This window comes from Streptomyces polyasparticus, assembly GCF_014493765.1.
Classification (GTDB): Bacteria; Actinomycetota; Actinomycetes; order Streptomycetales; family Streptomycetaceae; genus Streptomyces; species Streptomyces polyasparticus.
In genome coordinates this window covers 341,554-456,896 of the sequence record NZ_JACTVJ010000005.1, presented here as the reverse complement: position 1 = coordinate 456,896, position 115,343 = coordinate 341,554, and the positions used below count along the sequence as shown (strand labels likewise).

Here is a 115,343-nt window from a genome sequence, read left to right as displayed (position 1 = left end):
AGCCGTCCTGCGATCTCCCGGTCGAGCAGCGCGAGCAGCCGCTCCCGCGCGGCGGCGGGCAGCGCGGGCCGGGTGTCCGCCGTGACCCAGGCGCGCCCGAGCCGGTTGAGGAACACCCGCTGTGCACCGCCCTGTTCGAGCCGGTCGCCCCGGTTGAGCAGATGCCGGCGTACGGACAGCAGCACGCGGCCCGCGACCTGCGGCGCGGCCGCCTCGACGGCGCCGAGCACCAGGGCGCGCTCCTCGTCGGTCGCGGCCGTGCGCAGCAGCCGGTCCACGGACCGCAGCAGCACACCGGGCGCGGACTTCAGGAGCTCCACGGCGCCCGTGAGATCCCCGGCGCCGAGCAGCTCCTCGGTCCGGCTCGCGAAGGACCGCACCCGCTCCTGCCCGCGCGCGACCGCGAACACCCGGGCGGCGCCCGGCCACTGCGGGTACTCGTGCGGATGCAGCCGCTCCCCGAGCCGCTTCCACGCCTCGCGGTGCACCGCGACATCGGCGAGCTGCGCGGGCGAGGCCGCGACCACCGCGTCGAGCGCGGCGAGCAGTGCCCGCCGCAGGGGCCGCGACAGGTTCTTGAACCGGGTGGGCTCGACGAGGGACACATCGCCGTCCGCCAGGGAACACGCGAGCCGCAGCAGATCGGTGAGCGTGCCGGGCAGCGGGGGCTTCCCGGACTTCACGCGCGCGTGGTTGATGACGGCACGGTTCTCGCGGACCGGGATCTCCTCGGGCTGCGGTCCGTCCGCGCAGTGCGCGGCGAGCAGCACCAGATCCTCCAGGCCGGACTCGCCGAGCGGCGTCGTGCTCGACGCCAACGCCAGGTACAGCGCGGCGAGTTCGGCCTCCACGTCCGCGCCCGGGTGCAGCACGGTCATCCGGTCGCCGGCGGCCGCGATCAGCTCGTCGTGGTGGGTGAGCATCTCCTCGTACGTGTGCTGGTAACGCCCGTACGAAGGCAGCGTCAGGAGATTCACCGCGCCGGTGCTCAGCTGCTTGAGCGTGCCCTCGCGGGCCTCCTCGTCGGCGAGCGCCTCGCGGATGCACCGCATCCAGAAGTCCAGCGTGTCCGGCACGTTGGCCGGGAAGTCGACGAAGTACGCGTTGTGCTGCACATGATCGCCGACGATCTCCCGTACGGCGGCGAGCGTGCGCCCGGCGACCTCGAGGACGGCACCCTCGTCGAGCCCGGACAGCCGCTCCAGCAGCGGCGCCGACAGCTTGAATCCGGCGGACATCAGCGCACTGTCGAACTGCCGCGCGGCGACGGCACCTTGACCGGCCGGCCCTTCGGGGGCGGGGATGCGGTAGGTGTGGCGGATGACAAGGGATTCCAGAGGGTGGGACATTCCGGCATCGTGACAGAGGGGTACAAGTGTGCGCACTTGGATTTCCGTGCGACCGGGGCCCTCGCCTCGGGGCTGAGGGCCCCGGGTCTCAGGAGGCCGCCAGTGCCTCCGTCGGCGGCAGCCGGGCCGCACGCACCGCCGGGTAGAAGCCCCGAAGTCGTAGGACCACACCCGGTCGAGGATCTGCGCCTTGCTGACCACCCGGCCGGGGTTCTCCATCAGATACCTCAGGAGCTTGAACTCCGTCGGCGACAGCTCCACGATCCGTCCGCCCCGGCGCACCTCGTGCGCGTCCTCGTCCAGTTCCAGGTCGGCGTAGCGCAGTACGGCGTCGCGGAGTTCGGGACCGGCCGCGGATCCGGAGGCCTGCGTACGCCGCAGGATGGCGCGGATCCGCAGCACCACCTCCTCCAGGGAGAACGGCTTGGTCACGTAGTCGTCGCCGCCCGCGGTCAGGCCCGCGATCCGGTCCTCGACCGTGTCCTTCGCGGTGAGGAAGAGCACCGGCACGTCCTGCCCGGCGGCCCGCAGCCGCCTGGCCACTTCGAACCCGTCCAGATCGGGCAGCATCACGTCCAGGATCACCAGCGATGGTGCGGCGCTCTCCGCGACGCCGAGCGCTTCGTAGCCGCAGCCGGCCGTCACGGTCTCGAAGCCGAAGAGCCGCAGGGTCTGCGCGAGCAGATCACGGATATTGGGCTCGTCGTCGACGACGAGCACGGAAACGGCGGGGGAGCCGGGAGCGGGCGAACCGGCTGCAGAGGTGTCGGACACACCACCTCCCTGTCCGACGAACCTCAAAGAACCCTGAGAGCGGCCACCGGCCTCCTCGCGGTCGGACACCGGGTCGGTGCCCAGGCGTGGAAATCCGGATGCCGAGCCCGGCCCTCCCTGACATTCTCCGGTCATGATCCCGCCCGACCGAGCCCGCCGGAAATCCAGACCCAGCCTGTACATCTCCGTCGACATCGAGGCCGACGGCCCGATCCCCGGCCCGTACTCGATGATCAGCTTCGGCGCCGCGGTCGCGGGCCGCCACGACCCCGACGGCACATACGTCCCGTACGACCCCGAAGCCCGCACCTTCTACCGCGAACTGCGCCCCATCAGCGAGAAGTTCGTCCCCGAGGCCCTGGCGGTCAGCGGCCTCGACCGCGACCGCCTGCTGCGCGAAGGCACGGAACCGGCCACCGCCCTGGCCGACTTCACCGCCTGGGTACGCGAAGTCGCGACAGGCACCCAGCCGGTGATGGCCGGCTATCCCGCCTCGTACGACTGGACCTTCCTCTACTGGTATCTGCTCCGCTTCACCGGCGAGAGCCCTTTCGGGCACTCCGGATGTCTGGATCTCAAGTCGCTGTACGCGGCGAAGACCAACCTTCCGTTGCGGGCGGTGGCCAAGCGGACGATGCCGCGGGAGCTGCTCTCGGCGCGCCGCCACACCCACCACGCCCTGGACGACGCGATCGAACAGGCCGAACTGTGCAACAACTTGCTTACCTGGGAGGCCTGAACAGATGGACGATCGGTTCCGTGGCATCGGCGAACTGGCCGAAGTGCCGTCCGTAGCGGTTGTCGTGGACGTCATGCGGGCCTACACGGTGGCCGCATGGGCCTTCGCCCGCGGGGCGGAGAAGATCGTGCTCGCCGAGTCCCTGGACGCCGCCCTCGCGCTCAAGGCCCGTCATCCGGACTGGGTGGCGCTCAAGGACGGGGCGCCCGCGCCCGGCTTCGACGCCGTCAACTCACCTGCTCTGCTGCGGTCGGTGGACCTGACCGGACGCACCGTGGTGCAGAAGACGACGGCGGGGACCGTCGGCGCCCTCGCCGTGAAGGACGCCTCCCTGGTGCTGTGCGCCGGATTCGTGGTGGCGGAGGCGACGGCCCGGGCGCTGCGGGAGCGCGGTGGCGACAGCGTCACGTTCGTGGTCACCGGGGAGGACGGGCGGGCGGAGGAGGACCTGGCGTGCGCGCAGTACATCGCGCGGAGAGCCGGGGGCGGCACGCCGGATGCGACGGGCGGCGGGCCGGATGCCGAGAACGGCACGGACGGCACGCCGGATGCGAAGGACGGCACGTCCCATGCCGCGGACGCCGCCGGCTTCCTGCGCCGCGCCGCAGCGTCACGCGCCGCCGCCGAGCTGGCGCAGGGGGTGCGCGCAGGCGCCCACCCCGACGACGTGTCCCTCTGCCTCGAACTCGACCGCTTCCCCTTCGCGATGGTTGCGGCCCTGGAAGGCTCCCTCATGGTCCTGCGGCCGTACGGGAATTGAGTGGAGCGGCGCGGCGGCAGCGCCTAGCGTCGTGCGCCGACGACACGTAGCTCAACAGCAGAGCGCCGGGCTTGGGACCCGGAGGGTGCGGGGGCAGGACCCGCCGTGTCGGCTATGGACGACAACGCTGACCAGCAGCACTCCGACGGGGCCTCCGACCGCTTCGGCGCCTTTGCCGGCTCCACCGTGCCCGGCGCCTCCGCCGGCTACGCCGCGCACGAGCTCGCGAAGGCCTTCGTGACCGCGCTCACCCACCGGGACCCGGCCACCCGCGACCGCGCCGACCAGCGCGGGCAGCGCTGGCGCGCCGTGCTCGCCGGCATGGCCGCCGGAAGCCTGCGCATCGGGTCGCGGACGCCGGTGGCCGGGCTGCCGTCCTGGGTCACACCCGAGATCGTGCGCGGCGGCTTCGCCACGGGCGACGCGAGCGCCGGCGGCCCCCTCGAGCCGTACGAGCGGAAGCTGGCCCATGAGTTCGGGGTGCCGGCGCAGCGGTCCGCGCTGTTCGCGTACGGCCTGACCGAGCCCGGTCTCGCCTGGCTCGGCGGGCTGCTCGACAGCGGCCGCTTCCACGTCGCCCTGCCCGAGGAGGCCGCCCTGCTCACCGTGGCCTGGCTGGTCCGGCAAGGAGAGGCCGAGCAGGCGCTCGAACTGGTCGGTGTCCTCGCACCGTTCGCCGACCGGCTGCGCTTCCTGCCCCGCCCGACGGCACACCCCGCACCGGCCACGGACGCCGTGCACCTCCGCAGCGTCGGCCAGGCCACCGAGGCACTCGGCCGCCGGGGTCCCCACGAGGCGGTGGAGACACAGCGCGAAGCGCTCACCGTGTGGCAGCCGTACGCCGATGAACTCCTCGCCCTGTGGCTGGAGACCGCCGACGATCCGCAGAGCGGAACCGTGCTCACCCGGACCCCGGACGAGGACTGGCACCGGCGCGCCCGCGAGCTGCTCCGGCGCTACGAGACGCTGGCGGCGCAGCACACCGGCAGCCGCAAGCGCCGTGGTGCCAAGGGAAACCTGGGCATCCTGCGGGCGGCACTCGGCGAGGTGACGGCCGGGCGCGGTCCCGGCCCCCGCCGGCTCGGACTGCTGCGGCACGCCTGTGCGTCCATGGTGCGCAAGCGCGGACTGCCGGGCTCGCCGCGCCATGCCGCACTGCGCGAGGAACAGGCGCGGCAGGCCGCCCTGCCCTCCCACCACGCCCTGGCCCAGCTGGTGATCCGCCGCCTTTCCGGGCTGCCGCAGGACTCCGGAGCCGAGGAGATCGCACCGCTCGTGGCGCCCGTGGACGCGGCCGAGGCGCACGCGACGGGACTGCCCGCAGGGGCGGCGATCGTTCCCGCCGTCCGCAAGGCCGTGGAGCCGGCGCTCAGCGCACCGGTCGAGGTCCTCGTCGACCGGGGTGTGGTGCCGTCGGCGGAGGTGCTCGCCGGGCTCGTGCCGCAACTGGTCGCCTCCGCCGCCGCGCAGGTCCACCCGGAGGGCGCCCTGCGGACGCTGGCGGCCGCGAACTACCGCGCGTTCCGCAACCGGCGCTCCCTGCTGCTCGTGAACCTCGAACACCAGGTCCGCGTCGAGGAGTTGCCGTGGGTGCGCGCCGTGCTCGGCCACCGTACGACCCCGGCCGGACAGGCACCGGCGCGGCAGACGCTGCACCGCGTCGCCGAGCTGGCGGTCTCGGCGTTCCCGGGGACGCTGCTGCCCAACCCGCTCGTACGGGAACTCTCCGTCCTCGCCCGCCAGTGCGAACTCGGCGCGCCCTTGGTCGAGGAGCTGGCGGCGGACATCTTCCAGGGCACGTTCGCAGCCAAGTTCCTGCACGCCGCGGACGTGGCCGCCGAGCTGCTCGGCGGATCGCTGTACGAGCGCTACTACGGGATCGATTACGGGGAGATCCGCGAACTTGCCTCAGCGGCACGGGAGTCGGCCGCCGCGGGCAAGGGGCCGAGCGCGGCCTTCGTCCAGTTGTGCACCGGCCGTGCGGGCATCGACATGTGGTCCGTCGCGGCCAACGGCATGGTGATCGAACAGGCCCAGATCCTCACCACGCACAACCTCGCCACACTGGTGAGCCGGGTCGGCATCCGGCCCCGCCAGGGCTGGGAGCGCTCGGCGCGGGACTGCTTCGTACAGGTCTGCCGGATCACCCGGCGGCTTCCGGGCCATCCGGGTCCGTTGCGCACGGTGAAGGACGCGGCGTACGCCTGGCGGCAGGCGGTCTTCTTCCTGTCGCTGTGCGAACCGGCCGCGCAGCGGCGCACCTTGTTGTGGCTGGACGAGGAGACGGGACGCCATCCGGAGGCCGTGGGCCGTCGTCTCGCGCCGGCCGTCGCCGGTCTGCGCCATGTCGCGTACGGCGGCAGGTTCGGCGCCGACGGTACGGCCGGTCCGGGTGTGCGTCGCTTCGAGGGCTGGTCGATGGACGGTCACTGGCTGGTACGGGATCCGGTGCGCGGGGAACCGTCCTGACGGCCCGGTACCGCGAGGTCCCGGCGTCTTCCGCGGTCTTGCGACCGGGAGGTCCCGGCGTCTTCCGCGGTCCCGCGGCCGGGAGGCTGTTTCCGAACCCCCGTCCGAGCAGGGCTCGGTGCGTCCCGCGCCGAGAATTTTCGGGATGCCCCGTTTTCGTATGGCCCGCGCGGTGGACAATAGGGGCATGAGCCAGCAGGGGGACAGGCGCGAGGGCACCGCAGGTCACGGGGACGACTGGTGGGGGGAGTTGTACGGCGACGCCGCCGACGACACCGGACCCGGCGCGAGCCCCGAGTCGTTGGACGACCGCTTCGCATCGGCGGCGGACACGGTGGGAGGGGAGACGGAGAAGCCGAGCCGGACGGAGATGCCCCGCGGGACGGAGATGCCGCGGGAGCCGGGCGCCCCGCCGCCGTACCGGGACACGTCGTCCGCCTATCAGGACACCCCGTCCACGTACGAGGACACCCCGTCCACGTACGAGGACGCGGCGCCCACGTATCAGGACACCCCGTCCGCCTACCCGGACGCCCCGCCGCCTCCCGCGGCACGCCCGCCGCGCCCGCGCACCTGGACCCCGCCGCCACGGAACCGTGAGCCGGACCGGCCGACGGCCCCGCCGGCCGATCCGGCACAACGGCCACCCGAGCCACCGGCTCCGGCATCGGCCCCGACCCCTGAACGCCCGGCCCAGGCGCCGCCTTCCGACCGGCCCGTTCCACCGCCCACCCCGGAACGCCCGGCGCAGGGCCCCGTCGCGCCACCCGAGCGCCCCACCCAGCCCCCGGCACCGCCCGCCCCCTCCGCCACACCGGCATCACTCCCCGCCCCACCCGCGCCCTTCACACCCGCCCCCCTCCCCACCTCGGCCCCCACGCCCGCACCCACACCTGCCCCCATCCCCACACCCACCACCCCCCACGACCGCGACCTCATCGCACCCCCCGGCGCCGAAATCCCCAGCGACCAGGCCCCGGTCGCCCCGGCAGGTCACGTGGCCGGTCCGGCGGCGGCCGCGGACGGGCCCGCCGGCGGGCCCAAGCACGCGGGCGCCGCCGATGTCACCGAGGCCGCCCGGCGCACCGTCGCCCACGCCACCTACGTCGGCGACGGCCCGCCCACCTACGACGCCGAACCCAGCACCCTGCCGCCCGCCGACCCCGACGAGCTCGGCGACCTCGTCGCCGACACCGTGCTCGACGGCGCCCGCTACGGCTCGTACACCGTGCGCGCCGGCTCCGTACGCGGCGACTCCGCGCGCTACCGCGGCGAGGTGCGCAGGGACTCGCTGCTCACCGCCCGTTTCGGCGGCGGCGACAGCGCCCTGGTGCTCGTCGCCATGGCCACCGGCGCCCGCGCCACCCCCGGCGCCCATCTGGCCGCGGCCGAGGCCTGTCACTGGATCGGCCGAGCCGTCGGCCGTAGTCATGCCCGGCTCTCCGAGGACATCCGCGCGGCCCGCCGCGGCGACCTCAAATCGGGCCTGCACCGGCTGACCGACCGCAGCCTCGGCAAGCTGCGCGCGGGCGCCTCCGAACGGGGCCTCGAGCCCGAGGAGTACACGGCCACCTCGCTGCGCTGCCTGCTCCTGCCCGCCGACCCCGAATGCCGCACCCGGGTGTTCTTCGGCGTCGGCGGCGGCGGCCTGTTCCGCCTCAGGGACGGTGAATGGCAGGACATCGAGCCCAAGGTCGCCGACACCGCGGGCGAGCCGGTGCTCAGCTTCGGCTCCGCCGCCTCCGAGACCCCCGAGGGCGACCGTCTGACCATGGACCTCGGCATCACCACACCCCCGAGCCCGTACGACGAACCGCCGGGCCCGCCCCGCGAACCCTTCCGCTTCCGTGCCTCGGTGGCCCGCCCGGGCGACACCCTGCTCCTGTGCAGCGGCGGCCTGGCCGAACCGCTGCGCGGTGAACCCGCCCTCGCGGGGGTGCTCAAGGAGCGCTGGGCCGAGGGCGATCCGCCGGGTCTCGCCGAGTTCCTGGCCGACATCCAGCTGCGCGTGAAGGGCTATGCGGACGACCGCACGGCGGCGGCCGTCTGGGAGACATAGCACCGGTCTGCCCGGATCATGGCTGAAAGCGTACGAATCGCCGCAAGCCATCCAGAGGAGCGCAGACCCCATGGCCAAGCAGAACGTCGCCGAACAGTTCGTCGACATCCTCACGCGCGCAGGCGTCCGCAGGATGTACGGAGTCGTCGGCGACAGCCTGAACCCGATCGTGGACGCGATCCGCCGCAACGCCGCGATCGAGTGGATCCAGGTGCGCCACGAGGAGACCGCCGCCTTCGCGGCCGCCGCCGAAGCCCAGGTCACCGGGAAGCTCGCGGCCTGCGCCGGCTCCTGCGGCCCCGGCAATCTGCACCTCATCAACGGCCTCTACGACGCCCACCGCTCCATGGCCCCGGTGCTCGCCCTCGCCTCGCACATCCCCTCGCACGAGATCGGGCTCGGCTACTTCCAGGAGACCCACCCCGACCAGCTGTTCCGCGAGTGCAGCCACTACAGCGAGATGATCTCCAACCCGAAGCAGATGCCCCGGCTGCTGCAGACCGCGATCCAGAACGCGGTGGGTCAGCGCGGCGTCAGCGTGGTCACGCTGCCCGGCGATGTGGCCTCCGAGCAGGCCCCGGAGAAGGCCGCCGAGACCTCCCTGGTCACCGCGCGCCCCACGATCCGCCCGGGAGACACGGACCTGGAGAAGCTCGTCCAGATGGTCGACGAGGCCGAACGGGTCACGCTGTTCTGCGGCAGCGGTACGGCCGGCGCGCACGCCGAGGTCATGGAGTTCGCCGAGAAGGTCAAGTCCCCGGTCGGCCACGCCCTGCGCGGCAAGGAGTGGATCCAGTACGACAACCCGTACGACGTCGGCATGAGCGGTCTGCTCGGCTACGGCGCCGCGTACGAGGCCACGCACGAGTGCGATCTGCTCATCCTGCTCGGCACCGACTTCCCGTACAACGCCTTCCTGCCCGACGACGTCAAGATCGTCCAGGTCGACATCCGCCCCGAACACCTCGGCCGCCGCTCCCGTCTCGACCTCGCGGTATGGGGCGACGTCCGCGAGACGCTGCGCTGTCTGACGCCGAAGGTGCGGCCCAAGGGCGACCGCAAGTTCCTCGACAAGATGCTCAAGAAGCACGCCGACGCGCTCGAAGGCGTGGTCAAGGCGTACACGCGCAAGGTCGAGAAGCACGTGCCGATCCACCCCGAGTACGTGGCCTCGGTCCTGGACGAACTGGCCGACGAGGACGCCGTGTTCACCGTCGACACCGGTATGTGCAACGTCTGGGCCGCCCGCTACCTCAGCCCCAACGGCCGCCGCCGCATCATCGGTTCGTTCTCGCACGGCTCGATGGCCAACGCCCTGCCGCACGCGATCGGCGCGCAGTTCACCGACCGCAACCGCCAGGTGATCTCGATGTCCGGCGACGGCGGCTTCTCCATGCTGATGGGCGACTTCCTCACCCTCGTCCAGTACGACCTGCCGGTGAAGGTGGTCCTCTTCAACAACTCCTCGCTCGGCATGGTGGAGTTGGAGATGCTCGTCGCCGGTCTGCCCTCCTTCGGCACCGGCAACAAGAACCCCGACTTCGCCGCCGTCGCCCGTGCCTGCGGCGCGTACGGCGTGCGCGTGGAGAAGCCCAAGCAGCTCGCGGGCGCGCTCAAGGACGCCTTCAAGCACAAGGGCCCGGCGCTGATCGACGTGGTCACCGACCCCAATGCGCTCTCCATCCCGCCGAAGATCAGCGCCGAGATGGTGACGGGCTTCGCGCTCTCCGCGAGCAAGATCGTCCTGGACGGAGGGGTGGGCCGGATGCTCCAGATGGCCCGCTCCAACCTGCGCAATGTGCCCAGGCCTTGATACGTGAGGGCGCGCCCCGACGGCGCGTCGAGCTCATACGTGGCGTGTCGGTGGGCCGTACGAGTGGACTACGCGTGCGGCCCGCTGAGTCCGGCTACCGGCGCGGAAAGTGTCATTGAGTGACCATCACACTTTCTCCACAGAAAGGCCCGTGCCACTCATGACCGCCTACCGCCGCGTCTCCGCCGTCGCCATCGCAACCCTCCTCGTCACCGGTATCGCCGCCCCGGCCGCGATGGCCGCCACCCCCGACCGCGCCCCGGCCGCCTCGGTCGTCGCGCCGTCGCCGAACACCGTGCTCGTCGGTGCGGGCCTCTCCCTCGACCTCACGGACCTTCTCGACCTCGACGCCCACGGCATCGTCGCCGTAGGCGTCGGCGGCGCTGTAGCCGTCGACGGCGAGGTGGCCCTGAAGGTCGGCAAGGGCAGCGTCCTGACGCACAAGAACAAGAAGATCGTCGGCGGCAAGGTCCTGCTCCAGGGCGGCGTCGAGCTGCGCAAGGGCAAGAAGAAGGTCCTCGTCTCCAACCTGACCGTCGACATCCGGACCGGCCTGATCACCGCCAAGGTCGGCGCCAAGGCGGGCGTCAAGCTCGGCTCGGTCGTCAAGTCGGACGAGGTCTACGCCGAGCTGCACTCCGGCACCAGCAAGGCCACGCTGTCGCTCGCCGAGGACGGCATCGCGCTGAACGCCGCGGTCCTGGCGGACATCGGCACCACGCTCGGCACCTGCATCGAGGTCGACACGGACGCCGTGATCGACGCCGACCTCGACGTGGACCTCGACCTCGCGGTCGGCTCGGTCGTCGACGTGGACCTCGTCGCCGCGCTCGGTCTGGACGTCGCGCTCGACCTCGACGTGGACCTGGGTATCGACCTCGACGCGATCCTCGACCTGGACCTCGGTCTCGACCTGGACCTCGGCATCCTGTAGTCCGGATCGCACGTCACCCCTTCCTGTGCCCGGCCCCACCACGCGTGGGTCCGGGCACAGGGGCATCCGGGCCTTGTACGAAGGCGGAGGTCAGGCCGGCCGCAGCCGCAGCGTCACGATCTGGAACGGGCGCAGCGAGAGCAGCAGTCCCTCCTCGTCCGTCTCCGCCGTCCCCAGCGGCCGCTCCAGAAGGTCCGTCATCTCCGCCCGTGCCACGGGGAACGCCGCGGTGAGCCGGGCCTTCGCCCGTCCGCCGCGCGACTCGTAGAGCCGTACGACCACATCGCCGCTGCGGTCCTCCGCGAGCTTCACCGACTCGACCGTCACCGCCGGATCGTCCACCGTGACCAGCGGCGCCACGGCCGGCGCGTCCGCCACCCGCAGCGGGAGATTGAGCGCGAGCCCCTCGGCCACCGCGTCCCCGGTCGTGGCCCCGGGGAACAGCGCGTATGTGAACCGGTGCGTGCCGAGGTCCGTCTCGGGGTCGGGGGAGTGGGGTGCCCTCAGGAGGGTGAGACGGACCGTGGTGCCCAGTCCCTCCTCGTGCGGGGTGCGGGTCACCTCATGGCCGTACGTGGAGTCGTTGAGCAGCGCGACGCCGTAGCCTTCCTCGGCCACCCGCAGCCAGCGGTGCGCGCAGATCTCGAAACGGGCCGCGTCCCAGCCGGTGTTGGCGTGCGTGGGACGGTGCACATGCCCGAACTGGATCTCCGCGGCGGACCGTTCGGCCTGTACGTCCAGCGGGAAGGCCGCCTTGAGCACCTTCTCGGACTCCTGCCAGTCCACCGCGCAGACCACGTCGAGCCGCCGGCTGCCCGTGCACAGGTGCAGGTCCTGGGTGATACGGGACTTCCCGAAGGCCCGTACGACCCGGACCACCGCCCTGAGCGGCCCGGACTCCACCAGCTCCACCGACTCCACGGCCGTCAGATCCGTGTGCTTGCGGCGGTAGTGCTTGTCGATGTCCCAGGCGTCGTACTCGTTGGGGTGGTCGGGGTGCAGCTGGAGCAGGTTGCCGCGGGTCCCGGGCGCCAGGACCTCGCGGCCGGTGTCCAGGTCCCGTACGGAGGCGAGCAGGCCGTCGCGGTCGACGAGTACCGACAGATGCTCGTTGGCGAGCGTGATGCCTTCGTCCGTCTCCTCGGCGAAGAGCGCCGAGTCCCGGGTGTGCGCCGCGGCCGCCGCGAGCGACTTGGTGGCCAGGCCCTGCACGTTCACATGCACCGGACCGTCCGCCGTGTCGACCACCTCGCTGCGCGCGTACGGCGAGGAGTTGAGCACGGCCGCATCGCCAGGGCCCAGCGCGCGGGCGGCTTCCGCCGTCAGCTCGTCCAGCTCGGCGAGGACCCGCGCGTAGGTGTCGCGGGCCTCGCGGTGCACCCAGGCGATCGAGGAGCCGGGCAGGATGTCGTGGAACTGGTGCAGCAGGACCGTCTTCCACAGACGGTCCAGTGCGTCGTAGGGATACGCGTACTCGGGCGCGCGCAGAGCGGCCGCCGTGCACCACAACTCGGCCTCCCGCAGCCGGTGTTCGCTGCGCCGGTTGCCCTGCTTCGTCTTGGCCTGCGTGGTGTACGTGGCCCGGTGGAACTCCAGGTACAGCTCGCCCGACCAGACCGGCGCGGCCTCGGCGTACTCCTCCTCGGCCGCCTTGAAGAAGGCCGCCGGCTTCTCGATCTCGACCCGCGGCGAGCCCTCCAGGGAGCGCAGCCGCCGCGCCCGCTCCAGCATCTCGCGGGTGGGACCGCCACCGCCGTCACCCCAGCCGAACGGGACCAGGGAGCGCGAGGCGCGGCCCTTGTCCGCGAAGTTCTTCTCCGCGTGCGCCAGTTCGCTGCCGAGGAACTGCGAGTTGTACGTGTCCACCGGCGGGAAGTGCGTGAACACCCGGGTCCCGTCGATGCCCTCCCACCAGAAGGTGTGGTGGGGCATCTTGTTGGTCTGGTTCCAGGAGAGCTTCTGCGTGAGGAACCAGCGCACCCCCGTCAGCTTCGCCAGCTGCGGGAACGCGGCCGTGTAGCCGAAGGAGTCCGGCAGCCAGATCTCCTCCGTCTCGACGCCGAACTCCTCCCGGAAGAACCGCTTGCCGTGCACGAGCTGCCGGGCGAGCGCCTCACCTCCGGGCATGTTCGCGTCCGACTCCACCCACATCGAGCCGACCGGGGCCCAATTGCCCTCCGCCACAGCCTTCTTGATGCGCTCCCAGATATGCGGCTGGTGCTCCTTGACCCAGGCGTACTGCTGCGCCTGCGAGCAGGAGAAGACCAGCTCGGGGTAGTCGCGGGCGAGGGCGGTGACATTGGCGAAGGTCCGCGAGGCCTTGCGCACCGTCTCGCGCAGCGGCCACAGCCAGGCCGAGTCGATGTGCGCGTGCCCGGTCGCGGAGATCCGGTGGGCGCTCGCCGCGGCGGGCTTGGCGAGCTCGCCCGCAAGCGCGGCCCTGGCCGCGGCCGCCGTACCCGGTACGTCATGCAGATCGAGCGCGTCCAGCATGTCCTCGAGGGCGCGCAGGATCTCGTGGTGCCGCGGCCGGTCGGAGGGGAGTTCCCGCATCAGCTCCGAGAGGACCTCGATGTCCAGGACCAACTGCCATACGTCCACGTTCAGTACGGCGAGGTCGGCAGACGCGAATCGATAGATGGGGCGATCTCCCGCGGTCAGAATGTCGCCCAGGTGTGTCGGCCTGAAGTCGCGCAGTACGGCCGGGTTGGCGGCAGCCTCGAACAGCAGGTGAACCGGCTCGCCTCCCTCGGCGCGCTCCGCCACGGTCAGATGCCGGTTCCGCGGGTGGATTCCCTTGAGCGGTACACCCGTCGCGTCGTAGAGCAGCCCTTCCGCCTGGAAGCCGGGACCGTCCCCGCTGAACCCCGGATCGACGACCACCTCCACCTGCCGCCCCGCCCACTCGGCCGGCACCGCGCCTTGCAGCCGGAACCAGCTGGTCGACCAGGGGCTGCCCCATTTCGTGCCCGCTTCGAAGGGGGCGTAGTCGGCCTCCAGGGCCTCGCCCACCGGCACCGGCTCGCCCGGTGCATGCCATACGGAGAGGGAGAGCGGCACCCGCTCCCCGTACTGGGCGGGGCGGATGAACTGGCTCAAGGCACGTTCCAGACGCCCTTGCACCAGCTTTCGGTCGTCGTGCATCACGGCTCCTGTTCGATTGCCGGTTCGGCTCACACGCGCTGCTCCTGATGTTCCCCGCTTCCCGCCCGTACGCCCGGATACGCCGCGCCCTGCGCTTAGTTGAGGAATCGACATGCGTGGTGCCCGGGATGGACGGGAATGCATCCCGTGAACCTGTTCGAGGGGAACAGGACCACCGGAAGTACGGCGCGAGTACGACCAGCACGCAGAAGGGGAGCAGCCATCGGCGCACGGGGCGGGGTCATGACAGGGCAGGCAAGGCAGCGGTCAGCTGACAGCGCCACGGCACAGGGGGGCCATGCGTCATTGAAGTGCAGACTCGGACGATCCGATCTGCGGGCGGTGCCCGAAGTGCGCCGCGCGTTACGGGAGTTGCTCGCCCAGTGGGGCAAGCCCGGGCGCTCGGAAGTGGCGGAGCTGCTGACCAGCGAGATAGTCACCAATGCTCTGGTGCACACGGAGTACGACGCGGTCCTCACCGCGACCGTGGAGCCCGAGCGGCTACGGGTCGAAGTGAGGGACTACACGAACCGCAGACCCAGGGCGCGGGTACCGCACGCCGACGACGGTACGCGCACGAACGGGCGAGGGCTGATGCTCGTCCAGTCCCTGGCGGACGCCTGGGGCATCAGGCCCTACGGATCGGGAAAGGTGGTGTGGTTCGAACTCGACAGCGGTCCGGCCTGAAGTGACGCAGGACCGGACCACCATGCAATGAGGGGGCGCCCCGAGGGGGCGCCCCCAACTGGTGTGACGCTCAGCCGAATTGCTGCTCCAGATCCTTGAGCTTCTGCTCGAGGGAGTCCAGTCGTGGAAGCGTCTGGGTGTCGTCCTCCGCGGTGAGGTCGACCGTGACCGGACCGTCAGAGCCGGTCACGGCCTGCAGGGAGGGCCGGGAACGTACGGGCAGTTGTTCCGCACTCGATATGGCGGGCTCTCCGACGGACTGCGGGCTGCCCGCGCCCGGAGCGGCCGCCTCGACCTCGAGCCGGTTGCCGCCGCGGCGGCCGCCGTTGAAGGAGTGGCCACGGCTCAGGGCCTTCAGGCGGGCGCGCTCCAGCTTCTCGTGCTCGCGCCTGCGAAGACGGTTCTGCTCGTTGGCCTTGCGGTCCTCGCGTACCTCCTCGACGGCCTCGTCCAGGGTGCGTACGCCTTCGAGCAGCATCAGCGACCACGCCGCGAAGGTCTCCCGCGGCGCGCGCAGCCAGCGCACGATCCGGATCTGCGGCAGCGGACGCGGCACCAGACCCTGCTCGCGCAGGGCGGCCCTGCGGGTCTGCTTGAGCGCACGGTCGAAGAGGACCGCCGCGCTCAGCGACATCCCCGCGAAGAACTGCGGGGCGCCCGCGTGGCCCAACCCCCGTGGCGCGTGCACCCAGTTGAACCAGGCGGCGGCGCCCGCGAAGGTCCACACGAGCAGTCGCGAACCGAGGGCCGCGTCGCCGTGGCTGGCCTCGCGCACCGCGAGCACCGAGCAGAACATCGCCGCGCCGTCGAGACCGAAGGGGACCAGGTACTCCCAGCCGCCGGTCAGGTTGAGGTTCTGCCGGCCGAAGCCGACCAGGCCGTGGAAGGAGAGTGCGGCCGCGACGGCGGCACAGCAGAAGAGGAGCAGATACGAGGCCGATCCGTAGATGGCCTCCTTGCGCCGGCGCCGCTCCTCGCTGCGCTCCCAGGAGTCCTGTTCCGCCGCGGCGGCCTTCGCACCGGCCCGCTTGCCGCGCGTGAGCACCGCAACCGCCACCAGCATGCCGAGCAGCAGCACTCCGCCGGGAAGCAGCCAGTCCAGCGATATGTCGGTCATTCTCATCTGGGGTCCCTTGCGTCCACCGATGGCGTTCGGGCGTCATCCTGACGCAGAGGGAAAGCCCCGCAGGGGTGTTTTGGAGCAAGAGAACGCCAAGGGGGTGCACGGGGCCACGGATGAGCGGTGTCTGGTCGAACTCCCGTACTGAACAGCTGAGTTGAGTTCGAGCACTCTCACTCGATCGGGTGGTTCAGCGGGAGCTGCTTGCGCTCAGCTTGACGATCCGGTCGGCGTCGCAGGTGCGCGGACAGGTCACGCAGGTGTCGTCGGGACGGAGCGTGTAGAAGAGACAGCAGCTCGCACGGTCCCGCGTGGGCAGTGCCTCGCCGTCCGGGCCGGTGAGCTCACGGAACGCGGGCGTCCCCACGTACGGCTTCGTCGTGCCGGGCAGCAGCTGCTCCAGCTCGGTCATCGCGCGGCGCTCCTCGCCGAGGAGGTGGGCGATGTACCACAGGCCCTCGACGATCTCGTCGGTGGCCATGCCCCACAGGGCGCGCGGTCCGCGCCGCATCCGCGGTCCGAAGCCTTCGAGCACCGGACCCAGGTGCTCGGCGACCGCCGCACGGACCTCCGCCATCAGCGCCGCCTCGTCGGGCACGACCCGTGCACCCGGCGAAGCGGCCAGTGGATCTCCCGGCAGGCAGGCGAACTCCTCGATCCGTACGGCCATCTTCCCGAGCGCGCGGTGGAAGGTGACATTGCCCACGGGCACGCGCGGCACCCGGCGTCTGAGGAACCACGGGACCGTGATCAGCAGACAGGCCGGCCAGGCGTAGCGGTGCAGCCCGAAGCTGGCGATCACGTCCGGGCGGGCCTGCTGCCCGTAGTCCCGAAGGACCTGTGCGTCGTCCCAGGCAAGAAAGGCATCGAGAGCGGCCCCGCCTTCCGCGAGCCGGGCGGCTGCGACCCAGCCACCGCCCGACGGGGCCTGCTCGCCGGCGCCGAGTTCGTGCACCGCGAGTCCGCCGAACACCTCGGTCAGGCGCGCGTACGCATCCGCGACAGCCGAAGGGGCTGCGCGTACGGCGCCTGGCAGAGCGGCGTCAAGGGACATGCGGGGACCACCGAATCGCGATCGTTAGCAGGTTAGCCTTACCTTACCCTGGCAATTCGATGTTTGAACTGTGAGGGGTGGGCTTCCGTCCGGGCCAGGGCTTTTCGACACATGCGCCCGGTCCGCCTATCTTCGTGGGAGCGGGCCGCCGGGGCCCGGCTGTCCGAAACGTGTGCCGGGGAGGTGGACCCGAGTGGAGCAGGCCCGTCCGCGCGCCGCCTCGGATCCGCAGTTCCCCGCACCGGCCGTACGGGTGCCGGCGCAGGTGGTGCGGGGTGAGCAGGCCCGCGCCGAACACGCTCGGGGTGAGCACACCCACAGCGAGCCGCCCGCCCCCGCCGCCATCCCCGTCCAGCGTCATTCCGTACGCGGGCAGATCCTCGAAGCCCTGCGCGCGGCCCTCGTCGGCGGCGAGCTCGCGCCCGGCGAGGTGTACTCGGCGCCCGCGCTCGCGGCCCGCTTCGGGGTGTCCGCCACTCCCGTACGCGAGGCCATGCAGCAGCTGGCCCACGAGGGCGCCGTCGAGGTGGTGCCCAACCGCGGCTTCCGCGTGGCCGAGCGCAGCGCGCGCGAGCTGGCCGAACTGATCGAGATCCGCTCGCTGTTGGAGGTGCCGGTGATGCTGCGCCTCGCGCGCACGGTGCCGGCCGAGCAGTGGGCCGCGCTGCGGCCGCTCGCCGAGGCGACCGTGACGGCGGCGGCGCGCGGGGACATCGCGGCGTACGTGGACGCCGACCGCGCCTTCCACGGCGCGATCCTCACCCTCTCCGGGAACCGGCAGCTGGTCATGGTCGCCGACGATCTGCACCGCCGCTCCCAGTGGCCGCTGGCCACGGGCCCCGTCCATGTCCGCCGCGCGGACCTGATCGCCGACGCGGCCGAGCACACGGCTCTCCTCGACGCCCTCGTCGCCCAGGACCTCACGGTGGTCTCGTCCCTGGTGCGGGAGCACTTCAACGGGGCGCAGTAGCACTGCGGGGCGCTCCGGGCCGCTCGGGCCACTCCTGGGCACTCCGGGGCATTCCGGGCCGAAGGTCCCGGCTCGGCGGGCCCGTCGGCCCGAGTCCCCGCGTCTTTGATCCCGAACCGGATTTCCGGGTTGCGGTGTCCGTGCGGGTTCGGCGAGCGTGACTGCGCAGTGAAGGCGTACGGCGCCGTGGTCGCCGTATCGCGTACGTCAGCCGTCCGGCCCGGAAGGGGTCCCGCCCGTGAGTCTTGCGCAGGCCCCGCACAAGGGCGAGAACGGACTGGCCGGTCCTGCCCTGGTGTGCGGTCTGATCGCGGTGATCGGCTCGTTCTTCCTCTTCCTGCATCTGCTCACCGTGCTGTGCGCCTTCCCCGCGGTCCTGTGCGGTCTGTTCGGGTGGCGGCGTGCGAAGCGGGTGCACTCCGGGCGGGGAAAGTCGCTGTGGGGAGCGGGACTTGGCGTGGCCGGCGTACTGATGACTCTGACCATGTACGTCGACACGGGCGACGACAGCGTTCCGGCCGTCACGGAGAACGCCGTAACGCAGAACGCCGTAACGCAGAACGCCGTCACGCAGAACGCCGTAACGCAGAACGCCGTCACTGAGAACTCCGCTGCCGTGACCCGGTAGCGGGACCGGCCCGGTGCTGTGCGCCGGGCGCGACGCGGAAGCCCCACCTGTCCTGACCGGACTCGGGTGGGGCTTCGGCGTCCTGTGGCGGCTTGGGCTCAGGTGGCCGAGAAGCCGCCGTCCACGAACAGGGTCTGGCCCGTCATGTAGCGCGCCGCGTCGCTCGCGAGGAAGAGGGCGGGGCCTGCGAAGTCCTCGGGGGTGCCGTTGCGGCCCATCATGGTGCGGCCCGCGAGGGCTTCGGCGCGGGCGGGGTCCGCGAACACCGCCTCGGTGAGCGGGGTTTCGACGAAACCGGGGCCGAGCGCATTGACGCACACGCCGTGCTTCGACCAGGCCTCGGCCTGCGACCGGGTCAGCGCGCAGATCGCGGCCTTCGACACCCCGTACGCGCCGCTGTTGCCGAAGGCGCGCAGGGACTGCTGCGAGGCGAGGTGGATGATCCGGCCCCAGCCGCGCTCGGCCATCCCCGGGCCGAAGCGGCGGCCCAGAAGGAACGGGGCGTCGAGGTTCACGGCCATCGTGGTGTCCCAGTCGGCGATCGTCAGATCGCCCAGCGGGGGACGGAGGTTGATCCCCGCGGAGGTGACGAGGATGTCCGGCTCGCCGTACGGCTCCACGGCCTCCTCCGCGGCCGCGTGCAGCGCCTCGCGGTCGCCGACGTCGGCGACGACGGCGGCCGCGTCGAGTCCCTCCGCGCGCAGCCCGTCCACGGTCTCGTCCAGCGCCTGGGCCCCGCGCGCCATCAGGACGACGCGCGCGCCGGCCCGCGCGAGGGCGGTGGCGATGGCCTTGCCGATGCCGGAACTGCCCCCGGTGACCAGGGCGTTGCGCCCGGCCAGACCGAAGTGTGCGATGAGGTGGGCGGGGTCGGTACTCATGCTTCGATCTTGCCGGATGCGATGCCCGGCTCGGCGACCGGGTGGCCGACCGCTGACGGCCCCCGCGCCCCGCCCCTGTCGTGTGCGCTGCCGGTGCCGTACGGCAGAGTGCGGGGGATGAGTGACCACTGCGAAGTCGTCTTCAGCTGTTTCCTCCGCGACGACACACCCGAGAGCGTCCTCGCCGCGCTGCGCTGGCACCTGGGACTCGCCCCGGAGCGCCCGGCGCACCTCGACCCCGAGTGGCACCCGTATCCCCTGCTCGAACCGGATCCGGATTCCTGGCTCCCGGGCGGCGACACGGCCTCGCTGCGCAGGCAGTCGACCGGATTCACGGCCGAGGGCGAGCGGTACGCCTGGGGCCTGTTCAGCCGGAACCACTGGCTCGACGACGACCTCGGGTACCTCGTCACGGTGCTCGAGCTGCTGGCTCCGCATGTGGAGCCGGACGAGGACGGGTTCGGCGGCTGGTTCCGGTACACGCACGAAGCCGAGCAGACTCCGTTCGTGTTCCGGGACGGGACGTATCACAAGCTCGGGGGGTGACCGGGCGCCGGGCCCGCGGGGGTGACCGGGCGCCGGCCCGCGGGACGGGCCGGGCCGTGGCGCTCGGCCGGGGCTCAGCTCGCGGAGGGGTCCCGGGAGGGCTGGTTCGCCGGGAAGTGCCCCGCGAGCCACGTCGGGACGCCGCCGAGGAGGCGGAAGAGGCGGGCCGCCTCCGTGCGCAGGCGGGTGGCCGTCGGTTCGGGTTCCGCGTCCGCGAGGGCCACGAGCGCCGGGGCCGTACCGACGAGGTAGCCCAGGTCCTCCCGTATGCGGAGGGACTCGGCGAATCCGTGGCGGGCCTCGGCCAGTTCGCCGTCCCGCAGCGCGAGCCCCGCCAGGTGGCGCCAGGTGAAGGAGAGCAGCAGCGGCTGGTCGTGCGCCGCCGCACCCGCATGCGCCCGCCGGTACGCGGCCAGTGCCGCCTGCGGGGAGTCCGCGATGTGTTCGGCGATCAGGCCGCGGCGGAAGTCCAGGAGGGGCCGCCCCGCAGCGCTCGGGTGCAGCAGCGCGGCCGCGCGGCCGAGCGCCGCACGGGCCTCGTCGGCGCGGTCGCGGACGGCCAGCACCGTGGAGGCGTAGGCAAGGTGGCCGCGCTCGCAGGCCGCGGCGCCGCGCTCGTCGTCGGTCTGGGCGAGAGCTTCGGCGGTGCGCAGCGCGTCCTCGGCCTCGGCCCAGCCCTGCTCCGTGAACAGGCACCGCTCGACGAGCAGCGAGGCCCGCTGGAGCGCGGTCGACGCCGAGCCGTCAGGGGCGAGCAGCGCCGCCGCATCGGTCCAGCAGCCGCGCGAACGCAGGCGCCATACGGCGGTCTGGAGAGCGGAGCTCTTCAATGCAGGGTCGGGCGAAGCGGTGTCGGGTGGAACCGGAGGTGTCGAGTTCTTCGACTTCGGCACAGAATCCGAGCCAGACACGGCAGTGTCCGCCACATTCCCCTCCCCAGGAGCGCGTCATTGAGCTGTGGCCCGCATCTCAGCATGGATTCGGGCGGGCCGCCAAGGGGCTGGGTGAAAGAATTCACAATCTTGGACAAGCGACGGGCAAGCGAAGGGGCGGGTGCGCCCACCGCACCCGCCCCGTGTTACGCACGCGCCCCAGGGCGCGCGTGTCGTCAGCTCATCCGCAATGCCAGGAAGAAGTCCAACTTGTCCTCCAGGCGCGACAGGTCACGGCCCGTCAGCTGCTCGATCCGCCCGACGCGGTAGCGCAGCGTGTTGACGTGCAGGTGGAGGCGCGAGGCGCACCGGGTCCACGAGCCGTCGCAGTCGAGGAAGGCTTCCAGGGTCGGGATCAGCTCCGCGCGGTGGCGCCGGTCGTAGTCCCGCAGCGGGTCGAGCAGGCGCGCGGTGAAGGCGCGGCGGACGTCGTCCGGCACGAAGGGCAGGAGCAGTACGTGCGAGGCCAGCTCCTGGTGGCCGGCCGCGCAGACCCGCCCGGGCCGGGCAGCCGCGACACGACGCGCGTGCCGGGCCTCCTCCAGGGCGCCGCGCAGACCGTCCGCCGAGTGCACGGAGGCCGAGACGCCCAGGGTCAGCCGCCCGTCGTCCGAGAGGCCCGCGGCGAGGGGCTCGCGCACCGTGGCGAGCAGAGCGTCCGCGATCAGGCTGGGCTCGGGACCGTCCTCCGGCGTCACGGCCGGCAGCGGTACGAGGGCGATCGCCTCGTCGCCGGTGTGCGCGACCGCGATCCGGTCGGACGGCTCGGGACCGGAGGCGGTCGGGTCGACCAGGATCTCCTCCAGGAGCGACTGGGCCACGGGACCGCCCTCGATCTCGCCGCCCTCCCACTCGACGCGGGCCACGACGACCTGCCAGTGCGGAGCCGCGCCCAGACCGGGAAGCAGCACGGGCGCGGCCACGCGCAGCCGGGCCGCGATCTCGGCCGGGGCCGCGCCGGTCTGCACCAGCTCGAGGACCTCCTGGGCGAGCCGGCGCCGTACGGTGCGGGCCGCGTCGCGCCGGTCGCGCTCGACGGAGATCAGCTGGGTGACGCCCTGGAGCAGGTCGAGCCGCTCCTCGGGCCAGTCGCCCGCGTCCGCCTCGACGGCGAGCAGCCAGTCCGAGAGCACCGTCTCGCGTACGTCGCGCGAGGCGGAGGCGGCGCCGCGGCCGCTCGAATGGATCGGGAACAGCGAGTACGTGGAGCCCTGGACATTCACACGGTGCGGGCCGCGCCGGCCCGTACGGATGGCGGCCAGATGCTCGGCGGCGAGCGCGGTGCACACCTCGGTGGGCAGCGGTTCGCCGACCGAGCGCGAGCCCGCGATGGGGCGCCCGGCGGGGGAGAGGACCCACGCGCGTAGATCAAGGTCGGTGCCGAGCAGGTCGAGCACCACGTCCGGGCCGCCGCCCGCCGGGCCCGAGGTCATCAGGCGGCGGTGGCGGTCCACCACGGCCGCGAGGTCACCGGCGCGCTCGCCCGAGACCTGCCGTACGACGTACTCGGTGATCGTCGCGAAGGCCACCCGCTCGTTGACCGCGAAGAGCGGAAGGCGGTGGCGGGCGCAGGCCTGCATCAGGTCGTCGGGGATGTCGCCGAGCTCGGCCTCGCCGGCCGCGAGCGCCGCGACGCCCTTGGCGGCGAGGATCCGCACGAAGGGCTCGGAGTCCTCGGCGGACTGCCGCCACGCCAGGCCGGTGAGCACCAGCTCACCGCCCGAGAGATAGCGGCTCGGATCGCGCAGATCCGTGGTCATCACGCCACGGACCGTGCGGTCCAGCTCGTCCTCGCCGCCGAGAAGCCGCAGCCCGAGCACGTCGGTCTCCAGAAGGGCGCGCAGCCGCATGTCGTACCTCTCCGCTGTCCTGGCTTGAATCTTGTCGCTCGTCCGAGTGAAGGCGGTTCCCGAGGAAACCGATGGGGCCGGTGGGACGCGCCCTTCATACGAATCTACAAGATGAAGACGACGACCAGCGAACTCCTTCATGGTTTCGGTGACTGACCGGGACCAAGGTCCCGGCGGTGTACTTGCGCTATTCCGCGTTAACAGCACGTGAACGAGCCGGGGTAGGGACTTCGGTCCCCTGGCTCGAAAAGACCCTCACTGAACGACCCGAGACGTAGAAGAGAGCCGTACATGGACTTCCTTCGCCCCGCCAGCTGGGAGGAGGCGCTCGCCGCGAAGGCTGAGCACCCCACAGCTGTGCCGATTGCGGGTGGCACCGATGTCATGGTCGAGATCAACTTCGATCACCGTCGCCCCGAGTACCTCCTGGACCTCAACCGCATCGCGGAGCTGAGCCAGTGGGAGGTCGGCGAGGAGAAGGTCGTCCTCGGCGCCTCGGTTCCGTACACCCAGATCATCGAGAACCTGAAGACCGAGCTGCCGGGCCTGGCCCGCGCCTCGCACACGGTCGCCTCGCCCCAGATCCGCAACCGCGGCGGCGTCGGCGGCAACCTCGGCTGCGCCTCGCCGGCCGGTGACTCGCACCCGGCGCTGCTCGCCTCCGGCGCGCACGTCGAGGTCGAGTCGCAGGCGCGCGGTGTGCGCCTGATCCCGATCGACGAGTTCTACAAGGGCGTCAAGCGCAACGCGCTCGAGGCCGACGAGCTGATCCGCTCGGTGCACATCCCGAAGGCCACGGGCCCGCAGGAGTTCTCCAAGGTCGGTACGCGCAACGCGATGGTCATCGCCGTCTGCGCCTTCGGCCTGGCGCTGCACCCGGAGAAGCGCATCGTGCGCACCGGCATCGGCTCCGCCGCCCCGACCCCGGTCCGGGCCAAGGCGGCCGAGGAGTTCCTGAACGCGGCCCTCGAAGAGGGTGGCTTCTGGGAGAGCCGCAAGATCATCACCCCGTCCATCGCCAAGGAGTTCGCGACGCTCGCGTCGGGTGCGTGCAACCCGATCGACGACGTGCGCGGCACCGCCAACTACCGCCGCCACGCGGTCGGTGTGATGGCCCGCCGCAACCTGATGTGGACCTGGGAGTCGTACCGCGGCGAGGGCCGCAAGCTTGAAGGGGCGGCGTAACCATGCGCGTCAATTTCACTGTCAACGGCCGTAAGCAGGAAGCCGACGACGTCTGGGAGGGCGAGAGCCTTCTGTACGTCCTGCGCGAGCGCATGGGCCTGCCGGGTTCGAAGAACGCCTGCGAGCAGGGCGAGTGCGGCTCGTGCACCGTGCGTCTCGACGGCGTGCCGGTCTGTTCCTGTCTGGTCGCGGCCGGTCAGGCCGAGGGCCGCGAGATCGTCACCGTCGAGGGCCTGGCCGACTACGCCAAGCACCGCGACGAGGCCCACCCGGGCGGTGCGTGCGGCACCGTCTGCGGCGGCACCGACCTGCAGCAGGCCCGTCAGTGGCAGGCCAAGGGCACCGACGGCCAGACCGGTGAGGGCGGCGAGCTCTCCCCGATCCAGAAGGCGTTCATCGACGCCGGCGCCGTGCAGTGCGGTTTCTGCACCCCCGGTCTCCTGGTCGCCGCGGACGAGCTCCTGGAGCGCAACGCGTCCCCGTCGGACGCCGACATCCGCGAGGCCCTCTCCGGCAACCTCTGCCGCTGCACCGGTTACGAGAAGATCCTCGACGCGGTCCGCCTGGCGGCCGCCCGTCAGGAAGAGGCGGTCTGATCATGGCTGGCACAACCACGGGTGCGCCGACCAACGTCACCCAGAAGTACAACAAGGGCGGCATCGGCGAGTCCACGCTGCGCCCCGACGGCACCCTCAAGGTGACCGGTGAGTTCGCGTACTCCTCGGACATGTGGCACGAGGACATGCTCTGGGGCCAGACCCTGCGCTCCACCGTCGCGCACGCCGAGATCGTGTCGATCGACACCACCGAGGCGCTCAAGATGGACGGCGTCTACGCGGTCCTGACCGCCGACGACCTGCCGGCCGCGAAGAACTACGGCATGGAGTTCCAGGACACCCCGGTCCTCGCGTACGGCAAGGTCCGTCACCACGGTGAGCCGATCGCCCTCGTGGCCGCCGACCACCCGGAGACCGCGCGCCGCGCCGCCGCGAAGATCGTGGTCGAGTACCGCGAGCTGCCGCTCATCACCGATGAGGCCTCGGCGCTGGCCGAGGACGCGATCCTCGTGCACGAGAACCGCGACGACCACCACTCGCCGTTCGTGCCGCACCCGAACATCGTGCACCACCAGCCGATCGTGCGCGGCAACGTGGAAGAGGCGGCCAAGAAGGCCGACGTCATCGTCACCGGCGAGTACACCTTCGGCATGCAGGACCAGGCCTTCCTCGGCCCGGAGTCCGGCCTCGCCGTGCCCGCCGAGGACGGCGGCATCGACCTGTACGTGGCCACCCAGTGGCTGCACTCGGACCTCAAGCAGATCGCCCCCTGCCTCGGCCTGCCCGAGGAGAAGGTGCGGATGACGATGTCCGGCGTCGGCGGCGCCTTCGGCGGCCGCGAGGACATCTCGATGCAGATCCAGGCCTCGGTCCTGGCGCTGCGCACCGGCAAGCCGGTCAAGATGGTCTACAACCGCACCGAGTCCTTCTTCGGCCACGTGCACCGCCACCCTGCGAAGCTCTACTACGAGCACGGCGCCACCAAGGACGGCAAGCTCACGCACCTCAAGTGCAAGATCGTGCTCGACGGCGGCGCCTACGCCTCGTCCACGGCATCGGTCGTCGGCAACGCCTCGTCCCTCTCGGTCGGCCCGTACGTCGTCGACAACGTCGACATCCTGGCGATCGGCCTCTACACCAACAATCCGCCCTGCGGCGCCATGCGCGGCTTCGGCGCGGTCCAGGCCTGCTTCGCCTACGAGGCCCAGATGGACAAGCTGGCCGCGAAGCTGGGCATGGACCCGGTGGAGTTCCGTCAGCTGAACGCCATGTCGGAGGGCACGATCATGCCGACCGGGCAGCCGGTCGAGTCGCCCGCCCCCGTCGCCGAGCTGCTCCGCCGCGTCAAGGCGCGTCCGATGCCGCCGGAGCGCCAGTGGGAGTCCAGCGAGGGCGCGGACGTCCGCGCGCTGCCGGGGGGTCTGTCCAACACCACGCACGGCGAAGGCGTCGTCCGCGGTGTCGGCTACGCGGTCGGCATCAAGAACGTCGGCTTCTCCGAGGGCTTCGACGACTACTCGACCGCCAAGATCATCATGGAGGTCATCAACGGTGAGCCGGTAGTGACCGTGCACACCGCGATGGCCGAGGTGGGCCAGGGCGGCGTCACCATCCACGCGCAGATCGCCCGTACCGAGCTCGGTGTCCAGCAGGTCACCATCCACCCCGCGGACACGCAGGTGGGCTCGGCCGGTTCGACCTCCGCGGGCCGCCAGACCTACATGACCGGCGGCGCGATCAAGAACTCCTGCGAGCTCGTCCGCCAGCAGGTCCTCGAGATCGGCCGGCGCAAGTTCGGCTCGTACCACCCCGCGTGGGCGACCGAGGAGCTCCTCTTCGAGGGCGGCAAGGTCGTCACCAACTCGGGCGAGGTCCTCGCGTCCCTCGTGGACGTCCTCGAGGACGAGGTCGTCTCGGTCGAGGAGGAGTGGCGCCACCAGCCCACCGAGGCCTTCGACCGGGTGACAGGACAGGGCCGCGGCCACGTGCAGTACGCCTTCGCGGCGCACCGCGCGGTCGTCGAGGTGGACACCGAGCTCGGCCTGGTCAAGGTCATCGAGCTCGCCTGCGCCCAGGACGTCGGCAAGGCGCTCAACCCGCTCTCCGTGGTCGGCCAGATCCAGGGTGGCACCACCCAGGGCCTGGGCGTCGCGGTGATGGAAGAGATCATCGTCGACCCGAAGACCGCGAAGGTGCGCAACGCCTCCTTCACGGACTACCTCCTCCCGACCATCCTCGACACCCCGACCATCCCGGTCGACTACATCGAGATGGCCGACCCGAAGGCGCCGTACGGCGTCCGCGGGATCGGCGAGGCCCCGACCCTGTCCTCGACCCCGGCCGTCCTCGCGGCGATCCGGGCGGCGACGGGTCTGGAACTCACCAAGACGCCGGTGCGTCCGGAGCACATCACCGGTACGTGACGCACCCGGGACGCGGGGTCCGGCGGCTTCGGCCGCCGGCCCCGGCTCCCACCGGGACGACGGTGACTCGTACAACAGGTCGCCCGACTCCCGCCGCAGGCGGCGGAGTTGCCGAGAAGTCATAGGTCAAGTCTTCCGGCAGCAACCAGACACTCCCCGCCCGCACCACCGGCACCCGCACCGCTCGCGGACGCCGAAAGAACTCCCCCGTCCGTCTCGGGCCGTCCCCCGGGTCGTGCAGCCCAGAGCAATCCCAAATCTCGCAGACCGCATGCGGGTGCCCCTATGAACCTTGGGAGTAGGCACCATGACCCAGCAGTACACAGAGCCGAAGGTCTCCGAACCCGATGACTCGGGCCGCGGCACCACGCCACCGTCCGGTGGCTCATGGCTCGACCGGTACTTCCACATAAGCCAGCGTGGTTCCACGCTCGGCCGTGAAGTACGAGGCGGCATCACCACCTTCATGGCGATGGCGTACATCCTTCTGCTGAACCCGCTGATCCTCGGCGGTCCCGACGTGGACGGCAACAAGCTCAGCCAGCCGGCCCTGATCACCGCCACGGCCCTCGCGGCCGCGGTGACCACCTTGGCGATGGGCTTCATCGGCAAGGTCCCGCTCGCGCTCGCCGCGGGCCTGAGTGTCTCCGGTGTGATGGCCACCCAGGTCGTCCCCGACATGACCTGGCCGCAGGCCATGGGCATGTGTGTCATCTACGGCGTCGTGATCATGCTTCTCGTGGTCACCGGTGTCCGTGAAGTCATCATGAACGCGATCCCGTTGCCCCTGAAGCACGCGATCACCATGGGTATCGGTCTCTTCATCGCGATGATCGGCTTCGTCAAGGCCGGCTTCGTCGGGATCGGCAACCCCGCGGCCCCGGTCACTCTGGGCAAGGCCGGCGAACTGGCAGGAGCGCCGACGCTGCTCTTCTGCATCACGCTCGTCCTGATCTTCATGCTGCAGGCCCGCAAGGTGCCCGGTGCGATCCTGATCGGCATCGTCATCGGCACCATCGCGTCCATCGCCGCCACCTCCTTCGGCTGGATCTCCGAGAAGGCCTGGAACGGCGCCGCACCCGAACTGCACGGCTCGATCACCTCGATGCCCGACTTCACCCTCTTCGGCGATGTCGAGTTCGGCGGCTGGGCGGACCTCGGTTACGTCACCGTCGGAATGATCGTCTTCACCCTGGTCCTCGCCGGCTTCTTCGACGCGATGGCCACCATCATCGCCGTCGGCTCCGAGGCCAAGCTGGCCGACAGCAAGGGCAAGATGCCCGGTCTCAACAAGGCCCTGTTCATCGACGGTGCCGGTGGCGCCGTCGGCGGTGTCTCCGGTGCCTCCGGCCAGACCGTGTTCATCGAGTCCGCGACCGGAGTCGGCGAGGGCGCCCGTACGGGCCTCTCGGCCTCGGTCACCGGTCTGCTCTTCGCCGCCTGCCTGTTCTTCACCCCGCTCACCCAGCTGGTGCCGGGTCAGGTGGCCGCAGCGGCCCTCGTCGTGATCGGCGCGATGATGCTGCAGAACGCCCGCCACGTGGACTGGAGCGACTACTCCGTCGCCGTTCCGGTCTTCCTGACCGTGGTCCTGATGCCCTTCACCTACACCATCACCACCGGTGTCGGCGCGGGTGTCATCGCCTACGTCGCCATCAAGGCCGCGCAGGGCAAGTGGCGCGACCCCTCCCCGCTGATGTGGATCCTCTCCGCGGTCTTCATCTTCTACTTCGCCTTCGGCGGCTCGCACTAGCGACCGCCTGGGGCGTACCCCTCCCACACCCGCTCCGTCTGTCAAAGGAGACCGAAATGCTGGACATCGCCGAAGAGCTGAACCGGTGGGTCGAGCAGGGACGCGACTTCGCGATCGCCACCGTGGTGGCGGTCAGCGGCAGCGGGCCCCGGCAACCGGGTGCCGCGCTCGCCGTCGACAGCGAGGGCACGGCCATCGGTTCGGTCTCCGGCGGGTGTGTGGAGGGGGCGGTGTACGACCTGTGCCTGCAGGCGTTGGAGGACGGCGAGACCGTGCTCGAACGCTTCGGCTACAGCGACGAGGACGCCTTCGCGGTCGGTCTGACCTGCGGCGGCATCATCGACATCCTCGTCACCCCTGTTCGTGCGGACGCTCCGGGACGGGGAGTGTTCGCCGCTGCGCTGGCCGCGGCCGCCACGGGGGAGGCGGCCGCGGTGGCGCGGATCACCGACGGTCCGGCCGAGGTCATGGGCCGCGCCCTGCTCGTCCGTCCCGACGGCTCGTACGAAGGCGGCCTCGGCGGTCACCCCGAACTCGACCGCACCGCGGCGGCCTCGGCCTCGGCGATGCTCGACGGCGGAAAGACCGGGACGGTCTCCATAGGCGAGGACGGCTCCCACTGCGGACAGCCGCTCACGCTGCTCGTCGAGTCCTCGGTGCCGGCCCCGCGCATGATCGTCTTCGGTGCCATCGACTTCGCGTCCGCGCTGGTCCGGGTGGGCAAGTTCCTCGGCTACCACGTCACCGTGTGCGACGCGCGCCCCATCTTCGCGACGAGGACCCGCTTCCCCGAGGCGGACGAGATCGTCGTCGAGTGGCCGCACAAGTACCTGGAGCGCACGGAGGTCGACGGCCGCACGGTGCTCGCCGTACTGACCCACGACGCCAAGTTCGACGTGCCGCTCCTGCAGCACGCACTCAAGCTTCCCGTCGCCTACATCGGCGCCATGGGCTCCCGCCGCACCCACGAGGACCGCAACAAGCGGCTGCGCGAGGTGGGCGTCACGGAGCTCGAACTGGCCCGCCTCCGCTCGCCGATCGGCCTCGACCTCGGTGCGCGGACGCCCGAGGAGACGGCCCTGTCCATCGCCGCCGAGATCGTGGCGGCGCGGCGCGGCGGCAGCGGTGTCTCGCTGACCGGCGCCCACACCCCGATCCACCACGACGGCTCGGCGCAGCCGGCCGGCCGGATCGGCTCGGTGGCCTGAGAACCACCCTGGTGACAGGACCGTGAAGAGCCACCCCTGACCACAGCACCACGAGAGGGCCCGCCGCCCCAACGGCGGGTCCTCTCTTTCCTGTTGGGGCCGTCCGGCGTGGGTACGGACCCGGCCGGTTTCGCTTCCGCAATGCCCTTTAGGGTCGTACGGATGAACGAGGATGTGAGCCGCAGCGTGACCGACGCCGAACTGTCCATGCTCAGCCCCGCACAGGCCGCGCGCCTGCGGGAACTGGCCGCACCCCATATGCGGAACGGGAGTTACGGGCTGCGCAACCTCGCGCAGAGATGCCGGGACACGGCCGAGGACCAGTGGCCGGCCCTGGTCGAGCAGCACTTCGCGCAGCTGAGGTCGGCGGGCACGGGTGGTGAGAGCCGCGAGGAGATCCTGCGCGCCGTGCACGGCAGACTCCTCGCGCAGGACTCGTTCACCGCCGAGACGCTGCAGGCGATGCGGTACACCCGCCGGATCGCCGAAGGGCTCGTCTTCGCGTATGCCCTCGACCAGCCCACCACCGTACGGATCCTCACCGACCGTGATGTGGAACGCGTCGCGGACGAGGACGCGTTGTGGGACGCCGGCTACGACAACCTTCTGCAAGTACCCTTCCGGTACGAGGAGATCGCGCTCGAAGGCCGGGCGGTGCTCCATTCCGTCTACGGGGACTCGCCGTTCGTGGCGAGCCGCGCCCTCTATCTGGACCAGCTGCACTACGAGGCGACCAGCACCGCCCTGCCGAAGGCGGGCGCCCTCTTCGTCGTGCCGACCCGCCATCTGATCGCGTACCACCCGCTCGCCGACGGCTCGGTGGCCGAGGCCATCAACGACCTGGCGAAGTACGGACTTGGCGCGTACGAGGACGGCCCCGGCTCGCTGTCGCCGCGGCTGTACTGGTGGCACAAGGGGCGGATCACCTGCCTCACGCACATCGACGAGGAGACGAAGACCTTCTCGATCCAGCCGCCGGCGGAGCTGCTCACCCGCCTGCGGACACTGGTGCACCTCGACGACGCGGGACGCCTGCGCAGCCCCGCGGCGGACCGGGCGGCGCACGACATCGCCGAACTGACGCGTACCGCCGCCGAGTCGATCGCCGGCCTGTCCCGGAATCCCGGTGGGCTCGACGCGGCCTTCCGGCAGCTCGTCGATCTCGCGCTCGCGCACTGCGCGGACGACCCCGACGCCGCACTCGCGGACACCTGGGACGCCTGGGCCACCGCGCTGCAGCTCGGCTCCGCGCTGTTCACCGGTGCCGAGGCGCAGACCTGCGCCCTGGGCGACGATCTCGAACGCCCGCTGCCCGCCTTCCCGGCGAACCCGCCGGCGGACGCCCGTGCCTGGCTCGACGCGTTCTATCTCGCCGTGATCTGCCGCGACCGGGGCCGCATCCAGCGCCTCGGCCAGGTGCCCCTCGACGTCCTGCGTCAGGACGCGACCGCCGACACGTATCTGCTGCACTGGATCGGCACCCTGCAGGCGTACTTCACCCCCGAGTGCCCGATCGACGACGTGGCCGAGAAGCTGGGCGAGGCCATCTCCGCGTCGTACGGGGACGAGGTGAGCCGTGCGCCCTTGGAGTTCGTCGATGCCGTCGAGTACCAGCCGGTGAGCCTCTTCCACCGTTTCCTCGCCCGTGATCACGAGAAGTTCGCGCGGACGCTGGCCGACGCGCTCAAGGAGCACGTGCGCTACTGGGGCGACTCCCCGGCCCCGCGCGCCCAGGCGGCGCTCGGTCCGCTCGCGCTGGCGAGTCTGGCGCACGGGCAGGAGTTCCCCGTCGACACGGGGCTGCCGCAGCTGCCGATGTACCTCGCGGACGGCAGGCGGATCGAGGTCATTCCGGGCTGAGAGCCCGTTCCGGAACCCGGCGCGGCAGAGGACTTTCGTCCCTGCCGCGCCGGTCTCGTACGCAGGACGCTTGAGACATGAGCACGCACGCGCCAGTGATCGCAGCAGTCGACGGTTCGGAGCACAGCCTCACCGCCCTCGCGTGGGCGATGGAGGCCGCGCGGGTCAGGGACATGGAGGTGCTCGCGGTGCATGTACGCGGCGAGTCCGCGGTGCAGCCGTCGCCGGAGTACGTCCCGCTGCCCCCGCAGATCGTCGAGGAGCTCGACGATGCCGTACGGGAACGGGTGCTGGCCCGCGCCGAGGGCGCGGCCGTCCCGGTGACGTACTCGACGGTGGACGGCGTGCCGTCCCGCGCGCTCGCCGAAGCCGCCGCCAAGGCGCAGCTCCTCGTCGTGGGCTCCCGCGGGCTCGGCGGGTTCGCCGCCCTGTTGCTCGGCTCGACCGGCCGCAAACTGGCGGCGCAGGCGCCGTGCCCGGTGGTGATCGTGCCGCACGCCGAGCGCACGGCGGACCGTACGGACGCGGCGGACCGGGTCGTCCTCGGCCTGGCTCCGGACGAGACCGCCGACGCGGTGATCGACTTCGCGTTCACGGAGGCCGGGCGGCGCGGGGCCGAACTCCAGGTCGTCTCCACGTACTTGGTGCCGCTGACCTCGCTGCTCGTCGTAGGGGAAATGGCGGACAGCTCCACGGGGGCGGGCGACAGCTTGGCGGCGGCGCAGTCGGCCCGCCTCGCCCCGTTCACCGCCCGCCACCCGTCGGTGCGGGTCGCACAGGTCGCGACGGCGGGCGACCCGGCCGGCCGGCTGGTCACGGCCTCGCGCTCGGCCGCGCTCACGGTGGTCGGCCGCCACCGCCGCCGGCTGCGTCCCGAGGCCTTGATGATGGGGTCGGTGACGAACGCGGTGCTGCACCACGCGCACGGTCCGGTGGTGGTGGTCCCGGGGGAGTGAGGGCCGGCCGTACGGCGGGACCCGAGGCTATGAGGTCCGGAACCGGTTGATCGCCGGCAGATGCCGTATGCGCAGTTCCTGGTCGGTGACGCCGAGACCCGCGGACGGCGCCAGGCAGAGCACGCCCGCCTTGCCCGGCCGCAGTCCGTCGCGCACCGCCCGTACCGCCTCCGCGGTCTCCTGGAGCGGATAGAGAGCCGAAAGAGTGGGATGGATACGGCCCTTGGCGATCAGCCGGTTCGCCTCCCACGCCTCGCGGTGGTGCGCGAAATGCGTGCCGACGATCCGGACGAGGCGGGTCCACAGGTAGCGGTTGTCGTAGAGGTGCTGCGCTCCGGTGATGGAGGCGCAGGTGGCGACGGCGCCGCCCTTGCGCACCGTGTACACCGAGGCGCCGAAGGTGTCGCGGCCCGGATGCTCGAAGACGATGTCCGGCTCCTCGCCGCCGGTGAGCTCCCGCACGCGGCGCGCGAAGCGCCGCCACTCCCGCGGGTCCGGCGTCGCGTCGTCCGTCCAGAAGCGGAAACCCTCCGCCTCCCGGTCGATCACATGGGCCGCACCCATCGCACGGCACAGCCGGGCCCGCGCCGGCGAGGACACCACACAGACCGGGAAACCCCCTCCGGCCAGGACGTACTGCGTCGCGTACGACCCGAGGCCGCCCGCCGCACCCCAGATCAGCACGGTGTCGCCCTGCTTCATCCGGGCCCCGTTCGCCGAGACGAGCTGCCGGTACGCGGTGGAGTTGACCAGCCCGGAGACCGCAGCTTCCTCCCAGGTCAAGTGGGCTGGTTTCGGCAGGAGTTGACCGGACTTGACGAGAGCGAGGTCGGCGAGACCGCCGAAGTTCGTCTCGTATCCCCAGATGCGCGCCTCGGGGTCGAGCAGCGGATCACCGTGTCCGTCGGGATGGTCGAGCTCGGTGACCAGGCAGTGCCCGACGACGCTGTCCCCGGGCCGCCAGCGCGTCACGCCGGGGCCCGTGCGCAGCACGATGCCCGCGAGATCGGAGCCGAGCACGTGGTACGGCAGGTCGTGGCGGCGGCCCTCCGGGCGGCGCCGCGCGTACTCCTGGAGGAAGCGGAACGTCGGCTGGGGCTCGAAGAGCGCGGACCAGACGGTGTTGTAGTTCACGGACGAGGCCATCACCGCCACCAGCGCCTCGCCGGGCCCGACTTCGGGCACGGGCACCTGGTCCAGGTGCAGCGAAAGACTCGGATCCCGTTCACGTGACGGGATGCCGGCGAAGATCCCGGCTTCCGCGCGGTGCACGGTGATGGCCCGGTACGTGTCCGGGAGCGGGAAGCGGGCGAAGTCCTCGGGGCCCGCGCTGGGATCGAGCAGGAACTCGGCCAGTCGATGCACTGCTCACTCCGTGGTGCTCGGTGTGACGACCGGGCAGGCGTTGTGCCCGCCGAAGCCGAAGGAGGTGGAGACGACGGGCAGACGTCCGAGCGGGCGCGGCGCTCCCGCCACCACGTCGAGCGGGCCGTCGGGTGCCGTCCGGTCGCGATTGGCCACCGGCGGCACGAGGCCGTGGTGCGCGGCGAGCACCGCGACCACCGCCTCCGCGGCCTCCGCCGCGCCGAGCAGATGGCCGAGCACGCTCTTGGGCGCGGTGACCGGCGGCGGGCGGCCGTCGAAGACGGCGCGCAGGGCGCGTGCCTCCATCGGATCGTTCAACTCGGTTGCCGTGCAATGGCAGTTGACATGGCCGATCTCGTGCGGGGCGTGCCCGCTGTCGGCGAGCGCGCGCCGGATGCAGTCGGCGGCGACCGAGCCGTCCGGGCGCGGGGCCGTGATGTGGTGGGCGTCGCAGGTCTGCGCATACCCCGAGATCTCGGCGAGCACGGGCGCCCCGCGGGCCGCCGCGAGATCCCAGCGCTCCAGATGCAGGAACGCGGCGCCCTCGCCGATGACATAGCCGTCCCGGTCCGCGTCGAAGGGCCGCGAGGCCAGCGCGGGAGCTTCGTTACGGGTGGACAGGGAGCCCATCCGCGAGAACCCGGCCAGGGACAGCGCGGTCACCGGGGCCTCGGCCGCCCCGGCGAGCACGGTGTCGCAGATGCCCTCGCGGATCAGCCGCGCGCCCTCGCCGATCGCGGTCGTCCGCGAGGCGCAGGCCGTGGACACCGTCAGACAGGGGCCCTGCCGTCCGGTGAGCCGGGCGATCAGTGCGGCGGCCGCGTACGGGAGTGCCTTGGGCCAGGTCATCCGGTCCACGGCGGCCCGTCTGCGGAGCACCGCGGCCTGCTCCTCCCAGATCTCCGCGCCCCCGCCGCCCGTACCGCAGACCACGGCCCGGGCGCCCGGGGCCCTGCCGCCTGGGCGAGAGCGTCGAGAGCGGCCACGGCGGCGTACTGCGTGAACAGGGCGCTGCGCCGCAGGGTCTTCGGGGCGAGATACCGGCCCGGGTCGAAGCCGGGCGGCAGCTGGCAGGCGAAACGGGTGGGCAGGCCGCGGGTGTCGGACCGTTCCACGGGCGTCGCGGTGCCGCGCCCGGCCAGCAACGTCCGCCAGAACACGGGGAGTTCCCATCCGGCGGGGGTGACCACGCCGATTCCCGTGACGGCCACACGGGGACGGTCGCGGTGGTCGAGGGGGCCGGTGCGAGGGAGGGGATCGGGCCGGTCGACCGGTACGGCGGACCGGTCGAAGGGGACGGGCACGGCGCAGGCCACGGACGGGCTGATGAACCCGGAACGCACCAGCGCCTCGCCCACCTCACGCCAGCCACTCATGGCAGCGCTCCTCGCGTCGGGCGATGCGCTCGCGGCCGGGTTTCTCGCATTCCGCGATGCGCTCGCGGCCCTCGCTTCAGGCGATGCGCTCACGGCCCCACCTCTCCCGTCCCGCCACTCGCTCACGGCCGCACCCCTCGCAGCACCAGCGAGGCGTTGTGGCCGCCGAAGCCGAAGGAGTTGCTCAGCACCGCGCCGCCCGGCGGGAGTTCCCGCGGCTTGCCGGTGACCACGTCCACCGGGCACAGCGGATCCCTGCGCCGCAGGTTCGCCGTCGGATGGGCCAGCGAGTGGTGCACGGACAGCGCGGACACCACCGCCTCCACCGCTCCCGAGGCCCCGATCGTGTGCCCGGTCACGGACTTGGTCGCGGTCACCGGCACACCGAACTCGCCGAACACCTCCGCGATCGCCCGCGACTCCGCCACATCACCGGCCGGCGTCGACGTGGCGTGCGCGTTGACGTGCACCACCTCGCCGGATGCGACCTCCGCATCGGCCAGGGCCGCGCGCATACAGGCCGCGGCTCCCGCGCCGTCCGGGGGCGGCGCGGTCAGATGGTGGGCGTCCGAGGTGCGCCCGTACCCGGCGAGTTCGGCGTACATCCGTGCGCCCCGGGCCCGCGCCGCCTCGTACTCCTCGAGGACCAGGAACGCCGCGCCCTCCGCGAGGACGAAGCCGCGCCGGTCCACGTCGAAGGGGCGTGACGTTTCCGCGGCCCGGTCGAGGCCCGGCGCGAGCGAGCCCGCCTTGGCGAACGCGAGCAGGATCGTCGGCGTCACACACGCCTCGTGACCGCCCGCGAGCACCACGTCCGCGGCCCCGTACCGGATCAACTGCGCGCCCTCGCCCACCGCATGGCCGCCCGACGTGCAGGCCGTCGAGACGCACAGGCTCGGCCCGGTGATGTCCAGGCACATCGAGATCAGCGCGGCTCCCGCGTTCGGCATGTACGCCGGTACGTAGCCGGGGGACGGGCCGCCGTCGAGAAGTCCGTGCTCGCGGGTGAGGGCACCGCCGTTCGCCGTGCCCGTCACCACACCACGCCGCTCCGGCGCGGCGTGCAGCCCGCCCGCGTCCGCGACGGCCTGCGCGGCGGCCGCCACGGCGAGCAGCGAGGCCCGGTCGGCGCGCGCGGCCTGCTTGGCCGCGAGGCACGCCGGCTTCTCGAAGTCGCCCACCTCGCAGGCGACCCGGGCCGGCAGCCGCCGCGCGTCGAACGCGGCGATCGGGGCGGCGGCCGGCCGCCCCGCCAGCAGGTCACGCCACAGCGCCGGCGTCGAAGGACCGGACGCGGTGTGCGCGCCGACCCCGGTGACCACCACACGGCGTGGCCGGCCGCCGCTCACGTGCCGGCGCTTGCGTCGCGCTGTGCGGGGATATCGGGGAGCTGCGGAGCACCCCGGACGAGCTCCACCACATCGCCCACGGTCTCTGCGGCCCGCAAGGTGTCCTCGATGCCGGCGATCCCGTACTGCGTGGCGAGCCGGTCCGCGAGTTCCGCGAAGTCCAGGCTGTCGGCCTCCAGATCGCCGATCAGGCGGGTGCCGGGGGTGATCCGCTCGACGTCGACGGTCAGTACCTCTGCACACAAGGCGCGAATCTGTTCGGTCAGAAAGTCGTGCGAAGTCGTACCGGAGGACTCGTGGATCTGCTCGGTCATGACGCTCCTTGCGTACGGCACCTGCGCTGATCGCTTCGGCGCTCGGCGTTAGGCCCATGAAGAGGCACGGCCGTACGACACTCCAAGACCTGCTCGGAACATCCATGCCTTTGCATGAATAAGGCAAGGAACCGGAATAACTCCCGCCGAACAGGAGCAGATTGCCGGGTGGACCTCAGGCACGGGACCTGATGGACCTCAGGCGTGGAACGGGGAGGGCCAAGCCGCGTGACCATCCTGCTCACCGGGGCGACCGGAGTGATCGGCTCGGTCCTTCTCCCCTTGCTCGCCCGCAGCCACGACGTCACCGTGCTCGCGCGCAACCCCCTTCTGCCGAACGCCCTTTGCGGAGATGTGACCGTCCCCGGCCTCGGTCTGTGCGCCTACGAACACACCCGCCTCACCGACCGGCTGCGCCTCGTGGTGCACGCGGCCGCACTCACCGACTTCCGGCGCGCGCCCGAGGAGTACCACCGCGTCAACACCCTCGGCACGCGTCATGTCACCGAGCTCGCCGAACACGCGGGCGCCGCGCTGATCCATCTCTCGACAGCCGCGCTCGACGCTCCCGTACGGGGAACGGGCACCGGCGACCGGATGCTGCTCGCGTACGCGGCCTCGAAGCGGCGCGCCGAGTCGGTGGTACGGGAGGCGGGCTGCCCGGCCGTCAACGTCCGCGTCGGCGGGGTGCTCGGGGACTCCGTCACCGGCCGCATCGCCCGTCCGCAGGCCGTGCACCGGCTGCTCCGTGGCCTGGCCGCAGGACGCTCCCCGGCGCTCGGGATCCCGGACGACCACTGGATCGACCTGCTGCCGCAGGACGTGCTCGCGCGCTATCTGGCCGACCTCGCCGAACAGGCCCTGCTCGGCCGCGAGTTCCTCGCCGAGCCGCTGTGGGCGACGGCGGGCCCGGCGCGGCTGACGCTGGGCGAGCTGAAGTCGTTGTGCGGGTGGGATGCGCAGGGGGTTGGGCAGGTGTCCGGATCGCGGGAGGGCGCCGAGCGTCCGCCGACCGCGCTCGCGCAGATCCTGACCAGCGTCTTCCTGCCGCCCTCGCATCCCCAACTACCCACTTCACTGGGCACGTTGGTGCCCTCGGGAGAGGAGATGCGGGCGGCCGTCCGGGCGAACATCCGCAGGGTGGGGGCGCTCCGGGGCTGACTGCTGACGGCTGCCGGGCGTGGGGGGCGTATTCAGCACCGGAGGCCGATGACGGCCCACTCGCGCTCGGCGGCCCGGCTCACGACATCGCCCCACTCGGTGACGAGGCGGGCGAAGGAGTCGAAGTCCGCGATCCAGCCCGTGAGTTCGGGCAGGTGGCGCTCGAAGGGGTCACGAAGGGACGAGAGGTGCGGCTCGGCCTGCGCCCAGAAGCGACGCAGCACCTCCACGTCCTCCGGCCTCAGCCAGAGCATGACGCCGGCTTCCCGGTGCCAGTCGTCCGGATGTGACACGACGGCCGCGCTGAAGGGCGGCTGATCCGGCGGCAGCAGCTCGTGATGGTGCTCACCCCAGAACAGCGGTGCGCCGAACTGGTCCAGGGCCTCCCGGAGCGGTGGGTCGACGAAGTCCCGCAGCTTGTCCCACCGTTCCCCCGCCCAGAAGTGCGCCTTGTACGAGGTCATCGTCGAGCGGAACTCGTACCGGGCCCACCACCGGTCCTCCGCCCCCTCCGGCCAGGTCCACCCCTCCGGCAGGTCGTAGTCGTACGCGTCCTCCGGCCCGAACGCGGCCACCTCGACCAGCTCGCCCCGCCGGTCGGCGGGCTGCGGCCGCAGCCAGGACCAGTCGACGATCAGCACCTCCATGCACACACCCATCCGCACACCCTACGAAAGCGGTAGGGGCGCGTCCGTTCCTGCCCTCGTCCAACCCATTGACGGGTCCATGCCCCTGCACAACCATCGCGTGGGAGCGCTCCCGTATGTCCCCTGCGAGCCAGGAGTGAACCATGCGACGTAGAGCAATTCCCCTGTTGGTCGCGGCAGTTGCTTTGGCGGCAGCCGCACTCACCGCCCCCGCGGCGACCGCCGACGAAGGCGCCGCCCCCGCGGCGACCGCCACCGACGCCGCCGCCCCCGCAGCCGGCGCCGACGACCGCCACAGACCCCGCCTGTACACCCCCGCAGCCAACCCCGAGGCCTACAGCCAGGCACTCGACCTCGCCCGCGCCGGCCTGTACCGCGACGCGGCCGGGATCCTCGCCATGGTCCGTACACCGCAGGCGGTCTGGTTCGGCGACCAGAGTCCGGCCGAGGTGGAACGCGAGGCGCGGCAGGTCGTGCGGGACGCGGCCGGCGCCACCGTCGTGTTCTCGCTGTACAACGTGCCGGGCCGGGACTGCTCCGGCTACTCGGGCGGAGGGGCCAACACCACCGCCGAGTACCAGGCGTGGATCGACGCCGTGGCCCGCGGCATCGGCCGCAGCGAGGCCATCGTGATCCTGGAGACCGACTCGCTCGCCCTGATCCCGAGCGACTGCGGCCAGGACGACGCGCAGGGCACGAAGACCGCCGCGCGCTACGCCGAAGTCAACTACGCCATCGACCGGTTGGAGCCGCTCAAGGGCACCAAGGTCTACCTGGACACCGGCCACGCCGCCTGGCACGGCCCCGCCTCCATCACGCCCCGCCTCGTCAAGGGCGGCATCGCGAAGGCGACCGGCTTCTTCACCAACGTCTCGAACTACCAGACGGACTCCGCCAACTCCTGGTTCGGCAAGCTCGTCTCGGCCTGTGTCGCGTACGTGGGAGAGGGCGGCGACGCCGCTCAGTGTCCGCACCAGTCCTGGCCCCGCGAGCAGGCGGATGCCTGGATCGCGGCCAACGTCCGCACTCCCTCGTACCAGTGGAAGCACTTCGTGACCGACTCCAGCCGCAACGGCCAGGGCCCGTGGGTCCCGCCGCCCGGGAAGTACACGGACCCGCAGGACTGGTGCAACCCGCCGAACCGCGGCCTGGGCGCGCGGCCCACGCTGAACACCGGCGACCCGCTGCACGACGCCCGACTGTGGATCAAGATCTCGGGTGAGTCCGACGGCCTGTGCCTGCGCGGTACGCCCGGACCCGAGGACCCGGAGCGGGGGATGGTGGACCCGAAGGCAGGCGACTGGTTCCGGGAGCAGGCGCTGGAGCTGGTGCGGCTGGCCAATCCGCCGATTCTGCCCGGCAGTTGATCGTTCGCGGGGAGTGACCCGCTGATCGTTCGCGGGGCGTGACCCACGAGTTTCTCCTTTCTGTGGACAAAGTATGGACGCTCAGCGACACCATCCCTACGCTGAGCGTCGCCCAGCCACAGAAGTCTGCGTTGACCACAGCGGAACCACGCAGGAGGAACCGTGGAGCCACGCCCCGCGCGCATGTCCCGCACCAGTCACAGCACCAGGCACACCAGACGCTTCAGCCGACGCAGGGCCCGAAGAGCCACCGGCCTTCTGCTGACCGCACTGCTCATGGGCGGTCTCGCCACCCCCGCGAGCGGCGCCGAGGAGAACGACGACCCCCGCCCCTTCGCCGATCTGCCCCCGCAGGAACCCGGCGTCACCCTCCGCGTATTCGACGTGCAGCGGCGCCTGGAGAAGATCTGCGATCTCAAACCGGCCCAGACGCCGAACGTGGACAAGCTGATTCCGGCCGCCGACTGGACCTCGACCGAAGGCTTCGGGTTCTCCGACAACTTCGTCAGCCAGATCATCGGCAATCTGAACGTCCCCGAGGCCGGCACCTACGGCTTCCGGCTCATCAGCGACGACGGCTCCCGGCTCTTCCTCGGCGACCAGCAGGTCATCGACCACGACGGGCTGCACGGAGCCGAGCCCAAGGATGGTGAGATCACCCTCAACGCCGGCTACACGGCGCTCAGGATCGACCACTTCGACGCGGGCGGCGGCCAGCAGGTCACCCTGCAGTGGAAGCCGCCGGGCGCCACCGGCTTCACCACCGTCCCGACCGAGGTCCTGAGCACGGACGCCGGTGTCGTACGGGTCACCGCGCCGGGCCGCAAGGAGTGCGAGGGCACCTACGACACCCCGGGCGACGGGCTGCCCCTCGAGGAGGTCAACCCCGGCTACCAGCTCACGAATCTGCGCCCGCCGGGCTTCGAGCCGCAGGTGTCCGCGATGGACTGGCTGCCCGACGGCCGGCTCGCGATCACCACCTGGGGCGGCAGCACCGAGACCAAGGGCGAGGTGTATCTGCTCGACAACGTTGCCGGGACGACCGGGCCCGACAAGGTCACGTACAAGAAGATCGCCGAAGGGCTCAAGGAGCCGATGGGGATCAAGTACGTGGACGGCAAGCTGTACGTGTCCGAGAAGCACCAGCTCACCGAGCTGTCGGACACCAATGGTGACGATGTCGTCGATGCCACGAAGAAGATCGCCTCGTGGCCGTACGGCGGGAACTTCCACGAGTTCGCCTTCGGGCTGCTCTACGACAAGGGCGACTTCTATCTGAACCTGTCGGTGGCGATCAACTACGGCGGCGCCACCACCGATCCCCAGCCCGCGCCGAACCGCGGCACCACGATCAAGGTCAACAAGGCCACGGGGAAAGTCAGTTACGTCGCGGGCGGCCTGCGCACCCCGAACGGGATCGGGCGCGGCCCCGACGGTGATCTCTTCGTCACCGACAACCAGGGCGGCTGGCTGCCGGCGTCCAAGCTGATGCACATCAAGCAGGATCGGTTCTTCAACCACTACATGAACCCGGACGGCCCGTTCGACGACCAGCCGGTGAGCAAGCCCGCGCTCTGGCTGCCGCAGAACGAGATCGCCAACTCGCCCTCCACGCCTCTGCGGTTGAAGAAGGGGCCGTTCGCCGGACAGATGGTGTTCGGTGACGTCACGTACGGCGGGCTGCAGCGCGCCGATCTGGAGAAGGTCGACGGCGAGTACCAGGGCGCGGTCTTCCGGCACACCCAGGGCCTCGAATCCGGGATCACGCGCATCAGCGAAGGCCCGGACGGCGCGCTGTACGTCGGCGGCCTCGGGGCCGACGGCAACTGGGGCCAGACCGGGAAGCTGCGCTTCGGTCTGCAGAAGCTGACGCCCAACGGCAAGACGGCCTTCGACATCAAGACGATGCGCGCCACCACCGACGGCTTCGAACTCACCTACACCAAGCCGCTGTCGGCCGAGACCGCCGCCAAGCTGACCGACGGCGCCTACTCCGTCGAGCAATGGCGGTACGCGCCGACCCCGGCGTACGGCGGCCCCAAGGTCGACGAGGAGTCGCTGCTGGTCACGTCGGCCACGCTGTCGGACGACCGGCGCAAGGTGCGGCTCACCATCCCCGGCCTGAAGTCGGACCGGGTGGTGCACGTCCGCTCGCCGCGGCCGTTCTCCGCCGAGGGCGGCGAGCAGCTGTGGTCCACGGAGGCCTGGTACACGCTCAACGCCAAGCCGGGACCCGACGACCGCGCGACGACCTACGACGCCGAGTCCGCACAGCTCGGCGGCAGCGCCCGCTTCGACAACGAGCACGCCGGATACACCGGCGGCGGTTTCGTGGCCGGGTTCGGCAACCAGGGCGCGAGCGCGTCCTTCTCCGTGGACGTGGCGGAGGGCGGTCCGTACGACGTCGGCCTGCGCTACGCCAACGGCCCGCACCCCGCCCCCGGTACGAAGACGGTCTCGGTCTCCGTCAACGGCGGCGATCCGCGCCAGGTGGCCCTGCCCACCACCGTCGAGTGGAACCGCTGGTCCACACAGACGGAGCGCCTGAACCTGCGCGAGGGCCGCAACACGATCACGTACGCCGTACGCGAGGGCGACATCGGGCACGTCAACCTCGACGCGATCGACCTGCGGAAACCGGGGGAGCGCCGGCAGCTCTTCGACGGCGGCAGCATCGCCACGGCCTGGCAGCACACGGACGGCCGCAGCCCCGAGTGGCCGCACACCGCCGAGAAGTCGATGGAGGTGTGCTGCGGTGACCTCCGTACGAAGGAAGCCTTCAAGGACTTCAGGATGCATGTCGAGTTCCGCGTGCCCAAGCTGCCGGACGACGTGACCGGCCAGGACCGCGGCAACAGCGGGGTGTACATCCAGGAGCGGTACGAGGTGCAGATCCTCGATTCGTTCGGGGACACCACACCGGCCAACAACGAAGCGGGCGCGATCTATCTGAAGAAGCCCGCCGACTTCAACATGGCCACCGCACCCGAGACCTGGCAGTCCTACGACATCACCTTCCGCGCGGCACGCTTCGACGCGGACGGCAAGAAGACGGAGGACGCCCGGATCACGGTGATCTGGAACGGCCGCAAGGTCCACGACAATGTCGCCATCGACGGACCCACCGGTGCGGGCCTGCCCGAGACACCGGCCGCCGGGGCGATCAAGCTGCAGGACCATGGCAACAAGGTGCGGTTCCGGAATGTGTGGGTGGAGCCGCTGAGCTGACCGTCGGGTGCGGGTCCGGGACCAAAGTCCCGGACCCGCACGCGCGGCGGCGGGGCGGAAGGGACTTCTGCCGGACGAAATGATCGATCAAACGGTGTGCAATGGAGGGGTAGCTTCCTTCACTGTCGCCGGGAGTCTGTCGTGGGTGTCGTCGAAAAGCGCGGGTTCTGCACCCTGTGCAAGTCCCGCTGTGGCGCGATCTTCACTGTCGAGAACGGCCGCCTCACCGGCGTACGCCCCGACCCCGAGCACCCCACCGGCGCCGCGATGTGCCCCAAGGGCCGCGCCGCCCCGGAGATCGCCCACAGCACCCGCCGGCTCACCACACCCCTGCGCCGCACCCGCCCCAAGTCCGACCCGGACCCCGGCTGGGAGCCCGTCACCTGGGACGAGGCCCTCGACGACATCGCCGCCCGGCTCACCGCGTACGCCGCCGAGACCGGACCCGAGTCCGTGGCCTTCGGCGTCGCCACCCCGAGCGGCACGATGGTCTCCGACGCGACCGAGTGGATCGAGCGGTTCGTCCGCGGCTTCGGCAGCCCGAACACCGTCTACAGCGCCGAGCTCTGCAACTGGCACAAGGACGTCGCCCACACCTTCACCTTCGGCACGCCGATCCCGCCCCCGGACTACGCGCACGCCGACCTCGCCCTCCTGTGGGGCTTCAACCCGGCCAAGACCTGGCTCTCCCAGTCCGCCGCCGTCTCCGCCGCGCAGGCCAACGGCATGAAGCTCGCCGTGATCGACCCCCGCCGCTCCACCAGCGCGCTCGGCGCCGACCAGTGGCTGCGCATCCGCCCGGGCACCGACGCGGCGCTCGCGCTCGGCCTCGCGCATCTGCTCATCCAACAGGGCCGCTACGACGAGGAGTTCGTCCGCGCCTGGACCAACGGGCCTTTGCTGGTACGCGAGGACGACGGGCGCTTCCTCGACGCGGCCGACTTCGTCGAGGGCGGCGAGGGCTTCGTGGTCTGGAACGAGGAGACCGGCGCGGCCGAGACGTACGACACCCGCCACCCCGCAGGCCGCCCTTCCCGGTTCGCCCTGCGCGGCACCCACTACATACCGACCCGCACCGGCGGCGTCACCTGCGTACCGGCCTTCCAGCACTACGCGGACGCCTGCGCCGAGTGGACCCCTGACCGGGTCGCCCGGACGACCTGGATCCCCGAGCGCGAGATCCGCGCGCTCGCCGACCAGATCGGTGCGGCCCACTCCGTTGCCTACTACGGCTGGACGGGCGTCGCACAGAGCGAGAACGCCACCCAGACCGAACGCGCCCTCGCCACCCTCTACGCCCTGACCGGCTCGTACGACACGCGCGGCGGCAACCACGTCTCGCCCCCGCCGCCGTTCCGCCCGGCCGCCGGACAGCTGGCCCCCGAGCAGCGCGCCAAGGCCCTCGGCCTCGACCGCCACCCGCTCGGCCCGCAGGCCTCGGGTTATGTGAACGCGGGCGACCTGTGCAAGGCGATCGAGAGCCAAGACCCCTATCCCGTACGGGCGTTGGTCTGCTTCGGCTCCAACCTCGTCGTCGCCCAGCCCGACTCCGAACGCGTCGCCCGCGCGCTGCGGAAGCTCGACTTCCAGGTGCACCTGGACCTCTTCGAGAACCCCACGAGTGCCACCGCCGACTACCTCCTGCCCGTCAACAGCTCCTACGAGCACGAGGGGCTGCGCTTCGGCTTCGAGATCGGCCACCGTGCCCAGGAGCAGGTGCAGCTCAGGCCCCGGATGGTCGAGCCGCAGGGGGACACGCGCTCCGACACCGAGGTGGTGTTCGCGCTCGCCTGCCGGATGGGTATGGCGGAGCAGTTCTTCGGCGGGGACATCGAAGCCGCCTGGAACTGGCAGCTGGAGCCCCTCGGCCTGACCGCCGCCGCCCTGCGCGAGCAGCCGGGCGGGGTGCGGGTTCCGCGGCCGGTCGAGTACCGCAAGTACGCATCCGGCGACACAGTCGGCTCTGTCGGCTTCAATACCCCGACCCGCCGCGTCGAGCTCTACTCGCAGCGGCTCCTGGAGCACGGCTACCCCGCCGTGCCGCGGCACCGCGAACCGGCCGCCCCCTCACGGGAGTTCCCGCTCGTCCTCACCAACGCCAAGCACGGCTACTTCGTGCACAGCCAGCAGCGCGGCCTGACGACGCTGCGCCGCCGCGCCGCCGACCCGTGCCTGGACCTCAGCCCCGAGGCGGCCGCAGCCCGCGGGATCACCGAAGGCCAGTGGGTGGAGCTCACCACCCGTCGCGGCTCCATCCGGCTGCGCGCCCGCTTCGACGACTCACTGCACCCGTCGGTCGTCGTCGGCGAGTACGGCTGGTGGCAGGCGGCCACCGACCTCGCGCTGCCCGCCGCCGATCCGCTCAGCGGACTCGGCAGCAACTACAACCGGCTCGTGGACCACGCGGAGGTCGATCCGCTGAGCGGTTCGGTTCCGCTCAGGTCGCAGGTGTGCGAGGTGCGGCCGCTCGTGACGGACGACGGCGCCTGGACGGGCCGCCGCACCTTCACCGTCACGGCCTGCGGCCAGGAGGGCCGTGGCGTACGCACCCTCTCCCTCGCCCCGGCCGACGGCGGCCGGCTGCCCGACTACCGTCCGGGCCAGCATCTGACCGTCCGCGCACCTCAGGGCGACCTCGCCCGCAGCTACTCGCTGACCGGACCGGCGCACGACGCCGACCGCGCGGTGTACACCCTGGCCGTCCGCCGTATCGCCGAGGGCGCCTTCTCCTCGTACGTCCATGACGGACTACGCATCGGCGACCGGCTCGAACTCGACGCGCCCGGCGGGGTGTTCAGCATCCCGACGCACACGGATACGCCGGTCGTCCTGGTCGCGGGCGGCATCGGGATCACCCCGTTCCTCAGCTACCTGGAGACGCTCGCCGCGACCGGCGGCACCGTCCCCGAGGTCGTCCTCCACTACGGCAACGCGCACGGCGAGGACCACCCGTTCCGCGACCGCCTGCGCGAACTGCGCTCGCGCCTTCCGCAGTTGCGCCTGGTCGACTACTACGCGAACCCCTTCCCGTACGAGAAGGAGGGACGCGACTTCGACCGGCGTGGCTTCATCGGGGTGGACGACATCGCCCCTCGGCGGATTCTCGAAGCGCGGGCCCGCTTCTACTTCTGCGGCCCCCAGCCGATGATCGAGGCGCTGACCGCCGGCCTGCGGGAGCGGGGCGTACCGCGCTTCGAGATCTTCAGCGAGAAGTTCCGCGCTGCCCAGCGCGAGATCACCGTGCCCGACGACGCCCGCTTCACCGTGCGGTTCGCCCGCTCGGGGCGCGAGGTGGAGTGGACGCCGCGCGACGGTTCGCTGCTCGAACTGGGCGAGCGGGCCGGGGTGAGGATGTCCTCCGGCTGCCGGGTCGGCCAGTGCGAGAGCTGCGCGTGCGCTGTCCTGAAGGGCGACGTGGCCCACCGGGTCGTACCGTCGGACGACCTTCCGGAGTCGGACGCGCTGACGTGTCAGTCGGTGCCGGTGTCGGATGTGGTGCTCGACGCGTAGTGGGCACCTTGCGAGCCGCGAAGGGCATGTCCTTCAAGGGAGTTGCCCGGCAAGCCGGACGGTCACCGGGCCCGCGCGCCCGGTCCGCCCGGTCCGCGATCTATCCTCGCGGGCATGACATCACGCGCAGTCATCCGGGAAGAGACCGCCGGCGACCACCAGGACGTGCGCGAGGTGCACGCGCGCGCCTTCGGCGACGGTGGGCGGGTGCCCGGTCTTGTGGGCGCACTTCGTGCGGGACAGGCCGCGTTGGCGCCGCTGTCCTTCGTCGCCACCGTCGACGAACAGGTCGTCGGGCATGTCCTGCTGAGCGGGACGCGACTGGACGCCCCGCGCCGGATCGTGGACGTCCTGTCGCTGTCACCGCTGGGCGTGCTCCCGGCGTTCCAGGGCCAGGGCATCGGCACCCGGCTGGTCGAGCACGGCCTCGCGGCGGCCGACCGTCAGGGTGTGCCGCTGGTGTTCCTGGAGGGCTCGCCGCACTACTACGGCAAGCGAGGCTTCGAGCGGGCCGACGCGGCCGGCTTCCGTTCGCCGTCGCTGCGCATCCCCGAACCCGCGTTCCAGGTGGCCCGGCTGTCCGCGTACGAACCGTGGATGACGGGCACGTTCGTCTACTCCGAGCCCTTCTGGGCCTTCGACTGCGTCGGACTGCGCGACCCTGGGGAGTGACCGGCCGGGCAACCCCGGGAAGTGACCGGCCGGGCGACCCCGGGAAGTGACCGGCCGGGCGGCCCCGGGAAGTGACCGGCCGGGCGACCCCGGGGAGTGACCGGCCGAGCGGAGCCGGAGGGAGTCCGGCTGCCAGGGGCGGCCGCCGGTATCCGCGGTGATGCGACGAAGAGCACAGCCCTCGCCCGGGCCCACCGCCTGACCTGCGGGTTAAGGTGCGCCCGTGACAACGCAGACACCTCCCGGTTGGTACGCCGACCCTCAGGGCACCCCGCAGACCCTCCGCTGGTGGGACGGCCATCAGTGGACGGCCCACACCTCGCCCGCCCAGGGTCAGGTGCCCGCCCAGCCCGCGAGCCCCTACGACGCGCATCAGGTGCAGCGCCAGGTGCAGCAGCAGGCGGGTGTCACGGCCACCGGCCAGGGCGGCGGCACCCTGTTCAGCGAGCCCGTGCTCGTGGTGAACCAGAAGGCCAAGCTGGTCGAGCTCACCAACGAGTACGCGGTCTACGACCAGCAGGGCAACACCCTCGGCTCGGTCGTCCAGGTCGGCCAGTCCACCGCCCGCAAGGTGCTGCGGTTCGTCGCCAGCGTCGACCAGTTCATGACGCACAAGCTGGAGATCCGCGACGCGTACGGCCAGCCGGTCATGCGGCTGACGCGCCCGGCCAAGTTCGTGAAGTCGCGCGTGATCGTCGAGGCCGCGAACGGGCAGCCGATCGGCGAGATCGTGCAGCAGAACGCCATCGGCAAGATCAACTTTGCGATCGTGGTGAACGGCCAGCAGATCGGCGCCATCAAGGCCGAGAACTGGCGCGCGTGGAACTTCGCGATCGTCGACCACACGGACACCGAGATAGCGCGGATCACGAAGACGTGGGAGGGCCTGGCCAAGACCATGTTCACCACCGCCGACAACTACGTGCTCCAGATCCACCGCCCGCTCCAGGACCCGCTCCTGAGCCTGGTGGTGGCCACGGCCCTCACCGTGGACACGGCGCTGAAGCAGGACGCGCGCGGGTTCGGCTGACGGACCCGGTGGGCCCGCGCTCCACAGGCGGCGGCCACAGGGGCTCCGACCGCCCGCGGACGCGCGGGCTCTAGCCGAACGCCCGCAGGATCCGCTCCGCCGCCAGCGTAGGAGTCAACTCGCCCTCGCGGACCTGCCGTTCGAGGTCCGGGGCGAGGTCCCGGACGGCCGGGTGGGACGTGAGGCGGCCCAGGAGTTCGTCGCGGACCATCGACCAGGTCCAGTCGACCTGCTGGGAGCGTCGCTTGTCCGCCAGGCGCCCCGTCGACTCCAGGAGCGTGCGGTGCTGCTCCAGGCGGTCCCACACCGTGTCCAGGCCCGTAGATTCGCGGGCGCTGCACGAAAGGACCGGGGGAGTCCACGCCGCATCCGCAGGGTGCATGAGCCGGAGCGCGCCCGACAGCTCGCGCGCCGCCGCCTTCGCGTCGCGTTCGTGCGGGCCGTCCGCCTTGTTGACCGCGATCACGTCGGCCAGTTCCAGGACGCCCTTCTTGATGCCCTGCAGCTGGTCGCCGGTGCGGGCCAGGGAGAGCAGCAGGAAGGAGTCGACCATGTTCGCGACCGTCGTCTCCGACTGGCCGACGCCCACCGTTTCGACGAGGACGACGTCGTAGCCCGCCGCCTCCATCACCACCATCGACTCGCGTGTCGCCTTCGCCACACCGCCCAGCGTCCCCGCGGAGGGGGACGGCCGGACGAAGGCCGACGGGTCGACCGACAAGCGCTCCATACGCGTCTTGTCGCCCAGGATCGAGCCGCCCGTGCGGGTCGATGACGGGTCCACGGCGAGGACCGCGACCCGGTGGCCGAGACCCGTCAGCATCGTGCCGAACGCGTCGATGAACGTCGACTTGCCGACACCGGGCACCCCGGAGATCCCGATCCGCCGCGCGTTCCCGCTGTGCGGAAGCAGCGCGGTCAGCAACTCCTGGGCAAGCGCCCGGTGTTGCGGACGGGTGGACTCGACGAGGGTGATCGCGCGCGCGATGAACGCCCGCTTCCCGTCGAGCACACCCTTGACGTACGCATCAAGATCGATCTTCGGCATGGACTGACTGTGCCCTCCGCCCGCCTGCTCGCGCTACTCGTGCCCGAGCGACGCCGACAACCGCTCGACGAGGTCGTACGCCGCATCCGGAATCACCGTGCCCGGCGGGAAGACCGCCGCCGCGCCCATCTCCAGGAGCGTGGGCACGTCCTGCGGCGGGATCACGCCGCCCACCACGATCATGATGTCCTCGCGGCCCTCCTCGGCGAGTGCTTCCCGCAGCGCCGGTACGAGGGTGAGGTGACCGGCCGCCAGCGAGGAGACGCCGACGATGTGCACGTCCGCCTCGACGGCCTGCCGGGCGACCTCGGCCGGCGTCTGGAACAGCGGGCCGACGTCCACGTCGAAGCCCAGGTCGGCGAACGCGGTGGCGATCACCTTCTGGCCGCGGTCGTGCCCGTCCTGGCCCATCTTGGCGACCAGGATGCGCGGCCTGCGGCCCTCGGCCTCGTCGAACGCGTCGACCAGGGCCCGGGTGCGGTCCACGTTCGGCGACTCGCCTGCTTCGTTGCGGTACACGCCGGAGATCGTACGGATCTGGCCCGCGTGCCGCCCGTACACCTTCTCCAGTGCGTCGGAGATCTCACCGACGGTGGCCTTGGCGCGGGCCGCGTTCACGGCCAGTTCGAGGAGGTTCCCGGAGCCGCCCGCCGCCTCGGTCAGCGCCCGCAGCGAGTCCTGGCACGCCTGCTCGTCCCGCTCCGCCCGCAGCCGGCGCAGCTTCTCGATCTGCTGGGTGCGCACCGAGGAGTTGTCGACCTTGAGGACGTCGATCTGCTCGTCGGTCTCCACGCGGTACTTGTTCACGCCGATGACGGGCTGGCGTCCGGAGTCGATACGGGCCTGGGTGCGCGCGGCCGCCTCCTCGACGCGGAGCTTCGGAATGCCCGCGTTGATGGCCTGCGCCATACCGCCGGCGGCCTCGACCTCCTGGATGTGCTGCCATGCGCGCCGCGCGAGGTCGTACGTCAGCTTCTCGACGTACGCGCTGCCGCCCCACGGGTCGATCACGCGCGTGGTCCCCGACTCCTGCTGGAGCAGGAGCTGGGTGTTGCGGGCGATGCGCGCCGAGAAGTCGGTGGGGAGGGCCAGGGCCTCGTCGAGCGCGTTGGTGTGCAGCGACTGCGTGTGGCCCTGCGTCGCCGCCATCGCCTCGACGCACGTACGCGTCACGTTGTTGAACACGTCCTGCGCGGTCAGCGACCAGCCCGAGGTCTGCGAATGGGTGCGCAGGGAGAGGGATTTGGCGTTCTTCGGGTCGAACTGCTTGACCAGCTTCGCCCACAGGAGGCGTGCGGCCCGCAGCTTGGCGACCTCCATGAAGAAGTTCATGCCGATCGCCCAGAAGAAGCTCAGGCGCGGCGCGAACGCGTCCACGTCCAGGCCCGCCTCCTGCCCGGCCCGCAGATACTCCACACCGTCCGCGAGCGTGTACGCCAGCTCCAAGTCGGCCGTCGCGCCCGCCTCTTGGATGTGGTAACCCGAGATGGAGATCGAGTTGTAGCGCGGCATCCGCTGCGAGGTGTACGCGAAGATGTCGGAGATGATCCGCATCGACGGCTTCGGCGGATAGATGTAGGTGTTGCGGACCATGAACTCTTTGAGGATGTCGTTCTGGATGGTCCCCGCGAGCTTCTCGGGCGGTACGCCCTGTTCCTCCGCCGCCACGATGTAGAGCGCGAGGATCGGAAGCACCGCGCCGTTCATCGTCATCGAGACGGTCATCTTGTCCAGTGGGATGCCGTCGAACAGTTGGCGCATGTCGAGGATCGAGTCGATCGCCACACCCGCCATGCCGACGTCACCGGTCACGCGCGGGTGATCGCTGTCGTAACCGCGGTGGGTCGGCAGGTCGAAGGCGACCGACAGGCCCTTCTGGCCCGCCGCGAGATTGCGGCGGTAGAAGGCGTTGGACTCCTCGGCCGTGGAGAAGCCGGCGTACTGCCGGATCGTCCAGGGCTGGTTCACGTACATCGTCGGGTACGGGCCGCGCAGATACGGGGCCATGCCCGGGTGCGTCCCGAGGAAGTCGAGGCCTTCCAGGTCCTCGCCCGTGTACAGCGGCTTGACCGCGATGCCCTCCGGGGTCTCCCAGAGCAGCTCGCCGTCGTCCTTGCCGGTGGACTCCTCAACAGCCCTGCGCCACGCGTCCGTCGACGCCTCGGGCGTCGGGCTCCCGAGGTCGATCCCGGTGAAGTCGGGGATTCCCATCAGGACACTCCCAGGCGGTCGAGGGTGGAGGTGAGGACATCCACGGCGTCACAGCCGGCGAAGACATAGGCGTCGACACCTTCGTACGAGGAAGGCTTCCCGGCGAGGAACACGTACTCGGCGCCCGCCGCCTTCAGTTCCGCGGCGGTCGTGGCCGCCTGCTCCTCGTACAGGGAGTCGCTGGAGCACAGGCAGACGATCCGCGCGCCGGACTCCTCGAACTCCCCGGTGACGGGCTCGATCCCGCCGGCCTGGAAGAGGTTCGAGGCGAAGGTGGCGCGGGCCGTGTGCGCGGCGGCCGGGCCGAGCGTCGCGAGGAAGACCTTGGGGCGTGCGCCGGTCTCGCTCAGATGCCGGTCGGAGCGGGCGCGCAGGCGCTCGTACGCCTCGTCCCTGCTCACCCGGGGCAGTCCGCCGCGCGGGCCGGTCGGCGCGGACTCGCGCTCGACGGGCTTCTCGGCGAGGTGCGGGAACTCGCTGACGCCCGTGACGGGCTCCTTGCGGGTGGCGAGCTTCTTGCTGCGCACGGCCCAGGTCTCGGCGATCCGGTCCTTCAGGAAACCCTCGCGCAGCGCGGCCGCCTGGCCGCCCGCACGCTCGATCTCCTGGAAGAACTCCCAGCCCGCGTGCGCGAGTCGATGGGTGAGCTGCTCCACGTACCAGGAGCCGCCCGCCGGGTCGATCACCCGGGCCAGGTGCGACTCCTCCAGGAGGATGGTCGAGGTGTTGCGCGCGATACGGCGCGCGAAGGCGTCCGGCAGGCCGAGCGCGTGGTCGAAGGGGAGCACGGTCACCGACTCGGCGCCGCCGACTCCGGCCGCGAGCGTGGCGACCGTCGTACGGAGCATGTTCACCCACGGGTCGCGGCGGCTCATCATCACCGAGGACGTGACCGCGTGCTGCTTCTGCGCGCCCTCGGCGTTGCAGACCTCGGCGACGCGGGCCCAAAGGCGGCGCGCGGCACGGAACTTGGCGATGGTCAGGAACTGGTCGGCGGTCGCCGCGTAACGGAACTCCAGCTGCCCGACGGCCTGTTCGGCGCTCAGGCCCGCATCGGTGAGCTCCCGCAGATACGCCACCGCGGTCGCCATCGAGGCGCCGAGCTCCTGCCCGGCCGAGGCACCGGCCTCGTGGTACGGCAGGGCGTCCACAGTGAGGGCGCGCAGACCGGGGAACTGCCCGGAGCGTGCGTACTCGACGATCGGCGCGAAGTCCTGCACCTGCCCCGAGCGCGCCTCGTACCCGAGCGGATCGCCGCCCAGATTGCCCTGTACGTCGGCTGCGGGCGTGCCACGTTCGCTGTGCAGCCGCAGCAACTCGGCGGCGGCCACGGGGAACTCCGCGCCGGAGTCGAGGACGACCGGCGCGAGGTCGAGGTAGACCCCGTCGAGGGCCCGCTCCAGACCGGCGAGGGGCAGACCGCCCTCGCCGACGGCGAGCCACAGCGAGGTGACGCCGTTCTCCAGGTCGCCGAGCAGGGCTTCGTTCGCGCGTACGGCATCGGGGTGGCTGTGCCGCTGCCGTACGTCCCAGCCGCCGGAGGCGTTGCCCTCGGGGCGGGCGCCTCGTACGTACGGCGCGAACCCGGGCAGGCCGGGCTCCGCCTCGGCGGAGGTGTACAGGGGCCGGGTGGTGAGCCCGTCCTCGAGCTTGGTGGAGAGGGCATCCTCGGCGGCATCGCCCGAGACTTCCTTGCCCGACTTGCGCAGTACGCCTTCCACGAGGCGCTGCCACTGCTCATGGGTCGCATCAGGGAACTCGGCGGCCAGGGAGAGCCCGTCGTCAGGCAGGACCGTCATGCTCGGATGTTAGCCGTCGTTAGCAAAGGAGCAGGAGAGGGCAGGGCTGTGACCTTGCCCTCTCCTGGCTGGGGTTGATCCTTGACGCGATCTGCACTACTGGCAGGTAACCAAGGTGGTCAGGGCCGCGCGCGCCGCCGTGCCCGGGCCGCTGCGCGGGAACGCGCCGCCGTGCCCGGCGGCACGCGGCGGTGACGCAGCCAGGCCGGGCGCGGTACGGGCATGGGGTCGATCGGGCCGCCCTTGCGGTGCTCCAGGAGGATGCCGTGGAAGACGAGCCGGGTCAGGCCGACCGCGATCAGGGCCTCGGCCCAGTAGAAGGCGCCGTAGTCGAGGAGCGAGCCGTTCGGCGGCGAGCCGGGCGCGGCGTTGCGCAGTCCCACCAGGGCGAACAGGCTCGCGGCCATCCAGCCGAGCGCCGGCCAGACCAGGCCGCGCCGCTGCCGTACGACCAGACCGCAGGCCACCACGACCGAGAGGCCGATGCACCACATCGCACCCGCCATGAACCAGGCCATCAGGAACGTGCTGCGCGAGCGCGTCACCTGGCTGTCCACCGCGGCCACCTCGAAGGCGTAGCCGGCGGCCTTGGTGTGCAGCCTGAAGTCCGGGTCCTGGTCGCGCAGGTGCAGCGCGAGCGGCACCTGCGTGCCGCCCACGGTGGCGCGCACGACCAGGGAGACGCGGTAGCGGTCGAACGGGTAGTCCGAGGAGGTGCCCTCGCGCAGGGCCAGGGTCAGATCGCGCACGCGCGACAGGCTGTGCGCCTTGAAGGTCAGATGCTCCTGGCCGGGGGAGTTGCTGACCACGGTGAGATCCGCGCGGGGCGCGCCCGCCGCGTCCGCGTACGCGCCGCGCGGGTCCGCCGTGACCCGCAACGCGAGGGTGCGCCCCTCGGGGTCGGTGCGGTGCACGGTCGCGCCCACGTCGACGCGGTCCACAGCCGCGGCGTCGCCCACCGTCAGGGTCCGGGTGCGCGAGGACCGCTCCTGTACGTACATGGCGACCCCGAGCGCGAACATGAGGCACAGCGCCCCGGCCCCGACGGCGAGGCGCCGCCACGGCAGCTCGCCCCACGTCCGCCGCGCACGGCGGTAGCGCCGGCGCAGGGCGCTCACCGGCTGGTGGGGGTCGACCGGAGCGGGCATACCTCCGATCCTCGGGCGAGGCGCGGGGCCTCGCCACGTGAGCGGGGCGCCGTACAGGCAGCGCTCGGGCCTGCCTCAGGGATCAGGCCTCAGCCGATCTCGTACTCGAACCAGATCCGGTGGGTCCCGTCCGCGTCGATGGCGAGGCCACCGCCGCCGGTGATCCCCGACAGCTCACCGGTGCTGCTCGCCGGGACGATGGTGAAGTACTCGCCGAGGCGTGAGGTGTCGCCCTCGCCCGCCGTCGTGGCCGCGTGGGCGAAGTTGAAGGTGCCGGAGCGGCCGCCGACCGTGCCCTCGAAGGACTCCATGGCCACGTAGGTGCCGATGCCGCTGGTCTGGTCGTACGCGGCGGTGAACAGCGTCGTCGAGCGGCCCGTGATCTCGCCCTCGAAGTGCTTCTCGATCGTGGCCACGCCGGTGGGCACGGCGGTGGTCACCTCCTGAGGCACGACCACATCGGCAGGCACGAAGGACTTCACCGTGAACGTTCCCGTAGCTCTCATGCGGCCGATCGTAGGGGCGGGCACTGACAAGGGCGTGTACGAGGGGGAGGCGCGGCCGGGCGCGCATGGACGCAGGGGCCCGCACGGGGACCGGCGCACCGGCCGGACAGAGAGCGGTGGAGCGGCCGGGGGCGGATACGGGATCCGCCCCCGGCCGGGGTCCGCGTCAGGGCATCGACAGGAGCGCGCTGCTCGCGACGCGGCGGTCCTGGAGCGGTCTGAGAGCCAGACGCACCAGGGCCAGCGCGTTGTCGTCGCCGGCGATGCGGTTCGCGCTGAGCCGGGCGCACGTCAGGCACTGGTGGATGAGCATCCACTCGCCGTCCGTCCGTACGGTCAGGCCCAGCGGCTCCATCCGGCCGCCGCAGCCCGCGGCGCGGTCGCCGGGGATGCGGTGGTCGACATGGAGGCTGGTCAGGCAGTTCGGGCAATGGTTGCGGTGTGCGGTGCCGGGCGCGACGAGCGAGACGTCGAGCCGGCAGCCCACACACCGGAAGTCATGGGCCCGATGGCGTCCCGCGGTGTGCAGGACGTCCTTGTGGCGCTGGTTCCGTCTGTGCTGTTCGCGACGGGTGCGGCGTGGCATGGCTGTGTCCTTCCGAGTCCGCGACGGGCGTTCAGAGCGAGCCGAACGCTTCGAGCGGGAACGGGGGATCGGCCAGCGGCCGCACGGCCATCCGCATCAGCATGAGCTGGTTGTCGTCCCCGCAGACCGGGTCCGAACTGAGCTCGCCGCAGCGGACGCAGCGGTGGACGAGCGTCCAGTCGCCGGTGCGCAGGACCGCGATGGCGATGGGGCTCATGCGTGCGCCGCACTCGGAAGGACCGCCCTCGATCTGGTCGAGGACGTGCCGGGAGTGCAGACAGGACGGGCAGTGATTGCGTCGCGTCCCGTCGGCGGACTTGGCCGAGACGGTCAGTCCGCACCGTACGCAGGTGAAGGTGCCGATGCCGAAGGCGGCGCCGGTGGTGTGGTGCTGGTGTGCGAGGTGATCGCTGGACACCCGGGTGCTCCTTGCTGAGAAGTGTGCGATGACAGCAAGAGCAGGCCGAGCGGCCTCGGAGGCGGCGGCGGTTACGCGAAAGACGTAAACGGGATCGCAAGGGCGCGAGGCGCGCTCGGCGCAAGGCGGGTCATCAAGACACCTCTTCCATGACAGGGCACAGGGAGCGAACGGTTCGCCCGGCGGATCAAGCGAACCGTGCGGCACGAGGCCGCGTCCACCGATTTTTCGCGCCGGATCTCCGGGTTCTCGCGCCGGATCCCCCGAGGTCCGGTCATTGAGGACGGCACCTGTCCGCATGCCCCGCTAACGTGCTGAACATGACGGCAGCGAAGAAGGCCCAAGGCCCGGTCCTCACGACGCGTGCGCTCAACCGCGCCACCCTGGAACGGCAGTTGCTGCTGCGGCGGCACACCATGAAGCCCGCCGGCGCGGTCGCGCATCTGCTCGGACTGCAGGCGCAGAACGTCAAGCCGCCGTACTACGCGCTGGCCGCCCGCCTCGACGGGTTCGACCCCGAGGAGTTCTCGGGCCTGATGGCCTCGCGCGAACTCGTCCGGATCGTCACCATGCGCTCCACGATCCACACGCACACCGCGGACGACGCGCTGGCCCTGCGCCGGTTGGTCCAGCCGGCGCGGACCCGCGAGCTGAACCTGTTCCGCAAGGGTCTGGCCGGTGTCGACCTCGATCAACTGGCCGTACAGGCGAAGGAGTTGGTGGAGGAGCAGCCCCGTACGCTCAAGCAGCTGCGCGAAGTGCTCCTGGAGACCTGGCCGGACGCCGACCCGCAGGCGCTGGGCCTCGCGGCCCGCTGTCTGCTGCCGCTGGTGCAGATCACCCCGCGCGGCCTGTGGCGGCAGAGCGGCGGGGTCTTCCTGACGACCCTGACGCACTGGCTCGGCAGGGACGACGAGCCGGAAGCGTCCCCGGACGACACGGTCCTGCGCTACCTCGGTGCCTTCGGACCGGCCTCGGTGAAGGACTTCCAGACCTGGAGCGGTCTGACGCGGATGCGCGAGGTCTTCGAGCGCCTGCGGCCCGGGCTGTCGGCCTTCCGTGACGAGAACGGCGTCGAGCTCTTCGACCTCCCGGACGCCCCGCGCCCCGACGCGGACACCCCCGCACCGGCCAGGCTGCTGCCGGAGTTCGACAACCTGCTGCTCTCGCACGCGGACCGCAGCCGCGTCGTACGGCCCGAGCACAAGGGCCGCACCTGGGCGGGCAACTTCGCGTACTCGGTCTTCCTGATCGACGGCTTCCTGGCCGGGACCTGGGCCATGACCGAGGAGAAGGACAGGGTGACGGTCACGTTCGAGCCCTTCGACAAGCTCACCAAGTCCCAGAAGGCGGAACTGGAGGCGGAGGCCGCCCAGTTGCTCGAAGGCCCGATGGGCCTCGGGCTGCCCTACGACATCGGATACGGGCAGGTCGTACGCACGCAGTGACACGGTGGCCGCCTGCCGGTGGCCGCCTTTGTGAGTGGACACCCGTCTCGGGGCACGGAAAGCTCCTCGCGATGACTCAGCGAACCGATGTACCCGCCACGTGGGACGAGCGCACCCAGCTCGTCACCTTCCTCGACTACGCCCGCGCCACCGCGGTGGCCAAATGCACGGGGGTGAGCGCCGAGGACGCCCGCAAGGCCCCGTTGCCGGGGTCGCCGCTGATGACGCTGAGCGGGCTGATCAGCCATCTGCGGTGGGTCGAGTACCACTGGTTCCAGGTGGTGTTCCTGGGGGAGGAGCTCACGGGGCCGCTCGCCGACGCGACCGACGAGGATCCGGACCCGGAGATGCGGACGGCGGTCGGCATTCCGTTGCCCGACCTGATCGCCGCATACGAGGAGCAGAGCGCGCGGTACCGGCGGCTGGTCGCCGAACGCGACCTGGACGCTAGGTCTGTGCGTTCCGGCAGCGACGGCCGTCACTTCGATCTGCGGTGGGTGCTCCTGCACCTCATCGAGGAGACGTCCCGGCACAACGGGCACCTCGATGTCGTCCGCGAGCTCGTCGACGGGCAGACGGGAGCCTGAGCGTGGGCGGGCGGACCGGTGCCCGAGTGCCGTGCGAACCGGCCCTACTCCGCCCGCCCCGTGGCCGCCACCGTCACGCCCAGGCCGATCATCGCGAAGCCGCCCGCGCCGCCGATCATGGACAGGCGGCGGTCGGAGCGGGCGAACCAGGTGCGGGCGGCGGAGGCGGTGAGGCCCCAGGCCGTGTCCGTGACGAGGCCGATGCAGATCGGTACGAGGCCGAGGATCAGCATCTGACCCGGAAGGCCGCCCGCGGAATGGTCCACGAACTGCGGAAGTACGGCGGCGAAGAAGACGATCCCCTTGGGGTTGGTCACGCCGACGATCACGCCGTCGAGCACGGTCCGCAGATCCCCGCGGCGCGCCCCGCTCTCGGCCGAGGCCCGGATCGCGGAGGCCTTCATGTCCTTGCGGTGCCGGTACGCCTGCACCCCCAGGTACATCAGATACGCGGCGCCCGCGAGCTTCACCGTCAGGAACACCGTGACCGAGCGCTCCACGAGCGTGCCGACGCCCAACGCGACCGCGACCACGAGCAGATACGAGCCGACGACATTGCCCAGCACCGTGGCGAGCGCCGTGCGGCGGCCGTGCGCGAGCGCCCGTCCGATCACGAACAGCACGCTCGGCCCCGGAATCACGATCACGAGCAGCGACATCGCGGCGAACGCGAGCAGCCGGTCCATGGACACCATGTCCCTCACCCCCGACGCGATGCTAGGCGACGGGCGTACGCGAATGTCAGGGCCTTACGGCAGGGTCTCGCGGAGCGGACACCGGAAGAAGCGTGTGGAGCGGACACCGGAAGAAGCGTGTGGAGCGGACACCGGAAGAAGCGTGTGGAGCGGACGTCACAAGGGGCATGCCGGGCGGACGCGCCGAAGGGCTTACGGCAGGAGCCCCGCCCGCCGTGCCGCCACCACCGCTTCCCAGCGCGAATGCGCCCCCAGCTTGCGCATCGCCGAGCGCAGATAGCCCTTGACGGTCTCCGCCCCGAGCCCGAGGTGTTCGGCCGCCACCGCATTGGTCGCACCGAGCGCCACACAGGCGAGGACGTCCAGTTCGCGCGGGGCGAGGCGCACTTGGGGCGCCGGGCGCACGGCGGGTTCGGCCGCGGCCGCCAGCGTGCCGTAGACCTCGGCAAGTTCGGACCGCAGCTGCGGGTCCGAAATCCTCGGCGCGAGCGCACGCAGCGCGCTGTGCGCCTCCCGTACCCGCTCCCAGGCATCGGCCCCGGCCGCGGGTTCGCGCGCCGCCATCAGGAGGTCATGGGCCTCGTCCCGTACGACCAGGGCCTGTTCCACGTCCCGGGCCGCCGCGACCGCCGCCGTCAGGATCCGCTCGCCGAGCGGCTGCGCCGAGCGCATCGCCCCGTACAGGACTCCGCGCACCTGGCGCCGGACGATCACCGGCACCGCGAGCACCGAGCGCAGCCCCTCGGCGGCGACCAGCGCGTCGTACTCGTGGCTGATGTGCCGCGCCTCCGTGTAGTCGACCACCGCACAGGGCCGGCCCAGGGCGACGGCCTTGCCGCCGAGCCCCGAACCGGAGGGGACCGCCACACCCCGCAGGGCGTTGGAGCAGGTGCCGCTCAGCGCGTCGATGCGCAGCCTCCCGCGCCGGCCCGGGGCTGCGGGAGGTCCCCCCGGCCGGTCGAGGACGAGACCGCCGAGCGCCACCGGAAGCCCGGTGTCCCTGCGCAGCCGCACGAGGGCCGACTGCATCTCGTACGCCTCGGCTCTCTGTCCCTCGTACCCCGTCACCGGCTGCCTGCCTTTCGTGCTCGTTCCGTGGAGGCGCCGGATTCGCCCCTGCTGTGGCTGGTGATACATCCCTGCTGGGGGCTGGTGGGACCCGGACCTCTGAGCACAGGATGCTACGTAGAGATTTGCCGACATTCGGCATGTCCCGCCGAAGTCGTGGCAAACACCGAACGCACCGCACCCGCCCAACGCACCGGACCACAACCGCCCAACGCACCGGACCACAGGAGACGAACCATGCGGATGCCGATGACCGTCGCGGACTTCCTTCACCGGGCGGAGGCGGGCTTCGCCGGCAGTCCCGGGGTGATCGACGAGCCGGACCAGCCCGCGCCCGCCGTACCGGAGTCGACCTACGGCCGCCTCGGGGAGCGAGTGCGTGCCTGGCAGGCGGGCTTCGACGCGCTGGGGATCGGGGAGGGCGAGCGGATCGCCGTCGTCAGCCACAACTCCGCACGCCTGCTGGAGCTGTTGTTCGCGGTGCCGATGAGCGGACGGATCTGCGTACCGGTCAACTTCCGTCTGAAGCCGGAGGAGACCGAGTACATCGTGCAGCAGAGCGGTGCGTCCGCGGTCCTCGTCGACCCCGAACTCGACGAGGCGCTCGCGTCCGTGAAGGCACGGCACCGCTTCGTGCTCGGCGAGGAGACCGAGAGCGAGCTGATGCGCTTCGGCACCGAGCCCCGGCCCTGGTCCCGTCCGGACGAGGACGCGACCGCCACGATCAACTACACCTCGGGAACCACCGCGCGCCCCAAGGGCGTTCAGCTCACCCACCGCAACATCTGGGTGAACGGCCTCACCTTCGGACTGCACACCCGCGCCTGGGAGCGGGACGTGTACCTGCACACGCTGCCGATGTTCCACTGCAACGGCTGGGGCATGCCCTTCGTGATGGCGGGGCTCGGCGCCAAGCAGGTCGTCCTGCGCAAGGTCGACGGCGCCGAGATCCTGCGCCGGGTCGAGCAGCACGGCGTGACCCTCATGTGCGGCGCGCCCGCCGTGTGGAACGCGGTCCTCGGCGCCGCGGCCGACTGGCAGGGCGAGATCCCCGGCCGCGACAAGGTGCGGATCGTCTGCGCGGGAGCGCCGCCGCCGAGCCGTACGATCCAGCGCGTCGAGGAGGAGCTGGGCTGGGAGTTCACCCAGATCTACGGCCTCACCGAGACCTCCCCGGTGCTCACCTTCAACCGCACCCGGCCCGAGGACGACGACCTGCCCGCGGAAGAGCGCGCCCGCAAGCTCTCGCGCGCCGGTCTTCCCGCATTGGGTGTACGTCTCCAAGTCGCCGACGCCGGCGAGGTGTTGGCGCAGTCGAACGTGGTCCTCGACGGCTACTGGGAGAAGCCCGAGGAGACCGCGGCGGCCCTCGAAGGCGGCTGGTTCCACACCGGGGACGGCGGCGTGATCGACGAGGCCGACGGCCATCTGACCATCTCCGACCGCAAGAAGGACGTGATCATCACCGGCGGCGAGAACGTCTCGTCCATCGAGGTCGAGGACACCCTCTTCGGTCACCCGGCGGTCGCCGAGGTCGCGGTGATCGGCGTACCGCACGAGAAGTGGGGCGAGACCATCAAGGCCCTCGTGGTCCTCGAAGAGGGCGCGCAGGCCACGGAAGCGGAGCTGATCGCCCACTGCAAGGAGCGCATCGCGGGCTACAAGGCGCCCACCTCGGTGGAGATCCGGGAGTCGATCCCGCGGACGGCCACGGGAAAGATCCAGAAGTTCAAGCTGCGGGAGCCGTACTGGGAAGGGCGGTCGCGGCAGATCAACTGAGCGTATCGCGGCGGTCGGTGAGCGGGTGCGGGGTGCTCCACGCCGTCGTGCTTCGCCCGCCCCACGGGGCACCCCTGAGCGGATGGGCGCCCTTCTCGCACTGGTCTCCGCCGCCTGCTACGGCCTCGTCGACTTCGCCGGCGGGGTCCTGTCGCGGCGTATCCCGTTCACGGCGGTCACGCCGCTCGGACAGCTCGGCGGTCCGGTGTTCGCCGTGGCGGCCGCATCGTGGGTGCCCGCGCCGGCGGTGACGCGCGGCGATCTCGCCCGCACAACCCTGGGCCCGCCTCGCAGCTACAGAGCTGCCCCGCGTCCGCAGCCGCGGTCTCGCTCCTACAGGAGCTGCCCCGCGGCCGCAGCCGCTCCCACGAGCCCCGCGTCCGTGCCCAGGGCGGCCGTGGTGATCTCCAGATGGCTGACGAAGGACAGGGCGGCATACGACTTCAGGTGCTGCCGTAGCGGGCCGAAGAGCAGATCGCCCGCCGCGGCCACCCCGCCGCCGATGACGCAGATGTCGATCTCGACCAGGGTCGCGGTGCCCGCGATCGCGGCCGCGAGCGCCCGGCCCGCACGGTCGAAGGCCGCGAGCGCGGCCGGATCGCCGGCCCGTGCGGCCTCGGCCGCGGCGGCCGCGTCGGCCAGACCGGCGTGCCGGGCGATCGACGTACCGGACGCGATGATCTCGACACAGCCGCGGCTGCCGCAGGGGCAGGGCTCACCGTCGAGTTCGACGCTGATGTGGCCGATGTGCCCGGCGTTGCCGGTCGGCCCGGGGTGCAGCCGGCCGTCGAGGACCAGACCGCCTCCGACGCCGGTGGAGACCACCATGCACAGGGCGTTGCGGTGCCCGCGGGCCGCGCCCAGCCAGTGCTCGGCGGCGGTCATCGCGACCCCGTCGCCGACCAGGACGGTGGGCACGGGCGCGCCGTGCCTGGCGAGTAGCGCCCGAGTGCGCTCCAGGACCGGATAGTCGCGCCAGGCCCCGATGTTGACCGGACTCACCGTGCCGCGCGAGGCGTCGATCGGGCCCGCGCTGCCGATACCGCAGCGCCGCACACCGGCCCACTCGGACGCCGCGGCAAGCTCGGCGACGACCGCTTCGAGCGCGGCCATCACGCCGTCGCCGTCGGTGCCGCGCGGGGTGGGACGCCGCGCGCTGACGAGCAGCGTGCCGTCCTCCCGTACGAGCGCCCCCGCGATCTTCGTCCCGCCGATGTCCACGGCGAGCGTGATCCCTGCGCGTGCGCTGTCGGACGCGACGGGCGGACGAAGGTCGACGGTGGTCATGGGTGGTGCTCCTGTCTGGCGTTCAGCCCCTGCGGCGTTTGAGCAGATCCGAGCGAAGCTCGGATGCGGGGGTCCGGGGGCGAAGCCCCCGGTTTCGGGAAGGGGCGGGGCGGGGAGAGAAGCCCGCCGCAGGCGCCCCCCGCACCTGAAAGCGAACCGTACCCACCCACCCCTCACCGCCGAGCGGGCGGCCCCGTACTCTCCCGAGGCTCCAGATGAGGGAGCTCGGCCTGAAGGCTGCGCACGGGCCCGCCGTCGAGCCGAGCCAACAGCTCCTCCGCGGCCAGCCGCCCGAACCCCGACGTGTCCCGCACCAACGCCGTGAGCCGCGGGTGCGTCACGCGGCACAGGGCCGAATCGTCCCAGGCCACGATGGACAGTTCGCCCGGCACCTTGATCCCGCGCTCCGCCGCGACCGCGGCCCCGGCGACCGCCATCACGTCGTTGTCGTACACGATCGCCGTCGGCGGCGCGTCCGAGTCGAGCACCCGGCGCGTGGCCTCAGCGCCCTCCGCGTCGGAGTAGTCGGTCGTCACGGACCGGATCGCCGTGAGCCCGAGCCGGCCCGCCTCCGTACGAAGGGACGTGATCCGGCGCTCGGTGTGCGCGAGCCCGGGCAGGCCCGCCACATGCACCACGTGCCGGTGGCCGAGTCCGTGCAGATGGGCGAGGACGGAGGCCATCGCGGCCGTGTCGTCCGCCCACACCGTCGACACCTGGCGGCCGCCCTCGGCGGGCGCGCCGATGACCACCGAGGGCAGGCCGAGCGACTCGAGGAGTTCGGGCCGCGGGTCGTCGCTGCGCGGGTCGACCACCAGGACACCGTCCACGCGCTTCTCGGCCCACCAGCGCTTGTACACCGCGCACTCGGCCTCGATGTCCTCGACGACCTGGAAGAGCAGCGCGACCTTCCGCGCGGCGAGCACCTCCTGGACGCCGGAGACCAGCTGCAGGAAGAACGACTCCACACCGAGGGTGTGCGCGGGCCGCGCGAGCACCAGGCCCACACAGCCCGAACGCTCACCGGACAGCGCCCGCGCGGCGCTGTTGGGCTGCCAGCCGAGGTCCTCGGCGACCCGGTGGATACGGTCCCGGGTGCCCTGCGACACCCCGGGCCGTCCGTTCAGGGCGAAGGAGACGGCGCTCTCCGACACCCCGGCCCTGCGCGCGATGTCCTTGATGGTGGGCCTGCGCGCGGGGGTCGTCCGGGCGGCGCCGTCGCTCTGCGGTGTCATGGTGCGTTCCCCTTGTGCGGTGCTGTGGTGTGCCGGGCGCCGTCCTGCCGGTGGGGGCGCTCGCCCACGTGGACGGCGACGGCGGGTCCGTAGGCGATACGCCCTTGGCAAACGGCCTTGATCAGCACCCAGTACACACCGGGCGGAGTGTCCACGGGAATGGACAGCTCGAACACGAGGTCGGTCGTTTGGCGCGCATCGAGACGCAGAGGTGTGCGTGGCTCGTTGGCGAATCCCCAACTACCGTACGGGGACACGACGAGCGCCTCGCCGTACAGGTCGCTGTGGAGTCCGTTGTGGATCCGCACGGCCAGCTCGCCCCGGCCGCCGGGTGCCAGATCCACCCGGTTGGCCCCGGTTTCGATGCCGATGCCCGGTGGTGGCCCGACTGCCCCCGGCACGGTCACGGTGAGACAGTCCTCGACCTGCCCGGCGGGTGTCGTCGCCACCACCCGTACGAGATGGTCCCCGCTCGGCGCGTCCGCCGCGGGCCGCACGGTGAGCGGCAGCCGGACATGGCCGCCCGGCGCGAGCCGTACGGTGTCCCGGGTCCAGGAGACGGACCAGCCCGCGGGCGGCAGCACCTCGACCAGCTGATCGCCCTCCGCGCGAGAGGTGTTGGCGGTCAGCGCGACCTCCGTGCGCAGCTCGGATCCGGGCCGCGCGGTCAGGGCGCACGGCGTGATCCGCACCGAGTACGGGGCGTCGCCCAGCGGGGCCGTACCGGTGTTGTGCAGCCAGTAGCGGCTGAACACGGGCTGTACGGCTTCCTGTTGACGCCTCGTCCCGGGCAGGGGCTCCGGGGTGAGCCGGAAGGTGGCGTAGGCGCCGCCCTCCAGGTCGAACAAGTCGTCCCGGGCCGGGGGCGGCTCGCCTCCCGAGGGTTCTTCGAGCAGACCGGTCCGCTCGGTGCAGGGGGCGATCAACTCCCGGTAGAGGCTGGGCCGTACCGCCTTGCCGTGTGTCTCGCGCAGCCGGATGGCGAAGGCCTCGCCGTCCGTCGACTTCTTCACGGTCTCGACGACGACGCGCTCGGACGGCTCGACCGCGAGGTTGCACATGGCGCCGGGGGCGGGCCCGTCGTGCAGGGCGCCGGCGACGGCGGTAAGGGGCTGGTTGAACTCCCGTCCCCTGCGCAGGAGATCGGCCTGCCGCCAGTCGCCCTCCGAGGAGACGAGCGCGTGCTCGAAGACATGGGTCCAGTGCTGCAGCTGGAAGGACGAGCCATCGGGGGCGGTACGGCGCGGCGGGTCCATCCACTCGGCGCTCGGCCGTCCGGTGCAGGCGCGCATCAGGGTGCTGTGCAGCCGGCCGTCCGTGTCCACGGCGAAGCTCGGGGTGCCGCGGACGAGCACGCCGACCGTACGGTCCTGGAAGTCCTCGTCGGTGCCGAGGTCGAGCGGGCGCGCGGCGGCCAACTCTCCCTCCCGTACGAGGTGTTCGGTGAGCCGTGGCAGCAGCGAGGGGTCCGTCACGACGGCCACGGGCAGGTCCCGCACTCCGGTCAGATCACAGCCCGGCCGCCATACCGCCCGCAGCGTCTCCCGTGCGGGGATCCAGACCAGCGGTGTCCGGGCCGACCGCACGGCGTCCGTGAACTCCGGTGCGGCCGCGGCGAGTACGGCCGCGGTGAACGAGTTGGCCTCCGGGCCGCCGATCGCGATACGGAAGTCGGGCAGGCTGCTGTCCACGGCGAGGTCGCCCCAGCGGGGGCCCTGCGCGCGGGTCGGGGTGGTGGTGACTCCGTGCCGGACGAGGGCGATGACGAGGTCGCGGAGGGGATCGGCGGGGGCGGCGTCGGTGTCCAGCGGGTCGGCGGGGGCGGCGTCGGCGTCCAGCGGGTCGGCGGATGCCGTGCCGGCGCCGAGCGGCTGTGCGTCTGCGGCCGCACTCAGCGGCTCAACGTCCCCAGTCGCACTCAACGGCTCGACGCCCCCGGTCGCGTCCAGCGGCTCAGCGTCCTCGGTCGCGTCCAGCGGCTCAGCGTCCTCGGTCGCGTCCAGCGGCTGCCCGTAACCCGGCAGCCCGGCATCCGGCAGCACGATCTCGCCCGCACCGAGCGGGCGCACCCCGGCGGGCCGGCCGTCGGGTCCGGTGAGGGTCATCCGCAGGGTCGAGGACAGGGCGAACCAGTTCAGGCAGGGGCTGTCCAGAGTCCAGGGCGCCCGCGTGTGGTCCACCCCCGTGTCCGTCTCGGGGAACGCGAACCCGCGCCCCACCGCCGCCGCGGCCGTCTCCGCCACCGGCAGCGCGCCCGGCACGTCGGCCGGGATCCGCAGCCGCAGGAGCTGGTCGCTGCCGTCGAACTCGTCGACGTGCGTGGTGAGTTCGATGCGGTCGAGGCCGTCCCAGAGTGTGGTCGTCCGGGTCCAGCGCACCGGACCCGTGCGGCCCTTCGCGATGATCCGCGCCCCCAGCGGACCGCGTTCCACGCGGACGGACCCGGCGGGCGCCTCGCCCGATCCGGTCCCCGGGCCCTTGGGCAGCAGATGCCAGGGACCCTCCTCGAAAAAGGGGTGCGCCGCGTACTCGTCCTGCACGACCAGCTCGTCCACCTCGCCGGGCGTCAGGAGCTCGCGGCCGGTGCGCAGATCGCGGACGCTGCTCAGCCCGCCGCCGCGCGCGGGGTCCGCCTCGACGGCGAACGCCTCGTTGGCGATCCGGCAGCGCTGCGACGAGGGCTCAGCATCCTGCTCTCCGGTCGCCGCCTCGCCCGTCTCGCGTGTCGTCGCCTCGCCTGTCTCGCCCGACCTGCCGGTGGCCGTCTCGCCCGCCCCGCCGGTCGCCGCCTTGCCCGACCTGCCGGTGGCCGCCTCGCCCCACCCGCCGGACACCGCCTCATCCGTCCCGACCAGCCACCACGTCCGATGCCCGAGCGAGGGCACCTCACGCGCGAGGAACGCGACGTGCGCCACCCCGTCGTGCACATGCTCCACCAGCACGGGAGCGGGTTCCCCGCCCGCGTCCCCACGCACCCCGATCTGCGCCGCGTCCGCGACACCCAGCGCGTCCAGGTCGACCTGCGTGCGCACCACGTCGGTCCGGGTCCACGACACGGGGTTGAACACCGTCACCGGCACCACACCCTCGGCGTCCGACCGCCAGGGCGCCCGCGTGTCCACCGCCGCCGCCATCGTGGACAGCGCGGACTCCCGTACGGATTCGGCGAGTTCATACGCCTCGCGCCAGGTCGGCAGCAGATCCAGATACACCTGATCCGAGAACGTGCCGGTCACCGCGTCGTGGTGCGCCGCGTGCAGCAGATGCCGCCACGCCTTGTCCAGAGCGTCCGCCGGGTACTCCATCAGCAGCAGGCCGTGCACCAGCGACGCCCAGGTCTCCGCCTCCTGCACCAGATACTCGGCGGCCCGGTGCGCCTGCTTCACATCGGCGTACGTGACGTCCTTGCCCGTGTAGACCGGCCCCATCTCCCTGGTCACCGGCAGTGGACGCTCACCGCGCTCCTCCAACTCTGCCCGTACGGCGGCGAAGTGCTCGCGCGGTCCGGAGTGCTCCATGCGCGGCCAGGTGTAGCGGCGGTTCCAGGCGTGCTGGACGTCCAGGCCCCAGGGGTGCGGCCAGGAGAAGTCGGTGCCCATGGGGATCAGGACGTTGCGGGTGGCCGCTGCGGTCCTCAACAGCTCGTACAGGTCGAGGAGTTGCTCGGCCGCGGCCTCGGCCGACCCGGCCTTGTGCGAGAACCAGCCCGCCGAATAGTGCGCCGGCAGATAGTGCAGGAGCAGCCCGCGGCCGCTCGGCCCGATCCAGTCGTACTCGGCGGGCAGCTGCATCGCGCTCGGCGGCCGCAGCGCCGCGCCCCAGGTGTCCATCATCGGACCCCACTGGTGGTGCGGCCCGCGCGCGAACACCGCCGAGTCCAGACCCGCGTCCGCCATCAGCGACGGGAACGACGGATCGTGCCCGAACACGTCCAGCTGCCAGGCCGTCCGTGGATCGCCGCCGAGGGCGTCGCGGTGGAAGCCGAGGCCGTGGACGGCGCTGCGGACGGTGGTCTCGGCCGTGGTGAGGTTCGTGGACGGCTCGTTGTACGTGCCCCCGACGATCTCGAGACGGCCTTCGCGGATCAACTGCCGTATCTCTTCGCGGTGTTCGGGATGCGTGTCCCAGAACGGCTTGAGGTAGTCGAGCTCCGAGAGCACGAAGCGGTACGCGGGGTCGTCCGCCGCCTGCTGCAGATGCAGCGGTACGAGCGTGAAGGCCGGCACCCCCGTGTACTCCCAGCCCTTCTCCGGCTCGCCCTCGCGCAGCGGGCTGTCCCATAGGGCGGTGTAGGCGGCCTGGGTGTTCCACCACATCGGGTCGTAGTGGAAGTGCGGGACGAGACGGATGGTCCAGCCCGGTTCGGCGACGGTGAGGTCGAAGGCGTACGAGGCGAGCAGGCGGCCGTTCGCGGCGTGCACCCGGGCCGTGGCGGGCAGTCGCTCGCCCGGTGCGGCCTCGGTGCGGACGGGGACCTCGACCACGGATTCGAGCGACTGCCGCGCGGCGCCGCCGAGTTCGGCCTTCGCGTCCACGCCCGCGTACGCCTCGGCCGTGTCGGCGCGCAGGAGGCGCGGGCGCGGGGTGCTCACGCGCGGTCCGGTCACGGAAACCCGCAGCGGGCCCGCCGGGCGCGTACGGCGGATGCGTACGCGTACGACCTGGAGCGGTGCGCTCTCGTGGCCGGTGAAAAGACCGGGTGCGGTGACACCGCTGACGTGGACGGAGAAATCCTGGTCCGGCACGGGGACTTCCTTACCTAAACCGCATTAGTGATCACACCCTGAACGGTGCAACGGGCCTGTGTCAAGCGGTCCTTCGTGCTGGCCGGAGGGCAGTCCGGTCCGGGGTGTTGACATGAGCTAAAGCGCATTAGTAGCCTCGGCGCCGCGCCAGGATGGACTAACGTCCCGAGAACTCGGGCCCTTTGGGGATAAGGGATCTGTTGACTTCACCTGGGTCCCGTGGCGAGTATTTCGGCGCAGTCGCTTTTCTTTCGTTTTCGGTATTCGGTCCGAGCAAAGGAGCCCCGGCCATGCGGATATCCCGTCGCGCCGCCACAGCCACCGCCTTCGCGGTCACCTCAGCCCTGGTCATGACGGCCTGCGGAGGTACCGGATCCGGCGGCGACGGGAACAGCGAGTCCTTCGGGAAAGTCGAAGGCACGGTCAAGTTCCAGACCTGGAATCTCAAGACGAACTTCAAGGACTACTTCGAGGGCGTCATCGACGGCTTCGAGAAGAAGTACCCGGACGTCGAGGTCGAATGGATCGACCAGCCCGCCGAGGGCTACGCGGACAAGCTGAGCGCGGACGCCACCGCCGGCACGCTGCCCGATGTCGTGAACGTGGCCCCGGACCTCGCGACCCCGCTCGCCAAGGCCGGACTCGCGCTCAACCTCGACGAGGACCCGGCGGCCGCCAAGTTCAAGGACGAGTACCTCGAAGGCGCCTGGAAGGGCCACGAGATGCCGGGCAAGAAGGGCACGTACGCCTTCCCCTGGTACCTCAACACCGGCCCGATGTTCTACAACAAGGCCCTGTTCAAGGACGCGGGACTGGACCCCGAGAAGCCACCGACCTCGTACGACCAGCTGTTCGCCGACTCGCTCAAGATGGCCCGGAACAGCAAGGGCAAGATCGCCATGCTGTCCAACGCCCCGGCCATCGAGGACTTCGGCCGCTACGGCGTCGAGCTGATGAACGCGGACAAGACCAAGTTCACCTTCAACGACGCCAAGGGCGTCGAGCTCGTCGAGAAGTACAAGGAGCTCTTCGACAAGGGCGCCCTGGACGAGCAGGCCCTGACCGCCGTCGCCGAGTCCTCGGGCCGCAAGTTCCAGCAGGGGCAGATCGCCATGAACCCGGGCGGCGCGCACGACCTGGAGACGTACAAGAAGGAGGCCCCGAGCCTCTACGAGAACATCGGCATCACGCCCGCGGTGAACAACACCGGCAAGGACAACATGTACGTCCAGGGCCTGATGGTGAACGCCCAGTCCAAGGTCAAGCCCGCCGCGATCGAGTTCGCGCACTGGGTCACCAACGCCGCCAACCAGGAGGAGTTCGGCCGCCAGGTCGCCATCTTCCCGTCCACCAAGGGCAGCCTGGACAGCGACTTCTACACCAAGGACGACGGCACCGACGAGGGCCGGGTCCGGGTGGCCGCGGCCCAGGCCCTGAAGACCGCGGTCAACTACACCCCGGTGGTCTTCACCGAGCAGATGAAGACGGTCCTCAAGAACGAGGTCGCCAAGGCCATGCAGGGCAAGAAGTCCGCGAAGCAGGCCATGGACGACGCGGTCGCCGAGTGCGACAAGCTCCTGCAGCAGGCCGGCTGATCCGGGCCCGAGGGACCGTACGACATGAGTGACACGTCGACGAGGAACGGTGCGCCGGTCGCGAAGACCGGACCGGCCACCGCCCCCTCGCAACCCGCCGCCCCCGTCAAGGGCCCGCGTCCCGCGGGCCCGCCCGGGCGGCGCCGTATCCGCACACATCTGCCGAGCACGCCCTGGCTGTTCCTGCTGCCGGGCTTCTCGATCATCGGCGGCTTCGTGCTCTTCCCGTTCTTCTCCACGGTGTCGAGCTCGTTCACCGACCAGCGCACGCTGATCGCGGGCAAGTGGGTGGGCGGTGCGAACTACCAAGAGCTGTGGCACGACGACATGTTCTGGATCGCGCTGCGCAACAGCCTGCTCTACATCGTGGGCGTCGTACCCCCGCTGGTGATCCTGCCGCTGCTGCTCGCGATGCTGGTGCAGCGCTATGTGCCGGGCATCTCGTTCTTCCGCTCCGCCTTCTACACCCCGGTGGTCGCCTCCGTCGTCGTGGTCGGCCTGATCTGGGTCTGGATGCTCGACGACCGCGGTCTGGTCAACGCCGTGCTCGGCGCGATCGGGGTCGGGCCCGTGGCCTTCCTCAGCGACCAGTGGCTGCTGCTCATCAGCGCCATGCTGGTCACGGTCTGGAAGGGCCTCGGCTACTACATGATCATTTACATGGCCGCGCTCGGGAACGTACCGAAGGAGCTGCACGAAGCGGCCGCCGTGGACGGAGCCGGTGCGATCCGCCGCTTCTTCACGGTCACCGTGCCGGCCGTGCGCTCCACGATGGTCCTGGTCGCCGCGCTCTCCTCGGTCAACGCCTTCAAGGTGTTCTCCGAGGTCTATCTGATGGCCGGACCCAACGGGGGTCCGGGCGGCGAGGACACCACCCTGGTCATGCTCATCAAGCAGGTCGGCACCGGTCTGAGCGGCCGCGTGGGCTATGCCTCCGCGATCTCCGTCGTCGTCTTCGTGATCACCCTCGGCCTGATGCTGCTCGTGCTGAAGGCGGACAAGAAGGAGGGCGACGCATGAGCGCGCAGACCCTCGGCGACCGCGCCAGGCGCCGGAAGTCGATCGGGGACAAGTTCCTCGCCGAAGGCGGCCGCCGGCCCCCGGCGTGGAAGCTGGTGCTGCGGTACCTGCTGCTCCTGATCGTGTTCGCGATCATGGTCGGCCCGTTCCTGTGGCAGCTGTCCACCTCCCTCAAGGGCGCCGGCGAGGACATCTACAGCTACCCGCCGAAGCTGCTGCCGTCCGAGCCGACCTTCGACAACTACGGCAAGGTCGCCGAGCTGATCCCGGTCTGGGACTTCGCGCTCAACTCCCTGAAGGTGGCGCTCGCCAACGTCCTCACCAACGTGGTGGGCGCCGCGCTCGCCGGATACGCCCTGGCCCGCCTGACGTTCCGCGGCCGGGGGCTCGCCACGGTCGCGTTCGTGATGGCGATGCTGGTGCCGGTCGAGTCGATCATCATCGCCCAGTTCATGACGATGCGGGAACTCGGCCTCAACAACACCCTCACGGGTGTGGTGCTTCCCGGCTGCATCGGCGCGCTCAACGTGCTCCTGATGCGCAATGCCTTCTCCAACATCCCGTACGAGATCGAAGAGGCCGCCTTCGTCGACGGGGCCAACGCCTGGCAGCGGTTCACCCGGATCGCACTGCCCGCGGTCAAGGGCACCCTCGCGGTCGTCGCGATCTTCGCCTTCATGGGCGCCTGGGACGACTTCCTGTGGCCGCTGATCGTGCTGAGCGACCAGTCCAACTTCACGCTCACCATCGGCCTGAACTATCTGCACGGCACCTTCGCGAACAACCAGCGCCTGGTGGCGGCCGGCACGATCATCGCCGTCGCGCCCCTGATCGTGCTGTTCGCCTGCCTGCAGCGCTTCTTCTTCCGCGGGGTGGGCGAGGGCGCCGTCAAGGGCTGACCCCGACACCCATTTCCCGTACGCAAACGCAAGGACCCCCCATGCCCCGCTTCGGCGCCAACTACACGCCCACCCAGGGCTGGTTCCACCACTGGCTCGACTTCGACCTCGATGCCGTACGGGCCGACCTGGACTCGATCGCCTCGCTCGGCCTCGACCACATCCGTGTCTTCCCGCTGTGGCCGCTGTTCCAGCCCAACCGCACCCTGATCCGCCCGCGCGCGGTCGAGCAGCTCGTCCAGCTGGCCGACGCGGCGGCCGAGCGCGGACTCGACGTCAATGTGGACGGCCTGCAGGGGCACCTGTCGAGCTTCGACTTCCTGCCGGCCTGGACCCAGACCTGGCACCGGCGGAACATCTTCGCCGACCCCGAGGTGATCTCCGGCCAGGAGGAGTACCTGCGCACCCTGGCCGCCGCGCTCGCCGACCGGCCGAACTTCCTCGGCATGACCATCGGCAACGAGATCAACCAGTTCTCGCACGATCCGCACCCCGACCCGGACCGTATCTCCCATGAGCAGGCGGCCAGTTGGCTGGAGCGCATGCTCGCCGCCTGCGAGGCGGGCGCGCCCGGCAGGTTCCATCTGCATGCCGAGTACGACGCCGCCTGGTACCAGGACGCCCACCCGTTCACGCCCGCGCAGGCCGCGCGGCTCGGCGGGGCGACCGCGGTGCACTCGTGGGTGTTCAACGGGACGGCCCAGCGCCACGGCCGTACGGGAGTGGCCACCGAGCACCACGCCGCGTACATGATCGAGCTGGCCCGCGCCTGGCACACGGACATGACGCGCCCGGTCTGGCTGCAGGAGGTCGGCGCCCCCGCGCCGCACATCCCCGCCGAGCACGCCGCGCACTTCACGTCGCGGACGATCACCAACGCGCTCGACTGCACCGATGTGTGGGGTGTGACCTGGTGGTGTTCGCACGACGTCTCGGGCGAGCTCGCCGACTTCCCCGAACTCGAATACAGCCTCGGCCTGTTGACGAACGACCGCGAGGTCAAGCCGGCCGGTGAGGCGATCCGGCGGATCGTCGAGGAGTGGAGGGGCCGCGCGTACAAGCCCGCCACCCGCACCACCGCACTGGTCCTCGACACCGGGGACACCGTCGCCTCGCCGCAGCGTGCGCTCTGCGGCCCGGGCGGCGCCTTCTTCGAGGCCTGGCACCGCCTGACGGCACAGGGCGTGCGTCCCGCCGTGGTCCTGGCCGAGCACGAGCACGACACGGAGCACCTGGCCGCGCGCGGGATCACCGCCACGGTCAGCCCTGAAGAGGTCGACTGACTCCCCCCTCAAGGAGCAACCCTGCAATGACGCAGTCACGCCCCACCTCCTCCCCGGTCCGGCCCACCCGCCGTACCGTCGTCCTCGGTTCGGCCGCCGCCGCGGCCGGGCTGCTTGCCACGTCGCTGCCGGCTCAGGCCGCGGCGCAGGACAAGAAGAAGGCCGCGGAGAACCTCCAGCCGTACGCCTCCTACTGGTTCCCCGACTCGCTGCCGGCCGGTTCCCCCGGCGCAGGGATCACCTGGCGTTCCCTCAAGAGCTGGACGCCCGAGTCGGACGCCGATCTCGCGTACAACCGCTCGACCGTGCCCCTGGCCGAGCGCTTCACCCCGGTGGCCGTGAACGGCACGGCCCGCGCGGGCCAGGGCCGTATCGCCTCCCTCGTCTCCTTCGAGACCACCGCCTCCAACCCCTCCCAGGGCGCGGCCACCGCCGACTACTACGCCCTGACCCACTGGGCGTACATCGACGAACTGGTCTTCTGGGGCGGCTCGTCCGCCGAGGGCATCGTTCTCGCGCCCAACGCGCCGGTCGTGGACGCCGCCCACCGCCACGGCGTCCCGGTCATCGGCAACATCTTCCTGCCCCCGGCCGCGTACGGCGGCCAGCTGCAGTGGACCCGCGACCTGGTGCAGAAGGACGCGCTCGGCCGCTTCCCGATCGCTGAGAAGCTGGTGCAGGTCGCCGTCGCGTACGGCTTCGACGGCTGGTTCGTGAACGCCGAGACCGGCGGCGGCGATGCGGCGCTCGCCGCGCAGATGCTCGCGTTCCTCGCCGAGCTCAAGCGTCTGGGGGAGCCGCACGGGCTGCGGATCACCTGGTACGACTCGATGGTCGAGAACGGCTCGGTGTCCTGGCAGGACGCCCTCAACAGCCAGAACCAGGACTTCTTCCTGAAGTCCGACACGATGTTCCTCAACTTCAACTGGACGAGCAGTGACCTGAGTTCGTCCGGTGCGCTCGCGCAGGACCTCGATCGCTCCCGTTACGAGCTGTGGGCGGGCGTGGACGTCGAAGCCTCCGGCTGGAACAAGACCGTCGACTGGGAGGCACTCTTCCCGAGCGGCGGCTCCCACGTCACCTCCCTCGGCTTCTACCGGCCCGAGTGGACCCGCAACCATCTGCCGCAGGGCCGCACACCCGGCCAGTTCCACGCGGCCGACGACCAGTTCTGGACCGGCACCTCCCTCGACCCGTCGCGCCCGTCGAGCGGTTCCTGGCGGGCCCCGGCCACCGCGGTCGCCGACAAGTCCACGGTCACCTCGCTGCCGTTCGGCTGCACCTTCAACACCGGACACGGCCTCAAGTGGTACGAGGAGGGCGTGGCCCGCTCGGACGCCGCATGGAATCAGCTCGGGCTCCAGGACGTGCTGCCGGGCCGCCGCTGGGTGGTGCGCACCACGGGCAGCCGGCCCGCCGTGACGTTCGACTTCGCGGACGCCTGGCGCGGCGGCTCCTCCGTCCTGGTGGACGGCACCCTCGACGCACCCGTCGTGCTCGAACTGCACACCACCCGGCTCCCGTTGAACGCCGCCACGGTGGTCCGCCTCGCCCAGCGCGCGGTCGCGGGAGACGTACAGGTCGAGCTGGGCGTCGCCCTGCGCGAACCCGACAAGGCCGGCGACCCGCTGACGTACTCCTTCCTCTCGGCGGGCACACCGGATGCCCCTTGGTCGGAGGCGACCGTCCGGCTCTCCTCGCTCGGCACCGGCACGATCCACGGTCTGGCGGTACGGCTGACCGGCAGCGGAGCCGTGCAGTGGCGGCTCGGCGGGCTGCTCGTGCAGGACGCCGAGGAGACCGTGCCCGCACCCTCCGGGCTCAAGGTCGACCGGGCCTCCGGGGACGGACAGTTCCGGCTGTCGTGGGGGGCCGCCCCCGGCCGCGTACGGCAGTACGAGCTGCACCGGGTCCTCACGGACGGCACCCGGCGGTATCTGACCGGGACCTGCGCGAACGCGGCGTATGTGAAAGGTCTCACCGCCGAGCAGGGCGAGTCCCGGATCCGCTTCGAAGTACGGGCCGTGGGGGAGCTGTACAGCACCTCGGCGGCCGTGAGCACCACCCACCGCTGGTAAGTCACCCCTCCTGAAACACCCGCTCCCTCAAGGAAGTTGGAGTCCCCGCATGCACGACGACCGCGCCCTCGTAGAGGCCCGCCTCAAGCGCGTACTCGAAGAGCGCATCCGTCCCGCCGTCTATCCGGAGTCCGTGCCGCTCACGGTCGAGGCCTGGACCGCGCCCGGTGAGCCGGTGCCGGTGGAGGAGGGTCTGGCGGCGGCGCACGAGCCGGTACAGGTCGGCGACGCATGGGGGGCTCCGTGGGCCACCACCTGGTTCAAGGTGACCGGCCAGGTGCCGGCCTCGTGGGCGGGCAAGACCGTCGAGGCCGTGCTCGACCTCGGCTTCGACGAGCGGATGCCCGGCTTCCAGTGCGAGGCCCTCGTCTACACCCCGGCCGGTGAGCCGCTGAAGGCCGTCAATCCGCGCAACCAGTGGGTGCGCGTGGGCGAGGCGGTCGCAGGCGGCGAGCAGGTGGAGTGGCATCTGGAGGCGGCCTCGAACCCGGTGCTGCTCGGAGACAAGCCCTTCCGTCCGACGTGGCTGGGGGGCAGGGAGACGGCGGGCTCGGAGCCGCAGTACCGCCTGGAGCGGATGGATCTTGCCGTCTTCGACCGTGAGGTGTGGGAGCTGATAGCGGATCTGGAGGTGCTCGGTGAGCTGATGGAGGAGCTGTCGCCCGAGGGCGGGCGCCGTTACGAGATCCTGCGGGCGGTGAACCGCTGCCTGGACGCGATCGATCTCCAGGACGTCAACGGGACGGCTGCGGCGGCCCGTTCGGAGCTGGTCGGTGTGCTGTCCTCGCCTGCGGACGCCTCGGCGCACCGGATCAGCGCGGTCGGTCATGCGCATATCGACTCCGCCTGGCTGTGGCCGCTGCGCGAGACGGTGCGCAAGGTGGCGCGGACGACCTCGAACATGACGAACCTCCTGGAGACCGAGGAGGAGTTCGTCTTCGGGATGTCGCAGGCCCAGCAGTTCGCGTGGATCAAGGAGCACCGGCCCGAGGTCTACGCCAAGGTCAAGAAGGCCGTCGCGGAGGGTCGTTTCGTCCCGGCGGGCGGCATGTGGGTGGAGTCGGACACCAACATGCCGGGTTCGGAGGCGATGGCCCGTCAGTTCGTGCACGGCAAGCGGTTCTTCCTGGACGAGTTCGGGATCGAGAACGACGAGGCGTGGCTGCCGGACACGTTCGGGTTCGCGGGCGGGTTGCCGCAGATCATCAAGGCGGCGGGTTCGAAGTGGCTGCTCACGCAGAAGATCTCGTGGTCGCAGATCAACAAGTTCCCGCACCACACGTTCCACTGGGAGGGCATCGACGGGACGCGGATCTTCACGCACTTCCCGCCGGTGGACACCTACAACTGCTCGATGCTGGGCCGTGAAATCGCGCATGCGGCACGCAACTTCAAGGACAAGGGTGTCGCCAAGCATTCCCTGGCCCCGACGGGGTGGGGTGACGGTGGTGGTGGCACCACTCGCGAGATGATCGCGAAGGCGCGGCGGATGCGGGATCTGGAGGGTTCGGCCAAGGTCGTGTGGGAGAAGCCCGCCGAGTTCTTCGCGAAGGCGCAGGCGGAGTACCCGGAGCCGCCGGTGTGGGTGGGTGAGCTGTATTTGGAGCTGCACCGCGCGACACTGACGAGCCAGGCGAAGACCAAGCAGGGCAACCGGCGCTCGGAGCATTTGCTGCGTGAGGCGGAGCTGTGGGCGGCGACGGCGGCGGTGCGGGTCGGATTCCCGTATCCGTATGAGGAGTTGGACCGGATCTGGAAGACGGTGCTGCTGCATCAGTTCCACGACATCCTGCCCGGGTCGTCGATCGCGTGGGTGCACCGCGAGGCGGAGAAGACCTACGCGGCGGTGGCCGAGGAGCTGAACGGCATCATCGCCGCCGCCCAGCAGGCACTCGCCGGCCCCGGCTCCACAGAGCTGGTCTTCAACGCGGCGGCCCACGAACGCTCGGGTGTCGCGCCCGGTGGTGCGGATGCGCCCGCCGTGGCCGGTTCGGTCGCCCTCTCCTCCCGTACGGACGGGGGCTTCGTCCTCGACAACGGGCTGCTGCGCGTGGAGATCGACGCCCGTGGCCTGGTGGTGTCGGCGTACGACCTCGAAGCCGCCCGCGAAACCCTGGCGCCGGGCGCGGCGGCCAACCTGCTCCAGATCCATCCGGACTTCCCGAACATGTGGGACGCGTGGGACGTTGACGAGTTCTACCGCAACGTGGTCACGGACCTGACCGACGTCGATGCGGTACGCGTGGTGGGCGAGGACCCGTCGGCGGTCTCGGTCGAGGTCGTACGGTCCTTCGGCTCGTCCCGCGTCACTCAGGTGCTGTCGTTGTCGGCGGGCGCGAAGCGTCTGGACATCGCCACGGAGGTGGACTGGCACGAGACGGAGAAGTTCCTGAAGGCGGCCTTCCCGCTGGACGTGCACGCGGACCGGTACGCCTCCGAGACCCAGTTCGGCCACCTCTACCGGCCCACGCACACCAACACCTCTTGGGAGGCGGCCAAGTTCGAGGCCTGCAACCACCGCTTCGTCCACCTGGAGGAGCCGGGCTTCGGCATCGCCCTCGTCAACGACTCCACGTACGGCCACGACGTGACCCGCACGGTCCGCGCCTCGGATTCCGGCACGACCACGACGGTCCGCCTGTCCCTGCTGCGGGCCCCGCGCTTCCCCGACCCGGAAACCGACCAGGGCGTGCACCGCTTCCGCTACGCCCTCGTCCCGGGCGCCACCGTGGTGGACGCGGTCCGCGAGGGCTACGCCATCAACCTGCCCGAACGCCGCGTGACGGGCGCCGCCCCGGTCGCCCCGCTGTTCACGGTCGCCTCGCCCGCGGTCGTGGTCAGCGCGGTCAAGCTCGCGGACGACGGCTCCGGCGATGTGATCGTCCGCCTCTACGAGGCGGCGGGCGGCCGAGCCCGCACCACGCTCCGGGCGGGCCTGGACGTGACGTCGGTGGTCGCGACGGATCTCCTGGAGCGGCCCCTCGCCGACGCCCCGTCCTCCACGGTCGAGAACGGCGAAGTCGCCCTGTCCCTGCGACCGTTCGAGCTCGTGACGCTGCGCTTCACGCGCTGACGTTCCTTCCAAGAGCCGGGCCCACGGAGGTGACTCCATGGGCCCGGTGCCGTTCCACCGGCGGCGCACCCCCTACTGCGGTATCACCTCCACATTGGCTCCCGGGTATGACGACCCGCGGGCGGTCGCCCCCGCACACTCCGCGGCGTCGGATCGAGCGCAGTGCGAGAGGGCGGAACATGAAGGTGCGCAGGGGCAGGCGGCAGCAGGCGGAGGCGGGCACGGGGGTGCAGGACGTCGCGTCCGGGTTCGCCGTCGAGCTGCGGGGCGTCCGGCGGCAGTACGGGCGGGGCGCGGGCGTCGTACAGGCGCTCGCGGGGGTGGATCTCGCGCTGCCGCGGGGATCGTTCACCGCGGTCATGGGGCCGTCCGGATCCGGCAAGTCCACCTTTCTGCAGTGCGCCGCCGGGCTCGACCGTCCGTCGGCCGGATCGGTGCGCCTCGGTGGCACGGAGATCACCGGGATGAGCGAGAACAAGCTGACCGAGCTCCGCCGCAGCCGCCTCGGCTTCGTCTTCCAGGCGTTCAACCTGCTGCCTTCGCTGACGGTGGAGCAGAACGTGCTCCTTCCGATGCGTCTGGCCGGACAGCGCCAGGACCGCCGGCGTGCCGCCGAGGTGCTCGCACAGGTCGGCCTCGCCGACAAGGCGCGGCGCAGGCCGGGCGAACTCTCGGGCGGGCAGCAGCAGCGCGTGGCCGTCGCCCGTGCGCTGATCACCCGCCCCGACGTGGTGTTCGCCGACGAGCCGACCGGCGCCCTGGACACGGGGACCGCCGCCGAGGTGCTCGGTCTCCTGCGGCACGCGGTACGTGAGCTCGGTGCCACTGTCGTCATGGTCACCCACGACCCGTCCGCGGCGGCCTGGGCGGACAGCGTCCTGTTCCTCGCCGAGGGACGCTTCGCGGACCGGCTCGACCACGGCTCCGCGGAGCAGATCGCCGCGCGGATGACCGCGCTCACGGGCCGCGGCGTCATGGCGGGTGCCGCGGCATGACGCGCCCCAACGGCCTGGCCCGCGCCGCCGTCCGCTTCAAACCCTCCTCCTTCGCGGGCACGTTCGTCGCGCTGATGATGTCGGCGCTGATCGTCGCGGCCTGCGGCATCCTGCTCGAGACGGGTATCCGCGCGTCGGTGCCCGCCGAGCGGTACGCGCGGGCGCCGGTCGTCGTCGCGGCCGACCAGTCCGCCCGCGTCGTGTCCGACACCGTCGACGGCCCCGAGGAGACCTCGTACCCGCTGCCGGACACCGCCCGTGTGGACAAGGCTCTCGCCGCGAAGGCGGCCCGCGCCCCGGGCGTCGAGGCCGCGGTGCCCGACCTCACCTTTCCGGTACGTCTGGACGGCGCCGCGCTCACCGGCCACGGCTGGGGCGCGGGCGCCTTCACCGGGACCGCGCTGACCAAGGGCTCCGCCCCGCGCGCGGGCGAGGTGGTGCTCGACGCCGCCGCGGCCCGTACCGCGAAGGCCGGCGTCGGTGACACCGTCGCGCTCGAAACGGCCGCTGGGCGGGGCGAGTTCAGGATCTCCGGTCTTGCCGAGGCCGGACCGGGCGACACCGCGAGGGCCGGCGGTCCCCTGGCCTGGTTCGCGGACACGCGCGCCGACACGCTCGCCGGCCACCCCGGCAAGGCCGACGCCATCGCCGTACTGGCGAAGGAGGGCACCGGCACCGGCGCACTCGCCACTGCCGTCGAGAACTCCCTCAAGGGCTCCGGCGCCCAGGTGCTCACCGGCGACGCCCGCGGCGGGGCCGAGGACCACGGCCTGGCGTACGCCAAGGAGACGCTCACCGCGCTCGGCGGCTCCTTCGGCGGGATCGCCGCCCTGGTCGCCGTCTTCACCGCCGCCGGCACCGTCGCGCTCGCCGTCGGCCGGCGCACCCGGGAGTTCGCGCTCCTGCGCGCCGTCGGCGCCACTCCGCGGCAGATCCGGCGTGCGGTCGCCGCCGAGGCGCTGCTCGTCGCACCGCTCGCCGGGGTACTCGGCTCCCTGCCGGGGATCGGCCTGGCGAGCTGGTGGTTCGGGCAGCTGAAGGACCGCGGCGCCGTCCCCGAGGCGGTACAACTCCAGGTCACATGGCTCCCGTTGGCCGCCGCGGTCGCGGCCGGGCTGCTCACCGCGCTCGGCGCCGGCTGGACGGCCGGACGCAGGCCCGCGAAGATCAAGCCGGGGCAGGCGCTCGCCGAAGCGTCGGTGGAGCCGCTGCGGCCGGGCGTCGTCCGTACGGTCCTGGGGTTCTGCGCCCTCGGCGGCGGCGCGGCACTCGCCGGTGTCGCGGCCTCCACGGCCGGCGCGGACGCGGCCAACGCCTCCCTCGGCGTCGTCATGCTCTTCATGCTGGCGGTCGCCCTGCTCGGCCCGCTCCTGGCCCGGCTGTGCGCCGCGCTGTTCGGACTGCTGCTGCGCGGCGGGGGAGCCCCGGCCTCCCTCGCCGCCGCCAACTCCCGTACGAACGCACGGCGGTCGGCCTCCGCGATCACTCCGATCGTGCTCGCGATGGCTTTCGCCTCGACCCTCGTCTTCATGCACACCAGCGAGAGCAGGGCCGCCGCCGAGCAGCTGCGCGCGGGCCTCACGGCGGACCATGTCGTGACCCACCCGGCGGGCCTGCCCGCCGACGCCGTCGACCGGGCGGCCCGCGTCCGCGGCGTCGACGCGGCGGTGGGCCTGCTCGAGACGCAGGTCCTCGTGCCGGTCGACTCCGGCGGCGAGACCTCGCTGCAGGCAGCGGCGGCCCAGGGAATCTCGGGCTCGGGCGCCCAACTGGCCGAGGTGCAGGACCTGGACGTCCGCAGCGGAAGCCTGGACCGGGTGGGTCCGGACAGAATCGCCGTCGACACCACCCTCGCCACCGCGGCGGAGGTGAAGACGGGCGACCGGCTGTCGCTCCGTCTGCCCGACGGCACTGCGTCCCGGCCGGAAGTCGTCGCCGTCTACGGCCGAGGTCTCGGTCTGCCGGCGGTCACCATGGACCGGGCTTCGCTCGCGGGCCATGTCACTTCGCCGTTCGACAGCACACTGCTCGTCTCGGGCGGTGACGCCGGCCCGCTCACCACGCTCGGCGAAGTCACGGACGCCTCGGGCTACGCGGCCGCGCGGAACGTGGACCGCCGGCTCGGCGCCTGGACCAACTCCATGATGGCCGCGGTCCTCGGCGGGTTCGCGGCGATCGCCGCGGCGAACACGCTGGTCATGACGGTCCTCGACCGCCGCCGCGAACTCACCACGCTCCGCCTCGTCGGCACCACGCGCCGCCAGGTCCTGCGCATGCTGCACTGGGAGAGCCTGCTGGTCTCGGTGACGGGTGTGGCCCTGGGCACCGCCATCGCCCTGATCACCCTGACCCCGATGATGCGCGGCCTGACGGGGGAGTCCCCCTACATCCCCCCGCTCCTGTACGCCACGTTCGCCGCGTCCACCGTCGCACTCGCCCTCCTCGCGGTGACCCTCCCGGGCCGGACGACCCTGCGCGAGCGCCGCGCGTGAGGGGGTGCCGGGCGGATCACTAGGCTGCTGCCCCTGCACCGGCCGCCGGGCCCGGCTCCCGCATCCGCGGCGGCCGGACCCGGCGACCATGGCTTTCCGGGGGGAAACCGATGCCCAGACCGCTCCTCTACCTCGACGTCGATGGTCCGCTCAACCCCTACGCGGCCAAGGCGCAGCAGCGGCCGGAGGGGTACACCACCCTGCGCGTCCCCCTGGACGACACCGGCCGGCGCGGTGGCGGGCACGGACTGCGCCGTCGTCCGCTCCGCGTGTGGCTTCACCCCGGGCACGGCCCCCAACTGCTCGCGCTGGACTACGACTTGTGCTGGGCCACCACCTGGATGGCCGATGCCAATCGCTGGATCGCCCCGGTCCTCGGCCTCCCCGAGTTCCCGTACGTGGACTTCGGCGACGCGCTGCTCGCCGAACGCCCCGACGGCGTCCACTGGAAGACCGCGCCTCTGGTCGCCCATGCCGCCGGACGTGACTTCGCCTGGGTCGACGACGAACAGAGTGTCCTGGACGACACCTACGTGTCCCGCCACCATCCCGGCCGGGCCCTGCTCCATCACGTCAACCCGCGCATCGGCCTGTGTGAACCGGACTTCGACGCGCTCGCCGGATTTGCGTCGGCGCAGCGGCGCTGAGCGTCAGGACGAGGTCTGCGGGCGGGTGAGGGCCGCTCGCAGCCACGGTGCCAGTTGGGTGATGCCGAAGGTGAGCTCGATGGCGAGGAAGGCCCAGAGGTAGGAGGGCAGGCCGCCGGCCAGGGCGTAGGCCATGCCCAGGGAGAACAGGACGCGGGACGCCCCGTCGTAGAGGCCGTACTCCGCCGATGGCCGGCGGATGCGGAGTACGGACCAGACGACGATCAGGGAGCCCATCAGGTTGGCGTAGAGGATCTCCATGGGCGTGAGGGCCGGGTGCGTGCCGAGCCCGAAGGTCTCCGTGAGCGCGGTCAGGGCGCGGTGGACGAGTTCGTACGTCCACGGGGTGGCGAAGCCGGCGGCCACGAACAGGTCGTACCGGGCGCTGACCCGGACCAGGCGCAGGTAGGACGGAGAGGTGAGGGAGGGGAAGAGCGGCACGGTAACTTCGGGAGTTCGGGGGGAGTTCGAGCCCGCCCCTCGGACAGCGACACCCCGACGCTAAACAGTGGAGTACGGTCCAAGGTCAAGTCCGAGTCCCGCACGTCCCCTGGAGTGTCATGCGTATCGGAGAGCTGGCCGCCCGGACCGGTCTGTCGAAGGACACCATCCGCTTCTACGAGAAGAACGGTCTCGTCGCCGGTGAGCGGCTCGCGAACGGGTATCGCGACTTCGCGCCGGAGACGGTGAGTTGGCTCCAGTACGTACGGACCGCCCAGACCCTCGGGTTCACGCTGGCCGAGATCGCCCGCACCGGCGAGCAGCTGCGCGACGCCCCCGACAGCGCGGCCGCCCTGTCGAAGATGTTCGAGGAGAAGCTCCGCGTGGTCGACGAGCGGATGGCCGAGCTCGCCGTCCTGCGCGAGGAGCTGGACGCCCGCGTGGGCTCCGGCTGTCCCCTGCGGGCGACGGCGCGTTAGCGCGCACCGTCCGCTCACCTGGGCATGTCATCATGCCCGCCACCGGAGTCGAAGGGGAGAAGAAGGAGTCATGGCGCTGGGCGGCGGCACGGTCGTGGACAGGCCGGGCGTGCACGGCATGCGGGACGTGCAGGACACGCGCGGTGTGCATGCGGTGGCGCTCGGCGCGGGGCGGCTGCGTGTCACCCGGCGCTGGCCGGACACGTTGCGCCCGTACCTGCGCAGTTACGCCGGCTACTGGGACGCCGCCGCCACCCCGTTCCGCGTGCGGATCGTGCCCAGCGGCCGGGCCGTCGTGCTCCTCAGCCTCGGGGAGCCGTTCGCCCAGGTGCACCGTCTCGCCGAGCGCGAGCACGATCCGGGCGTCCGGGTGGTCGGCTCGCTGATCGCGGGCCTCGAGGACGGACCCCGGATCGCCGATCACCCCGGCGGCCAGGAGGCGATCCGCCTCGAGCTCACGCCCCTGGGGGCGTACCGGCTTTTCGCCCTGCCCATGCGGGAGTTGACCAACACCGTCGTCGAGCTGACGGACGTCCTCGGACCGCGCGCAGGCGAGCTGGTCGAACGGCTCTCCCACACCCGGGACTGGGCCGAGCGTTTCGATCTCCTCGACGCCGCACTCCTCCGCCGGCTCGCGGAGGGACCCGAGCCGGCCGCCGAGGTGGCCCACGCCTGGCAGCTGCTCGAACGCTCGGGTGGCAATCTGCCCGTCGCCCGGATCGCCCAGGAGACGGGCTGGAGCCACGGCTATCTCGTACGGAAGTTCACACAGCAGGTCGGGCTGACGCCGAAGACGGCGGGCAGGGTGCTGAGATTCCACCGCGCGACCGGGCTCATGGCCCGCGGCGCGGTCGATCTGAGCGCGCTCACCGCCGCCTGCGGGTTCTACGACCAGGCGCACCTCAACCGGGAGTTCCGGGCCCTGGCCGCCATCACCCCCGGCCAGATCGCCGCGGCCCGTATGACGGAAGGCGCCGTGGCGCTCTGAGCGGCGGTTTCCGGCGCGAGGTCAAATTCGTCCAAGCCAGACCGAGCACCGATTCCCTAACGTCCCTGAACGTGATCGTCCGCTGCGGAGCGGCCGATCGGCCACACCGTCATCAGGGGGACCCATATGTCGAATCAGCGCCGGGGCCGCTGGGAGCGCTACAAGGTCACGCGTCCGTTCTCGCCGCAGGACCTCGCCGGGCTCTGGGGCTCGATCATCGGCATCGTGGCGCTCGCCGCGCTGCTCGGCTGGGCGCTCGACATGAAGGGCGGCGTGGTGATCGTCGCCGCGATCCCCTTCATCTCGCAGTGGTTCGACGCCAAGCGGATCCTGTTCCAGTTCGACGCCGCCGGCGTGCGGATCGGCCATGTGCTGCTGCCGTGGCACGACGTCAGCCAGTTCGTGGTGGCCACCCCTGCGCAGGGCGACGCCCTCATCGGCGTACGGCTGCAGGAGCGGGCGATGCTGCCGGCCGGCGCCGCCGTGCTGCCGCCGCACCCCGCGATGCCGGCGCCGCTGTACGTGGCCGTGCAGCGCCACAAGTTCGACCTGGACAAGATGCTGGGCAAGGCGCGCAAGTACGCCCCCGCCCACCTCCAGATCGTCGTCGCCGAGCCGACCGGCGAACGCGTCGCCTCCTAGCCGCCCTGGGCAGGCGACTCCCGAAACGGGGGGCCGGGCGGGCCGGACCAGCGGCCCGCCCGGTTTCTTCACGTCACCGAGTCACCGAGTCACCGAGTCACCGAGTCGCCGCGTGACCGCGTCATCGATTCATCGAGCCATCGCGTCATCGCGTCATCGCGTCATCGCGCCGGTCGGCGGTCCGCTTGGTGCGGGACCGGGCGGCTCATGCAGACCCGCGGCCAGCGGTCGAGCCCCAGTTCACCCTCGTACGCCCTGATCTTCCGCAGCCCCGGCCCGAGTTCGTCCTCGCCGAGCTCACGGAACCCGAGCCGCCGGTAGTACGGCGCGTTCCACGGCACCTCGGCGAAGGTCGTCAGGGTCAGCGCGCCGAGCCCCTGCGCGCGGGCATACGCCGCCGCGCGGTCGAGCAGCGCACGCCCCACGCCCTGCCGCGCCGCCGACGGGTGCACGGACACCTGCTCCACGTGCAGCGCCTCGTCCACCTGCTCCGCGATCAGATACGCCACGGGTGCGTCATCGCTCCCGTCCCGGTCCACCGCCACCCATGCACGGCCGGCCCGGACGAATGCCGTGAGCTGCTCGGCCGACGGCGGCTCGTCGTCCGCGATCGCGGCCATGCCCAGCGCACGGAACGGTTCACCGGCCGCCCGCTCGATGTCCTGCAGCAAAGGGAGATCGGCCGCGGTGGCCGGACGGATACGCATGCGTCCAGTATCGCCGTGGCGCGCAGGACCCGCCCCAGAGCCTCAACTACGCGCCTGTGCTGATCAGTTCGTCCGCCGGGCTGTTCACGGGCTGGGGTGTGCCCGTCAGATCGAGGACGAACAGTGGCACCGCCAGGCTGTCGGCGCGGGCCCGGGCGTCGTCCGTGTAGCCCGCGAGGGAGAAGCAGACGGGGACCGAGGAGTCGTTGAGCGCGGCGAGCCACAGGCATTCGACATCGCGCAGGCTCATCGAGCGGGTCGTCGGTTCCACCTGCGCCCGCAGCCCGGGCGCCACCAGGCCCACACCGGACGCGGCGCGCTGCTCGGTGCGTCGTATCTCCTTGTAACCGAGCCAGCGCAGATACAGCGCCGCGGCCTGTACGGCGTCCCGCGCTGTGCGAATCGTCACGGGGTGGAACGCGGGACGGGGCGCCGGCGCCGTCGGCGCCAGCGGGATGTGCAGCGGCAGCGGCGCATGGCCGGGGGCCGGACCCGCCGAGGCGGGTTTCACGGGGACGCGGAGCAGGGCGCCGCAGTCGCAGCCGAGCTCCGGCTGAGGCCACTGGTCGAGCCGTCCGCAGGACTCGCAACGGACGGTGACCCAGTCGTCCTCCCAGGTCACATACGTGAGGAGGGTGGGCTGCGCGCCGCGCTGCAGCGGCGGCGAGACCGGCGCACCGCAGGTGCAGGGGTAGACGTGCGGTGCGTAGAGGTGCTCGGTCCGGCAGCGCGGACAGCGCACCGGAATGCCTCCGGACATCGACGTCCCCCCTCCCGTACGGATCCCGACCGCATCCCGCGCGTATCCCGCACGCATCCCGTACGAACCGACGAACGGGACCCGGTGCCGCTCTCATCGTCCACCAAACACCAAGCTCTGGGGAGGGATTCGGGCACGTTCATCGCGCCGAAGCCCCTTGACTCCCCCCTCGGCCTGCTCTTACATTGCTTCCATATAGCAGAAGAAAACTTCCGCATTACGGAAAGCGGCCGGACATCGACCGGGACCGCGAGCGGAAGCGCCCGATAGCCGACCGGCTCGGACCGGCCTGGACGCAGGAGTTACGCGATGCCTCGAATGACAGCCGCCCACGCGGCAGTGGAGATCCTCAAGCGCGAAGGTGTGACGAACGCGTTCGGAGTGCCGGGCGCCGCGATCAACCCCTTCTACAAGGCCCTCAAGGAGGTCGGCGGCATCGACCACACCCTCGCGCGGCACGTCGAGGGTGCGACCCACATGGCCGAGGGCTACACCCGCACCAAGGCGGGCAACATCGGCGTCGCGATCGGTACGTCGGGCCCCGCGGGCACCGACATGATCACCGGCCACTACTCGGCCGCCGGCGACTCGATCCCGATCCTCGCCATCACGGGCCAGGCCCCGAGCCACCTCCTGCACAAGGAGGACTTCCAGGCCGTCGACATCGCCTCGATCGCCAAGCCGCTCACCAAGATGGCCGTCACGGTCCTCGAGCCCGCCCAGGTCCCGGGCGTCTTCCAGCAGGCCTTCCACCTGATGCGCTCAGGACGGCCCGGCCCGGTCCACATCGACCTGCCGATCGACGTCCAGCTCGCCGAGATCGACTTCGACCCGGAGACGTACGAGCCGCTGCCGGTCTACAAGCCGTCCGCGACCCGCGCCCAGATCGAGAAGGCGATCCAGTTCCTCCTGGAGTCGGAGCGTCCGCTGATCGTCGCCGGCGGCGGCATCATCAACGCCGACGCCTCCGACCTGCTCGTCGAGTTCGCCGAGCTCACCAACACCCCGGTCGTCCCGACCCTCATGGGCTGGGGCACCATCCCGGACGACCACGAGCTCAACGCCGGCATGGTCGGCCAGCAGACCGGTCACCGCTACGGCAACGCCACGTTCCTGGAGTCGGACTTCGTCCTGGGCATCGGCAACCGCTGGGCCAACCGTCACACCGGCTACAAGCTGGACGTGTACCGCGAGGGCCGCAAGTTCGTCCACGTGGACATCGAGCCCACCCAGATCGGCAAGATCTTCGCCCCGGACTACGGGATCGCCTCGGACGCCAAGGCCGCCCTGGAGCTGTTCGTCGAGGTCGCCAAGGAGCTCAAGGCGGAGGGCAAGCTGCCCGACCGCTCCGAGTGGGTCGCCTCGCACCTGGACCGCAAGGCCACGCTGCAGCGCCGTACGCACTTCGACAACATCCCCATGAAGCCGCAGCGCGTCTACGAGGAGATGAACAAGGCGTTCGGCAAGGACACGCGCTACGTCACCACCATCGGTCTGTCCCAGATCGCCGGTGCGCAGATGCTGCACGTGTACAAGCCGCGCCACTGGATCAACTGCGGCCAGGCGGGCCCGCTCGGCTGGACCATCCCGGCCGCGCTCGGTGTCGCCAAGGCCGACCCGGACAGCCCGGTCGTCGCCCTCTCCGGCGACTACGACTTCCAGTTCATGATCGAGGAGCTCGCGGTCGGTGCCCAGCACCGCATCCCGTACATCCACGTCCTCGTGAACAACGCCTACCTGGGCCTGATCCGTCAGGCGCAGATCGGTCTGGACATCAACTTCCAGGTCAACCTGGAGTTCGAGAACCAGAACAGCCCCGAGCTGGGCGTCTACGGCGTGGACCACGTCAAGGTCGCCGAGGGCCTCGGCTGCAAGGCGATCCGCGTGACCGACCCGGCGGACCTGGCCGACGCGTTCGAGCGGGCCAAGAAGCTGGCGCAGGAGCACCAGGTGCCGGTGGTCGTCGAGGCGATCCTGGAGCGCGTCACCAACATCGCGATGAGCCCGACGGCGGACATCTCCGCGGTCAAGGAGTTCGAGGACGTCGCGACCGAGGACTGGCACGCGCCGACGGCGATCCTGCCGCTGAAGGCCCAGGCCTGAGGCCTTACACGGGACGGTAGTTGAGGGGGCGGCCCACTCGGGGGGAGTGGGCCGCCCCCTCCGGCGTGCCCCGCTCTCCGGCGTGCCCGGCTCTCCGGCGTGCCCGGCTCTTCGGAGTGCCCGGCCGTTCAGGGCGTCAGGTGCCGCAATCGCGCGGTGAGCCGCTCCGTCCAACTCCGGGCCGTGCCCTGTGCGTACGGGTGTGCCGCGGCGAACTGTGCCCAGTCCGCCTCGTCGCACGAGAGCGCAGAGGCGAGCCCGGTCGGGGCGGCGGACCGCAGGATCCTCCTCAGCAGTCGTGGCGCCGGTCGGGTCCGGGGGTCCTCGGCGAGCAGGACGGCGTCGTACAGATCCTTGGGCTGAGGGCCCCGGCCCGCCGCGGCGTCGGCGTGCAGCCACAACAGCTTCCAGCCGAGCGACAGTTCACGGCTCGCGCACTGCACGACGGTGGGCGCCCCGCCGTCGGCGCGGGGGATCAGCGTCCACACGGGCGGCTCGGAGAACGTCTCGTCGAAGGCGAAGTCCAGCTGGACACGGCCGCCCGGCCCGCTGTCGCAGTGCCAGGGGATGTGGAGACGCGACCCGCCTGTCCGCACGCACCCGCACGGCTTCCAGACGTACGAGCCCACGCCCTCGCTCTCCTCCCGGACGTGGTCGCACGCGCAGTCGTGGTCGTATCCCCACAGCTCGTCCGGCTGTGCCCGTTCGGCGTCGAGGACGATCCCCGCACCCGGGACCTCCGGCCGGCGGCGTATCAGCTCGAGCAGATCCTCGTGAGAGGGAAAGGGCTCGTCCTCGCTGCCCTCCGCGGGCCCTTCCCAGCGCAGCCCCTCCGGCGGCACCCGTACCCGTATGCCGCGCCTCTCGTACTGCTCCTCCCCGTCGTTCCAGATCTCGGCCCCCGCCGCACCCCCGAGCGCCTCGGGCCACTCCTGTACGAGGGCGAAGGAGTCGACGTACGGGTGCGGGTCCAACGGGTCCGGGGGAGTGCCCAGCCGTGGCAGGACGACGAAGTCCAGATCCCCCGGCTCGCGCGCTCGTTCTCCCGCCCACGCGGGCATCACCATGCTGCCGCGCAGCGCCAGCATCTCGCTCCGCGGCGCCGCGGCGATCAGGCCGAGTACATGGTCGAGCACGGCCCGCCGCGCCGCCGCGGCCGCGCCCGCGGGCCCGGCCCCGCCGCCTGTGCCGCTCGTACCGCGCATGCCCCCACCCCTCCTGATCATGTGACGCAGGAGGACTGTAAGCCCCGGGTGTGACAGTGGGGCGTTTGAGCCATCCGGCATGGGCGGGGCAGTGGGGAAGGGCGGGAGCGGAGGGTCAACTCGGCCTGTTGGCAAGGGGGTTAGTGAACGGGCTGGTGCGGAGAGTGAGGGGATCCGGCCATTGGTTGCCGAAAGCATATTCGGACACGCACCGTGAGCGCACAATAGCCGTACGGCAGCAGGGGTGTTGACCTGCGCGGCCGGCTGTCACTGCCCGCGGGGAGTTGGGGGGCCGCGATGCACGAGGAGTTCCTCTGTGAGGTGACCGCGTACGGCGTCTGCGGCGGCGAGCAGGTGGGCGTACCGCTCGGAACCTATCGCGCGCCGAGTCTGCCACTCGCCCTGTGGTGGCTGCGCGAGCGGGCGACCTGGATCGCCGAACGGCTCGATCCGACGCCCGACACCGGCCGGCTGCCACCTGGCGCACTGGTTCTGATGGCGCGGGATGCACCCGATGTCCCCGGTGTACTGCGCGCCTGGCGCGACAGCGCGGCAGAACAGGAACAGGCGGCTGCCGACCTGGCGAGCGGCCGCCTGGTGCGGTTCATCGCCCGGGACGACACGACGGAGTACGAACTGCTCGCCGAGTCCGTCGACATGATCCGCATCCAGCGGGTGCTCGGCGAGCAGGAGAGGACCGGGTCCGGGTGGGTGCCTTCCCAGAGGACCGCGTCCGCGTCCTCGGTGTGGGTGCCTCCGACGTGACCGCACGGCCGGCCCGCGTCACTGCGCCGGTGACCGCTCCCCGAGCCGCTCCTTGAGCCACGCGAGTGTCTGTTCGCCCTGGGCCTGCTGGAAGGGGCGCAGCGTCGGCAGTCCGGGCGGTGCCGGTCGGCGGGCCTGGCGCAGGAACATGGCGGCGAGACCGAGCACCGTGGTGGTCATGGCACGCTCGTCGGCGCCCTGCGCCACGGGATGCGGCGCGAAGACCGACTCCGGAGCAGGGCCACCCTGCATCGCGACGCTGGGCAGCAAGATGAGCAGGTCGAACCAGCGCGCAGCGCGCAGCGCGGCACGCGTGCGGCCAGTCCACGAAGACCGCGCCCTCGGCGGTCAGGAGGATGTTGTCGGCACGCAGATCCCCGTGCGCGAGCGCGTCGCCCGCGATGGCCGAGGTGCACTCCCGCTCGCGTTCGGCGCGTGCGGTGAGATGCGTCCGTAAGGGTCCATGCCCGCGAGATCCTCCTCGCCGCTCGCGTGCGCGGCCGCCAGCTGACCCCGGCCCTCGAAGGGCTCGCCGGGCAGCGGTTCGGCGCCGGCCGGTGCGGGCGTGAGGGACTCGGACAGGCGGCCGACGGCGGCCATCACACGGTCCAACTCCTCGGGCACCCAGGGCACATGGGGCTGGCGGCCCTCGACGTCCTCGAAGAGGAGCGCGACCCATTGGCCGTCGTCGTACGAGCCGAGCAGACGCGGGACCGGGGCGCCCGGCGGCAGCAGGGCGGCGTTGGCGATCTCCGCGCGGTGCATGGTGACCGAGTGCGCGTTGACCTCGGCGCAGCCTGCCTTGGCGAAGGCGCGGCTGCCGTCGGCCAGGCGCAGGCGGGCCGCGACGCCGGGGGAGAACCCGCCGCTCTGCGTGCTCGCCTCGACGACCTGTGTTCCGAGCTGTAGCTCGAGCGCTTCGCGGACCGGAGCAGGGATCTCCCGCCAGTCCATCCGTACGCCCTGAGCAGGGGCGATCGCTGTCATGGGGCGAGCCCGCCAGGCGATATGGGGCGGGGCCACGTGATATCGCCCGTGAGGCGGCCGTACGGGATGCGCGCGGGAAAAGGGGAGCGCCGAGCACGGGACCGTCCGTACTCGGCGCTCTGGCTGAGGAGTTGTTGCCGCCCGACGGCGCAAGGCTGGCGCGACAGGACGTTCGCGCCGCCGGACGGAGTGTGTGGGCCGGTCTCGCGTTCGCGTTCCCGCTGCTCTGGACGACGGCCGGAGGCCGGCGCAGGCGGCCGAAGCCCGCGAAGCGGTGCGAGGTCGGCACGAAGAAATGGTCGTTCGCGCCGCCGGACGGAGTCTCTGTTCTTGTGGGGACCGCGGCGGATGCGATGGCTCCCGATGTCGTTTCCCTCAGGTCGAGAAACGTGCCGTAGAACCTTTACCACCGCACTGGCTCGCACCCCGCCGCGGTCTCCAACTCGCCCGTACCGCCTGCCACCCCTCATCCGGGCAGGCGATGCGGGCCGGTGCCCAGGGATGACCTCCCGTCACCCCGGGCACAGCCTCACAGGAGGGGCTCAGTCGCGCAGGGCGCGAACGGCCTCCTCCACGCGCTTGCCGTAGTCCGCGTCCGCGGCGGCGAAGTGCGCGATGTTCTTCTCGATGATGTCGTCGCGGGAGACCTGCGACAGACCGCCGGCGATGTTGGCGACCAGACGCTGCTTCTCCTCCTCCGACATCAGGCGGTACAGCTCGCCGGCCTGGAAGAAGTCGTCGTCCTTGGTGTGGGCCGGCGCCTCGTGCGTGCCGGTGTACCCGTGGATCGCGAGCGGCGCCGACAGCGGCAGGCCGGTCTCGACCGGACCGCCGAAGGAGTTCGGCTCGTAGTTCTTCGCGTCGCGGCCCTGGGCGTTGGCGGCCATGAAGCCGTCGCGGCCGTAGTTGTTCGCGACGGTCGCCTTGGGGGCGTTCACCGGCAGCAGGGTGTGGTTGACACCCAGGCGGTAGCGGTGCGCGTCCGCGTAGGCGAACAGACGGCCCTGCAGCATCTTGTCCGGCGAAGGACCGATGCCCGGAACGAAGTTGTTCGGCGAGAACGCGGCCTGCTCGACCTCGGCGAAGACGTTGTCGGGGTTGCGGTCCAGGACCAGCCGGCCCACGCGCTGCAGCGGGTAGTCGCTGTGCGGCCACACCTTCGTCAGGTCGAACGGGTTGAAGCGGTAGTCCGCCGCCTCGGCCGCGGGCATGACCTGGACGTACAGCGTCCACGAGGGGTACACACCGCGCTCGATGGACTGCAGCAGGTCGGTCTGGTGCGAGTTGCCGTCCTTGCCGACGATCTCGGCGGCCTGGTCGGCGGACAGGGAGCGGATGCCCTGGTTCGTCTTGAAGTGGTACTTGACGAAGAAGGCCTCACCCTGGGCGTTGGTCCACTGGTACGTGTGGGAGCCGTAGCCGTTCATGTGGCGGTACGACGCGGGGATACCGCGGTCGCCCATCAGCCAGGTGACCTGGTGCGTCGCCTCGGGGGAGTGCGCCCAGAAGTCCCAGACGTTGTCCGCCTCCTGCTTGCCCGTGAAGGGGTCGCGCTTCTGGGAGTGGATGAAGTCGGGGAACTTGATCGGGTCCTTGATGAAGAACACCGGGGTGTTGTTGCCGACGAGGTCGTAGTTGCCCTCTTCGGTGTAGAACTTCACCGCGAAGCCGCGCGGGTCACGGACGGCGTCCGCGCCGCCGAGCGAGTCGGCCACGGTCGAGAAGCGCAGGAAGAGCTCGGTCTTCTTGCCCACCTCGGAGAGGAAGTTCGCCGAGGTGTACGCCGAGACGTCGTCGGTCACCTCGAAGTGACCGTAGGCGCCGGAGCCGCGGGCGTGCACGACACGCTCCGGGATGCGCTCCCGGTTGAAGCGGGCGAGCTTCTCGAGCAGGTGCTGGTCCTGCAGGAGGATCGGGCCACCGACGCCGGCGGTGGCGGAGTTCTGGTTGTCGGCGACGGGGGCGCCGGACTCGGTCGTAAGCACGCGCTTCGACATCGTGACCTTCCGTAACTGCTGAAAGCTAAAGAGAACTGCTGCTCTACGTCTGCGGTTTCAGGAGCGTATGTACGTCGTGAACCTGACGTCAACAGTTTGTTGAAACTGAAGTCTGGTGTTCCGGTCGGCGGCGGCGCCTGGGCGCGACAGGACAGGTGTCAGCGCCGCCGCCGACCGGGGTTCGAAGGGGCTCACTCAGGGGTGAGCCCGCGGCTCAGACCTGCGAGCCGGACAGGCGCTCGACGGCGCGGAGCAGGGCCGAGTGGTCCAGGCCGCCGTCGCCCTGCGCACGCAGGGAGGCGACGAGCTGCGCGACCACGGCGCCGACCGGCAGCGAGGCACCCACGTTGCGGGCGGCGTCGGTGACGATGCCCATGTCCTTGTGGTGCAGGTCGATACGGAAGCCCGGCTTGAAGTCGCGGTTGAGGAAGTTGTCCTTCTTGCGCGTCAGGACGGTCGAGCCGGCCAGGCCGCCGTTGAGGACGTCGAGCGCGGCCTTCAGGTCCACACCGGACTTCTCCAGGAAGACCACGGCCTCGGCGCAGGCCTGGATGTTGACCGCCACGATCAGCTGGTTGGCAGCCTTCACCGTCTGGCCCGAACCGTGCGGACCGCACAGCACGATGGTCTTGCCGAGGGCCTCGAGGACCGGCAGGGCCTCGTCGAAGTCGGCCTGCTCGCCGCCGACCATGATGGACAGGACGGCCTCGATGGCACCGGCCTCGCCGCCGGAGACGGGGGCGTCCAGGACGCGCAGACCCTTCTCCTTGGCGTTCTTGGCCAGGTCGACCGAGGTCTGCGGCGTGATCGACGACATGTCGACGATCAGGGCGCCGGACTTGGCGTTCTCGAGGATGCCCTCGGGACCGTAGGCGATGGCCTCGACCTGCGGGGACGCGGGCACCATCGTGATGACGACATCGGCGTCCTTGACGGCCTCGGCGATCGAGCCGGCCGCGGTGCCGCCGTTGGCGGCGAGGCGGTCGAGCTTGTCCTGCTCGAGGGTGTAGCCGGTGACGGAGTAACCGGCCTTGATCAGGTTCTCGGCCATGGGGGAGCCCATGATGCCGAGGCCGATCCACGCGATCTTAGGAAGGTTGCTCATGATGGTGCCTCTCGATAAGTCTTGATGCGTACGTGAGTTGGCGTGACCGGGCCGGTACCGCTCACCCGCACAGTGAGCGGTCGCCGGGGGACGTCAGCGCACGAGGGTCAGCGCGCGGCGCGGGCCTCGGCCGGCAGCCAGCCGAAGGAGGCGGCGGCGTCGGGGGCCTTGTACTCCAGGCCCACGTACCCCTCGTAACCCGCCTTCTTGAGCTGGTCGAGCAGGTCCTCGAGCGGGAGCTCGCCGGTGCCCGGGGCGCCACGGCCCGGCTTGTCGGCGATCTGCACGTGACCGGTCTTCGCCGCGTAGGCGTCGATGATCTGCGGCAGGTCCTCGTCGTTCATGGCCAGGTGGTACAGGTCCATGAGGAACTTGGCGTTGCCGAGACCGGTGGCCTCGTTCACCTTGTCCACGATCTCGATGCCGGCCGGTGCGCTCACCAGCGGGTAGAGCGGGGACTCCGGCTTGTTGAGGGTCTCGATCAGGAGGATCGCGCCGATGCGGTCGGCCTCCTTGGCCGCGAGCACCAGGTTTTCCAGGGCGAGCTTGTCCTGCTCGGCCGGGTCCACGCCTTCGACGCGGTTGCCGTACAGGGCGTTGAGCGCCTTGCAGCCGAGCGACTCGGCGAAGTCGGCCGCGACCTTGAGGTTGGCGCGGAACTTCTCCGACTCCTCACCGGGCACCGAGACCGCACCGCGGTCCGGTCCTGGGAGCTGGCCGGCGTAGAAGTTCAGGCCCGTGAGCTGGACGCCCGCGTCCTCGATCGCCTTCTTGAGGGCGTCGAGCTCGGCCTGGTCGGGGGTGGGGGTCTCGATCCAGGGCCACCACAGCTCGACCGCGGTGAAGCCCGCCGCGGCGGCGGCCGCGGGGCGCTCCAGGAGCGGGAGTTCCGTGTAGAGGATCGAGAGATTCACATTGAAGCGCTGGTCCGTGTAACCCATGAGGGGTAGGCGCTCCTTCCGTATCGCGGAAGTTACTTTCTACTTGACGGAAGAGTGCCTAAGGTCCTGGTCACCTGTCAAGTGGGGGCTCCCGTAAATCGCACAGAGCCCAGTAGGTTGATGCGCGTGCGATTGAGAGTGGAGTTCACGACCGAGCCCTTCGACCTCGACGAGGCCCCGGCGCATGCCCTGGCCGCCCGTGAGGTGATCGAGGCAGCCGTGCTCGACGCGGTCGATGTCGGCCCGTTCGGCAATACCGCCGAGGGCGGCGCCGAGCCGGTGCTCGCCGCGGTCGACGCGCTGCTGCGCAAATCCCTGGCCGCGGGTGCCACCCGGGTCTCTCTCCAGGTGAACGTGCTCGGAGAGGGTGACCGGAAGTGACCGAACCCAGAGACCACCCCTTCGTCAGCGCCGTGAAGCCGCTGGTCGACGCGATGGGCGCCCAGGTCATCGCCCCGGCCGAGGCCGGCGACGACGATGTCGTGCTCGCCTGGGAGGGCGAGGACGTGCTCGCCGTGCGCCTGCCGCAGCTCGCGGACTCCCTCGACCACATCCTGGCGGCCCTGGAGCGCAAGTACGGCAGGCCCCTGGCGGAGCTCGACCGCAAGTCCAAGCAGGAAGTCGTACGCCTCCTGGAAGCGCGCGGCGCCTTTGCCGTACGGCACGGTGTGGAGACCGTGGCGAGTGCCATAGGCGTGTCCCGCTTCACTGTGTACAACTACTTGAACCGGGACAACAGCACCACGAAGTCCGAGTAGGCGCGTACCCGCAGAACGCACCAAGCTCGGGACGTCCCGCCCGAACGAACACACAAAGAGCCGTCGCCTGGAGATCCAGGCGGCGGCTCTTTGTTCAATTCGTTTCAACAAAGTGTTGACGGAGTGTTGCCGAGGGTCTTAGCTAATCCCAGCCCGTCCAGCACCACGGAGGCTTTCCCGTGACTTCGCGTACGACACCGGGGCTGACCCGGTTCAACACCTCCGACGAGGCCGCGGCCACCGCGGAGCTCCACGAGGTGTGCAGCTCTTCGGCCTGGGGCAGCAAGGTTCTCGCCCAGCGCCCCTACGCCGACGCCGACTCCCTCTTCGCCGCGAGCGACGCCGCCATGGCCGAGCTCACCACGGCGGACCTGGAGGAGGCCATGGCGGGGCACCCGCCGATCGGCCGCCCGAAGCCGGGAGACCCGACCTCCGCGCGCGAACAGCGCGGCATGGCCGGCGCCTCCGAGGAACTCAAGGCGGAACTGCTCGAACTGAACCTGGCCTACCAGGAGAAGTTCGGCCATGTCTTCCTCATCTGCGCGACCGGCGCCACGGCCGAGTTCATGCTCGGCCAGATCAAGGTACGGATCGAGAACGAGGCCGAGCAGGAGCGGGAGATCGTCCGCGCCGAGCTGGCCAAGATCAACCGCATCCGCCTGACCCGCCTCGTAGAGGAAGCAGCAGAGTAATGAGCACTGACACGACCGCTTCGGTGTCCACGCACATCCTGGACACCAGCATCGGACGCCCCGCCGAAGGCGTCGCCATCTCGCTCGCGGCCCGCGCCGGTTTCGACGCGGACTGGGTGGCTCTCGGCGGCTCCGCCACCGATGCGGACGGGCGTTGCAAGGACCTGCCGGCCCTGCCGGAAGGAACGACCCACGTACGTCTCGACTTCGAGACCGAGGCGTACTTCTCCAAGAAGCAAGCCGAAAACCAGCAGGACGCCCCCGCGAATCGGGACAGCGGTGCGTTCTTCCCGGAGGTGGCGATCACGTTCGCCGTCAAGCCGGGCGAGCACTATCACGTACCGCTGCTGCTCAACCCGTTCGGCTACTCCGTTTACCGAGGGAGCTAGCAGACATGCCCACGATTCTGGGACAGAACCAGTACGGCAAGGCTGAGAACCGCGTCGTCAAGATCACGCGGGACGGCGACACCCACCACATCAAGGACCTCAACGTCTCCGTCGCCCTCTCGGGCGAGATGGACGAGGTCCACCTGACCGGCTCCAACGCCAACGTCCTGCCGACCGACACCACCAAGAACACGGTGTACGCGTTCGCCAAGGAGTACGGGATCGAGTCGGCCGAGCAGTTCGGCATCCACCTGGCGCGTCACTTCGTGAACAGCCAGGACCCGATCCACCAGGCGCGTATCCGCATCGAGGAATACTCCTGGGAGCGCATCGAGACCTCCGAGGCCAACTCGAAGTTCATCGGCTCCGACGACGTCAAGCACTCCTTCGTCCGCAAGGGCCAGGAGACCCGCGTCAGCGAGATCACGTACAACGGCTCCGAGTGGCAGGTCATCTCGGGTCTGAAGGACCTGGTCGTCATGAACTCCACCAACTCGGAGTTCTGGGGCTACATCAAGGACAAGTACACGACGCTCCAGGAGGCGTACGACCGCATCCTGGCCACGCAGGTCTCCGGCCGCTGGCGGTTCAACTGGACCGACGACGAGCAGCGGATGCCCAACTGGGAGCGTTCGTACGAGCAGACCAAGAAGCACATGCTCGAGGCCTTCGCCGAGACGTACTCGCTCTCGCTGCAGCAGACGCTGTACCAGATGGGCTCGCGCATCATCAACAACCGTGCGGAGATCGACGAGGTCCGCTTCTCGCTCCCCAACAAGCACCACTTCCTTGTCGACCTGGAGCCCTTCGGCCTCAAGAACGACAACGAGGTCTACTTCGCCGCCGACCGTCCCTACGGTCTGATCGAGGCCACCATCCTGCGCGATGGTGTCGAGCCGAAGATCCCGGTGGACATGACCAACCTCTAGTCCCCGCAAGGACATAGAGAGCCTCGACAACCTCCGACGCGAGTGCGCCGGCGTCTGCCCCGGGACCCCCGACCCTCCGACAAGGGCCGGGCCCCGGGGGCCAGGAGGGGAGCGGGGGCATCTGCGCAACACCCGCAACGGGTCGACGTGATGGGGCGTTGACACGTGCACCACGGACTCGGTCGTCACCCCGCTCGGCCCCCGGGTTCGTACATCCGAAGAGGAAGAACGAGGATCCGCCATGGCGGCTTCGCGCATCGTTATCGAAAACTGTGCCATCGCGACCGTGGACGCGAACGACACCGAGTACGCCTCGGGTTACATCGTCGTCGCGGACAACAAGATCGAGTCCGTGGGCGCCGGCAAGGCCCCCGAGAACCTCGAGAACGTGGTCCGGCGGATCGACGCCACCGGTCACCTGGTCACCCCGGGTCTGGTCAACACGCACCACCACTTCTACCAGTGGATCACCCGTGGTCTGGCCACCGATCACAACCTCTTCAACTGGCTCGTCGCCCTCTACCCGACGTGGGCGCGCATCGACGAGTCGATGGCCCGCACCGCCGCGCAGGGCTCCCTCGCGATGATGGCCCGCGGTGGTGTCACCACCGCGATGGACCACCACTACGTCTTCCCGCAGGGCTCCGGCGACCTGTCCGGCGCGATCATCGGCGCCGCGAGCGACATGGGTGTCCGCTTCACCCTGGCCCGCGGCTCCATGGACCGCTCCGAGAAGGACGGCGGCCTGCCGCCGGACTTCGCCGTCGAGACCCTCGACGGTGCGCTGTCCGCCACGGCCGAGACCGTCAAGAAGTTCCACGACGCCTCCTTCGACGCGATGACCCAGGTCGCCGTCGCGCCGTGCTCCCCCTTCTCCGTCTCCACCGAACTGCTCAAGCAGGGCGCGGAGCTGGCCCGTTCGCTCGGCGTACGGATGCACACGCACGGCTCGGAGACCGTCGAGGAGGAGAAGTTCTGCCACGAGCTCTTCGGCATGGGCCCGACCGACTACTTCGAGTCCACCGGCTGGCTCGGCGAGGACGTGTGGATGGCGCACTGCGTCCACATGAACGACTCGGACATCGCCGCCTTCGCCCGTACGAAGACCGGTGTCGCGCACTGCCCCTCGTCCAACGCCCGTCTCGCGGCCGGTATCGCCCGCGTCCCGGACATGCTGAAGGCCGGCGTACCGGTCGGCCTCGGTGTGGACGGCACCGCCTCCAACGAGTCCGGTGAACTGCACACCGAGCTGCGCAACGCGCTCCTCATCAACCGCCTCAACACCGAGCACCGCGAGGCCGCCCTGAACGCCCGCCAGGCCCTGCGCCTCGGCACGTTCGGCGGCGCCCAGGTCCTCGGCCGCGCCGACAACATCGGCTCGCTCGAAGCCGGCAAGCTCGCCGACTTCGTGCTCTGGAAGATGGACACCCTCGCCCACTCCTCCATCGCCGACCCGGTCACGGCCCTGGTCTTCGGTGCCGCGGCCCCCGTCACCGCCTCCTTCGTCAACGGCAAGCAGATCGTCGAGAACAACCGACTGCTCTTCGCCGACGAGGACCAGATCGCCCGCGACACCCGTGCCGAGGCCCAGCGCCTGGCCCGGATCGCCGCCGGCGCCTAAGCCCCGGGCTCTTCAGCCACCAGGGCTTTCAAGGAGTCCGGTCGAGGGGGACGGCCCTCGACCGGTCGCCGTGGACCCGAGCGGGGTCCATGGCAGCCGAGACCGGTGGGTGCGGGCGCCCATGCGCCCGTACCCACCGGATCGGTGACCGTTTCCTGCCGTACGGCGGACCGGTGACCGTCCTGCCCCTCCCGCACGGCGACCGCACATCGCTGCCACAACTCCATACCGCGCACGAACAGCACCACTGCACCAACGCACCACCTGCCTGTTTGCACCATCTGTACGACCTCCATGACACCCGCGTCGCTGGCGACGCGTTTAACCGACCGGAGGAACCGCCGTGGCAGCAACGCCCAAGGTTCGCAAAGCAGTCGCCGTGCCAGAGGACGAGAGCGTCCGCGACCAGATGCCCGAAAAGCACCCGGTCGACGAGAAGCTCCCACCTCTCAAGATGATGACCAGCGGTCTCCAGCATGTGGCCGCCATGTACGCGGGCGTGGTCGCCCCGCCGCTGATCGTCGGAGCGGCCGTGGGGCTCTCCGCGAAGGAACTCACGTTCCTGACCGGCGCCTCCCTGTTCACCGCGGGAATCGCCACGCTCCTCCAGACGCTCGGCGTCTGGAAGATCGGCGCCCGCCTTCCGTTCGTCAACGGTGTCACCTTCGCCGGTGTCGCACCGATGCTGGCGATCGTGGACCAGACGAAGGACAAGGACGACGCGCTGCCGATCATCTTCGGCGCCATCATCGTCGCGGGTCTGCTCGGCTTCATCGCCGCCCCGTTCTTCTCGAAGCTGGTGCGCTTCTTCCCGCCCGTCGTCACGGGCACCGTGATCACCCTGATCGGTGTCTCGCTGATGCCCGTCGCCTTCGGCTGGGCCCAGGGGCCCAATCCCGCAGCCGATGACTACGGATCCACCAAATACCTTGCGCTGGCCGGCATATCCCTGGTCATCGTGCTGCTCATCCGCCGCTTCACCAGCGGGTTCGTCAAGCAGATCGCCGTCCTGCTCGGCCTCGTGATCGGCACGGTCGTGGCGATCCCCTTCGGCGTCACCGACTTCAGTGCCATCGGTGAGGCGGACATCATCGGCTTCCCGTCACCGTTCCACTTCGGCGCCCCGCAGTTCGCCGCGGCGGCCATCGTGTCGATGATCGTCGTAATGGTCGTGTCGATGACGGAGTCCACCGCGGACATGCTGGCCCTCGGCCAGATCGTCGAGAAGCCGGCCGACGAGAAGACCATCGCGGCCGGTCTGCGCGCCGACTGCCTCGGCTCGGCCGTCTCGCCGCTGTTCAACGGCTTCATGGCCAGCGCCTTCGCGCAGAACGTCGGTCTGGTCGCCATGACGAAGATCCGCTCGCGGTTCGTGGTCGCGACGGGCGGCGCCTTCCTCATCCTGATCGGTCTGATGCCGGTCGCCGCCTCGCTGATCGCCACCGTGCCCCGGCCGGTGCTCGGCGGCGCGGGTGTGGTGCTCTTCGGTTCGGTCGCGGCCTCCGGTGTGCAGACCCTCGCCAAGGCCGGCCTGGAGAAGGACAACAACATCCTGATCGTGGCCGTCTCGCTGGCCATCGGCCTGATCCCGATCGCTGCGCCGGAGTTCTACCACGCGTTCCCCGAGACCGCGATGATCATCCTGGACTCGGGCATCTCCACCGGCTGTGTCGCGGCCGTCCTGCTCAACCTGGTGTTCAACCACACCGGCAAGGACCGGGCGGACGCCGACGAGGTGGCGCACGCGATGGAACCGGGCGAGACGCTCTCGGAGACCCGGGCTCCGGCCTCGGCTCACTGAGACGTCTCGGCTCACTGAGCGATCTCGGCTCACTGAGGGATTCGTACCGCAACACCCTTGGCGGGCCCGGCACTTCTCGAGTGCCGGGCCCGCCAAGGGTGTTCACCATGTCTGTCGATGAGGAAGGGAACGGCTTGCGGCGCGCGCGGACCGTGGTCCTGATCAACCCCAACACCTCGCCGGCCACGACCGCCATGATGGCCGCGGTGGTACGGGAGGAACTCGGCGGATTTGCTGTGCGGGCCGTCACCGCCGTCCGTGGGCCCGGGATGATCGTGAGCGCCGATGAGCTGCGTGCGGCCGCGGAGGAAGTGGTGGCCGCGGCGCTGCGGACGGGCATCGAGGGGGTGGCCGCGTTCGTGGTCGGCGCGTTCGGCGATCCCGGGGTGGAGGAGTTGCGCGCGGTGCTGTCGGGGGCGGAGGCGGGGCCGCGGTCGGTGCAGCCGGGGGCGGAGCCGGTGCCGGTTCCGGTGCTGGTCGTCGGGATCGGGGAGGCCGCCCTGCTCGAAGCCGCGGACACCGCGTTCGGCGTGGTGACCACGACCCCTGAGCTGGTCGAGGCCACCGCCGCCCGAGTCGAGGCGCTGGGGCTCACTGATCGGTGCACCGGTATCCGCTGCACCGAGGGCGATCCACACGAGCTGGCCGGTATGCCGGACGTCCAGCGGGAGCGCCTCGCCGCCGCCGTCGAGCTGTGTGCGAGGCGGGACGGGGCGCGCCAAGTGGTCATCGGTGGCGGCCCGTTGACCGAGGCCGCGGCACTGCTCGACGGCCGCTGCGCCGTACCGCTGATCGTGCCGGTCGCGGCGGCTTGCCGTCGGGTGCGGAGGGTGCTCGGCTGAGGGCTGGGGCCGAGGGTCGAGGTCTGGGGGCTGGGGCCGAGGGTCGAGGTCTGGGGGCTGGGGCCGAGGGTCGAGGTCTGGGGCCGAGGTCTGGGGGGCCGGGTGCGCCGGGCCGGGCAGTGGGTGCGGACCGAACCGCCCCAACCCGACCGCCCGCCCGGACCGACCACCCCGTCCGGACCGCCCGCCTGACCGGACCACCCCGCCCCGCCCGGCCCCCGGTCCGGCCCGCCCGACCGACCGGCCCCGCACCACCCCGTCATCTCACCGCAGCCACACCGCCGTATCCGCCGGCAGCACACCTTCCGCCAACGGCCCGCTGGAGAGCAGGAGTTCATCGAAGTCCGGCAGCGGCACCGGGGCGTCCGACAGGTTGACCAGGCAGGTCACCCCGGGCCCTCGGCGGAAGGCGAGCACCCCCGGCGCCGACGGCAGCCAGGTGAACTCGCCCTCGCGCAGGGCAGTCTGCTCCCTCCGCAGCGCGAGCGCCCTGCGATAGAAGGACAGCATCGAATCCGGATCGGCGGCCTGTTCGCGCACGCTCAGCTCCGCCCAGGCCGCAGGCCGCGGCAGCCACGCCTTCGCGTCCGGGGCCTCGTCACCCCACGGCAGCGGCACCCGGCAGCCGTCCCGGCCGAGATCCTCGCCGCCGCTCTGCTGGTACGTGGGGTCCTCGCGCAGCTCGTGCGGGATGTCCTCGACCTCCCACAGGCCCAGCTCGTCGCCCTGGTACACGTACACGCAGCCTGGCAGTGCCATCGTCAGGAGCGCCGCCGCCCTGGCCCGGCGCGTGCCGAGCTCCAGGTCGGCGGAGGCACCGTGCACCCGGCGGCCGTCGAGCGCGTACGAGGTGTCGGCGCGGCCGTAGCGCGTGACGTGCCGGGTCGTGTCGTGGTTGGAGAGCACCCAGGTCGGGGTGGCGCCGACCGGCGCGTGCTCGGCAAGCGTCGAGTCGATCACCTTGCGCAGGGCCGACTCGTCCCAAGGGCTCTGCAGGAACGGGAAGTTGAAGGCGGTGTGCAGTTCGTCGGGGCGCAGATAGCGGGCGAAGCGGACGGGGTCGGGGGTCCACACCTCGCCCACGAAGACCGGCTCGTGGTCGTACGCGTCGAGGACCGCGCGCCACTGCCGGTAGATCTCGTGCACCCCGTCCTGGTCGGCCCAGGGGACCGGTCCGCCGTCCACGTACTCCGGCAGTGCCGGATCCTTGACCAGGCAGTCCGCGACATCGATGCGGAAGCCGTCCACGCCCCGGTCCAGCCAGAACCGCAGGGTGGTCTCGAACTCGGCGCGTACGTCCGGGTGGTCCCAGTTGAAGTCCGGCTGCCCGGGGGCGAACCGGTGGAAATACCACTCGCCGGGTGTGCCGTCCGGCTCGGTGACCCGCCGCCAGCCGGGGCCGCCGAAGGCCGAGGTCCAGTTGTTGGGCGGCAGTTCGCCCGCGGTGCCGCGGCCGGGGCGGAACCAGAAGAGCTCGCGCTCGGGCGCACCCGGCCCGGCCTCGAGGGCGGCCCTGAACAAGGGGTGCTGGTCCGAGCAGTGGTTCGGGACGATGTCGATGATGACCCGGATGTCCAGTTCGTGGGCCTCGTCGATGAGGGCCTCGGCCTCGGCGAGCGTGCCGAAGAGCGGGTCGATGTCACGGTAATCGGCCACGTCGTAGCCGCCGTCGGCCATGGGGGAGGGATACCAGGGGCTGATCCAGACCGCGTCCACGCCGAGTTCGCGCAGATGGGGGAGGCGGGCCCGGATACCGGCGATGTCGCCGATCCCGTCCCCGTTCCCGTCGGCGTAACTGCGCGGATAGATCTGGTAGATGGCGGCGGAGCGCCACCAGGGGGCGGAGCGCCGGATACCGGCGGTGGACTGTCCGTTCTGGGGCTCGATGTGCGGTATCGAAACCTCGGAGTTGACCATGTCACGAATCTAGGGAGGCCGGTTTCCGGACGTCAATGGCCGGGGGGATCGTTTCGATCGCAATCGATCGATACGCTTACGGGGTCCTGCCCGGCCGCAACCCAGGGGGAACCAATGCGACTCCACGTAGACCAGCGCCATGAACGCGTCCTAGAGCTTGTCCGGGAGCGTGGCAGCATCCGCGTCGCCGAACTCGCGCACGTGCTCGGCGTCTCACCCGTCACCTTGCGCCGCGACGTGGAGACACTGGCCGCGCAGGGCCGCCTCCACCGGATGCACGGCGCGGTGGTGTGGCCCGGCGGCAGTGCGGAACAGGTGCCGCGCCAGGCCGCGGGGCCGGATGCGGAAGGCCTGGTCATCGGCCTCGTCGTGCCGACGAACAACTACTACTACCCCGAGGTGATCCGCGGGGTGCGGGAGGTCGTGGACGCCCACGGCGCCCGGCTCACCATCGGGATCACCAACTACCTGCCGGGGGAGGACGTCGAGCAGGCGAAGCGGCTGATCGCCGCGGGCGCCGACGGGCTCCTTCTCACCCCCAACTGGGACGAGGGCGCCCCGCGCGGCGCCGAGGGCGCCTGGGTCGCGGATTTCGAGGTGCCGACCGTCCTGATGGAGCGCTGGGCGCCGCACGGGCATCCGGCCGCCGCGCTCGACCGGGTGCGCTCCGATCACGGGCACGGCGCCGCCGAGGCCGTACGCCATCTCGCCTCGCTCGGGCATCGCAAGGTGGGTCTGGTCCTCCAGGTCTCACCCACCGCGCGGCACTTGAGGTTCGGGCACGCGGCGGCAGTCGAGGCGCTGGGGCTCGAACCCGTCCCCGAGCTGCCCTTCGAGGACGGCTCGGACCTCAGTCATGCCGAGCATTTCGACCGTGCCTTCGCCTACCTCTGCGACCTGGTCGAGAACCATGGCGTGACGGCCGTGCTCATCCACAGCGACGCCGACGCCCTGACGCTGATCCCGCGGCTGCAGGCCCGCGGTATCCGCGTACCCGAGGACCTGGCCGTGGTCGCGTACGACGACGAAGTGGCGAGCCTCGCCGACCAGCCGCTCACCGCGGCCGCGCCGGACAAGCGCGAAGTGGGCGCGCAGGCCGCCGAGCTGCTGCTCCGGCGGCTCACGGCCGACCCGGACGCGCCGGCGGCCACGCGCCAACACATCGATCTGCTGCCCGAGTTGAGGGTGCGGACCTCGTGCGGCTCTGAGCTCGACAGGACGTAGCGGATAGAAGAGGTGAACTCGGGCGTTCGGACGCTCAATTGACCGATCGTTTTGATTGAGTTGGTCGTTCGCTCTTGACGGTGATCGGTCCGGCCCAAATGATGGCTCTCGTTCACCTCTTCTTCCGCAGCTGCGGCAAGGCAGATGACTGCCCGCGCAGTTCGAGGTCTCGTAGGAGCCGTGCAATGTCGCGCACTTCCCGTACGTCCCGTATCGCACTCACCGCTTCGATCGTTTCCCTGGCTCTCTTCGCCACCGCCTGCGGTGGTGGCGAAGACGACAAGGGCTCCGGGAAGGCCGGCGGCGACGGCAAGCCGGTCACGATCAAGTACTGGTCGGCGACGAGCGGCGCCGAAGAGGCCGCCGCGCTGTTCAACAAGACCCACAAGAACGTCAAGGTCGACTTCTCGCTCGTCCCGGCGGGCCCCGACGGCGTCAAGAAGCTCACCAACGCCGTCAAGGCGGGCAACGCCCCGGACGTGGCGACCATGGACTACTCGGTCCTGCCGGAGTTCGCCATCGGCGGCAACCTGGAGGACCTGAGCTCCGCCTCCGGAGACTTCGTCAAGGAGAAGTTCCCGGAGAACATCAACTCCCTGGTGAACCTCGGCGGCAAGACCTGGGCGGTCCCCTTCGACGTCACGCCGATCGAGCTCTACTACCGCAAGGACCTCTTCAAGAAGTACGGCGTGGAGGTCCCCAAGACCTGGGACGAGTACCGCGCGGCCGCCGAGAAGATCAACAAGGCGGACCCGAAGGTCAAGATGACCAACTTCGGCGGCAACGACCCGGCCCTGCTCGCGGGCCTCGCCTGGCAGGCCGGTGCCAAGTGGTACGGCACCGAGGGCGACGCCTGGAAGATCGACATGCAGGACGCCGCGTCCAAGAAGGTCGCCACGTACTGGAACGACCTCCTGAAGGACGGTCTCGTCTCCAAGACCCCGCTGTGGAGCGAGGGTGAGACCAAGGAGCGCGCCACCGGCAAGGTCGCCAGCTTCCTCGGCGCCTCCTGGAGCGCGGGCGGCATGAAGACCAGCTACCCCGACACCGCGGGGAAGTGGGGCATCGCCCCGCTGCCGAGCTGGGACGGCAAGGCGGCCACCGGCATGTACGGCGGCACCTCGTTCATCGTGCCCAAGGGCAGTGAAAAGGTGGACGCCGCCGCCGAGTTCATCGAGTGGGTCACCACCGACCCGGCCGCGATGAAGGCCCGCCTCGACGCCGCGAAGACCCCGAGCTCCGCCCTGCCCGCCAACGACGCGATGCGCAAGGTCGCCGCCGAGCACTTCGACGGTGCCTTCTTCGAGGGCCAGGACGTCTACGGCATCGCCTCCGAGGCCGCCGCGTCCATCGTCCCCGGCTGGAACTGGAGCCCGGCGCACGCCGCCATCAACCAGGCCCAGACCGCGGCCGGCGCCGACCACCTGAAGATGCTGGACGAGGGCCAGAAGGCCGGCGAGAAGGCCATCAAGGACCGCGGTCTGAAGCTCGCCAAGTAGTCGTCCGAAGCCTGCCCTCCGCCGCACCGGCGAGCAGAGCCGTCCCTGGCACGACGCCGATGTGGCAGGGGCACCCGCGGAGCCCGGCTCATGCCGAGCCGGGCTCCGTCCACCTCGGACAGGCCCTGAGCACCAGGAGTCAGCCGCTCCAGCCGAAGGAGTCACCGGTGGCCGTCATCATCAAGTCACCCACCTCGCCGCCGTCCCAGGCGGCGCCGCGGACCGCACGCCGCCGACAGCACGGCGCCGCGGCCCTGTTCATGCTCCCGTTCTTCCTCCTCTTCCTCGCGGTGACGATCGCCCCGATCGTCTACGCGGGCTGGATGAGCCTCTTCCGCGAGGAGACCTCGGGTCTCGGATTCGGCGGCACCGAGCGGGTGTTCACCGGAGTCGAGAACTTCACGAGGGCCCTCACGGACGATCTGTTCCTGGCCTCCTTCGGCCATATCGCGCTCTACTGCGCCCTCTACATCCCGATCATGATCGGGACCTCGCTGGGCCTCGCGCTCCTCGTCGACTCCGCGCTCGCCCGGGCCAAGCGCTTCTTCCAGATCGCGTTCTACATGCCGCACGCCGTGCCCGGCCTGGTCGCCTCGGTCGTCTGGATCTTCCTCTACACCCCCGGACTCAGCCCGGTCCACGACCTGATCGAAGGTCTCGGCGCCAGCTGGAACTTCTTCGGTGAGGACGAGGCGATCTGGTCGATCATCAACATCTCGGCCTGGCAGTGGATCGGCTACAACATGATCATTTTCTACGCGGGACTGCAGGCCATCCCCGGCGAGACCATCGAGGCCGCCCGCGTCGACGGCGCCGGCGCCCTGCGCACCGCGCTGCAGATCAAGGTCCCGATGATCCGCTCCACGGTCGTCCTGACCCTGCTCTTCACCATCGTCGGCGCCATCCAGCTCTTCGACGCCCCGCAGCTGCTCGTGAAGTACGCCAACTCCCTGGGCGCGGAGTGGTCCCCGACGATGTTCATCTACGCGACCGCCTTCCAGCGGCACGACTACGGAGTGGCCGCAGCCTCGTCCCTGCTGCTCGCCCTCGTCGCGGGCCTGCTCTCCTTCGGCGTCACCAAGCTCGGCAACAGGTGGAAGGAATCATGAGCACCCAGACCGCACCCGCCCCGGCCGAGTCCGCCGCACCGCCCGTGGCCAGGAAGCCGGCCGGCGCAGCGCGGCCCGCCCGGGCCCCGCGCCAATGGACCTCGAAGGCCGTCGTCAACGGACTGCTCGTCGTCTTCGCCGCGTACACGCTGATGCCGCTGACCTGGCTGGTCATCGCGTCGACGAAGAACCACCGCGACCTGTTCCGCACCAACCCCTTCGAGCTCGGCGACTTCAATCTCTTCAGCAATCTGCAGCAGCTGTTCACGCACGACGACGGCATCTACACCCGCTGGCTCGCCAACAGCGTGCTCTACTCCGTGATCGGCTCGCTGCTGTGCACCCTGATATCCGTGGCCTGCGGATACGCCCTGGACAAGTACCGGTTCCCGGGCAAGGAGAAGCTGTTCGGCTTCGTCCTCGTCGGGGTGCTCGTGCCGTCGACCGTGACCGCGATGCCGCTGTATCTCCTGGCCTCCAAGGTCGGCGTCGTCAACACCTACTGGGCGGTGCTCATCCCGTCCCTCGCCAGCCCCTTCGGCGTCTACCTCGCCCGGGTGTTCTCCGAGGGATACGTGCCGAACGAGGTCCTGGAAGCGGCCCGGATGGACGGCGCCGGTGAGCTCAAGATCTTCACCAAGGTCGCGCTGCCGATGCTCGCGCCCGGCTTCATGACGATCTTCCTGTTCACCTTCACCTCGTCGTGGAACAACTTCTACAGCGCCCTGATGATGCTGAACGACGAGGAGCTCTACCCGGTCAACCTCGGCATCTTCGCCTGGCAGACCAGCGTCATGCAGCAGCCCGAGCTCTACCAGCTGATGATCGTCGGCTCGCTCGTCGCCGTCATCCCGCTGATCCTCGCCTTCCTCGGACTCCAGCGCTTCTGGCGCTCCGGACTGACCGCGGGAGCCGTCAAGTGACCACAGCCCTCACCACGGTGCGGCCCCGCACGGTCCTCGCGATGAGCCCGGAGACCAAGGACGCGGTGTTCGGACGGGACGCGCTCAGCCGGCTCGAGGAGATCGCCGAGGTCGATCCGTCCCTCGTCGTCACGGATTTCAGCCGGGGCGACAAGGACCTGCGGCAGCATCTGTACGAAGCCGAGGTCCTGCTCACCGGCTGGGGCTGCCCGCCCGTCGACGACGCGGCACTGCACCGGATGCCGCACCTCAAAGCGGTCGTGCACGCGGCCGGCACCGTCAAGCACCACATCACCGAGGCCTGCTGGCAGCGCGGCATCGAGGTCACCACGGCCGCCGCCGCCAACGCGCTGCCGGTCGCCGAGTACACCCTCGCCGCCATCCTCTTCGCCAACAAGCGCGTCCTGGACGGCGCCCACGCCTACCGCACCACGCGCCGCCGCGTCTCGCTGCTCTCCCTCTTCCCCGACGTCGGCAACTACCGCCGCACGGTCGGCCTCGTGGGGGCGTCCCGGATCGGCCGCCGGGTCGCCGAGCTCCTGAAACCGTTCGACCTGCAGGTCCTGATGTACGACCCGTATCTCGGCGAGGACGAGGCACGCACCCTCGGCGTGGAGCTCAGCGAGCTCGACGCGCTCGCGATCCGCAGCGACATCGTGTCCCTGCACGCACCCGAAATCCCCGCCACCCGGGGCCTGTTCGACGCGGCGCGGCTCGCCCTGATGCCCGACGGCGCGACCCTGATCAACACCGCGCGCGGTTCGCTCGTCGACACCGAGGCGCTCACCAAGGAGGCCAGGTCGGGACGGCTGCACGCCGTGCTCGACCACACGGAGCCCGAGGTGCTGCCCGCCGAATCGCCGCTGTACGAGCTGCCGAACGTGCTGCTCACCCCGCATCTCGCCGGCTCCATCGGCGGCGAACTGCACCGGCTCGCGGATGCCGCGATCGACGAGATCCAGCTCTACGCGGCAGGGCTGCCGTTCCGGCACCGCGTCGACCCGGCCACGCTCGCCCACTCGGCCTGAGCGGAGCACGCTCCCCTTTCTCCCGTACCGAAGGGACCCCGCATGTCCGCACCCCGCCGCCGCGTCCTGGTCGTCGGCATCGACGGCGTCACGCTCGACACCCTGGCCGCGGTGCCCACCCCGCATCTCGACTCGGTGTCCGAGGCCGGCTTCCTCGCGCCGGTGGCCATCGACCCGGGCACGCCCAGCATGTCGGGCCCCTGCTGGGCCACCGTCGTGACGGGCGTACGGATCGACAAGCACGCCGTGTGGGGCAATGACTTCTCCGGCAACCGGCTGCACATCTTCCCCGACTTCGCCAGCCGCCTGACCGCGGAGCACGGTGCGCTCAGCTATGTCGCGGCCGGCTGGCAGCCGCTGCTCACCGTCGCGCACGGCGGTCCGCTGTTCCGCACCCCGGGGCGTATGACGTACGTGGCCGCGGCAGCCGACACCGCCGAGGCCTGGGACGCCACCGACGAGACCATCACCTGCGAAGCCGTACGGGTGCTCACCGAGGACGACCCCGAGGCGTCCTTCGTCTACCTCGGCGCCGTCGACGAGACCGGGCATCTGCTCGGTTGCGCGCAGGCGTACGAGGAGGCGGTCGTGCGGGCCGACGCACGCCTCGGCCGGCTCCTGTCGGCGCTGCGCGCCCGCCCCACGTACACCGAGGAGGAGTGGACGGTCATCGTCGTCACCGATCACGGGCACCGGCCCGAGGGCGGCCACGGCGGCCGTTCCGAGCGGGAGACCACGGCGTGGATCGCCGGCTGCGGACCCGGGATCGCGGCCGGCCCGCCGGAGCGGGAGCTGCGGCACGAGGATGTCGCGGCGCAGGTGTTCGCCTCGCTGGGCCGCCGCATCGACTCGCATGCCACGGTGGACGGGCGGGCCTGGTCGAAGAGTTGACCCCTTGCGGGGGTGGGTGCTGATTCCGGCCCTCAGGGGCGGGGGCGCAGGGCCGGAATCAGCGGTATCAGGGGCGGGTCAGCTGCTGGTGGCCCAGGCGTGGGTACCGGTCAGCAGCTCATCGCCCAAGTGTGGGAATCCCCACGGTCGTTGGCGACCGCGTTGTAGCCCACCTCGTCGCCCGGGCGGAGACAGATCGTCATGTCTCCGGGATCGAGCGGGCCGCTGTTGGCGTTCTGATAGACCTGGACATGGTCCTTGACGCCCGGGCCCGACAGGCCGTGGTTCGCCCAGGACGAGTCCTGGTCCGCGATATTGCCCTCCCACCAGTCGTCGTCGCCGGACCAGTTGGCGCGCTGACCGCCGAAATCGGCGGCCGTCCACGCGCAGAAGTCGCCGCTCGGACAGTCCGCGGCCGAGGCGGTCGGCGCGGTGCCGAGCGCGCTGCCCGCGGCGAGCAGCACGGCGGTGACCAGAGTGACGGTGTGCTGGACGGCGGAGCGCTTCATGGACAGCTGCTTCATCGTGAACTCTTCTCTCTGAGTGCGGAGTTGAGGACGGCCCGGGCGTTCTGCACGGCCAGGGAACGCAGCGCCTCATAGGCGTCGCGATCGCTTCGAGGGGCCTTGGACTTGAGGTTGTCGACGGTCGTCGAGACCTTGAACCACCGCGGCTGGTCGCCGTAAAGACGCTGCTGCGCGGCGGCCAGACAGCCGTCGGTGTGCCGCCGCACGACATAGCCATTGGGCAGCTCGACGCGCAGTTCGGTGCGGCCCGCGCCGAACAGCGCCCGTACGACGCGGCGCCGTTCGGCCGCGGGCGGCGCGCTTGCGTCGGGCCGGGGCGGCGTCAGGCCCTTGCGGAGCAGGCACCGGTCGGTCAGGACGAGTTGAGCGGCCCGTACGGTGTCGTCGGGGCTCAGCGGGGTGGCTTGGGGAGGGGCGCCGCAGCCGGTGAGCAGGCCGACGGCGGCGAGGAGAACCACGGCGGCGGTGCGGAGTGCGGTCATCCCGGTGTCCCGTCAGCCCGCCTGACAGTTGCCGCGCTCGTGCGAGACGCCGTCGATCTTGTTGCCGAAGTCGTTGTTCGCCGTCCAGTTCATGTTGTAGTCGCGCCCGCGGATCTCGCGGGCCACACAGCCGCCCCAGCGGGGATGGTCGATGGCGAAGACGCTGTCGTCGCTTCTCGACTCGAAGGAGCCGGCGTGGTCGTGGATACGGTCGGGCACATCGGTGTAGCCGGTGCCGGAGTAGCACCAGCCGCCGCCCGGGCCCATCATGTTCGGCTCGGGCCAGAAGCAGACCTCGCCTCTGATGAGGGCGGGCTGCTGGCCGGCCTGGGCCGGAGTGTGCACGGCCGGGCCGAGCGCGAGCGCGGCGAGTGCGGTGGTGACCGCGACGGTACGGAGTCGCACGGGTTCCCCCTGGACAACTGGTCGAAGCTGGGCAGAGCGTCAACTCCCCAGCTCACACCATGTCCAAGCGCCGTCTCACCCGCGCCGGTGAACAGTCACACCGCAGCCGTCCCGGCCGGCACTCTACTCCCGTACGCGCGCGAAAAGGCGGTCCGGCGTACGCCGCGGCGCACGGCCGGACCGCGGTGGTTCACCGTACGGGGCGGGGCACCCGCTCCACCGTTCCCGCGAGCCGGGCGCGTTCGGCCGCGAGCACCGTGAGATGGCTGGCGAGCGAGTCGCGCGGTCCGGAGCGGATGAGCGACTGATCCCCGCTCGCCACCGCAGCGACGAACGCGTCCATCAGGCCCGCGTCCCCGCCGCCGTGACCGCCGGCGGCGCTCATGTCACCCGCCGCCGCGGTGTCGATCACTTCCTCGCGGCCGGAGGCGAACTCCCTGACGGTCAGGGTCCGCCCGTCGCCGATCAGCTCGCCGTGCGTGCCGAAGATCCGCGTGCTGCGGTGACCGCCCTGAGCGAAGGCGGTCATGGTGAACACCGCCGTGACCCCGCCCTCGTACTCGAGCGAGACGACCTGGTGATCGACCACGTCGTTGTCGCACGCGTACACGCAGCGCCCGTACGGGCCCTCGGTGAGGGCGAGTCGCAGCGCATCGGGCGTGAAGTCGTCGACCACCACACCCAGTGGCCAGGTGTGCTCGCCGCGCTCCAGCATCCCGCCGTAGAGCCGCACCGCGGAGTACGGGCAGGCGGGCTCGACCGCGCAGCCGACACAGCGGTCGGCAGCGTCCGGCGGACGGTTCTCCGCGGTGAAGTGGGTGAGCGAGCCGAAGCTCGACACCCGTAGCGGCGGCTGCCCGATGACGTACTGCAGCCAGTCGAGGTCATGGCAGGACTTCGCCATCAGCATCGACGTGGACTCGTCCGTGCGCCGCCAGTTGCCGCGCACGAACGAATGCGCCTGATGCCAGAAACCCACCGGCTCCAGATGCTGCACGCTCATCACCGCGCCGAGCCGGCCGGAGCCGACGATCTCCTTGAGTCGGCGTGTGTACGGCGTGTAGCGCAGCACATGGCCGATGGCCAGCATCACCCCGGCCCGCTCCACGGCCTCGACGATTCCGCGGCAGGACTCCTCGTCGAGGGCCATCGGCTTCTCCAGCATGATGTGGTAGCCGAGCGCGGCAAAGGCCTCGGCCGGCTCCACATGCATCCGGTCGGTCGTGCAGATCAGCACCGCGTCGGCCGACCTCGGGCGGCTCGCGAGCTCCCGCCAGTCGGCCACGGCGTCACCGTCCGCGATGCCGTGCGCTGCCGCGAACCGCTCGCGGCGCACGGTGCGCGGCTCGGCCACGCCCACGACCCTCGCCCGCTCCGGGTGCTCAAGTGCCCAGCGGGCGTGGCCCGTTCCCCGGTCTCGGCCCTGTTCTCCCGAAGCTGCCGCGAAGTGACAAGTAACTCAGCGTGCCGTTAGGGCCTGGCTTCTGTACGAGGTTCAGGAACCTCGCTGCCGGTGAGGGCGGCGAAGTCGGCGCGGGCTTGTTCGACGGCTTCCGGGTACGCCGCCCGTTTCTCGTGCTCGGCGAGTGCCCGGTAGATGCTGGCGACGGAGGGGTTCTGTCCCTTGCGCTTGCCGGTGGGGATGAGCAGGTCGGGCTGGATCTGCTCGACGGACTCGCCGGGCTCCCGGCGCCGCAGCACGGTGTGCAGCATGTCGTCGGTGATGACCGGCGGTCGGCCGCCGTGCTTGCCCTTGCGGGCCGCGGTGTCGAGCCCCTCCAGCGTCGACTCCCGGATGTTCTCCCGCTCGGTCTCCGCCATCGCCGCGAAGAACGCGAAGAGGAGCTTCCCGGGCCCGGCGGGTTCGTAGATGC

General features: G+C 71.0%; 94 protein-coding genes, 1 tRNA gene and 2 pseudogenes (2 of these 97 only partly in view). 55 read left to right on the top strand and 42 right to left on the bottom strand.

Annotated features, from left to right (window positions below; translation table 11 throughout):
- Positions 1-1,349, bottom strand: the 5' portion of a protein-coding gene (locus H9Y04_RS10425) for a TerD family protein (RefSeq protein ID WP_187813766.1). 823 nt of this gene lie to the left of the window's left edge; 1,349 of the gene's 2,172 nt are visible here — the first part of the coding sequence; its start codon is at positions 1,347-1,349; its stop codon lies off the left edge, out of view.
- 138 nt (positions 1,350-1,487) lie between these two features.
- Positions 1,488-2,123, bottom strand: a pseudogene (locus H9Y04_RS10420) (response regulator transcription factor); the annotation flags it as partial.
- A 133-nt stretch (positions 2,124-2,256) separates the two neighbouring features.
- Between H9Y04_RS10420 and H9Y04_RS10415 the strand changes: the two are divergent.
- From H9Y04_RS10415 to H9Y04_RS10385, 7 genes are all read left to right on the top strand, one after another.
- A complete protein-coding gene (locus H9Y04_RS10415) occupies positions 2,257-2,862 on the top strand; it encodes a 3'-5' exonuclease family protein (protein ID WP_187813446.1) in 606 nt (201 codons plus the stop codon).
- Positions 2,863-2,866: 4 nt separating this feature from the next.
- Entirely contained in the window at positions 2,867-3,622 is a 756-nt protein-coding gene (locus tag H9Y04_RS10410) for a 2-phosphosulfolactate phosphatase (RefSeq protein WP_187813445.1), read from the top strand.
- Positions 3,623-3,662: 40 nt separating this feature from the next.
- Positions 3,663-3,734: transfer RNA gene (locus tag H9Y04_RS10405), tRNA-Pro, on the top strand.
- A 2-nt stretch (positions 3,735-3,736) separates the two neighbouring features.
- The gene (locus H9Y04_RS10400; RefSeq protein ID WP_236070710.1) at positions 3,737-6,091 is read left to right on the top strand and encodes a hypothetical protein; all 2,355 of its coding nucleotides are present in this window, start codon (positions 3,737-3,739) and stop codon (positions 6,089-6,091) included.
- A 187-nt stretch (positions 6,092-6,278) separates the two neighbouring features.
- Positions 6,279-8,150 carry a protein phosphatase 2C domain-containing protein gene (locus tag H9Y04_RS10395; RefSeq protein ID WP_187813444.1) on the top strand — a complete coding sequence of 624 codons (1,872 nt, stop codon included), beginning with the start codon at positions 6,279-6,281 and terminating at the stop codon, positions 8,148-8,150.
- A gap of 70 nt (positions 8,151-8,220) precedes the next feature.
- On the top strand, positions 8,221-9,963 hold the full coding sequence (locus tag H9Y04_RS10390; protein ID WP_187813443.1) for a pyruvate dehydrogenase: 1,743 nt from the start codon (positions 8,221-8,223) through the stop codon (positions 9,961-9,963).
- A 151-nt stretch (positions 9,964-10,114) separates the two neighbouring features.
- A complete protein-coding gene (locus H9Y04_RS10385; RefSeq protein ID WP_187813442.1) occupies positions 10,115-10,897 on the top strand; it encodes a hypothetical protein in 783 nt (260 codons plus the stop codon).
- Between the two features lie 90 nt (positions 10,898-10,987).
- Here H9Y04_RS10385 and H9Y04_RS10380 read toward each other — a convergent pair whose 3' ends face one another.
- Positions 10,988-14,041, bottom strand: coding sequence for an alpha-mannosidase (locus tag H9Y04_RS10380; protein ID WP_187813441.1), 3,054 nt, complete (start codon positions 14,039-14,041; stop codon positions 10,988-10,990).
- A 243-nt stretch (positions 14,042-14,284) separates the two neighbouring features.
- Here H9Y04_RS10380 and H9Y04_RS10375 point away from each other — a divergent pair, with 243 nt between their 5' ends.
- Entirely contained in the window at positions 14,285-14,728 is a 444-nt protein-coding gene (locus tag H9Y04_RS10375; protein ID WP_187813440.1) for an ATP-binding protein, read from the top strand.
- Between the two features lie 70 nt (positions 14,729-14,798).
- Here the strand turns inward: H9Y04_RS10375 and H9Y04_RS10370 are convergent, their stop codons facing one another.
- Both H9Y04_RS10370 and H9Y04_RS10365 read right to left on the bottom strand, forming a co-directional pair.
- Positions 14,799-15,851 carry a DUF2637 domain-containing protein gene (locus H9Y04_RS10370; protein ID WP_187813439.1) on the bottom strand — a complete coding sequence of 351 codons (1,053 nt, stop codon included), beginning with the start codon at positions 15,849-15,851 and terminating at the stop codon, positions 14,799-14,801.
- Between the two features lie 187 nt (positions 15,852-16,038).
- The gene (locus H9Y04_RS10365) at positions 16,039-16,902 is read right to left on the bottom strand and encodes a (2Fe-2S)-binding protein (protein ID WP_187813438.1); all 864 of its coding nucleotides are present in this window, start codon (positions 16,900-16,902) and stop codon (positions 16,039-16,041) included.
- Between the two features lie 193 nt (positions 16,903-17,095).
- On the opposite strand from H9Y04_RS10365, the gene H9Y04_RS10360 reads away from it, so the two are divergent.
- Together H9Y04_RS10360 and H9Y04_RS10355 are read left to right on the top strand one after the other, a co-directional pair.
- Complete coding sequence (locus H9Y04_RS10360; RefSeq protein ID WP_187813437.1) at positions 17,096-17,872, top strand: GntR family transcriptional regulator; 777 nt, start codon at positions 17,096-17,098, stop codon at positions 17,870-17,872.
- A 238-nt stretch (positions 17,873-18,110) separates the two neighbouring features.
- The gene (locus H9Y04_RS10355; protein ID WP_187813436.1) at positions 18,111-18,500 is read left to right on the top strand and encodes a hypothetical protein; all 390 of its coding nucleotides are present in this window, start codon (positions 18,111-18,113) and stop codon (positions 18,498-18,500) included.
- A 98-nt stretch (positions 18,501-18,598) separates the two neighbouring features.
- Here the strand turns inward: H9Y04_RS10355 and H9Y04_RS10350 are convergent, their stop codons facing one another.
- Entirely contained in the window at positions 18,599-19,381 is a 783-nt protein-coding gene (locus H9Y04_RS10350) for an SDR family NAD(P)-dependent oxidoreductase (RefSeq protein WP_187813435.1), read from the bottom strand.
- A 117-nt stretch (positions 19,382-19,498) separates the two neighbouring features.
- On the opposite strand from H9Y04_RS10350, the gene H9Y04_RS10345 reads away from it, so the two are divergent.
- Complete coding sequence (locus tag H9Y04_RS10345) at positions 19,499-19,927, top strand: hypothetical protein (protein ID WP_187813434.1); 429 nt, start codon at positions 19,499-19,501, stop codon at positions 19,925-19,927.
- A 74-nt stretch (positions 19,928-20,001) separates the two neighbouring features.
- Here H9Y04_RS10345 and H9Y04_RS10340 read toward each other — a convergent pair whose 3' ends face one another.
- Entirely contained in the window at positions 20,002-20,853 is an 852-nt protein-coding gene (locus tag H9Y04_RS10340) for a hypothetical protein (RefSeq protein WP_438818093.1), read from the bottom strand.
- A gap of 182 nt (positions 20,854-21,035) precedes the next feature.
- Positions 21,036-22,709, bottom strand: coding sequence for a PucR family transcriptional regulator (locus H9Y04_RS10335; protein ID WP_187813432.1), 1,674 nt, complete (start codon positions 22,707-22,709; stop codon positions 21,036-21,038).
- A gap of 291 nt (positions 22,710-23,000) precedes the next feature.
- Between H9Y04_RS10335 and H9Y04_RS10330 the strand changes: the two genes are divergently transcribed.
- The 7 genes from H9Y04_RS10330 (at position 23,001) to H9Y04_RS10300 (ending at position 32,651) form a co-directional block, all read left to right on the top strand.
- Entirely contained in the window at positions 23,001-23,894 is an 894-nt protein-coding gene (locus H9Y04_RS10330) for an FAD binding domain-containing protein (RefSeq protein ID WP_187813431.1), read from the top strand.
- A 2-nt stretch (positions 23,895-23,896) separates the two neighbouring features.
- Positions 23,897-24,490: a (2Fe-2S)-binding protein gene (locus tag H9Y04_RS10325; RefSeq protein ID WP_187813430.1), complete on the top strand. Its 594-nt coding sequence runs from the start codon at positions 23,897-23,899 to the stop codon at positions 24,488-24,490.
- 2 nt (positions 24,491-24,492) lie between these two features.
- Positions 24,493-26,874: a xanthine dehydrogenase family protein molybdopterin-binding subunit gene (locus tag H9Y04_RS10320; protein ID WP_187813429.1), complete on the top strand. Its 2,382-nt coding sequence runs from the start codon at positions 24,493-24,495 to the stop codon at positions 26,872-26,874.
- Between the two features lie 307 nt (positions 26,875-27,181).
- The gene (locus tag H9Y04_RS10315; protein ID WP_187813428.1) at positions 27,182-28,627 is read left to right on the top strand and encodes an NCS2 family permease; all 1,446 of its coding nucleotides are present in this window, start codon (positions 27,182-27,184) and stop codon (positions 28,625-28,627) included.
- Between the two features lie 56 nt (positions 28,628-28,683).
- Entirely contained in the window at positions 28,684-29,835 is a 1,152-nt protein-coding gene (locus H9Y04_RS10310) for an XdhC family protein (protein ID WP_187813427.1), read from the top strand.
- A gap of 162 nt (positions 29,836-29,997) precedes the next feature.
- Positions 29,998-31,695, top strand: coding sequence for an immunity 49 family protein (locus H9Y04_RS10305; RefSeq protein WP_187813426.1), 1,698 nt, complete (start codon positions 29,998-30,000; stop codon positions 31,693-31,695).
- A 77-nt stretch (positions 31,696-31,772) separates the two neighbouring features.
- Positions 31,773-32,651, top strand: a complete 879-nt coding sequence (locus tag H9Y04_RS10300; RefSeq protein WP_187813425.1) for a universal stress protein — start codon at positions 31,773-31,775, stop codon at positions 32,649-32,651.
- A gap of 27 nt (positions 32,652-32,678) precedes the next feature.
- On the opposite strand, the gene ccrA is transcribed toward H9Y04_RS10300, so the two are convergent.
- The 5 genes from ccrA to H9Y04_RS10275 form a co-directional block, all read right to left on the bottom strand.
- Positions 32,679-34,016, bottom strand: a complete 1,338-nt coding sequence (ccrA, locus tag H9Y04_RS10295) for a crotonyl-CoA carboxylase/reductase (RefSeq protein WP_187813424.1) — start codon at positions 34,014-34,016, stop codon at positions 32,679-32,681.
- A gap of 3 nt (positions 34,017-34,019) precedes the next feature.
- Positions 34,020-34,895, bottom strand: a complete 876-nt coding sequence (locus H9Y04_RS47945; protein WP_368858428.1) for a beta-ketoacyl-[acyl-carrier-protein] synthase family protein — start codon at positions 34,893-34,895, stop codon at positions 34,020-34,022.
- Positions 34,862-35,392: a beta-ketoacyl synthase N-terminal-like domain-containing protein gene (locus tag H9Y04_RS10285; protein WP_187813422.1), complete on the bottom strand. Its 531-nt coding sequence runs from the start codon at positions 35,390-35,392 to the stop codon at positions 34,862-34,864. Before H9Y04_RS10285 ends, H9Y04_RS47945 begins: the two co-directional genes overlap by 34 nt.
- A 122-nt stretch (positions 35,393-35,514) precedes the next feature.
- Positions 35,515-36,741, bottom strand: a complete 1,227-nt coding sequence (locus H9Y04_RS10280; RefSeq protein WP_187813421.1) for a beta-ketoacyl-[acyl-carrier-protein] synthase family protein — start codon at positions 36,739-36,741, stop codon at positions 35,515-35,517.
- Positions 36,738-37,055, bottom strand: a complete 318-nt coding sequence (locus H9Y04_RS10275) for an acyl carrier protein (protein ID WP_187813420.1) — start codon at positions 37,053-37,055, stop codon at positions 36,738-36,740. Before H9Y04_RS10275 ends, H9Y04_RS10280 begins: the two co-directional genes overlap by 4 nt.
- A 228-nt stretch (positions 37,056-37,283) precedes the next feature.
- Between H9Y04_RS10275 and H9Y04_RS10270 the strand changes: the two genes are divergently transcribed.
- Entirely contained in the window at positions 37,284-38,216 is a 933-nt protein-coding gene (locus H9Y04_RS10270) for an SDR family oxidoreductase (protein ID WP_187813419.1), read from the top strand.
- 32 nt (positions 38,217-38,248) lie between these two features.
- Here the strand turns inward: H9Y04_RS10270 and H9Y04_RS10265 are convergent, their stop codons facing one another.
- Positions 38,249-38,875 (bottom strand): hypothetical protein, encoded by a 627-nt coding sequence (locus H9Y04_RS10265; protein WP_187813418.1) that lies wholly within the window; start codon positions 38,873-38,875, stop codon positions 38,249-38,251.
- A gap of 131 nt (positions 38,876-39,006) precedes the next feature.
- Between H9Y04_RS10265 and H9Y04_RS10260 the strand changes: the two genes are divergently transcribed.
- From H9Y04_RS10260 to H9Y04_RS10240, 5 genes are all read left to right on the top strand, one after another.
- Positions 39,007-40,230, top strand: coding sequence for a glycoside hydrolase family 6 protein (locus H9Y04_RS10260; protein WP_187813417.1), 1,224 nt, complete (start codon positions 39,007-39,009; stop codon positions 40,228-40,230).
- A gap of 183 nt (positions 40,231-40,413) precedes the next feature.
- Complete coding sequence (locus H9Y04_RS10255; protein WP_368858430.1) at positions 40,414-43,458, top strand: 3-keto-alpha-glucoside-1,2-lyase-like domain-containing protein; 3,045 nt, start codon at positions 40,414-40,416, stop codon at positions 43,456-43,458.
- 141 nt (positions 43,459-43,599) lie between these two features.
- Positions 43,600-46,968, top strand: coding sequence for a molybdopterin-dependent oxidoreductase (locus tag H9Y04_RS10250; RefSeq protein WP_187813416.1), 3,369 nt, complete (start codon positions 43,600-43,602; stop codon positions 46,966-46,968).
- A 114-nt stretch (positions 46,969-47,082) separates the two neighbouring features.
- Entirely contained in the window at positions 47,083-47,640 is a 558-nt protein-coding gene (locus H9Y04_RS10245) for a GNAT family N-acetyltransferase (RefSeq protein WP_187813415.1), read from the top strand.
- 223 nt (positions 47,641-47,863) lie between these two features.
- Positions 47,864-48,670, top strand: coding sequence for an LURP-one-related family protein (locus H9Y04_RS10240; RefSeq protein ID WP_187813414.1), 807 nt, complete (start codon positions 47,864-47,866; stop codon positions 48,668-48,670).
- Between the two features lie 70 nt (positions 48,671-48,740).
- Here H9Y04_RS10240 and meaB read toward each other — a convergent pair whose 3' ends face one another.
- The 7 genes from meaB to H9Y04_RS10205 form a co-directional block, all read right to left on the bottom strand.
- Positions 48,741-49,718, bottom strand: a complete 978-nt coding sequence (gene meaB, locus H9Y04_RS10235) for a methylmalonyl Co-A mutase-associated GTPase MeaB (protein ID WP_187813413.1) — start codon at positions 49,716-49,718, stop codon at positions 48,741-48,743.
- A gap of 33 nt (positions 49,719-49,751) precedes the next feature.
- Positions 49,752-51,929, bottom strand: coding sequence for a methylmalonyl-CoA mutase (gene scpA, locus H9Y04_RS10230; RefSeq protein WP_187813412.1), 2,178 nt, complete (start codon positions 51,927-51,929; stop codon positions 49,752-49,754).
- A complete protein-coding gene (locus H9Y04_RS10225) occupies positions 51,929-53,728 on the bottom strand; it encodes a methylmalonyl-CoA mutase family protein (RefSeq protein WP_187813411.1) in 1,800 nt (599 codons plus the stop codon). Before H9Y04_RS10225 ends, scpA begins: the two co-directional genes overlap by 1 nt.
- A 119-nt stretch (positions 53,729-53,847) precedes the next feature.
- Complete coding sequence (locus H9Y04_RS10220; protein WP_187813410.1) at positions 53,848-54,876, bottom strand: DUF4436 family protein; 1,029 nt, start codon at positions 54,874-54,876, stop codon at positions 53,848-53,850.
- A gap of 89 nt (positions 54,877-54,965) precedes the next feature.
- Positions 54,966-55,382 carry a DUF3224 domain-containing protein gene (locus tag H9Y04_RS10215; protein ID WP_187813409.1) on the bottom strand — a complete coding sequence of 139 codons (417 nt, stop codon included), beginning with the start codon at positions 55,380-55,382 and terminating at the stop codon, positions 54,966-54,968.
- Positions 55,383-55,548: 166 nt separating this feature from the next.
- Positions 55,549-55,968 carry an RNHCP domain-containing protein gene (locus H9Y04_RS10210; protein WP_187813408.1) on the bottom strand — a complete coding sequence of 140 codons (420 nt, stop codon included), beginning with the start codon at positions 55,966-55,968 and terminating at the stop codon, positions 55,549-55,551.
- Between the two features lie 31 nt (positions 55,969-55,999).
- On the bottom strand, positions 56,000-56,386 hold the full coding sequence (locus H9Y04_RS10205; protein WP_187813407.1) for an RNHCP domain-containing protein: 387 nt from the start codon (positions 56,384-56,386) through the stop codon (positions 56,000-56,002).
- Between the two features lie 320 nt (positions 56,387-56,706).
- On the opposite strand from H9Y04_RS10205, the gene H9Y04_RS10200 reads away from it, so the two are divergent.
- Positions 56,707-57,834 carry a winged helix DNA-binding domain-containing protein gene (locus tag H9Y04_RS10200; protein ID WP_187813406.1) on the top strand — a complete coding sequence of 376 codons (1,128 nt, stop codon included), beginning with the start codon at positions 56,707-56,709 and terminating at the stop codon, positions 57,832-57,834.
- 71 nt (positions 57,835-57,905) lie between these two features.
- Complete coding sequence (locus H9Y04_RS10195; protein ID WP_187813405.1) at positions 57,906-58,421, top strand: DinB family protein; 516 nt, start codon at positions 57,906-57,908, stop codon at positions 58,419-58,421.
- A 44-nt stretch (positions 58,422-58,465) separates the two neighbouring features.
- Here H9Y04_RS10195 and H9Y04_RS10190 read toward each other — a convergent pair whose 3' ends face one another.
- Both H9Y04_RS10190 and H9Y04_RS10185 read right to left on the bottom strand, forming a co-directional pair.
- Positions 58,466-59,116: a LysE family translocator gene (locus H9Y04_RS10190; protein ID WP_187813404.1), complete on the bottom strand. Its 651-nt coding sequence runs from the start codon at positions 59,114-59,116 to the stop codon at positions 58,466-58,468.
- A 192-nt stretch (positions 59,117-59,308) separates the two neighbouring features.
- Positions 59,309-60,145 carry a LuxR C-terminal-related transcriptional regulator gene (locus tag H9Y04_RS10185; RefSeq protein ID WP_236070742.1) on the bottom strand — a complete coding sequence of 279 codons (837 nt, stop codon included), beginning with the start codon at positions 60,143-60,145 and terminating at the stop codon, positions 59,309-59,311.
- A gap of 276 nt (positions 60,146-60,421) precedes the next feature.
- Here H9Y04_RS10185 and H9Y04_RS10180 point away from each other — a divergent pair, with 276 nt between their 5' ends.
- Positions 60,422-61,963 (top strand): AMP-binding protein, encoded by a 1,542-nt coding sequence (locus H9Y04_RS10180; protein ID WP_187813402.1) that lies wholly within the window; start codon positions 60,422-60,424, stop codon positions 61,961-61,963.
- 333 nt (positions 61,964-62,296) lie between these two features.
- Here the strand turns inward: H9Y04_RS10180 and H9Y04_RS10175 are convergent, their stop codons facing one another.
- The 3 genes from H9Y04_RS10175 to H9Y04_RS10165 form a co-directional block, all read right to left on the bottom strand.
- Positions 62,297-63,250, bottom strand: a complete 954-nt coding sequence (locus H9Y04_RS10175; protein WP_187813401.1) for an ROK family protein — start codon at positions 63,248-63,250, stop codon at positions 62,297-62,299.
- Positions 63,251-63,423: 173 nt separating this feature from the next.
- A complete protein-coding gene (locus H9Y04_RS10170; RefSeq protein ID WP_187813400.1) occupies positions 63,424-64,485 on the bottom strand; it encodes a LacI family DNA-binding transcriptional regulator in 1,062 nt (353 codons plus the stop codon).
- Positions 64,482-69,230: a glycoside hydrolase family 38 N-terminal domain-containing protein gene (locus H9Y04_RS10165; RefSeq protein WP_187813399.1), complete on the bottom strand. Its 4,749-nt coding sequence runs from the start codon at positions 69,228-69,230 to the stop codon at positions 64,482-64,484. Before H9Y04_RS10165 ends, H9Y04_RS10170 begins: the two co-directional genes overlap by 4 nt.
- 290 nt (positions 69,231-69,520) lie before the next feature.
- On the opposite strand from H9Y04_RS10165, the gene H9Y04_RS10160 reads away from it, so the two are divergent.
- The 9 genes from H9Y04_RS10160 (at position 69,521) to H9Y04_RS10120 (ending at position 83,312) form a co-directional block, all read left to right on the top strand.
- Positions 69,521-70,825 (top strand): ABC transporter substrate-binding protein, encoded by a 1,305-nt coding sequence (locus tag H9Y04_RS10160; RefSeq protein ID WP_187813398.1) that lies wholly within the window; start codon positions 69,521-69,523, stop codon positions 70,823-70,825.
- A 24-nt stretch (positions 70,826-70,849) separates the two neighbouring features.
- On the top strand, positions 70,850-71,845 hold the full coding sequence (locus H9Y04_RS10155) for a carbohydrate ABC transporter permease (RefSeq protein ID WP_187813397.1): 996 nt from the start codon (positions 70,850-70,852) through the stop codon (positions 71,843-71,845).
- Entirely contained in the window at positions 71,842-72,744 is a 903-nt protein-coding gene (locus H9Y04_RS10150) for a carbohydrate ABC transporter permease (protein ID WP_187813396.1), read from the top strand. Before H9Y04_RS10155 ends, H9Y04_RS10150 begins: the two co-directional genes overlap by 4 nt.
- Before the next feature lie 41 nt (positions 72,745-72,785).
- Entirely contained in the window at positions 72,786-74,027 is a 1,242-nt protein-coding gene (locus H9Y04_RS10145; protein WP_187813395.1) for a glycoside hydrolase 5 family protein, read from the top strand.
- A 26-nt stretch (positions 74,028-74,053) separates the two neighbouring features.
- Positions 74,054-76,105, top strand: a complete 2,052-nt coding sequence (locus H9Y04_RS10140; protein ID WP_187813394.1) for an endo-beta-N-acetylglucosaminidase — start codon at positions 74,054-74,056, stop codon at positions 76,103-76,105.
- Between the two features lie 49 nt (positions 76,106-76,154).
- Positions 76,155-79,178 carry an alpha-mannosidase gene (locus H9Y04_RS10135; protein WP_187813393.1) on the top strand — a complete coding sequence of 1,008 codons (3,024 nt, stop codon included), beginning with the start codon at positions 76,155-76,157 and terminating at the stop codon, positions 79,176-79,178.
- A gap of 179 nt (positions 79,179-79,357) precedes the next feature.
- The gene (locus tag H9Y04_RS10130; protein WP_187813392.1) at positions 79,358-80,173 is read left to right on the top strand and encodes an ABC transporter ATP-binding protein; all 816 of its coding nucleotides are present in this window, start codon (positions 79,358-79,360) and stop codon (positions 80,171-80,173) included.
- The gene (locus H9Y04_RS10125) at positions 80,170-82,665 is read left to right on the top strand and encodes an ABC transporter permease (RefSeq protein WP_187813391.1); all 2,496 of its coding nucleotides are present in this window, start codon (positions 80,170-80,172) and stop codon (positions 82,663-82,665) included. The genes H9Y04_RS10130 and H9Y04_RS10125 overlap by 4 nt, the downstream gene beginning before the upstream one ends.
- A 110-nt stretch (positions 82,666-82,775) precedes the next feature.
- Positions 82,776-83,312 carry a hypothetical protein gene (locus tag H9Y04_RS10120; RefSeq protein WP_187813390.1) on the top strand — a complete coding sequence of 179 codons (537 nt, stop codon included), beginning with the start codon at positions 82,776-82,778 and terminating at the stop codon, positions 83,310-83,312.
- A 3-nt stretch (positions 83,313-83,315) separates the two neighbouring features.
- Here the strand turns inward: H9Y04_RS10120 and H9Y04_RS10115 are convergent, their stop codons facing one another.
- On the bottom strand, positions 83,316-83,753 hold the full coding sequence (locus H9Y04_RS10115; protein WP_187813389.1) for a hypothetical protein: 438 nt from the start codon (positions 83,751-83,753) through the stop codon (positions 83,316-83,318).
- Between the two features lie 119 nt (positions 83,754-83,872).
- On the opposite strand from H9Y04_RS10115, the gene H9Y04_RS10110 reads away from it, so the two are divergent.
- The 3 genes from H9Y04_RS10110 (at position 83,873) to H9Y04_RS10100 (ending at position 85,862) form a co-directional block, all read left to right on the top strand.
- Positions 83,873-84,232, top strand: a complete 360-nt coding sequence (locus H9Y04_RS10110; RefSeq protein ID WP_187813388.1) for a MerR family transcriptional regulator — start codon at positions 83,873-83,875, stop codon at positions 84,230-84,232.
- A 70-nt stretch (positions 84,233-84,302) separates the two neighbouring features.
- Positions 84,303-85,220, top strand: a complete 918-nt coding sequence (locus tag H9Y04_RS10105; protein WP_236070709.1) for a helix-turn-helix domain-containing protein — start codon at positions 84,303-84,305, stop codon at positions 85,218-85,220.
- A gap of 126 nt (positions 85,221-85,346) precedes the next feature.
- A complete protein-coding gene (locus H9Y04_RS10100) occupies positions 85,347-85,862 on the top strand; it encodes a hypothetical protein (protein ID WP_187813387.1) in 516 nt (171 codons plus the stop codon).
- A gap of 161 nt (positions 85,863-86,023) precedes the next feature.
- Here H9Y04_RS10100 and H9Y04_RS10095 read toward each other — a convergent pair whose 3' ends face one another.
- Complete coding sequence (locus H9Y04_RS10095; RefSeq protein ID WP_187813386.1) at positions 86,024-86,569, bottom strand: GNAT family N-acetyltransferase; 546 nt, start codon at positions 86,567-86,569, stop codon at positions 86,024-86,026.
- A gap of 46 nt (positions 86,570-86,615) precedes the next feature.
- Positions 86,616-87,329 carry a hypothetical protein gene (locus tag H9Y04_RS10090; protein WP_187813385.1) on the bottom strand — a complete coding sequence of 238 codons (714 nt, stop codon included), beginning with the start codon at positions 87,327-87,329 and terminating at the stop codon, positions 86,616-86,618.
- A 318-nt stretch (positions 87,330-87,647) separates the two neighbouring features.
- On the opposite strand from H9Y04_RS10090, the gene gcl reads away from it, so the two are divergent.
- Positions 87,648-89,432, top strand: a complete 1,785-nt coding sequence (gene gcl / locus H9Y04_RS10085; RefSeq protein WP_187813762.1) for a glyoxylate carboligase — start codon at positions 87,648-87,650, stop codon at positions 89,430-89,432.
- A 128-nt stretch (positions 89,433-89,560) separates the two neighbouring features.
- Here gcl and H9Y04_RS10080 read toward each other — a convergent pair whose 3' ends face one another.
- Positions 89,561-90,637, bottom strand: a complete 1,077-nt coding sequence (locus H9Y04_RS10080; RefSeq protein ID WP_236070708.1) for a nucleotidyl transferase AbiEii/AbiGii toxin family protein — start codon at positions 90,635-90,637, stop codon at positions 89,561-89,563.
- Positions 90,638-90,934: 297 nt separating this feature from the next.
- On the opposite strand from H9Y04_RS10080, the gene H9Y04_RS10075 reads away from it, so the two are divergent.
- On the top strand, positions 90,935-91,402 hold the full coding sequence (locus tag H9Y04_RS10075; RefSeq protein ID WP_236070707.1) for a hypothetical protein: 468 nt from the start codon (positions 90,935-90,937) through the stop codon (positions 91,400-91,402).
- Between the two features lie 18 nt (positions 91,403-91,420).
- Here the strand turns inward: H9Y04_RS10075 and H9Y04_RS46635 are convergent, their stop codons facing one another.
- From H9Y04_RS46635 to H9Y04_RS10055, 5 genes are all read right to left on the bottom strand, one after another.
- A complete protein-coding gene (locus tag H9Y04_RS46635; protein ID WP_236070706.1) occupies positions 91,421-91,672 on the bottom strand; it encodes a hypothetical protein in 252 nt (83 codons plus the stop codon).
- 78 nt (positions 91,673-91,750) lie between these two features.
- Entirely contained in the window at positions 91,751-92,389 is a 639-nt protein-coding gene (locus H9Y04_RS10070) for an aminoglycoside phosphotransferase family protein (protein ID WP_236070705.1), read from the bottom strand.
- 542 nt (positions 92,390-92,931) lie between these two features.
- Entirely contained in the window at positions 92,932-94,386 is a 1,455-nt protein-coding gene (locus H9Y04_RS10065) for a catalase (protein ID WP_187813384.1), read from the bottom strand.
- Positions 94,387-94,600: 214 nt separating this feature from the next.
- On the bottom strand, positions 94,601-95,491 hold the full coding sequence (locus H9Y04_RS10060; protein ID WP_187813383.1) for a 2-hydroxy-3-oxopropionate reductase: 891 nt from the start codon (positions 95,489-95,491) through the stop codon (positions 94,601-94,603).
- Between the two features lie 107 nt (positions 95,492-95,598).
- Positions 95,599-96,432, bottom strand: a complete 834-nt coding sequence (locus H9Y04_RS10055; protein ID WP_187813382.1) for a TIM barrel protein — start codon at positions 96,430-96,432, stop codon at positions 95,599-95,601.
- 126 nt (positions 96,433-96,558) lie between these two features.
- Here H9Y04_RS10055 and H9Y04_RS10050 point away from each other — a divergent pair, with 126 nt between their 5' ends.
- The 8 genes from H9Y04_RS10050 to H9Y04_RS10015 all read left to right on the top strand — a co-directional run bounded on the left by H9Y04_RS10050 (position 96,559) and on the right by H9Y04_RS10015 (position 103,464).
- Positions 96,559-96,813 carry a hypothetical protein gene (locus H9Y04_RS10050; protein WP_187813381.1) on the top strand — a complete coding sequence of 85 codons (255 nt, stop codon included), beginning with the start codon at positions 96,559-96,561 and terminating at the stop codon, positions 96,811-96,813.
- Positions 96,810-97,190: a helix-turn-helix domain-containing protein gene (locus H9Y04_RS10045; protein ID WP_187813380.1), complete on the top strand. Its 381-nt coding sequence runs from the start codon at positions 96,810-96,812 to the stop codon at positions 97,188-97,190. The genes H9Y04_RS10050 and H9Y04_RS10045 overlap by 4 nt, the downstream gene beginning before the upstream one ends.
- Positions 97,191-97,369: 179 nt before the next feature.
- Complete coding sequence (uraD, locus tag H9Y04_RS10040; RefSeq protein WP_187813379.1) at positions 97,370-97,882, top strand: 2-oxo-4-hydroxy-4-carboxy-5-ureidoimidazoline decarboxylase; 513 nt, start codon at positions 97,370-97,372, stop codon at positions 97,880-97,882.
- Positions 97,882-98,271: a hydroxyisourate hydrolase gene (gene uraH / locus H9Y04_RS10035; protein ID WP_187813378.1), complete on the top strand. Its 390-nt coding sequence runs from the start codon at positions 97,882-97,884 to the stop codon at positions 98,269-98,271. Before uraD ends, uraH begins: the two co-directional genes overlap by 1 nt.
- A gap of 5 nt (positions 98,272-98,276) precedes the next feature.
- Entirely contained in the window at positions 98,277-99,200 is a 924-nt protein-coding gene (pucL, locus tag H9Y04_RS10030) for a factor-independent urate hydroxylase (protein ID WP_187813377.1), read from the top strand.
- A 241-nt stretch (positions 99,201-99,441) separates the two neighbouring features.
- Complete coding sequence (locus H9Y04_RS10025) at positions 99,442-100,821, top strand: 8-oxoguanine deaminase (protein WP_187813376.1); 1,380 nt, start codon at positions 99,442-99,444, stop codon at positions 100,819-100,821.
- Positions 100,822-101,230: 409 nt separating this feature from the next.
- Positions 101,231-102,622 carry a nucleobase:cation symporter-2 family protein gene (locus H9Y04_RS10020; protein WP_187813760.1) on the top strand — a complete coding sequence of 464 codons (1,392 nt, stop codon included), beginning with the start codon at positions 101,231-101,233 and terminating at the stop codon, positions 102,620-102,622.
- Positions 102,623-102,729: 107 nt separating this feature from the next.
- Complete coding sequence (locus H9Y04_RS10015) at positions 102,730-103,464, top strand: aspartate/glutamate racemase family protein (protein WP_236070704.1); 735 nt, start codon at positions 102,730-102,732, stop codon at positions 103,462-103,464.
- A gap of 264 nt (positions 103,465-103,728) precedes the next feature.
- On the opposite strand, the gene H9Y04_RS10010 is transcribed toward H9Y04_RS10015, so the two are convergent.
- Complete coding sequence (locus H9Y04_RS10010) at positions 103,729-105,381, bottom strand: glycoside hydrolase family 13 protein (protein WP_187813375.1); 1,653 nt, start codon at positions 105,379-105,381, stop codon at positions 103,729-103,731.
- 114 nt (positions 105,382-105,495) lie between these two features.
- Here H9Y04_RS10010 and H9Y04_RS10005 point away from each other — a divergent pair, with 114 nt between their 5' ends.
- From H9Y04_RS10005 to H9Y04_RS09980, 6 genes are all read left to right on the top strand, one after another.
- A complete protein-coding gene (locus H9Y04_RS10005) occupies positions 105,496-106,605 on the top strand; it encodes a substrate-binding domain-containing protein (RefSeq protein WP_187813374.1) in 1,110 nt (369 codons plus the stop codon).
- Between the two features lie 185 nt (positions 106,606-106,790).
- Entirely contained in the window at positions 106,791-108,104 is a 1,314-nt protein-coding gene (locus tag H9Y04_RS10000; RefSeq protein ID WP_187813373.1) for an ABC transporter substrate-binding protein, read from the top strand.
- 260 nt (positions 108,105-108,364) lie between these two features.
- A complete protein-coding gene (locus H9Y04_RS09995) occupies positions 108,365-109,213 on the top strand; it encodes a carbohydrate ABC transporter permease (RefSeq protein ID WP_187813758.1) in 849 nt (282 codons plus the stop codon).
- Positions 109,210-110,136, top strand: a complete 927-nt coding sequence (locus H9Y04_RS09990; protein ID WP_187813372.1) for a carbohydrate ABC transporter permease — start codon at positions 109,210-109,212, stop codon at positions 110,134-110,136. The genes H9Y04_RS09995 and H9Y04_RS09990 overlap by 4 nt, the downstream gene beginning before the upstream one ends.
- Before the next feature lie 41 nt (positions 110,137-110,177).
- A complete protein-coding gene (locus H9Y04_RS09985) occupies positions 110,178-111,164 on the top strand; it encodes a hydroxyacid dehydrogenase (protein ID WP_187813757.1) in 987 nt (328 codons plus the stop codon).
- Between the two features lie 42 nt (positions 111,165-111,206).
- On the top strand, positions 111,207-112,055 hold the full coding sequence (locus H9Y04_RS09980; RefSeq protein WP_187813371.1) for an alkaline phosphatase family protein: 849 nt from the start codon (positions 111,207-111,209) through the stop codon (positions 112,053-112,055).
- A 110-nt stretch (positions 112,056-112,165) separates the two neighbouring features.
- On the opposite strand, the gene H9Y04_RS09975 is transcribed toward H9Y04_RS09980, so the two are convergent.
- The 6 genes and pseudogenes from H9Y04_RS09975 to H9Y04_RS09955 all read right to left on the bottom strand — a co-directional run.
- Positions 112,166-112,579, bottom strand: a complete 414-nt coding sequence (locus H9Y04_RS09975) for a peptidase inhibitor family I36 protein (RefSeq protein ID WP_236070703.1) — start codon at positions 112,577-112,579, stop codon at positions 112,166-112,168.
- Entirely contained in the window at positions 112,576-113,064 is a 489-nt protein-coding gene (locus tag H9Y04_RS09970) for a hypothetical protein (RefSeq protein WP_187813370.1), read from the bottom strand. Before H9Y04_RS09970 ends, H9Y04_RS09975 begins: the two co-directional genes overlap by 4 nt.
- Before the next feature lie 12 nt (positions 113,065-113,076).
- Positions 113,077-113,469 carry a hypothetical protein gene (locus tag H9Y04_RS09965; RefSeq protein ID WP_187813369.1) on the bottom strand — a complete coding sequence of 131 codons (393 nt, stop codon included), beginning with the start codon at positions 113,467-113,469 and terminating at the stop codon, positions 113,077-113,079.
- A 190-nt stretch (positions 113,470-113,659) separates the two neighbouring features.
- Positions 113,660-114,559, bottom strand: a complete 900-nt coding sequence (locus tag H9Y04_RS09960; RefSeq protein WP_268980466.1) for a Gfo/Idh/MocA family protein — start codon at positions 114,557-114,559, stop codon at positions 113,660-113,662.
- Positions 114,554-114,865, bottom strand: a pseudogene (locus H9Y04_RS46630) (Gfo/Idh/MocA family protein); the annotation flags it as partial. The gene H9Y04_RS09960 and the pseudogene H9Y04_RS46630, both read right to left, overlap by 6 nt.
- 74 nt (positions 114,866-114,939) lie before the next feature.
- On the bottom strand, positions 114,940-115,343 hold the final stretch of the coding sequence (locus tag H9Y04_RS09955) for a recombinase family protein (protein ID WP_308800930.1). Its footprint extends 484 nt past the window's final position; the window shows 404 of its 888 coding nt (coding positions 485-888); its start codon lies off the right edge, out of view; it ends in the stop codon at positions 114,940-114,942.

Excerpts from the sequence above, each read along its gene's own strand:
- H9Y04_RS10415 (WP_187813446.1), top strand. The coding sequence starts at position 2,257 with ATGATCCCGCCCGACCGAGCCCGCCGGAAATCCAGACCCAGCCTGTAC.
- H9Y04_RS10410 (WP_187813445.1), top strand. The coding sequence starts at position 2,867 with ATGGACGATCGGTTCCGTGGCATCGGCGAACTGGCCGAAGTGCCGTCC.
- H9Y04_RS10400 (WP_236070710.1), top strand. The coding sequence starts at position 3,737 with ATGGACGACAACGCTGACCAGCAGCACTCCGACGGGGCCTCCGACCGC.
- H9Y04_RS10395 (WP_187813444.1), top strand. The coding sequence starts at position 6,279 with ATGAGCCAGCAGGGGGACAGGCGCGAGGGCACCGCAGGTCACGGGGAC.
- H9Y04_RS10390 (WP_187813443.1), top strand. The coding sequence starts at position 8,221 with ATGGCCAAGCAGAACGTCGCCGAACAGTTCGTCGACATCCTCACGCGC.
- H9Y04_RS10380 (WP_187813441.1), bottom strand. The coding sequence starts at position 14,041 with ATGCACGACGACCGAAAGCTGGTGCAAGGGCGTCTGGAACGTGCCTTG.
- H9Y04_RS10375 (WP_187813440.1), top strand. The coding sequence starts at position 14,285 with ATGACAGGGCAGGCAAGGCAGCGGTCAGCTGACAGCGCCACGGCACAG.
- H9Y04_RS10370 (WP_187813439.1), bottom strand. The coding sequence starts at position 15,851 with ATGAGAATGACCGACATATCGCTGGACTGGCTGCTTCCCGGCGGAGTG.
- H9Y04_RS10365 (WP_187813438.1), bottom strand. The coding sequence starts at position 16,902 with ATGTCCCTTGACGCCGCTCTGCCAGGCGCCGTACGCGCAGCCCCTTCG.
- H9Y04_RS10350 (WP_187813435.1), bottom strand. The coding sequence starts at position 19,381 with ATGAGTACCGACCCCGCCCACCTCATCGCACACTTCGGTCTGGCCGGG.
- H9Y04_RS10345 (WP_187813434.1), top strand. The coding sequence starts at position 19,499 with ATGAGTGACCACTGCGAAGTCGTCTTCAGCTGTTTCCTCCGCGACGAC.
- H9Y04_RS10335 (WP_187813432.1), bottom strand. The coding sequence starts at position 22,709 with ATGCGGCTGCGCGCCCTTCTGGAGACCGACGTGCTCGGGCTGCGGCTT.
- H9Y04_RS10330 (WP_187813431.1), top strand. The coding sequence starts at position 23,001 with ATGGACTTCCTTCGCCCCGCCAGCTGGGAGGAGGCGCTCGCCGCGAAG.
- H9Y04_RS10325 (WP_187813430.1), top strand. The coding sequence starts at position 23,897 with ATGCGCGTCAATTTCACTGTCAACGGCCGTAAGCAGGAAGCCGACGAC.
- H9Y04_RS10320 (WP_187813429.1), top strand. The coding sequence starts at position 24,493 with ATGGCTGGCACAACCACGGGTGCGCCGACCAACGTCACCCAGAAGTAC.
- H9Y04_RS10315 (WP_187813428.1), top strand. The coding sequence starts at position 27,182 with ATGACCCAGCAGTACACAGAGCCGAAGGTCTCCGAACCCGATGACTCG.
- H9Y04_RS10310 (WP_187813427.1), top strand. The coding sequence starts at position 28,684 with ATGCTGGACATCGCCGAAGAGCTGAACCGGTGGGTCGAGCAGGGACGC.
- H9Y04_RS10305 (WP_187813426.1), top strand. The coding sequence starts at position 29,998 with ATGAACGAGGATGTGAGCCGCAGCGTGACCGACGCCGAACTGTCCATG.
- H9Y04_RS10300 (WP_187813425.1), top strand. The coding sequence starts at position 31,773 with ATGAGCACGCACGCGCCAGTGATCGCAGCAGTCGACGGTTCGGAGCAC.
- H9Y04_RS10285 (WP_187813422.1), bottom strand. The coding sequence starts at position 35,392 with ATGAGTGGCTGGCGTGAGGTGGGCGAGGCGCTGGTGCGTTCCGGGTTC.
- H9Y04_RS10275 (WP_187813420.1), bottom strand. The coding sequence starts at position 37,055 with ATGACCGAGCAGATCCACGAGTCCTCCGGTACGACTTCGCACGACTTT.
- H9Y04_RS10265 (WP_187813418.1), bottom strand. The coding sequence starts at position 38,875 with ATGGGTGTGTGCATGGAGGTGCTGATCGTCGACTGGTCCTGGCTGCGG.
- H9Y04_RS10260 (WP_187813417.1), top strand. The coding sequence starts at position 39,007 with ATGCGACGTAGAGCAATTCCCCTGTTGGTCGCGGCAGTTGCTTTGGCG.
- H9Y04_RS10255 (WP_368858430.1), top strand. The coding sequence starts at position 40,414 with ATGTCCCGCACCAGTCACAGCACCAGGCACACCAGACGCTTCAGCCGA.
- H9Y04_RS10245 (WP_187813415.1), top strand. The coding sequence starts at position 47,083 with ATGACATCACGCGCAGTCATCCGGGAAGAGACCGCCGGCGACCACCAG.
- meaB (WP_187813413.1), bottom strand. The coding sequence starts at position 49,718 with ATGCCGAAGATCGATCTTGATGCGTACGTCAAGGGTGTGCTCGACGGG.
- scpA (WP_187813412.1), bottom strand. The coding sequence starts at position 51,929 with ATGGGAATCCCCGACTTCACCGGGATCGACCTCGGGAGCCCGACGCCC.
- H9Y04_RS10225 (WP_187813411.1), bottom strand. The coding sequence starts at position 53,728 with ATGACGGTCCTGCCTGACGACGGGCTCTCCCTGGCCGCCGAGTTCCCT.
- H9Y04_RS10220 (WP_187813410.1), bottom strand. The coding sequence starts at position 54,876 with ATGCCCGCTCCGGTCGACCCCCACCAGCCGGTGAGCGCCCTGCGCCGG.
- H9Y04_RS10215 (WP_187813409.1), bottom strand. The coding sequence starts at position 55,382 with ATGAGAGCTACGGGAACGTTCACGGTGAAGTCCTTCGTGCCTGCCGAT.
- H9Y04_RS10210 (WP_187813408.1), bottom strand. The coding sequence starts at position 55,968 with ATGCCACGCCGCACCCGTCGCGAACAGCACAGACGGAACCAGCGCCAC.
- H9Y04_RS10200 (WP_187813406.1), top strand. The coding sequence starts at position 56,707 with ATGACGGCAGCGAAGAAGGCCCAAGGCCCGGTCCTCACGACGCGTGCG.
- H9Y04_RS10195 (WP_187813405.1), top strand. The coding sequence starts at position 57,906 with ATGACTCAGCGAACCGATGTACCCGCCACGTGGGACGAGCGCACCCAG.
- H9Y04_RS10190 (WP_187813404.1), bottom strand. The coding sequence starts at position 59,116 with ATGGTGTCCATGGACCGGCTGCTCGCGTTCGCCGCGATGTCGCTGCTC.
- H9Y04_RS10185 (WP_236070742.1), bottom strand. The coding sequence starts at position 60,145 with ATGCAGTCGGCCCTCGTGCGGCTGCGCAGGGACACCGGGCTTCCGGTG.
- H9Y04_RS10180 (WP_187813402.1), top strand. The coding sequence starts at position 60,422 with ATGCGGATGCCGATGACCGTCGCGGACTTCCTTCACCGGGCGGAGGCG.
- H9Y04_RS10175 (WP_187813401.1), bottom strand. The coding sequence starts at position 63,250 with ATGACCACCGTCGACCTTCGTCCGCCCGTCGCGTCCGACAGCGCACGC.
- H9Y04_RS10170 (WP_187813400.1), bottom strand. The coding sequence starts at position 64,485 with ATGACACCGCAGAGCGACGGCGCCGCCCGGACGACCCCCGCGCGCAGG.
- H9Y04_RS10160 (WP_187813398.1), top strand. The coding sequence starts at position 69,521 with ATGCGGATATCCCGTCGCGCCGCCACAGCCACCGCCTTCGCGGTCACC.
- H9Y04_RS10155 (WP_187813397.1), top strand. The coding sequence starts at position 70,850 with ATGAGTGACACGTCGACGAGGAACGGTGCGCCGGTCGCGAAGACCGGA.
- H9Y04_RS10150 (WP_187813396.1), top strand. The coding sequence starts at position 71,842 with ATGAGCGCGCAGACCCTCGGCGACCGCGCCAGGCGCCGGAAGTCGATC.
- H9Y04_RS10145 (WP_187813395.1), top strand. The coding sequence starts at position 72,786 with ATGCCCCGCTTCGGCGCCAACTACACGCCCACCCAGGGCTGGTTCCAC.
- H9Y04_RS10140 (WP_187813394.1), top strand. The coding sequence starts at position 74,054 with ATGACGCAGTCACGCCCCACCTCCTCCCCGGTCCGGCCCACCCGCCGT.
- H9Y04_RS10135 (WP_187813393.1), top strand. The coding sequence starts at position 76,155 with ATGCACGACGACCGCGCCCTCGTAGAGGCCCGCCTCAAGCGCGTACTC.
- H9Y04_RS10130 (WP_187813392.1), top strand. The coding sequence starts at position 79,358 with ATGAAGGTGCGCAGGGGCAGGCGGCAGCAGGCGGAGGCGGGCACGGGG.
- H9Y04_RS10125 (WP_187813391.1), top strand. The coding sequence starts at position 80,170 with ATGACGCGCCCCAACGGCCTGGCCCGCGCCGCCGTCCGCTTCAAACCC.
- H9Y04_RS10120 (WP_187813390.1), top strand. The coding sequence starts at position 82,776 with ATGCCCAGACCGCTCCTCTACCTCGACGTCGATGGTCCGCTCAACCCC.
- H9Y04_RS10110 (WP_187813388.1), top strand. The coding sequence starts at position 83,873 with ATGCGTATCGGAGAGCTGGCCGCCCGGACCGGTCTGTCGAAGGACACC.
- H9Y04_RS10105 (WP_236070709.1), top strand. The coding sequence starts at position 84,303 with ATGGCGCTGGGCGGCGGCACGGTCGTGGACAGGCCGGGCGTGCACGGC.
- H9Y04_RS10100 (WP_187813387.1), top strand. The coding sequence starts at position 85,347 with ATGTCGAATCAGCGCCGGGGCCGCTGGGAGCGCTACAAGGTCACGCGT.
- H9Y04_RS10095 (WP_187813386.1), bottom strand. The coding sequence starts at position 86,569 with ATGCGTATCCGTCCGGCCACCGCGGCCGATCTCCCTTTGCTGCAGGAC.
- H9Y04_RS10090 (WP_187813385.1), bottom strand. The coding sequence starts at position 87,329 with ATGTCCGGAGGCATTCCGGTGCGCTGTCCGCGCTGCCGGACCGAGCAC.
- gcl (WP_187813762.1), top strand. The coding sequence starts at position 87,648 with ATGACAGCCGCCCACGCGGCAGTGGAGATCCTCAAGCGCGAAGGTGTG.
- H9Y04_RS10080 (WP_236070708.1), bottom strand. The coding sequence starts at position 90,637 with ATGCGCGGTACGAGCGGCACAGGCGGCGGGGCCGGGCCCGCGGGCGCG.
- H9Y04_RS10075 (WP_236070707.1), top strand. The coding sequence starts at position 90,935 with ATGCACGAGGAGTTCCTCTGTGAGGTGACCGCGTACGGCGTCTGCGGC.
- H9Y04_RS10070 (WP_236070705.1), bottom strand. The coding sequence starts at position 92,389 with ATGACAGCGATCGCCCCTGCTCAGGGCGTACGGATGGACTGGCGGGAG.
- H9Y04_RS10065 (WP_187813384.1), bottom strand. The coding sequence starts at position 94,386 with ATGTCGAAGCGCGTGCTTACGACCGAGTCCGGCGCCCCCGTCGCCGAC.
- H9Y04_RS10060 (WP_187813383.1), bottom strand. The coding sequence starts at position 95,491 with ATGAGCAACCTTCCTAAGATCGCGTGGATCGGCCTCGGCATCATGGGC.
- H9Y04_RS10055 (WP_187813382.1), bottom strand. The coding sequence starts at position 96,432 with ATGGGTTACACGGACCAGCGCTTCAATGTGAATCTCTCGATCCTCTAC.
- uraH (WP_187813378.1), top strand. The coding sequence starts at position 97,882 with ATGAGCACTGACACGACCGCTTCGGTGTCCACGCACATCCTGGACACC.
- pucL (WP_187813377.1), top strand. The coding sequence starts at position 98,277 with ATGCCCACGATTCTGGGACAGAACCAGTACGGCAAGGCTGAGAACCGC.
- H9Y04_RS10025 (WP_187813376.1), top strand. The coding sequence starts at position 99,442 with ATGGCGGCTTCGCGCATCGTTATCGAAAACTGTGCCATCGCGACCGTG.
- H9Y04_RS10020 (WP_187813760.1), top strand. The coding sequence starts at position 101,231 with ATGCCCGAAAAGCACCCGGTCGACGAGAAGCTCCCACCTCTCAAGATG.
- H9Y04_RS10015 (WP_236070704.1), top strand. The coding sequence starts at position 102,730 with ATGTCTGTCGATGAGGAAGGGAACGGCTTGCGGCGCGCGCGGACCGTG.
- H9Y04_RS10010 (WP_187813375.1), bottom strand. The coding sequence starts at position 105,381 with ATGGTCAACTCCGAGGTTTCGATACCGCACATCGAGCCCCAGAACGGA.
- H9Y04_RS10005 (WP_187813374.1), top strand. The coding sequence starts at position 105,496 with ATGCGACTCCACGTAGACCAGCGCCATGAACGCGTCCTAGAGCTTGTC.
- H9Y04_RS10000 (WP_187813373.1), top strand. The coding sequence starts at position 106,791 with ATGTCGCGCACTTCCCGTACGTCCCGTATCGCACTCACCGCTTCGATC.
- H9Y04_RS09995 (WP_187813758.1), top strand. The coding sequence starts at position 108,365 with ATGCTCCCGTTCTTCCTCCTCTTCCTCGCGGTGACGATCGCCCCGATC.
- H9Y04_RS09990 (WP_187813372.1), top strand. The coding sequence starts at position 109,210 with ATGAGCACCCAGACCGCACCCGCCCCGGCCGAGTCCGCCGCACCGCCC.
- H9Y04_RS09985 (WP_187813757.1), top strand. The coding sequence starts at position 110,178 with ATGAGCCCGGAGACCAAGGACGCGGTGTTCGGACGGGACGCGCTCAGC.
- H9Y04_RS09980 (WP_187813371.1), top strand. The coding sequence starts at position 111,207 with ATGTCCGCACCCCGCCGCCGCGTCCTGGTCGTCGGCATCGACGGCGTC.
- H9Y04_RS09975 (WP_236070703.1), bottom strand. The coding sequence starts at position 112,579 with ATGAAGCAGCTGTCCATGAAGCGCTCCGCCGTCCAGCACACCGTCACT.
- H9Y04_RS09970 (WP_187813370.1), bottom strand. The coding sequence starts at position 113,064 with ATGACCGCACTCCGCACCGCCGCCGTGGTTCTCCTCGCCGCCGTCGGC.
- H9Y04_RS09960 (WP_268980466.1), bottom strand. The coding sequence starts at position 114,559 with ATGCTGGCCATCGGCCATGTGCTGCGCTACACGCCGTACACACGCCGA.